Origin of the sequence: Aminobacter sp. LjRoot7 (assembly GCF_964252895.1) — a bacterium.
Taxonomy (GTDB): Bacteria; Pseudomonadota; Alphaproteobacteria; order Rhizobiales; family Rhizobiaceae; genus Aminobacter; species Aminobacter aminovorans_B.
This window is the reverse complement of sequence record NZ_CAXUPX020000009.1, coordinates 1-113,279: the sequence shown is the minus strand read 5'-3', so window position 1 is coordinate 113,279 and position 113,279 is coordinate 1. Positions and strand designations below refer to the sequence as shown.

General features: G+C 63.2%; 107 protein-coding genes, 1 pseudogene and 1 riboswitch (1 of these 109 running past the window's edge). Of the genes and pseudogenes, 75 read left to right on the top strand and 33 right to left on the bottom strand.

Annotated features, from left to right (window positions below):
* The 6 genes in view from ACSQ3E_RS22985 to ACSQ3E_RS22960 are tightly spaced (at most 22 nt apart) and all read left to right on the top strand, a layout consistent with a single transcriptional unit that may run on beyond the window.
* A protein-coding gene (locus tag ACSQ3E_RS22985) for a class II aldolase/adducin family protein (RefSeq protein ID WP_436124440.1) crosses the window boundary here: on the top strand, positions 1–394 show its 3' end. Its footprint begins 668 nt before the window's first position; only the last 394 of its 1,062 coding nucleotides appear in the window; its start codon lies beyond the left edge, outside the window; its stop codon occupies positions 392–394.
* A 1-nt stretch (position 395) separates the two neighbouring features.
* On the top strand, positions 396–1,673 hold the full coding sequence (locus ACSQ3E_RS22980; RefSeq protein ID WP_436124439.1) for an FGGY-family carbohydrate kinase: 1,278 nt from the start codon (positions 396–398) through the stop codon (positions 1,671–1,673).
* Positions 1,673–2,506, top strand: a complete 834-nt coding sequence (locus tag ACSQ3E_RS22975) for a TIGR01459 family HAD-type hydrolase (RefSeq protein ID WP_436124438.1) — start codon at positions 1,673–1,675, stop codon at positions 2,504–2,506. The genes ACSQ3E_RS22980 and ACSQ3E_RS22975 overlap by 1 nt, the downstream gene beginning before the upstream one ends.
* Positions 2,507–2,528: 22 nt before the next feature.
* Positions 2,529–3,818, top strand: coding sequence for an L-rhamnose catabolism isomerase (gene rhaI / locus ACSQ3E_RS22970; protein WP_436124437.1), 1,290 nt, complete (start codon positions 2,529–2,531; stop codon positions 3,816–3,818).
* Between the two features lie 13 nt (positions 3,819–3,831).
* Positions 3,832–4,149, top strand: a complete 318-nt coding sequence (gene rhaM / locus ACSQ3E_RS22965) for an L-rhamnose mutarotase (protein WP_436124436.1) — start codon at positions 3,832–3,834, stop codon at positions 4,147–4,149.
* Positions 4,150–4,152: 3 nt separating this feature from the next.
* Positions 4,153–4,830, top strand: a complete 678-nt coding sequence (locus ACSQ3E_RS22960) for a class II aldolase/adducin family protein (protein ID WP_436124435.1) — start codon at positions 4,153–4,155, stop codon at positions 4,828–4,830.
* 31 nt (positions 4,831–4,861) lie between these two features.
* Here the strand turns inward: ACSQ3E_RS22960 and ACSQ3E_RS22955 are convergent, their stop codons facing one another.
* From ACSQ3E_RS22955 to urtA, 12 genes and pseudogenes are all read right to left on the bottom strand, one after another.
* Entirely contained in the window at positions 4,862–5,923 is a 1,062-nt protein-coding gene (locus tag ACSQ3E_RS22955) for an ABC transporter ATP-binding protein (RefSeq protein ID WP_436124434.1), read from the bottom strand.
* A gap of 74 nt (positions 5,924–5,997) precedes the next feature.
* Positions 5,998–6,819 carry a carbohydrate ABC transporter permease gene (locus ACSQ3E_RS22950; RefSeq protein WP_436124433.1) on the bottom strand — a complete coding sequence of 274 codons (822 nt, stop codon included), beginning with the start codon at positions 6,817–6,819 and terminating at the stop codon, positions 5,998–6,000.
* Positions 6,819–7,703: a carbohydrate ABC transporter permease gene (locus tag ACSQ3E_RS22945; protein WP_436124432.1), complete on the bottom strand. Its 885-nt coding sequence runs from the start codon at positions 7,701–7,703 to the stop codon at positions 6,819–6,821. The genes ACSQ3E_RS22950 and ACSQ3E_RS22945 overlap by 1 nt, the downstream gene beginning before the upstream one ends.
* A gap of 241 nt (positions 7,704–7,944) precedes the next feature.
* Positions 7,945–9,273: an ABC transporter substrate-binding protein gene (locus tag ACSQ3E_RS22940; RefSeq protein WP_436124431.1), complete on the bottom strand. Its 1,329-nt coding sequence runs from the start codon at positions 9,271–9,273 to the stop codon at positions 7,945–7,947.
* Positions 9,274–9,290: 17 nt separating this feature from the next.
* Positions 9,291–10,139, bottom strand: a complete 849-nt coding sequence (locus tag ACSQ3E_RS22935; protein WP_436124430.1) for an ROK family protein — start codon at positions 10,137–10,139, stop codon at positions 9,291–9,293.
* Between the two features lie 5 nt (positions 10,140–10,144).
* Entirely contained in the window at positions 10,145–10,831 is a 687-nt protein-coding gene (locus ACSQ3E_RS22930) for an N-acetylmannosamine-6-phosphate 2-epimerase (RefSeq protein ID WP_310324278.1), read from the bottom strand.
* 69 nt (positions 10,832–10,900) lie between these two features.
* Positions 10,901–11,647: a GntR family transcriptional regulator gene (locus tag ACSQ3E_RS22925; protein WP_436124429.1), complete on the bottom strand. Its 747-nt coding sequence runs from the start codon at positions 11,645–11,647 to the stop codon at positions 10,901–10,903.
* Positions 11,648–11,745: 98 nt separating this feature from the next.
* The gene (gene urtE, locus ACSQ3E_RS22920) at positions 11,746–12,441 is read right to left on the bottom strand and encodes an urea ABC transporter ATP-binding subunit UrtE (RefSeq protein WP_310324274.1); all 696 of its coding nucleotides are present in this window, start codon (positions 12,439–12,441) and stop codon (positions 11,746–11,748) included.
* A gap of 171 nt (positions 12,442–12,612) precedes the next feature.
* Positions 12,613–13,359, bottom strand: a complete 747-nt coding sequence (gene urtD, locus ACSQ3E_RS22915) for an urea ABC transporter ATP-binding protein UrtD (protein WP_310324271.1) — start codon at positions 13,357–13,359, stop codon at positions 12,613–12,615.
* A 4-nt stretch (positions 13,360–13,363) separates the two neighbouring features.
* Positions 13,364–14,515: an urea ABC transporter permease subunit UrtC gene (gene urtC / locus ACSQ3E_RS22910; protein WP_436124428.1), complete on the bottom strand. Its 1,152-nt coding sequence runs from the start codon at positions 14,513–14,515 to the stop codon at positions 13,364–13,366.
* A complete protein-coding gene (urtB, locus tag ACSQ3E_RS22905; RefSeq protein WP_436124427.1) occupies positions 14,512–16,131 on the bottom strand; it encodes an urea ABC transporter permease subunit UrtB in 1,620 nt (539 codons plus the stop codon). Before urtB (ACSQ3E_RS22905) ends, urtC (ACSQ3E_RS22910) begins: the two co-directional genes overlap by 4 nt.
* Positions 16,132–16,202: 71 nt before the next feature.
* Positions 16,203–17,429 (bottom strand): annotated as a pseudogene (gene urtA / locus ACSQ3E_RS22900) (urea ABC transporter substrate-binding protein); the annotation flags it as partial.
* A 416-nt stretch (positions 17,430–17,845) separates the two neighbouring features.
* Here urtA and ACSQ3E_RS22895 point away from each other — a divergent pair.
* Complete coding sequence (locus ACSQ3E_RS22895) at positions 17,846–18,628, top strand: SDR family NAD(P)-dependent oxidoreductase (RefSeq protein WP_436124426.1); 783 nt, start codon at positions 17,846–17,848, stop codon at positions 18,626–18,628.
* Positions 18,629–18,657: 29 nt separating this feature from the next.
* Here the strand turns inward: ACSQ3E_RS22895 and ACSQ3E_RS22890 are convergent, their stop codons facing one another.
* Both ACSQ3E_RS22890 and ACSQ3E_RS22885 read right to left on the bottom strand, forming a co-directional pair.
* A complete protein-coding gene (locus ACSQ3E_RS22890; protein ID WP_310324262.1) occupies positions 18,658–19,455 on the bottom strand; it encodes a DUF1365 domain-containing protein in 798 nt (265 codons plus the stop codon).
* Positions 19,452–20,810, bottom strand: coding sequence for an NAD(P)/FAD-dependent oxidoreductase (locus ACSQ3E_RS22885; RefSeq protein WP_310324260.1), 1,359 nt, complete (start codon positions 20,808–20,810; stop codon positions 19,452–19,454). Before ACSQ3E_RS22885 ends, ACSQ3E_RS22890 begins: the two co-directional genes overlap by 4 nt.
* Here ACSQ3E_RS22885 and ACSQ3E_RS22880 point away from each other — a divergent pair.
* The 3 genes from ACSQ3E_RS22880 to ACSQ3E_RS22870 are packed head-to-tail and all read left to right on the top strand — an operon-like array spanning position 20,791 to position 22,713.
* Positions 20,791–21,612 (top strand): sigma-70 family RNA polymerase sigma factor, encoded by an 822-nt coding sequence (locus ACSQ3E_RS22880; RefSeq protein ID WP_310324257.1) that lies wholly within the window; start codon positions 20,791–20,793, stop codon positions 21,610–21,612. The two genes, ACSQ3E_RS22885 and ACSQ3E_RS22880, sit on opposite strands and share 20 nt — an antisense overlap.
* Positions 21,609–22,262 carry a ChrR family anti-sigma-E factor gene (locus tag ACSQ3E_RS22875; protein WP_436124425.1) on the top strand — a complete coding sequence of 218 codons (654 nt, stop codon included), beginning with the start codon at positions 21,609–21,611 and terminating at the stop codon, positions 22,260–22,262. Before ACSQ3E_RS22880 ends, ACSQ3E_RS22875 begins: the two co-directional genes overlap by 4 nt.
* Positions 22,263–22,296: 34 nt before the next feature.
* Positions 22,297–22,713, top strand: a complete 417-nt coding sequence (locus tag ACSQ3E_RS22870; protein WP_310324253.1) for a DUF2177 family protein — start codon at positions 22,297–22,299, stop codon at positions 22,711–22,713.
* A 61-nt stretch (positions 22,714–22,774) separates the two neighbouring features.
* Here the strand turns inward: ACSQ3E_RS22870 and ACSQ3E_RS22865 are convergent, their stop codons facing one another.
* Positions 22,775–23,668, bottom strand: coding sequence for a LysR family transcriptional regulator (locus ACSQ3E_RS22865; protein WP_310324251.1), 894 nt, complete (start codon positions 23,666–23,668; stop codon positions 22,775–22,777).
* A gap of 97 nt (positions 23,669–23,765) precedes the next feature.
* Between ACSQ3E_RS22865 and ACSQ3E_RS22860 the strand changes: the two genes are divergently transcribed.
* The 8 genes from ACSQ3E_RS22860 (at position 23,766) to ACSQ3E_RS22825 (ending at position 32,758) form a co-directional block, all read left to right on the top strand.
* A complete protein-coding gene (locus ACSQ3E_RS22860; RefSeq protein WP_310324249.1) occupies positions 23,766–25,217 on the top strand; it encodes an aldehyde dehydrogenase family protein in 1,452 nt (483 codons plus the stop codon).
* Positions 25,218–25,221: 4 nt separating this feature from the next.
* A complete protein-coding gene (locus ACSQ3E_RS22855; RefSeq protein ID WP_436124424.1) occupies positions 25,222–26,217 on the top strand; it encodes a membrane dipeptidase in 996 nt (331 codons plus the stop codon).
* Entirely contained in the window at positions 26,214–27,908 is a 1,695-nt protein-coding gene (locus tag ACSQ3E_RS22850; RefSeq protein ID WP_436124423.1) for a hypothetical protein, read from the top strand. The genes ACSQ3E_RS22855 and ACSQ3E_RS22850 overlap by 4 nt, the downstream gene beginning before the upstream one ends.
* Positions 27,905–28,474, top strand: coding sequence for a DUF3726 domain-containing protein (locus ACSQ3E_RS22845; protein WP_310324242.1), 570 nt, complete (start codon positions 27,905–27,907; stop codon positions 28,472–28,474). The genes ACSQ3E_RS22850 and ACSQ3E_RS22845 overlap by 4 nt, the downstream gene beginning before the upstream one ends.
* An 8-nt stretch (positions 28,475–28,482) precedes the next feature.
* The gene (locus ACSQ3E_RS22840; RefSeq protein WP_436124422.1) at positions 28,483–29,487 is read left to right on the top strand and encodes an Ldh family oxidoreductase; all 1,005 of its coding nucleotides are present in this window, start codon (positions 28,483–28,485) and stop codon (positions 29,485–29,487) included.
* Between the two features lie 102 nt (positions 29,488–29,589).
* Positions 29,590–30,594 carry a glycine betaine ABC transporter substrate-binding protein gene (locus tag ACSQ3E_RS22835; RefSeq protein WP_436124421.1) on the top strand — a complete coding sequence of 335 codons (1,005 nt, stop codon included), beginning with the start codon at positions 29,590–29,592 and terminating at the stop codon, positions 30,592–30,594.
* Positions 30,595–30,735: 141 nt separating this feature from the next.
* Entirely contained in the window at positions 30,736–31,608 is an 873-nt protein-coding gene (locus ACSQ3E_RS22830) for an ABC transporter permease (protein WP_310324237.1), read from the top strand.
* Between the two features lie 4 nt (positions 31,609–31,612).
* Positions 31,613–32,758, top strand: coding sequence for a quaternary amine ABC transporter ATP-binding protein (locus tag ACSQ3E_RS22825; RefSeq protein WP_310324235.1), 1,146 nt, complete (start codon positions 31,613–31,615; stop codon positions 32,756–32,758).
* Between the two features lie 33 nt (positions 32,759–32,791).
* On the opposite strand, the gene ACSQ3E_RS22820 is transcribed toward ACSQ3E_RS22825, so the two are convergent.
* From ACSQ3E_RS22820 to ACSQ3E_RS22810, 3 genes are all read right to left on the bottom strand, one after another.
* On the bottom strand, positions 32,792–33,496 hold the full coding sequence (locus tag ACSQ3E_RS22820; protein ID WP_310324233.1) for a hypothetical protein: 705 nt from the start codon (positions 33,494–33,496) through the stop codon (positions 32,792–32,794).
* 144 nt (positions 33,497–33,640) lie between these two features.
* Positions 33,641–34,477 (bottom strand): ABC transporter permease, encoded by an 837-nt coding sequence (locus tag ACSQ3E_RS22815; RefSeq protein WP_310324231.1) that lies wholly within the window; start codon positions 34,475–34,477, stop codon positions 33,641–33,643.
* A 31-nt stretch (positions 34,478–34,508) separates the two neighbouring features.
* A complete protein-coding gene (locus ACSQ3E_RS22810; RefSeq protein WP_436124420.1) occupies positions 34,509–35,330 on the bottom strand; it encodes an ABC transporter ATP-binding protein in 822 nt (273 codons plus the stop codon).
* Between the two features lie 343 nt (positions 35,331–35,673).
* On the opposite strand from ACSQ3E_RS22810, the gene ACSQ3E_RS22805 reads away from it, so the two are divergent.
* From ACSQ3E_RS22805 to ACSQ3E_RS22780, 6 genes are all read left to right on the top strand, one after another.
* Positions 35,674–37,788 carry a hydantoinase/oxoprolinase family protein gene (locus ACSQ3E_RS22805; protein WP_436124419.1) on the top strand — a complete coding sequence of 705 codons (2,115 nt, stop codon included), beginning with the start codon at positions 35,674–35,676 and terminating at the stop codon, positions 37,786–37,788.
* Complete coding sequence (locus tag ACSQ3E_RS22800) at positions 37,785–39,980, top strand: hydantoinase B/oxoprolinase family protein (protein ID WP_436124418.1); 2,196 nt, start codon at positions 37,785–37,787, stop codon at positions 39,978–39,980. The genes ACSQ3E_RS22805 and ACSQ3E_RS22800 overlap by 4 nt, the downstream gene beginning before the upstream one ends.
* Complete coding sequence (locus ACSQ3E_RS22795; protein ID WP_436124417.1) at positions 39,977–40,432, top strand: Zn-ribbon domain-containing OB-fold protein; 456 nt, start codon at positions 39,977–39,979, stop codon at positions 40,430–40,432. The genes ACSQ3E_RS22800 and ACSQ3E_RS22795 overlap by 4 nt, the downstream gene beginning before the upstream one ends.
* On the top strand, positions 40,429–41,592 hold the full coding sequence (locus ACSQ3E_RS22790; protein WP_436124416.1) for a thiolase C-terminal domain-containing protein: 1,164 nt from the start codon (positions 40,429–40,431) through the stop codon (positions 41,590–41,592). The genes ACSQ3E_RS22795 and ACSQ3E_RS22790 overlap by 4 nt, the downstream gene beginning before the upstream one ends.
* Positions 41,593–41,605: 13 nt before the next feature.
* Positions 41,606–42,403 (top strand): SDR family NAD(P)-dependent oxidoreductase, encoded by a 798-nt coding sequence (locus ACSQ3E_RS22785; protein ID WP_436124415.1) that lies wholly within the window; start codon positions 41,606–41,608, stop codon positions 42,401–42,403.
* 159 nt (positions 42,404–42,562) lie between these two features.
* Positions 42,563–43,588, top strand: coding sequence for an ABC transporter substrate-binding protein (locus ACSQ3E_RS22780; protein WP_436124414.1), 1,026 nt, complete (start codon positions 42,563–42,565; stop codon positions 43,586–43,588).
* On the opposite strand, the gene ACSQ3E_RS22775 is transcribed toward ACSQ3E_RS22780, so the two are convergent.
* A complete protein-coding gene (locus ACSQ3E_RS22775; RefSeq protein WP_436124413.1) occupies positions 43,551–44,447 on the bottom strand; it encodes an IclR family transcriptional regulator in 897 nt (298 codons plus the stop codon). The genes ACSQ3E_RS22780 and ACSQ3E_RS22775 overlap by 38 nt on opposite strands.
* A 138-nt stretch (positions 44,448–44,585) precedes the next feature.
* Between ACSQ3E_RS22775 and ACSQ3E_RS22770 the strand changes: the two genes are divergently transcribed.
* The 6 genes from ACSQ3E_RS22770 (at position 44,586) to ACSQ3E_RS22745 (ending at position 52,480) form a co-directional block, all read left to right on the top strand.
* Complete coding sequence (locus ACSQ3E_RS22770; protein ID WP_436124412.1) at positions 44,586–46,718, top strand: acetate--CoA ligase family protein; 2,133 nt, start codon at positions 44,586–44,588, stop codon at positions 46,716–46,718.
* Between the two features lie 596 nt (positions 46,719–47,314).
* Positions 47,315–48,841, top strand: a complete 1,527-nt coding sequence (locus ACSQ3E_RS22765; RefSeq protein WP_436124411.1) for an ABC transporter substrate-binding protein — start codon at positions 47,315–47,317, stop codon at positions 48,839–48,841.
* Between the two features lie 78 nt (positions 48,842–48,919).
* On the top strand, positions 48,920–49,861 hold the full coding sequence (locus tag ACSQ3E_RS22760) for an ABC transporter permease (protein ID WP_436124410.1): 942 nt from the start codon (positions 48,920–48,922) through the stop codon (positions 49,859–49,861).
* The gene (locus ACSQ3E_RS22755; protein WP_310324196.1) at positions 49,861–50,739 is read left to right on the top strand and encodes an ABC transporter permease; all 879 of its coding nucleotides are present in this window, start codon (positions 49,861–49,863) and stop codon (positions 50,737–50,739) included. Before ACSQ3E_RS22760 ends, ACSQ3E_RS22755 begins: the two co-directional genes overlap by 1 nt.
* Before the next feature lies 1 nt (position 50,740).
* On the top strand, positions 50,741–51,946 hold the full coding sequence (locus ACSQ3E_RS22750; protein WP_436124409.1) for an amidohydrolase/deacetylase family metallohydrolase: 1,206 nt from the start codon (positions 50,741–50,743) through the stop codon (positions 51,944–51,946).
* A gap of 96 nt (positions 51,947–52,042) precedes the next feature.
* Positions 52,043–52,480, top strand: coding sequence for a RidA family protein (locus tag ACSQ3E_RS22745; RefSeq protein WP_310324443.1), 438 nt, complete (start codon positions 52,043–52,045; stop codon positions 52,478–52,480).
* 9 nt (positions 52,481–52,489) lie between these two features.
* Here ACSQ3E_RS22745 and ACSQ3E_RS22740 read toward each other — a convergent pair whose 3' ends face one another.
* Positions 52,490–53,302, bottom strand: coding sequence for an IclR family transcriptional regulator (locus tag ACSQ3E_RS22740; RefSeq protein WP_436124408.1), 813 nt, complete (start codon positions 53,300–53,302; stop codon positions 52,490–52,492).
* Between the two features lie 95 nt (positions 53,303–53,397).
* Here ACSQ3E_RS22740 and ACSQ3E_RS22735 point away from each other — a divergent pair, with 95 nt between their 5' ends.
* From ACSQ3E_RS22735 to ACSQ3E_RS22710, 6 genes are all read left to right on the top strand, one after another.
* Positions 53,398–54,594 (top strand): aminotransferase class V-fold PLP-dependent enzyme, encoded by a 1,197-nt coding sequence (locus tag ACSQ3E_RS22735; protein ID WP_436124407.1) that lies wholly within the window; start codon positions 53,398–53,400, stop codon positions 54,592–54,594.
* Between the two features lie 37 nt (positions 54,595–54,631).
* Positions 54,632–56,464: an ABC transporter ATP-binding protein gene (locus tag ACSQ3E_RS22730; RefSeq protein WP_436124406.1), complete on the top strand. Its 1,833-nt coding sequence runs from the start codon at positions 54,632–54,634 to the stop codon at positions 56,462–56,464.
* A 211-nt stretch (positions 56,465–56,675) separates the two neighbouring features.
* Positions 56,676–57,629, top strand: coding sequence for a DUF1403 family protein (locus ACSQ3E_RS22725; RefSeq protein ID WP_436124405.1), 954 nt, complete (start codon positions 56,676–56,678; stop codon positions 57,627–57,629).
* A gap of 2 nt (positions 57,630–57,631) precedes the next feature.
* The gene (gene scpB / locus ACSQ3E_RS22720) at positions 57,632–58,309 is read left to right on the top strand and encodes an SMC-Scp complex subunit ScpB (protein WP_310324180.1); all 678 of its coding nucleotides are present in this window, start codon (positions 57,632–57,634) and stop codon (positions 58,307–58,309) included.
* 180 nt (positions 58,310–58,489) lie between these two features.
* The gene (locus ACSQ3E_RS22715) at positions 58,490–58,861 is read left to right on the top strand and encodes an antitoxin Xre/MbcA/ParS toxin-binding domain-containing protein (RefSeq protein ID WP_067967357.1); all 372 of its coding nucleotides are present in this window, start codon (positions 58,490–58,492) and stop codon (positions 58,859–58,861) included.
* The gene (locus ACSQ3E_RS22710; RefSeq protein ID WP_310324174.1) at positions 58,854–59,372 is read left to right on the top strand and encodes an RES family NAD+ phosphorylase; all 519 of its coding nucleotides are present in this window, start codon (positions 58,854–58,856) and stop codon (positions 59,370–59,372) included. The genes ACSQ3E_RS22715 and ACSQ3E_RS22710 overlap by 8 nt, the downstream gene beginning before the upstream one ends.
* A 91-nt stretch (positions 59,373–59,463) precedes the next feature.
* Here the strand turns inward: ACSQ3E_RS22710 and greA are convergent, their stop codons facing one another.
* Positions 59,464–59,946, bottom strand: coding sequence for a transcription elongation factor GreA (gene greA, locus ACSQ3E_RS22705; RefSeq protein WP_310324172.1), 483 nt, complete (start codon positions 59,944–59,946; stop codon positions 59,464–59,466).
* A gap of 327 nt (positions 59,947–60,273) precedes the next feature.
* Between greA and ACSQ3E_RS22700 the strand changes: the two genes are divergently transcribed.
* The 9 genes from ACSQ3E_RS22700 to ACSQ3E_RS22660 all read left to right on the top strand — a co-directional run bounded on the left by ACSQ3E_RS22700 (position 60,274) and on the right by ACSQ3E_RS22660 (position 68,672).
* Positions 60,274–61,383, top strand: coding sequence for a transporter substrate-binding domain-containing protein (locus ACSQ3E_RS22700; RefSeq protein ID WP_310324169.1), 1,110 nt, complete (start codon positions 60,274–60,276; stop codon positions 61,381–61,383).
* A 43-nt stretch (positions 61,384–61,426) separates the two neighbouring features.
* Entirely contained in the window at positions 61,427–62,092 is a 666-nt protein-coding gene (locus ACSQ3E_RS22695; protein WP_436124404.1) for an ANTAR domain-containing response regulator, read from the top strand.
* 311 nt (positions 62,093–62,403) lie between these two features.
* A complete protein-coding gene (locus tag ACSQ3E_RS22690) occupies positions 62,404–63,441 on the top strand; it encodes an alpha/beta fold hydrolase (protein ID WP_436124403.1) in 1,038 nt (345 codons plus the stop codon).
* An 87-nt stretch (positions 63,442–63,528) separates the two neighbouring features.
* A complete protein-coding gene (locus ACSQ3E_RS22685; protein ID WP_436124402.1) occupies positions 63,529–64,776 on the top strand; it encodes an urea ABC transporter substrate-binding protein in 1,248 nt (415 codons plus the stop codon).
* A 75-nt stretch (positions 64,777–64,851) separates the two neighbouring features.
* The gene (locus ACSQ3E_RS22680) at positions 64,852–65,718 is read left to right on the top strand and encodes a branched-chain amino acid ABC transporter permease (RefSeq protein ID WP_436124401.1); all 867 of its coding nucleotides are present in this window, start codon (positions 64,852–64,854) and stop codon (positions 65,716–65,718) included.
* The gene (locus ACSQ3E_RS22675; protein WP_436124400.1) at positions 65,715–66,746 is read left to right on the top strand and encodes a branched-chain amino acid ABC transporter permease; all 1,032 of its coding nucleotides are present in this window, start codon (positions 65,715–65,717) and stop codon (positions 66,744–66,746) included. The genes ACSQ3E_RS22680 and ACSQ3E_RS22675 overlap by 4 nt, the downstream gene beginning before the upstream one ends.
* Positions 66,743–67,471: an ABC transporter ATP-binding protein gene (locus ACSQ3E_RS22670; RefSeq protein WP_310324153.1), complete on the top strand. Its 729-nt coding sequence runs from the start codon at positions 66,743–66,745 to the stop codon at positions 67,469–67,471. The genes ACSQ3E_RS22675 and ACSQ3E_RS22670 overlap by 4 nt, the downstream gene beginning before the upstream one ends.
* Positions 67,464–68,156, top strand: coding sequence for an ABC transporter ATP-binding protein (locus tag ACSQ3E_RS22665; RefSeq protein ID WP_436124399.1), 693 nt, complete (start codon positions 67,464–67,466; stop codon positions 68,154–68,156). Before ACSQ3E_RS22670 ends, ACSQ3E_RS22665 begins: the two co-directional genes overlap by 8 nt.
* 63 nt (positions 68,157–68,219) lie before the next feature.
* Positions 68,220–68,672, top strand: coding sequence for an urease accessory protein UreE (locus ACSQ3E_RS22660; RefSeq protein ID WP_436124398.1), 453 nt, complete (start codon positions 68,220–68,222; stop codon positions 68,670–68,672).
* Positions 68,673–68,714: 42 nt separating this feature from the next.
* Here the strand turns inward: ACSQ3E_RS22660 and ACSQ3E_RS22655 are convergent, their stop codons facing one another.
* Together ACSQ3E_RS22655 and ACSQ3E_RS22650 are read right to left on the bottom strand one after the other, a co-directional pair.
* A complete protein-coding gene (locus tag ACSQ3E_RS22655; RefSeq protein ID WP_436124397.1) occupies positions 68,715–71,132 on the bottom strand; it encodes a putative bifunctional diguanylate cyclase/phosphodiesterase in 2,418 nt (805 codons plus the stop codon).
* Positions 71,133–71,142: 10 nt separating this feature from the next.
* Positions 71,143–71,634, bottom strand: a complete 492-nt coding sequence (locus ACSQ3E_RS22650; protein WP_310324142.1) for a molybdopterin-dependent oxidoreductase — start codon at positions 71,632–71,634, stop codon at positions 71,143–71,145.
* Positions 71,635–71,839: 205 nt separating this feature from the next.
* Here ACSQ3E_RS22650 and ACSQ3E_RS22645 point away from each other — a divergent pair, with 205 nt between their 5' ends.
* Entirely contained in the window at positions 71,840–72,262 is a 423-nt protein-coding gene (locus ACSQ3E_RS22645) for a 6-pyruvoyl trahydropterin synthase family protein (protein ID WP_436124396.1), read from the top strand.
* 38 nt (positions 72,263–72,300) lie between these two features.
* Here ACSQ3E_RS22645 and ACSQ3E_RS22640 read toward each other — a convergent pair whose 3' ends face one another.
* Positions 72,301–73,710 (bottom strand): PLP-dependent aminotransferase family protein, encoded by a 1,410-nt coding sequence (locus ACSQ3E_RS22640; RefSeq protein ID WP_436124395.1) that lies wholly within the window; start codon positions 73,708–73,710, stop codon positions 72,301–72,303.
* A gap of 244 nt (positions 73,711–73,954) precedes the next feature.
* Between ACSQ3E_RS22640 and ACSQ3E_RS22635 the strand changes: the two genes are divergently transcribed.
* From ACSQ3E_RS22635 to ACSQ3E_RS22520, 24 genes are all read left to right on the top strand, one after another.
* Positions 73,955–75,094 carry an ABC transporter substrate-binding protein gene (locus ACSQ3E_RS22635; RefSeq protein ID WP_436124394.1) on the top strand — a complete coding sequence of 380 codons (1,140 nt, stop codon included), beginning with the start codon at positions 73,955–73,957 and terminating at the stop codon, positions 75,092–75,094.
* A 119-nt stretch (positions 75,095–75,213) separates the two neighbouring features.
* A complete protein-coding gene (locus tag ACSQ3E_RS22630; protein ID WP_436124393.1) occupies positions 75,214–76,074 on the top strand; it encodes a branched-chain amino acid ABC transporter permease in 861 nt (286 codons plus the stop codon).
* Positions 76,075–76,081: 7 nt separating this feature from the next.
* The gene (locus ACSQ3E_RS22625; protein ID WP_436124392.1) at positions 76,082–77,119 is read left to right on the top strand and encodes a branched-chain amino acid ABC transporter permease; all 1,038 of its coding nucleotides are present in this window, start codon (positions 76,082–76,084) and stop codon (positions 77,117–77,119) included.
* The gene (locus ACSQ3E_RS22620; protein WP_436124391.1) at positions 77,112–77,882 is read left to right on the top strand and encodes an ABC transporter ATP-binding protein; all 771 of its coding nucleotides are present in this window, start codon (positions 77,112–77,114) and stop codon (positions 77,880–77,882) included. Before ACSQ3E_RS22625 ends, ACSQ3E_RS22620 begins: the two co-directional genes overlap by 8 nt.
* A complete protein-coding gene (locus tag ACSQ3E_RS22615) occupies positions 77,879–78,595 on the top strand; it encodes an ABC transporter ATP-binding protein (protein WP_310324124.1) in 717 nt (238 codons plus the stop codon). Before ACSQ3E_RS22620 ends, ACSQ3E_RS22615 begins: the two co-directional genes overlap by 4 nt.
* A gap of 9 nt (positions 78,596–78,604) precedes the next feature.
* The gene (locus ACSQ3E_RS22610) at positions 78,605–79,348 is read left to right on the top strand and encodes an aspartate/glutamate racemase family protein (protein WP_310324120.1); all 744 of its coding nucleotides are present in this window, start codon (positions 78,605–78,607) and stop codon (positions 79,346–79,348) included.
* A 38-nt stretch (positions 79,349–79,386) separates the two neighbouring features.
* Positions 79,387–80,295 carry an allantoinase PuuE gene (gene puuE, locus ACSQ3E_RS22605; RefSeq protein WP_436124390.1) on the top strand — a complete coding sequence of 303 codons (909 nt, stop codon included), beginning with the start codon at positions 79,387–79,389 and terminating at the stop codon, positions 80,293–80,295.
* A 25-nt stretch (positions 80,296–80,320) separates the two neighbouring features.
* Positions 80,321–81,568, top strand: a complete 1,248-nt coding sequence (locus tag ACSQ3E_RS22600; RefSeq protein ID WP_310324116.1) for an allantoate amidohydrolase — start codon at positions 80,321–80,323, stop codon at positions 81,566–81,568.
* Positions 81,568–82,830 carry an ArgE/DapE family deacylase gene (locus tag ACSQ3E_RS22595; RefSeq protein WP_436124389.1) on the top strand — a complete coding sequence of 421 codons (1,263 nt, stop codon included), beginning with the start codon at positions 81,568–81,570 and terminating at the stop codon, positions 82,828–82,830. Before ACSQ3E_RS22600 ends, ACSQ3E_RS22595 begins: the two co-directional genes overlap by 1 nt.
* A 273-nt stretch (positions 82,831–83,103) precedes the next feature.
* Complete coding sequence (locus ACSQ3E_RS22590) at positions 83,104–84,258, top strand: transporter substrate-binding domain-containing protein (protein WP_436124388.1); 1,155 nt, start codon at positions 83,104–83,106, stop codon at positions 84,256–84,258.
* A 13-nt stretch (positions 84,259–84,271) separates the two neighbouring features.
* A complete protein-coding gene (locus ACSQ3E_RS22585; RefSeq protein WP_267320999.1) occupies positions 84,272–84,880 on the top strand; it encodes an ANTAR domain-containing response regulator in 609 nt (202 codons plus the stop codon).
* A 492-nt stretch (positions 84,881–85,372) separates the two neighbouring features.
* Positions 85,373–86,620, top strand: coding sequence for a transporter substrate-binding domain-containing protein (locus ACSQ3E_RS22580; RefSeq protein ID WP_436124387.1), 1,248 nt, complete (start codon positions 85,373–85,375; stop codon positions 86,618–86,620).
* Between the two features lie 71 nt (positions 86,621–86,691).
* Positions 86,692–87,582 carry an urea ABC transporter permease subunit UrtB gene (gene urtB / locus ACSQ3E_RS22575; RefSeq protein ID WP_436124386.1) on the top strand — a complete coding sequence of 297 codons (891 nt, stop codon included), beginning with the start codon at positions 86,692–86,694 and terminating at the stop codon, positions 87,580–87,582.
* Positions 87,583–87,607: 25 nt separating this feature from the next.
* Entirely contained in the window at positions 87,608–88,768 is a 1,161-nt protein-coding gene (urtC, locus tag ACSQ3E_RS22570) for an urea ABC transporter permease subunit UrtC (protein ID WP_310324098.1), read from the top strand.
* Between the two features lie 2 nt (positions 88,769–88,770).
* On the top strand, positions 88,771–89,565 hold the full coding sequence (urtD, locus tag ACSQ3E_RS22565) for an urea ABC transporter ATP-binding protein UrtD (protein ID WP_436124385.1): 795 nt from the start codon (positions 88,771–88,773) through the stop codon (positions 89,563–89,565).
* The gene (gene urtE, locus ACSQ3E_RS22560; RefSeq protein ID WP_310324092.1) at positions 89,558–90,253 is read left to right on the top strand and encodes an urea ABC transporter ATP-binding subunit UrtE; all 696 of its coding nucleotides are present in this window, start codon (positions 89,558–89,560) and stop codon (positions 90,251–90,253) included. The genes urtD (ACSQ3E_RS22565) and urtE (ACSQ3E_RS22560) overlap by 8 nt, the downstream gene beginning before the upstream one ends.
* A gap of 51 nt (positions 90,254–90,304) precedes the next feature.
* On the top strand, positions 90,305–90,757 hold the full coding sequence (ureE, locus tag ACSQ3E_RS22555) for an urease accessory protein UreE (RefSeq protein ID WP_310324089.1): 453 nt from the start codon (positions 90,305–90,307) through the stop codon (positions 90,755–90,757).
* Complete coding sequence (locus tag ACSQ3E_RS22550) at positions 90,754–91,437, top strand: urease accessory protein UreF (protein ID WP_436124384.1); 684 nt, start codon at positions 90,754–90,756, stop codon at positions 91,435–91,437. The genes ureE and ACSQ3E_RS22550 overlap by 4 nt, the downstream gene beginning before the upstream one ends.
* Before the next feature lie 12 nt (positions 91,438–91,449).
* Complete coding sequence (locus tag ACSQ3E_RS22545) at positions 91,450–92,145, top strand: urease subunit beta (protein WP_436124383.1); 696 nt, start codon at positions 91,450–91,452, stop codon at positions 92,143–92,145.
* A gap of 14 nt (positions 92,146–92,159) precedes the next feature.
* Positions 92,160–93,872, top strand: coding sequence for an urease subunit alpha (gene ureC, locus ACSQ3E_RS22540; protein ID WP_267322032.1), 1,713 nt, complete (start codon positions 92,160–92,162; stop codon positions 93,870–93,872).
* A gap of 4 nt (positions 93,873–93,876) precedes the next feature.
* Entirely contained in the window at positions 93,877–94,524 is a 648-nt protein-coding gene (gene ureG, locus ACSQ3E_RS22535; RefSeq protein ID WP_267322031.1) for an urease accessory protein UreG, read from the top strand.
* A gap of 146 nt (positions 94,525–94,670) precedes the next feature.
* Positions 94,671–95,399: an urease accessory protein UreD gene (locus tag ACSQ3E_RS22530; RefSeq protein ID WP_436124382.1), complete on the top strand. Its 729-nt coding sequence runs from the start codon at positions 94,671–94,673 to the stop codon at positions 95,397–95,399.
* 40 nt (positions 95,400–95,439) lie between these two features.
* The gene (locus ACSQ3E_RS22525; RefSeq protein ID WP_310324074.1) at positions 95,440–96,042 is read left to right on the top strand and encodes a HupE/UreJ family protein; all 603 of its coding nucleotides are present in this window, start codon (positions 95,440–95,442) and stop codon (positions 96,040–96,042) included.
* Positions 96,043–96,163: 121 nt separating this feature from the next.
* Positions 96,164–96,811 carry a helix-turn-helix domain-containing protein gene (locus ACSQ3E_RS22520; protein WP_436124381.1) on the top strand — a complete coding sequence of 216 codons (648 nt, stop codon included), beginning with the start codon at positions 96,164–96,166 and terminating at the stop codon, positions 96,809–96,811.
* Positions 96,812–96,841: 30 nt separating this feature from the next.
* On the opposite strand, the gene pta is transcribed toward ACSQ3E_RS22520, so the two are convergent.
* The 8 genes from pta to tauA form a co-directional block, all read right to left on the bottom strand.
* Entirely contained in the window at positions 96,842–97,840 is a 999-nt protein-coding gene (pta, locus tag ACSQ3E_RS22515) for a phosphate acetyltransferase (RefSeq protein ID WP_436124380.1), read from the bottom strand.
* A complete protein-coding gene (locus ACSQ3E_RS22510; RefSeq protein WP_310324065.1) occupies positions 97,840–98,871 on the bottom strand; it encodes a YeiH family protein in 1,032 nt (343 codons plus the stop codon). Before ACSQ3E_RS22510 ends, pta begins: the two co-directional genes overlap by 1 nt.
* Positions 98,872–98,946: 75 nt before the next feature.
* Positions 98,947–100,722: a sulfoacetaldehyde acetyltransferase gene (xsc, locus tag ACSQ3E_RS22505; protein ID WP_436124379.1), complete on the bottom strand. Its 1,776-nt coding sequence runs from the start codon at positions 100,720–100,722 to the stop codon at positions 98,947–98,949.
* Between the two features lie 44 nt (positions 100,723–100,766).
* Positions 100,767–102,167: an NAD(P)/FAD-dependent oxidoreductase gene (locus ACSQ3E_RS22500; RefSeq protein WP_436124378.1), complete on the bottom strand. Its 1,401-nt coding sequence runs from the start codon at positions 102,165–102,167 to the stop codon at positions 100,767–100,769.
* Between the two features lie 23 nt (positions 102,168–102,190).
* The gene (locus ACSQ3E_RS22495) at positions 102,191–102,577 is read right to left on the bottom strand and encodes a nuclear transport factor 2 family protein (RefSeq protein WP_310324057.1); all 387 of its coding nucleotides are present in this window, start codon (positions 102,575–102,577) and stop codon (positions 102,191–102,193) included.
* A 145-nt stretch (positions 102,578–102,722) separates the two neighbouring features.
* The gene (locus ACSQ3E_RS22490; protein ID WP_115734563.1) at positions 102,723–103,550 is read right to left on the bottom strand and encodes an ABC transporter permease subunit; all 828 of its coding nucleotides are present in this window, start codon (positions 103,548–103,550) and stop codon (positions 102,723–102,725) included.
* Positions 103,543–104,355, bottom strand: coding sequence for a taurine ABC transporter ATP-binding protein (locus ACSQ3E_RS22485; RefSeq protein WP_214390721.1), 813 nt, complete (start codon positions 104,353–104,355; stop codon positions 103,543–103,545). The genes ACSQ3E_RS22490 and ACSQ3E_RS22485 overlap by 8 nt, the downstream gene beginning before the upstream one ends.
* 83 nt (positions 104,356–104,438) lie before the next feature.
* Complete coding sequence (gene tauA, locus ACSQ3E_RS22480) at positions 104,439–105,458, bottom strand: taurine ABC transporter substrate-binding protein (RefSeq protein ID WP_310324050.1); 1,020 nt, start codon at positions 105,456–105,458, stop codon at positions 104,439–104,441.
* Positions 105,459–105,613: 155 nt separating this feature from the next.
* On the opposite strand from tauA, the gene ACSQ3E_RS22475 reads away from it, so the two are divergent.
* Positions 105,614–107,098: a PLP-dependent aminotransferase family protein gene (locus tag ACSQ3E_RS22475; RefSeq protein WP_310324048.1), complete on the top strand. Its 1,485-nt coding sequence runs from the start codon at positions 105,614–105,616 to the stop codon at positions 107,096–107,098.
* Between the two features lie 17 nt (positions 107,099–107,115).
* On the opposite strand, the gene ACSQ3E_RS22470 is transcribed toward ACSQ3E_RS22475, so the two are convergent.
* On the bottom strand, positions 107,116–107,442 hold the full coding sequence (locus ACSQ3E_RS22470) for a hypothetical protein (protein ID WP_436124377.1): 327 nt from the start codon (positions 107,440–107,442) through the stop codon (positions 107,116–107,118).
* A 137-nt stretch (positions 107,443–107,579) separates the two neighbouring features.
* On the opposite strand from ACSQ3E_RS22470, the gene ACSQ3E_RS22465 reads away from it, so the two are divergent.
* From ACSQ3E_RS22465 to ACSQ3E_RS22450, 4 genes are all read left to right on the top strand, one after another.
* On the top strand, positions 107,580–108,740 hold the full coding sequence (locus ACSQ3E_RS22465) for a mandelate racemase/muconate lactonizing enzyme family protein (protein ID WP_436124376.1): 1,161 nt from the start codon (positions 107,580–107,582) through the stop codon (positions 108,738–108,740).
* A 35-nt stretch (positions 108,741–108,775) separates the two neighbouring features.
* Complete coding sequence (locus tag ACSQ3E_RS22460; RefSeq protein ID WP_436124375.1) at positions 108,776–109,948, top strand: M24 family metallopeptidase; 1,173 nt, start codon at positions 108,776–108,778, stop codon at positions 109,946–109,948.
* Positions 109,949–110,076: 128 nt separating this feature from the next.
* Positions 110,077–111,516: an amidohydrolase family protein gene (locus ACSQ3E_RS22455; RefSeq protein ID WP_310324039.1), complete on the top strand. Its 1,440-nt coding sequence runs from the start codon at positions 110,077–110,079 to the stop codon at positions 111,514–111,516.
* 164 nt (positions 111,517–111,680) lie between these two features.
* Positions 111,681–111,786: riboswitch (glycine riboswitch) on the top strand.
* Between the two features lie 46 nt (positions 111,787–111,832).
* Positions 111,833–113,086, top strand: a complete 1,254-nt coding sequence (locus tag ACSQ3E_RS22450; protein ID WP_436124374.1) for a D-amino acid dehydrogenase — start codon at positions 111,833–111,835, stop codon at positions 113,084–113,086.
* Positions 113,087–113,279 lie beyond the last annotated feature (193 nt).

The following is a 113,279-nucleotide window of genomic DNA, read 5'->3' as shown; positions in this document are numbered from 1 at the left end:
TCTTCCGTCATCCGAAGCCGCCCATGTCGCTGCGATCGACCTGGCGAGCCTGGAATTGGCAGCCATGGGCAGCCTCTACCCCGATCATGTGATCTTCCTTGGAACCGGTTCTGTCATTGCCCGCGACGGGGAAGATGTCGCTGCAGTGGTCGCACGTTTGGATTTGTCACCGGTCTCGATCCTGTTTCCCGGAACGGGTATCCTGATGCGCAAGGATGCGACGCCAGGCGCCGACGCCATGGCCCGCTGCCTCGCCGATGTCTTGGCGCGCATCCCCGACAGTGCGCCGGTAAGGGTGCTGACGCCGGAAGAGCATCTCCAGCTGACTGACTGGGATGCCGAGAAGTACCGGCAGGACCTCGCTCGCAAGGCCGCGGCCAAGAAGATCGCCTGAGATGAGTACCTCGCTCGCCATCGGCATCGACCTCGGTACGTCAGGCGCCCGCGCCGTGGCGATGACGCCCGGTTTCGAGATCGTGGCACAGGGCGCGGCCAAACTCTCGGACTTCGGCACTAACCCGCGCGACCCTGGCATCTGGTGGCAGGCGGTCGAGGCGGCGTTGAATGCGGTGCTTGTCCAGGTGGATCGAGCCTGGGTTCATGCCATTGCGGTCGACGCCACGTCAGGCACGCTGCTGCCGGTCGACACTGAAGGCACACCGCTCGCAGAACCGCTGATGTATGACGACAAGGTCGGCGATGCCGCCATCCTGGCACGCGTTGCCGCCGTCATCCCGGCCGAAAGCGCCGCCCATGGTGCGACCTCAGGCCTAGCCAAGGCGCTGGTCTTCCAGACCGTGCCCGGGGTCGCGAAAATCCTGCACCAGGCCGACTGGATCGCGGGCCGGCTCGCCGGTCATTTCGGCACGACGGACGAAAACAATGCGCTGAAGACCGGCTACGATCCGATCGACCGGCATTGGCCGGACTGGCTCGCTGCCGCCGGTCTGAACACCAGCCTGCTGCCACGCGTCGTGGCGCCGGGCGCGCCGATCGAAACCATCGAGCCAACTATGGCCAAGGCGTTCGGCCTGAGCGAGGAGGTCGAGATCATCGCGGGCACCACCGACGGCTGCGCTTCCTTCCTGGCGACGGGCGCCGATAGGCCGGGCGATGGCGTCACGGCACTCGGCTCGACGCTGACGCTCAAACTGCTGTGCGACCGGCCGATCTTCGCGCCCGAATTCGGCATCTACAGTCACCGCCTCAACGGTATGTGGCTCGCTGGCGGCGCTTCCAACAGTGGCGGCAAGGTCTTGTCCTACTTCTTCTCCGCTGATGAGATTACGCGACTGTCCGCCGCCATCGACCCTGATGCTCCAACCGGTCTTGATTTCTATCCGTTGCTCGAGCTGGGCGAACGCTTCCCGGTCCTCGATCCCGCCTGGCCGCCACGGCTCGCTCCGCGTCCTGCCGATGACGCGGGCTTTCTGCAGGCCATGCTCGAGGGCATTTCGGCCATTGAAAAGCTTGGTTACGACAGGCTGGCCGAACTCGGTGCACCGCCTCTGCAGTCCATGCGTAGCCTTGGCGGCGGCGCGTCGAACCCCGCCTGGACCGCGATCCGGCGCAACAGGCTCGACGTGCCGTTCCTGCCGGCGCATTCGCAGGAGGCCGCGGCTGGCGCGGCGCGGCTGGCGCTCATCGGTCTTGAAGCGGTGGGGGACTTTTGATGCCAACCCAACTTTCGGGCATTCGTGACCTGGCCGATCGCTTTGACGTCTTTATCCTCGACCAGTTCGGCGTCTTGCATGACGGCACGGAGCCTTACCCCGGCGCGGTCGAGACGCTGGTGTGGCTGAAGCAGGCGGGCAAGCGCACGCTGCTTTTGTCCAATTCCGGCAAGCGTTCGGCACCCAACGAAGCACGGCTGGTCAAGCTCGGTTTCGTGCCACGCAGCTGGGATCATTTCCTCTCGTCGGGCGAAGTCGCCTGGCAGAGCCTGCGCAAGCAACTCGGCAACGAAGCAGGCCTACGCTGCCTGCTCATCGTCCGCGACGGCGACCGGTCCGCCGTCGAAGGCCTGCCGCTGACCTTGGTCGAAACCGGCGAAGAGGCCGACATCGTGCTGCTCTCGGCCAGCGAGGGCGACCGCTTCGACCTCGACCATTACCGCCGGCTGCTCCAGCCTGCAACCGCGCGCGGCGCAAGATGCCTGTGTACCAACCCCGACAAGATCATGCTGACCTCGGTCGGACCGCGCTTTGGCGCCGGACGCATCGCCGAACTCTATGCGGAGCTTGGCGGTGAGGTGACCTGGATCGGCAAGCCGTTCCCCGAAATCTACGCCGCGGCGCTCGACATGCTCGGCACTCCCGAACAGGCGCGCGTCGTCTGCGTCGGCGACAGCATCGAGCATGACATCGCAGGCGGGCAGGGGGCTGGGCTGCGGACCGCGCTTGTGATGACGGGCGTGCTTGAGGCGAGCAGTGCGGCCGAGCGGGAACAACTGTTCGCCGAGCACGGCGCTACTCCAGACTTTCTTGTGCGGACATTTGCGTGGTGAATCCGCGCAAGAGGAGGATGTGATGGAAACGATGATTTCAGGCGACGCCGTTGAAAAGAGCAACGCTACACGCGAGAAGGCGCTCCGCGCCGACTACGCTACGCTAGGCGAGCAGCTCGACCGCCGCGGCATTGCCATCGATGCCATCCTCGCCAAGGCCGAGGCCTTCGGCGTCGCGATCCCGTCCTGGGGCGTCGGCACCGGCGGCACGCGCTTCGCCCGCTTCCCGGGTCAGGGCGAGCCGCGCGACGTGTTCGACAAGGTCGAGGACTGCGCCGTCATCAACCAGCTGACGCGGGCGACGCCAACCGTCTCGTTGCACATTCCCTGGGACAAGGCCGACGCCAACAGGCTGAAGCAGGCAGCTGCGCGCTTCGGTCTTGGTTTTGACGCGATGAATTCCAACACCTTCTCCGACACGTTTGGGCAGAAGCAGTCCTACAAATTCGGCTCGCTCAGCCACGCCGATGCGGCCGTCCGCCGCCAGGCGGTCGAGCACAACATCGAGTGCATCGAGATCGGCCGGACGCTTGGCTCGAAGGCACTGACGGTGTGGATCGGCGACGGCTCGAACTTCCCCGGCCAAGTCAATTTCGCCCGCGCCTTCGAGCGCTATCTCGATGCGATGAAGGACATCTATGCGGCGCTGCCCGAGGACTGGCGGCTGTTCACCGAACACAAGATGTACGAGCCGGCCTTTTACTCGACGGTCGTGCAGGACTGGGGCACCAACTACCTCATATCAAGGGAACTGGGCGACAAGGCCTATTGCCTCGTCGACCTCGGCCACCACGCCCCCAACGTCAACATCGAGATGATCGTCTCCCGGCTGATCCAGTTCGGCAAGCTGGGCGGCTTCCACTTCAACGACTCGAAATATGGCGACGACGATCTCGATGCCGGTTCGATTGATCCCTACCGCCTGTTCCTGGTCTTCAACGAACTCGTCGACGCCGAGCTCTCCGGGGCGAAGGACTTTCATCCTGCCCACATGCTCGACCAGAGCCACAACGTCACCGACCCGATCGAAAGCCTGATGCTGTCGGCTGTCGAGGTTCAGCGTGCGTATGCAGCCGCGCTGCTGGTCGACCGCAAGGCGCTCGAAGGTTTCCAGGAAGAAAATGACGCGCTGATGGCGACGCAGACGCTGAAGGCGGCCTATCGCACCGATGTCGAACCGGTCCTTGCCATGGCGCGACTGAACCGTGGAGGTGCCATCGATCCGGTCGCGGCTTATCGTGCCAGTGGCTACCGCCAGAAGGTCGCGGCCGAGCGGCCGGCATCGGTCGGTGGCGGTGGCGGTATCGTCTGAGGAGCCTCAGGAAATGCCCGAGCGCATCGCCTTCCGTATGGTCCTCAATCCAGGCCAGGCCGCCGAGTACCAGAAACGGCATGACGAGATCTGGCCGGAGCTCAGTGCGGCGCTGCGCGAGGCGGGCGTGTCCGACTACACGATCTGGCTCGATCCCGAGACCAACCACCTGTTCGCGACGCTGGTCCGCACCGACGACCACGGCATGGACAGGCTGCCGCAAACCGAGGTCAACCGCCGCTGGTGGGACTTCATGGCCGACATCATGCAGTACACCGACCGCAACGAGCCGCTGGTCGTGCCGCTGCGCAAGGTTTTTCATCTGGAGTAGACAATGACTGACAAGGCACTGCGCGAAGAGATGGTGTCGATCTGCCGGCGCATGAATTCGAGCGGCATCAACCAGGGCACGGCCGGCAATCTTTCGGTACGGTCGAGTGACGGCTTCCTCATCACCCCGTCGGGCATGCCCTACGACATCATGGGTCCTGATGACATCGTCGAGATGGATTTCGACGGCACCTATGTCGGTCGCCGCCCGTCGTCGGAGTGGCGGTTCCACCGCGACATCCTCAAGGCGCGCGAGGACATCAGCGTCGTGCTGCATTGCCATTCGGTCTATGCCACGACGCTCGCCTGCCACCACAAGACCATTCCGTCGTTCCACTACATGACCGGCGTCGCCGGCGGCACCACCATCCGCTGTGCCGCCTATGCCACCTTCGGCACCCAGGCGCTGTCGGACAACGCGCTGGTTGCGCTCAAAGACCGGCTCGCTTGCCTGCTCGGCCAGCACGGGCAGATCTCGCTCGGCACCAACCTCGAACACGCGCTGTGGCTGGCAATCGAGGTGGAGACGCTGTCGCGCATGTATGTCCAGGCGCTGACGCTCGGCGAGCCACCGATCCTCTCTGACGAGGAGATGGAGCGGGTGATCGAGCAGATGCGCCGCATGAGCTATGGCCTGGCGCCGGATGCCGAGGGCACCAACGACGTGGCCCGGCCGCGTTAAGCAGAGGCGATGCTGCACAGTCTATCTGGGCTCATGCAGCACGGGCGATAGCGGAGCCGTTTTCATCAAACAGTGACACCCTGTTGCCGTCGATGGCGATGCCGACCGTCTCGCCGATGCGGACTGATGTGTCTGCAGGCGCGTTGACGTTGATCAGGCCGAGGCGGTCGTTGCGGACGAAGACGCTGGTGTTGCCGCCGAGATACTCGGCGGCCTCGACCGTGCCGCGGCAGTTGCCGTTGTCGGGGGTGACGAGCGTCAGGTGCTCGGGGCGGGCGCCGAGCTGGGTCGGCGCGCCGGAGAAGGGAAGCGACAGCGCACCCTGGCCGGAAAGGTCGAGCTTGCTGTCGCCTGACGGGGCGCAGGCGAGCACGTTCATCTTGGGGCTGCCGATGAACTGGGCGACGAACAGGTTGGCGGGCCGCTCGTAGAGTTCGTGCGGGCTGCCGTGCTGCATGACGCGGCCCTCCTTCAGCACGACGATGCGGTCGGCCAGGGTCATCGCCTCGACCTGGTCGTGGGTAACGTAGATCATGGTTGCGCCGAGTGCGCGGTGCAGCTTGGCGATCTCGAGGCGCATGTCGACGCGCAGGGCTGCGTCGAGATTGGAAAGCGGCTCGTCGAACAGGAAGGCGACCGGCTGGCGCACGATAGCGCGGCCAATGGCGACGCGCTGGCGCTGGCCGCCGGAGAGCTGGCGCGGGTAGCGATTGAGCAGATGGGTGAGCTTCAGCGTGTCGGCGGCCTGATCGACCTTGGCCTTTATCGCATCGGGGGAGAGCTTTGCCAGCTTGAGGCCGAAGCCCATGTTCTGGCGCACGGTCATGTGCGGGTAAAGCGCGTAGGACTGGAACACCATGGCGAGCTGGCGCTCGACCGGCGGCGCCTTGGTGACGTCGCGGCCGTCGATCAGCAGGCGGCCGGAGGTGGTCTCCTCGAGGCCGGCGATCATGCGCAGCAGTGTGGACTTGCCGCAGCCCGACGGGCCGACGATGACGACGAACTCGCCATCCGAAATGTCAAGGTCGAGATCCCTGATGATCTCGGTGCCGCCATAACGCTTGCCGGCTTTCTCCAGTGAAATCGTACCCATAAGTTCCTCCGAACAGTTGTCCCTTTGCACATCGTGCTTTCCGAAAATCATAGGATTTTCAGGCCGATGTGCGTTCAGCCCTTGACCGCGCCTGCCGTCATCGAGCCGCTGATCTGGCGATACATGATGAGGCCGAGCAGCATTGGCGGCAGCGCGCCGACGATCATGACGGCCGAGGCGACGCCCCACTGCACGCCCCCGCCGCTGGCGGCGAAGAAGAACGAAGCGCCGACGGTGATGGGCACGGCCTTGGACGTGGTCAGCATCAGGCCGAACAGGAACTCGTTCCAGGCGGTGATGAAGCCGAAGATCAGGCTGGTGACGATGGCCGGGCGGCAGAGCGGTGCGATGACCCTGGTCAGGATCTGGAAGCGTGTGGCGCCGTCCATCAGCGCCGCTTCGTCGAGCTCTCCCGGCAGGTCGCGGATGGCGTTGACCAGGATGACGAGTGCCAGCGGCAGGTTGACGATGGCGAGGATCAGGCCGAGGCCGAGGCGCGTGTCGAGCAGCGAAAGCCACTGGAACATCATGTAGAGCGGGATGGCGAAGATGATGAGCGGCACGGCGCGCAGGTTGACGATGAGCGGCAACAGCGTGCGTTCGCCGAGCTTGCCGCGGGCGATCGCATAGGCCGCCGGCAGGGCCAGCGCCACAGCCAGCAGCGTGCCGAGGGCCGCGACCGCGACGCTGTTCATCAGATAGAGAAAAATGTTCAAGCGGTCGGACACCGTAAACACGGTGGCGTAGTTTTCGAGCGTCGGCGCGTAGACCCAGAGGCCCGGATTGGTCGACAGTTCGCGCGCGCTCTTGAGCGAGGTCGAGAGCGTGACGAGGATCGGGAAATTCATCGCAAGTGCGGCGATGACGAAGAAGATCCAGCGGAGGGCGTTGATCATCAGCGGACTCCCTTGCGGCGGGCGGCAAGAGCGTTGAGGCCGTAGAGCACGGCGAACGACACCACGAACAGGATGACCGAAGCCGCGACCGCCTTGCCGATGGCACCCTGCTTGAAGAAGGCTTCGTAGATGTAGATCGACAGCGAGGCGGTGGAGCCGCCGGGGCCGCTGCCGGTCAGCACATAGACATTGTCGAAGACGCGGAAGCCATCAATGAAGCGGATGAGCAGGGCGACAACGATTGTCGGTGCCATCAGCGGCAGCTCGATGTACCAGAGACGGTGGTGGTAGCGCGCGCCGTCCATCGCGGAAGCCTCGACGATCTCCTTGGGGATGGCCTGGTAGGCCATGTAGAACAAGAGGAAGGCGAAGGGCGTCCACTGCAGCGTCTCGACGACGACCAGCGTCCAGAAGGCCGAGCCCGGCCCGAGGAACGAGAAGCTCGCACCGAACCAGGTCCAGAGGTAGTAGGGCACCGGGCCGACGAATTCGTGCAGGACGAGGCGGTACATCAGGCCGACGAGTGCGGGTGCCACCATCAACGGCAACATCAGGATCGCCATCAGCCAGCTGCGCTTTTCGATGAGCGGCGACAGGAAGATCGCGAGGAACAGGCCGAGCGCGCATTCTAGCAGGGCGGTGAGCAGGCCGAAGCGGAAGGAGAACCAGCTCGCCTTCCAGAAGGACGTGTCGGCCCAGACAGCGGCGAAGTTGGAGAAGCCCGTGATCTTGGGACTGCGCAGGGTCTCGAAGCTGACCTCGGACACCGAATAGACGAGATTGACGATGGCCGGGAAGCCGAGGAAGACGAGCAGGAACAGTACCAGCGGCACTGCCAGCAGACGGAATTCGGACGAGGGGGCGCGTTGCGAAAGCGTTGTCATCAATCGATCTAAGGCTGGCGTTCCAATGGAAGCAATGGTGGCTGGCCGACCCCTGAAGCGGCGGTCGTGTCGGGGGCATGTACCCGGACAGGCTCAGGATTCGGCACCTCGGACCCACATGGGCGGAAAGGGTGCCAGGATCGCCCGGGCCACGCCAGGGGCATGGAAGCGCGGGGAAGTGCCGAATCCTGAACCTGTGGTTACGGCGGCGGCAAGCAAGGCGCCGCCGCCGGCCAGCCGATTACTTGAGCAGCTCGGTCATGCCCTTTTCGGTGTTGGCAAGAGCGTCGTCGAGCGACTGCTGGCCCGACCAGTAGCCGGTGAACTCCTTGGCCTGGAGTTCGTAGACCGAGAGCGCCTTGGCCGAGGTGCCGCCGTTCATGACGTAGCCGTATTTGCTGGCGAACTCGCCAAGCTTGACCAGGTCGGGGCGCTCGGCCGCGACTTCCTTGACGACGTCGGGGGTGAGCGCCGGCGCGCCGCTGCTCCTGGCGTAGATCAGCGCTGCTTCCTTCGACGACAGCCACTTGATGAAGGCCTTGGCGCCATCCTTGTTCTCGGCGTTCTTGTTGAGCCCGAAGCCGAGGCCATGGATGTGGGTGAAGCGGCCCTCGGGTCCGGTCGGCGGGGCGATGGTCTCGGTGACCTCGGCAACCGTCGGCGACTTCTCCTTGGAGGTGAGGTCAGAAGCGGCGGCGTTCCATTGCATCATCGCCGCGACCTGGCCGGAGGCGTAGGCGGCGTTGGCTTCGGCGAACTCATAGGACAGCGAGTCGCGCGGGGTGGCGCCGGCGTCATAGAGCAGCTTGTAGGTTTCGAGGCCCTTGCGATAGGCGTCGGAATTGACCGTCACCTTGCCGCTCTCGTCCATCCAGTTGCCGCCATAGGATCGCGGCAGCGACTGGAACACCATCATGTTGAACAGCAGGTTCTTGAGCTGCAGCACGGTGCCGTAGCGGGTCGGGCTGTCGGGGTTCACGGCCTGGGTGAAGTAGAGCGCCGTCGCCGCATAGTCGTCCCAGGTCCATTCGTCCGGGTTCTTCGGATCGAGCTTCTTGCCGAGGTGCTTCTCGGAGATCTCGGCGAACTTGGACTTCGCGGCGTCGTCCTTGAGCAACGCCTCGATCAGGTCCTTGCGGTAGTACATGAAGTGCAGCGACAGGTCGGTCGGTACGCCGAACTGCTTGCCTTCGTACTGCATGGTGGAGAGCACGGAGTCGCCGTAGACGGCCTTGGCCTCGTCCGACAATTCGACCGGTTCCATGAACGGTGCGTAGCGGCCGATGGAGTAGGTGGCGAGCAGGTTGACGTCGAAGGCCTTGGAGCCGGCGGCGAGGTCGGCCTGCAGCTTGTCCCAGAAGCCGTCGCGGTTGAAGAACAGCAGTTCGACCTTGTTGGCGTCCGAGGTGTCGGGCTTGGCGTTGTAGGCGTCGGCGGCGGCGCGCAGTGCAGTCTCCTCGGGGCCGCCCGGCCAGCCGAGCACGGTCACCTTGGCGAAGGCGGGGCTCGCCATCAGGCTGGCGATCGCAGCCGCAATCAGGCCGCCCTTTCTGAGCGTCGAAAATGTCATGTGTTGTTCTCCCTCTATCAATTCTGACGTTTTGCTAGATCCGCGATGCCGACGACGCCGGCGCTCTCTCCGAGCGCTGCCGCGTGAAGCTGCGGGGTGAGCCGTGGCGGCAGGCTTCCCAGTGCCTGCCGGACGGATTCGAGATAGCCAGGCGCAAGGCCGATGCCGCCGCCGATGACAATACGGGCGGGGTCGAGCATGAGCTGGATGTTGCGGCACAGAAGGGCGGTCCGCTCCGCCGATGCCTTGATGATGTCCGTCGCCCAGGCGTGGCCTCCAGCCGCCGCCTCGAAGACCTCGCGCGCCGTGGCGCCGGTCTGGTGTTGTGTTGCCTGTGCGGCGATCCAGTTGCCGGAGACGTGGTCTTCGAGCACGCCGGCGTTCTCATCGGGGCCACGCAGCAGGCCGAAATGACCGCCGAGACCGCCGAGCAGGCGGCCGTTTACGACGATGCCGCCGCCGATACCTGTGGAGATGGTGAGGAAGACGAGATCCTCGCGCTGGCCGGCGCCGAAGGCGAATTCGCCCCAAGCCGCAGCCTGCGCATCATTGGTGGCGAGCACCGCTTCAGTGCCAGCGAGCCTTTTGACTGTCTCGACCAGTGGGAAACGGTCGGGGATGTCGAGTGTCTTGCGGTTCAGCGGCGACCAGCAGCCGTCGTCGATGATGCCGGTGACGGCGACGCCGACCGTGTCGTAGCGACCCGTCCAGCCGGAGATGGCGTCGAACAGGGCCGTGAGCCATTGCTCCGGATCGCCGCTGCGCGGCGTCGGCATCTTGTGCGTTTCGACCACCTTGTCCCCACGCACCAGGGCCGCGAGCATCTTGGTGCCGCCGATGTCGAGTGCGAGAACGGTGTCGGCCATGGCGATCAGGCTCCAGCCTTGGCGATTGTTTCGTCGAGTGCCGAGCGGAACCACGAGGTCACATATTCCGGCCGGGTGATGGCCGAGCCGACGACGACCATGGAGGCGCCGGACGCCAGTGCCTGCTGCGCCTGAGCGGGGGTACGGACATTGCCTTCGGCGACCACATGGGGCGTGAGCTTGCGCATCGCCGAAATCAGCGCGAAGTCGGGTTCGGTCGGCTCCACCGGACCGGTGTAGCCGGCGAGCGTCGAACCGACGACGTCGGCGCCTTCGGCCAGTGCCTGCTCGGCGTCGGAGATAATGGAGCAGTCGGCCATGGCGGCGCGGCCGTGGGAATGGATGCGCTCGATCAGCGCTTCGGTCGAAACCGGGCGGACACGCTGGGTGGCGTCATAGGCGATAACGTCGGCGCCGGCTGCGGCCAGTGCGTCGACGTCCTCCAGCCAAGGCGTGATGCGGACCGGCGTGTCGTCAAGGTCACGCTTGATCAAACCGACGATCGGCTTGTCGGTGGCGGCGCGTACGGCCGCGACATATTCGGCGGACTCGATGCGCAGGGCGGCGGCACCGCCGTCGATGGCTGCCAGCGCGAAGCCCACGACCATCTCGGCCTTGTCCATGGCGCCACCCTTCACGGGCTGGCAGGACACGATCAGACCATTGTCGAGGGCTTTGAAGTCAAGCGGCACGCGGGCATCTCCTGTAATGCCCAGACGGTAGCAGTCTAATACCAGATTGCAACAGGCTTTAAACTGGTATTATCGCATCAGTTCGATGACGAAGTCGTAGACGTCGCCGCGGTATTTGGTCTGGGTGAACTCGACGATCTGGCCGTCGGCGAGGAAGCAGCGGCGCTCCATGACCAGCATTGAGGTATCCTCGGGCGTGGCGAGAAGCTGGCGCTCCTCGTCGGTGGCGGGCTTGGCCTGCATGCGCTGCAGCGCCCGGACCGGCAGAGCGCCGGTGGCCTCGAGATATTCGTAGAGCGATTCCCTGACTGCCTGGGGATCCGGCACGAAGCGGGCCGGCAGCGTGGCGATCTCGATGGCGATGGGTGTGTCGTCAGCGGTGCGCAGGCGGCGCAGGCGCACCACCTTTTCGCTGCCGGAAATGCCCAGTGCCATCATTTCTGCCGGCGAAGGGCGTGAAATCTCTCGCGAAATCCAGACGCAGCCGGGCTCCAATCCACGCGAGCGCATGTCCTCGGAGAAGCTGGTCATGGTCGACAGGGACTTCTCCAGCCGCGACGACACGACAGTCTTTGCGCCCTGGCGCCGGTCGAGCAGCCCATCGGAAACGAGGCCGTCGATGGCCTTGCGGACCGTGACGCGCGAGATGCCGAGTGCGTCGCACAAGGTGCGCTCGCTCGGGATGACCGCACCACGCTTGAGATGGGAGGCGCCAATCGCCTGCTTGATGGCGTCCTCCAGCCGCCGGTACAGCGGTTCACCGCTCTCGCCGGAAAGCTGTCTTGCGAGGAAGTCGAGGATTGCCTGATCGCCCATCGGAGCCACCTGTGGAAAGTCGCTCCTTTATGCAGAATTTTTTTCCGGTGTTAAACTGGTATTGTTCTTGTCGGGTCGTTTTCCAGTCTCTTTGCGGCTCACACCGTCAGCAGCTTGCGGATTTCGGGCGTATCGAGGTCTCCGGCGGCGCCTGTATGGACGATCCTGCCACGGTCCATGATGTAGACGACGTCGGCGAGCTCGCGGCAGAAATCGAGATATTGCTCTACCAGGAGCACGGCGATGCCGGCGGTGTCGCGCAGGTAGCGGATGGCACGGCCGATGTCCTTGATGATCGACGGCTGGATGCCTTCTGTCGGCTCGTCGAGCACCAGGAGTTTCGGCCGCATGACCAGCGCCCGGCCGATCGCCAGCTGCTGTTGCTGACCGCCCGAGAGGTCGCCGCCGCGCCGTGCCAGCATCTGCTTCAGAACAGGAAACAGCTCGAAGACGTGTTCGGGCACCGTGCGTTCGCCCCGCTTCAGCGGCGCGAAGCCGGTCTCCAGGTTCTCCTGTACCGTCAGCAGCGGAAAAATCTCGCGCCCCTGCGGCACGAAAGAGATGCCCGACCGGGCGCGATCGTATGCCGCGCTCCGGTCGAGCGCCTTCCCCTCGAAGGCAACCGTACCCGATGTCAGCCTGTGCTGGCCGACGATCGATCTCATCAGACTTGTCTTGCCCACGCCGTTGCGACCAAGCACACAGGTGATCTTGCCGGCGTCGGCGTGCAGCGAGACGCCGCGCAGCGCCTCGGCCGCGCCGTAGTGGAGAACGGCATCGTTGACCTCAAGCATCGCCCGGCTCCACCGACTGGGCCCCCCGCGCCCCCGTCGCCAGGACGGGGGTGGCGGCCCTTCCGGAGCGCCAGGGGAGGTTCGTGAATTTCGTTTGCAACATGGCCTGCGGCGATGCCGGAGTTTCCCGCTTTGGGAACGTCGCTAGATAAGTACCGCGCCACCACATCGTCAGCGCCCCAGATAGACTTCGACGACACGCTCGTCTGATGAGACGAAGTCGAGCGTGCCTTCCGACAGCACGGAGCCTTCGTGCAGACAGGTCACCTTGACGCCGAGTTCGCGGACGAAATGCATGTCATGCTCGACGACGATGACCGAATGCGTCTCTGCGATGTCCTTGAGCAGGCGGGCGGTCTCAAATGTTTCGGCGTCCGTCATGCCGGCCACCGGCTCGTCGACGAGCAGCAGCTTTGGGTCCTGCGCCAGGAGCATGCCGATTTCGAGCCATTGCTTCTGGCCATGCGACAGGCCGGCGGCCAGTTCGTTACGCCTGGCTCCGAGCCGGATGACGCCGAGGATGTCGTCAATGCGCCGGCGGTCGGCTGCCGAAGAGCGATAGAACAGCGCGGGGAAGATCGAGCGCTGCCCCTTGAGCGACAGCAGCAGGTTGTCCTCGACCGTGTGGTTCTCGAACACCGTCGGCTTCTGGAACTTGCGGCCGATGCCCATCATGGCGATCTCGGCCTCATCATGACGCGTCAGGTCGATCTGGCCGTCGAAAAAGACCTCGCCGCTGTCGGGGCGGGTCTTGCCGGTGACGATGTCCATCATCGTCGTCTTGCCAGCGCCGTTGGGGCCGATGATGGCCCGCATCTCGCCCCTGTCGAGTACCAGCGACAGGTCGTTGATGGCGCGGAAGCCGTCAAAGGCAACCGACACGCCGTCGAGATAGAGGATGGTTCCGCTCTTGCTCATCCCATCACTCCGCCGGCTGGGGCTCGGTCCGCGCGGCGGCCTTGCCTTCGGCTGGCACCGCGCGCGTGGCCCGCATCTGCTGCCACCGGTCCCACAGGCCGACGATGCCGCGCGGCAAAAACAGGGTGGAGGCGATGAACAGGCCGCCAAGTGCGAACAGCCAGAGTTCGGGCAAGGCACCGGTGAACCAGCTCTTGGCGGCGTTAACGGCGATGGCGCCGACAATCGGCCCGACGATGGTTCCGCGGCCGCCGACTGCGGTCCAGATCACGACCTCGATCGAATTGGCCGGAACGAATTCACCGGGGTTGATGATGCCGACCTGCGGCACGTAGAGCGCGCCCGCTATGCCGGCCATCATGGCCGACAGCGTGAAGGCGAACAGCTTGACGTTCTCCGTCCGCCAGCCGAGGAAGCGCGCGCGGCTCTCCGCATCGCGCACGGCCATCAGGAGCTTGCCGTATTTCGAACCGACCACCAGCCAGGTGACCAGCACGCCGAGCGCCAGCGCTACCGCGCTCGCGGCAAACAGCGCCGAGCGCGTTTCGGTTGCCTGGACGCTGAAGCCAAGGATGTCCTTGAAGTCGGTCAGGCCGTTGTTGCCGCCGAAGCCCATGTCGTTGCGGAAAAAGGCAAGCAGCAGCGCATAGGTCATGGCCTGGGTGATGATCGACAGATAGACGCCGGTGACGCGGCTGCGGAAGGCAAACCAGCCGAAGACGAAGGCGAGCAGGCCCGGCACGGCCATGACCATCAGCGCTGCGAACCAGAAGTGATCGAAGCCGAGCCAGTACCAGGGCAGTTCCTTCCAGTTGAGGAACACCATGAAGTCGGGCAGGTCAGGGTTGCCGTAGACGCCGCGCGCGCCGATTTGGCGCATCAGATACATGCCCATGGCGTAGCCGCCGAGGGCGAAGAAGGCGCCGTGGCCGAGTGACAGGATGCCGCAATAGCCCCAAACGAGGTCGAGCGCGAGCGCAAGCAGGGCATAGCAGAGATATTTGCCGACCAGCGCCACGACGTAGCTCGGCACGTGGAAGGCACTCTCGGCTGGCACCGCGAGATTGAGCACTGGCACGATGACCGCGGCCGCGAGCAGCGTGGCGATGGTGACGGCGATGCGCCGGTCGGAGGAAAACAGGCGACGCGCGATCATGCTTCCACCGCCCGTCCCTTGGGCGCGAACAGGCCGCGCGGCCGCTTCTGGATGAACAGGATGATCAGCACCAGCACCAGGATCTTGCCGAGCACCGCACCGGCGTAAGGCTCGAGGAACTTGTTCAGAACGCCAAGCGTCATCGCGCCGATGAAGGTGCCCCAGAGATTGCCGACACCGCCGAAGACCACGACCATGAAGCTGTCGATGATGTAGCCCTGGCCGAAGTTGGGCGAGACATTGTCGATCTGGCTCAGCGCCACCCCCGCGATCCCTGCGATGCCCGAGCCGAGCGCGAAGGTGAAGGCGTCGACCCATGGCGTGCGGATGCCCATCGAGGCGGCCATGCGCCGGTTCTGGGTCACCGCGCGCATGCGCAGGCCCCAGCTCGTCCGCTTCATGATGAAGACCAGCAGAAGGAAGACGGCGAGGCAGAACAGCACGATCCAGAGCCGGCTCCAGGTGATTGTCAGCTGCCCGAGCTGGAACGCGCCGGCCATCCAGCTCGGTGCGCCGACCTCCTGATTGGTCGGGCCGAAGATGGTGCGGACAGCCTGCTGCAGGATCAGCGAGACACCCCAGGTTGCCAGAAGCGTTTCGAGCGGACGGCCATAGAGGAAACGGATCATGCCGCGTTCGATGGCGAGGCCGACGCCGCCGGCGACGAGGAAGGCGGCAGGCAAAGCTATGGCCAGCGACCAGTCGAACAGGTCGGGCGCGAAGACTCGGATCGCCTGCTGCACGACGAAGGTGGTGTAGGCGCCGAGCATGACCATCTCGCCATGTGCCATGTTGATGACGCCCATGACGCCGAAGGTGATGGCGAGGCCGATGGCTGCGAGCAGCAGCACCGAGCCGAGCGAGATGCCGTACCAGACGTTTTGCGCCACCTGCCAGGCGGCCATGCTGGTCTCGATCTGCGCGACCGAGCGGGCGGCCGTCTCGGACAATGCGCCGGTGCTTGTGGCCTGGAAGGCGGTCAGCTGGGTCAGCGCGTCGCTGTCGCCTCGGTTTGCAAGAACGGCGATAGCAGCGCGTTTTTCCGCCTCGCCGAGATCGGAAACCAGGACTGCGGCGGCGCGGGCCTGGGCAAGCGCTGCTTTGACCTTGGCGTCGGCCTCGCGGGCAATCGCTACGTCGAGGGCTGGCAACGCCGTCTTGTCGGGGCGCTTGAGCATGGTGCTTGCCGCCGACAGCCTCACAGTTGGATCGGCCGATCCGAGGGTAAGCCCACCCATGACGTCGCGGATGGTGCGGCGGAGCGCGTTGTTGACCTTGACCTTGGCAATATCGGCCTTCGCAGCTGTGCCGGCTGCCGTTCCGTCGAGCGGATCGGACAGCGAAAGCGCCTGGCCATCTTCCTTGCCTGTGAAGACGCCCTGGTCGGACTTTCTGACATAGAGGTTGCCGTCGGCCAAGGCCGACAGGATGCGCTCGACGGCCGGCTCCCCGGCGGCGGCAAGATCGCGGACGACAGATTCCGTCTCCTGGAAGTTTGTCGTCGTGGCGAGCCGGGCGAGCAATGCCCGCAAGCCCGCCTCGTCGGCATGGGCAAGCGACGGCAGGCTCGCGCAAATGACGGCAATGGCCAGGACTAGACTGCGGACGAACTGCATCTGGGATGGCACCTGTGTGCGATTAGGATCGGGGTGCCGGGCGAGATAGCCTGCCCGGCACCTTGATGGGGCTAGTTGGTCGTGCCCTTGCCGCCGCACTTGCCGGTGGCGACGTTAAAGTTTCCGCACGACATCGGCGCGCGCCAGTCGGCGATCAGGTCCTTGGAATCGGGCAGGTAGTCGGACCATTCGTCGCCGACCACGAGGCCCGCAGTCTGCCACACCGTCTCGAACTGGCCGTCGGCCTGAATCTCACCGATCAGCACCGGCTTGGTGATGTGGTGGTTGGGCATCATTGTCGAGAAGCCGCCCGAAAGGTTCGGCACCGAGACACCAACGATGGCGTCGATGACGGCGTCCGGATCGGTGGTACCGGCCTTCTCGACCGCCTTCAGCCACATGTTGAAGCCGATGACATGGGCTTCCATCGGGTCGTTGGTCACCCGCTTGTCGTTCTTGGTGTAGCCCTTCCAGGCCGAGATGAACTCGGCGTTGGCGAGGCTATCGACTGACTGGAAATAGTTCCAGGCGGCGAGATGGCCGACCAGCGGCGCGGTGTCGAGGCCGGCGAGTTCTTCCTCGCCGACCGAGAAAGCGACCACCGGAATGTCCTCGGCCTTGATGCCCTGGTTGCCGAGCTCCTTGTAGAACGGCACGTTGGCGTCGCCGTTGATGGTCGAGACGACGGCGGTCTTCTTGCCGGTCGAGCCGAACTTCTTGATGTCGGAGACGATGGTCTGCCAGTCGGAATGCCCGAACGGCGTGTAGTTGACCATGATGTCCTCGGCGGCGACGCCCTTCGACTGCAGATAGGCCTGCAGGATCTTGTTCGTCGTCTGCGGATAGACATAGTCGGTGCCGGCGAGCACCCAGCGCTGCACGCCTTCTTCGTTCATCAGATAGTCGACGGCAGGAATGGCCTGCTGGTTGGGCGCGGCACCGGTGTAGAACACGTTGCGCTGGCTTTCCTCGCCTTCATACTGGACGGGATAGAACAGCAGGCTGTTGAGCTCTTCGAAGACCGGCAGCACCGACTTGCGTGACGACGAGGTCCAGCAGCCGAAGACGGCGGCGACCTTGTCCTGCTCGATCAGCTGGCGTGCCTTTTCGGCAAATAGCGGCCAGTCCGAGGCCGGATCGACGACGACGGCCTCGAGCTTCTTGCCGAGCAACCCGCCCTTCTTGTTCTGTTCTTCGATGAGGAACAGCATCGTGTCTTTCAGCGTCGTTTCTGAAATCGCCATCGTTCCGGACAGCGAATGCAGCACACCGACCTTGATGGTGTCGTCCGCCGCCGCAGAGGGCGACGCCAGGCTGAGCCCGGCGCCGACCATCCCGGCCATGGCCGCAGCGGTCCAACTTGCGAAATGTCCCCTCATTACCAGTCTCCCATTTGGCTTTGTTGCACTGAACAATGTCATGCAACCGTCATGCCAACTGGCGCGAGGGAGCTCGAGAAGCGAGGAAAGTCACGCATTTTCATGAGGTTGGTCCAAGGCACTTGAAGGCATGACTGTTCTTGCCGCCGGCTGGCATCCCAGGATTTGTGCATTGCACAAGAAAGACTGCCGATTTTTTGCCCAGAGTGAAGTTCTGCATAAAAGATGGGCAGAGAGTTTGGCTATGACCATCCCGCGTTGAGATGTTCAAGCAAATGAACCAATCGCCAGCTTTGCTCGTAACAGGAATGCAGACGCGTTTCAGGAGAGCAGCCATGCGCCGTCATACCGACGCTGGGCAGATCGGGAGCAAAGGCCGGGTGGCTTGGGTCACGGGCGCCGGCTCCGGCATTGGCCGCGCGTTGGCATTGCGCCTTGCCGGCGAAGGCTGGGAGGTCGCGGCTAGCGCGAGGACGGCGAGCGATCTTGCCGAACTGGCTGAACTGGCGCGTGGTCGTATCCACGCATTCCAGCTCGACGTGGCCGACGAGGCGGCCGTGCGCGACGCAGTCGCCCGCATCGAGGCCGAGCTCGGGCCGATCGATCTCGCTGTGCTGAGCGCCGGCACCTACAGGCGGGATTCGGCAGCACGGTTCGACCCCGGCGCCTTTCGCGCCACCGTCGACGTCAACCTGATGGGCAGTGTCCATTGCCTCGCCGCGCTGATGCCTTCCATGCTGGTCCGCAAGGGCGGGCACATCGCCGTGGTGTCGTCTGTATCAGGTTTTGTCGGCCTGCCGGGTGCTGCAGCCTATGGCGCGACCAAGGCAGCGCTGATCAACATGTGTGAAGCGCTCCACCCTGAACTCGCCGCCCGGAGCGTGCGGCTCAGCCTCGTCTGCCCCGGTTTTGTCGACACGCCGCTGACTCGGAACAACGATTTTCCGATGCCGTTCATGATCTCGGCCGAGGCTGCCGTCGACCACATCATGGCCGGTCTGAAATCGCGGCGTTTCATGACCGCTTTTCCATGGAAGATGGTGTTGTCGATGAAGCTTCTGGCGGCATTGCCTGAACGGCTGCGATTGGCTGTCACGCGGCGCATAGTCCGCAACTGACAGCACAGCGAAGTTCAACGGCTCCGGTTCTATTGCGCGTGCTCCGGAGCCCTTACGGTCACGATGGTGGTGGCGATCTTTTGGGCAGCGGCGCCGTGCCGGTGCACGGGGATGCCCTTCCACCAGATGCGCAGCGCCTCCCAGTGAATGCCGAGCGTCACCTTCAGCGTCATCAGCGGGTAGCGGAGGAGGGCACCGAGCAGGGCGCGGTCGGTGAGCGCCTCGCGCCGTCCGGCAAAGGAAGCGGCAAGCAGCGGTCCTTCGGCATCCGCTTCATCGATGCGCACGAGGACCTTGTCGCTGGGCGGCTCGATGTGGAAGCGATAGAAACATGCCATCGGCATGAAGGGCGAGACGTAGAGTTCCTTCGCGCAGCCCTGGCGCACCGGCCCGCTTGCGCCGGCGTCCACCGGAATGACGTAGGTGTGGCGCTCGGCGAAGGTGTTGCAGACCTCGTAGAGGATTGCCCTGAGCGTGCCGTCGGGCGCATGGCAGAAATACACCGTCAGCGGATTGAAGACGTAGCCGAGGATTCGGGGATAGCAGAGCACGCGGATGCTCATGCCGCTCTCCAGTCGATCGGCCCTGGCCAGCTGCGCCTCGACCCAGCTGCGCAAACCACTGACGCTGCCGTCGCCATGGTCGGCGTCCCAGAAGCTGAAGGTTGCCCGGCGATTGTAGCCGAACAGTCGGGAAGTTGCGCTGACATCAGGCAATTCGTCGAGGTCGAGCAGAAGCGAAAACACCCGGTAGCTGAGCCGGTGGTGACGCGGCCTGAGCCGCGTATGCATCACCGTTCCGAGGAACAGCGCGGAGTGGAGGCTCATTCCGCCGCCTCCAGCCGGGGCGTCAGCGCAATCCGCCCGGACTCGTCGCGCAACCTCCACGGTCGCCTGATGTCGGCGAGGCCTTCGGCTGCGGCGAGGCCCGATTGCAGCCCGTCCTCGTGGAATCCAAAGCCGAAATAGGCGCCGCAGAACCAGGTGTTGTGCCGGCCTTGCAGGCGCCAGAGCTGCTGCTGGGCGTCGAGCGCGTGCTGGTCGAACAGCGGATGGGTGTAGTCAAAGCACCCGATGATCCTGGCCGGATCGATGTCGCGCGTCGGGTTGAGCGTCACGAACAGGGGATGGCGCATGTCGAGGTTCTGCAGCCGGTTCATCCAGTAGGTCACGCATAGCGGCTGGCTGTTTTCGTCGCGGTCCTCACCGATATAGTTCCAGCTTGACCAGACCCGCTTGCGTCGCGGCATCAGGTTTTCGTCTGAATGCAGTACCGCCTGGTTGTCGGTGTAGCGGAAGGCGCCGAGCAGCGCGCGCTCCTGCTGGTCGGCGTCTGAGAGCAGGTCGAGCGCCTGGTTCGCATGGGTCGCAAGGATGACATCGGTGAAGCAGTCGCACTGCCCGGTAGCATCGGTGACGACGACCTGGCCATTGTTGCGCACGATGCTGCGGACAGCTGTGCCGAGCCTGATCTTGTCTGCGAAATCGACGCTCATGCGGTGGACATATTCCCGGCTGCCGCCGAGCACCGTTCGCCACTTCGGCCGGTCGGCGAGGCTGAGCAGGCCGTGGCTGGCGAAGAACCTGACGAAGGCGAGAAGCGGATATGCGCGCATGTCGCGTGCGGTTGTCGACCAGATCGCCGCTCCCATGGGCAGCAGATGGTCCTCGACGAAGGCCGGCGCATAGTCGTTGCGGTCGAGATACTCGCCGAGGCTGATCCCGTGCAGGTCGGAGCGGGCGAGCAGCGCCGGTGCCTCGCGGTAGAAGCGCAGGATGTCGCGCATCATCCGCCAGAAGCGCGGCCGGATGACATTGCCGCGCTGGCCGATCAGGCCGTTGAGGCCCGACCCCGAATATTCGAGTTTTCCGCCTTCCAGCGAGGCAGCGAAAGACATGTTCGACGCTGAAGTCGTCACTCCGATTTCCCGAAAAAGGGCGACGAGGTTTGGATAGTTGCGCTCGTTGTAGACGATGAAGCCGGTGTCGACTGGCAGCACTCCGTCCCTGGTCGGAACCATGATCGTGTTAGAATGGCCGCCGAGGCGAGGCTCGCTTTCGTAGAGCGTGACATCAAGCTTTCGGCAAAGCAGCCAGGCCGCCGAAAGCCCTGATATGCCGGCTCCGATGACGGCGACGCGGCGTGCATGATCGGGCAATTCCTTGCTGGTCTCGATACTCACGTCTCGCCTTTCCGCTGCGCCTTGTGCTGCTAGATACGGAGCGCAGGCCCCGGCGGATCGCTGGGGAGTGAAATTTTTCCGGGCGGGTGATCCGGCGGTCGCTCGTCGGCGTACCAACGGCATGAACACGGTCGTTTCCATCGGCGTGCCGGCGTGGCAGAAACGCTTCAAGACGGGGCATTCGCGCTCCGTGCAATGGCATGGCGATTTGGGAACTGCCGACATGAACCGCCCGACTGGCGTCGACGATGGTTCCGACATGCGAGAACTGCTGCGCGCTGTGGGTGCCCGGCGGGACATCGAAGCTTATGAACAGCTGTTTCGCCACTTCGCACCACGCGTGAAGGCCTACATGGCGAGGACGGGTGGCAACGGCCAGCAGGCCGAGGAACTGATGCAGGAAACCATGATCGCCGTGTGGAACAAGGCGGAGCGTTACGATCCGGCGAAGGGGGCGGCATCGACCTGGATCTTCGCCATTGCGCGCAACTTGCGCATCGACGCCTTCCGGCGTGAAAGGCGACCGGAATTCGACCCGGACGATCCCGCCTTCGTGCCCGACGATGTTGCTGCCGCCGATGCCGAGCTCGACATGCGCGAGGCATCGGAGCAGCTTCACCATGCAATTGCGGCGCTGCCTGCGGAGCAGGCGTCGCTGCTCAAGCTTTCCTTTTTCGAAGACCAGTCGCACAGTGCGATCGCGCAACGCCTGAACCTGCCCCTAGGCACGGTCAAGTCGCGCATGCGTCTCGCCTTCGACAAATTGCGGGCCGCACTCGCCCGCTCCGGAGACGTGTCGTGACCATAAGTCACCATATCAGCGACGACCTGCTCCTGAGCTATGCCGCCGGCAGCCTGGCTGAAGGCTGGAGCATCGCGGTCGCCACCCATCTCGCGCTCTGCCCTGGCTGCCGGCGTCGCCTGATGGTGGCCGAAGGGGTCGGCGGCGAGTTGCTCGAAACCATGGACGAAGATGCGTCCATCGAGCAGTCGTGGGCCAGCGTCCGCGGCCGCTTGCAGCAACAGGAGCCTGGAGCACCCGCTGTTGCCGCAACCTCTGGGCGCAGCGGCGGCTTGCCCGAGCCGCTGCGGTCCTATGTCGGCGGCGACTTCGATAACCTCAAATGGCGGCCGCTCGGACGCGGCGCTTACCAGATCCCGATCAAGACGGGCGATCGCGAAACCATGGTCAGGCTGCTGCGCATTCCCGCCGGCAAGCCGGTGCCGGAGCACAGCCATGGCGGCCGCGAGCTGACGCTGGTGCTGGCCGGCAGCTTTCACGATGGCACGGGTTTGTTCGCGCGTGGCGACCTTGAGGACGCCGACGCCAGCCTGACGCACCAACCGGTAGCCACGCCGGAAGCCGACTGCATCTGCCTTGCGGTGACCGACGCGCCGCTGAAATTCCGCAGCTGGATCGTGCGGGCGATCCAGCCTCTGCTTGGGATTTGACCGACCCATTGTTTGAACTCAGCCAAAGGTGTTCATGATCGCCAGCTACGCCACGGCCTACATCGCCACCGCCGTCGTGTTCTTCGGCCTCGATTTCCTGTGGCTGTCGACCATCTCGACCAATTTCTACCGCAGCCGCATCGGCGCCCTGCTACTCGATCAGCCCCATTTCGGCGTCGCCGGCCTTTTCTACTTCGTCTATGTCGCCGGCATCGTGCACTTCGCGACAATGCCGGCGCTGAACGGCGCGAATTGGACGACAGCGCTGGTCAATGGCGCTCTTCTCGGCCTTGTCGCCTACGGCACCTATGACATGACCAATCTGGCCACGTTGAAGAACTGGTCGGTGACGGTCAGCGTCGTCGACATGGCGTGGGGTATCGCCCTGACTGCGACCGCCGCAACGGTCGGGTATTTGGTCACCGCCTGGGCGATGGCCAGGCCGAGTTGATGAGGGTTGCCGATGACGGAGCGACAGCCGATCGGCGAGGCATAACTGTCAGGGCGATCACCTAGTCGTCGAGGCGACTTGTAACCAGCGCCGGGATTTCCTTCAGGGCGAAGGCACGGAAAGCAGCGGCCACGGGCGAGGGCGGGACGTCTCGCCGTTCGACCAGTCCGACCTGCCTGGAAGCCGCCGCGTCGGCGAGTTCGAGCACCGCGACGCCGTCATGGGCGCCATGCATGGTCAGGGACGGCAGGATGGTCAGGCCGAGCCCGGCCTTCACCAGTGCCACCAGCGATGTGACATTGTAGACGGTCATGAGCGACCGCGCGGAGAGCTGCTTGTACTCCTCCGCATCGATCCTGTCGGATGCGCCGTTGCGGATCAGTGTCGTGCCGTGCAGGTCGCTCCACTCGATAGGACGTCCGAGCTGGCAAAGGTCGTGATCGTCCTTGCAAAGCAGCTTGAACCGGTCGCTGAACAGCGGCGTGAACTCGACGCCGCCCCCGGCGCGGCTCTCGCCGGCAATGCCGATGTCGGCGACGCCACTTTCCACCATGCGCCGTACCTGGGCGCTGTCGATGTCGAACAGCTCGACCTCTACCTGCGGCCTCGTTTCCAGGAAACGCTGCAGGATCGGCGGAAGCACGTTGGTCGCGACCGAGGGTACCGAAGCGATGGACAGGCTGCCGATGCGGCTATGCGCGAAAGCCCGCATGATGCCGACGGACTTGTCGAAGCTGCGGATCTGCTCGCGGCCAAGATCGAGCATCAGATTGCCGAGCGCCGTCAGGCTGTTCTTGCGATCGGTCTGGAACAGCGGCCCGCCGATCTCATCCTCCAGCTGCTTGAGGGTCATCGAAACGGCCGAGGCTGTGCGGCCAACCGCATCGGCCGCGTCCTTGATGTTGCCGCTCTCGGCCACCGTGACGAAGACCCGCAATGCTTCCAGTTTGATCATCACACCAACTTCAATTCTTCTGAAATTGATAACAGAAATATCTGCTTGATTGAAGTGGCGCGGTGGCGGATTTTTCACCCAATCAATGGAGACCGACATGGCAGAACGCTACGCCAATCTTATCGGCGGCCGGTGGCGGGAGGGCGAACGCTTCCACGAAAACCGCAGCCCGTCCGATGTCACCGACCTGATCGGTCTGTATGCGCAGTCTGGCGCGGATGATGTTGACGAGGCGGTCGCGCTTGGCCGTGCGGCGATGCCGGCCTGGCGGGCGATCGGGCTCGAACAGCGCCAGGCAATTCTCAACAGGATCGGCAATGAACTGATGGAGCGCTCGGCCGAGCTCGGCGAGCTGCTGTCGCGCGAGGAGGGCAAGCCGCTCGCCGAGGGCCGCGGCGAGGTGTTTCGCGCCGGCCAGTTCTTCACCTATTACGCGGCCGAGGTGCTGCGGCAGCTCGGCGAGAATGCGGACTCGGTGCGTCCCGGTATCGAGATCGACATGCGTCGCGAGCCGATGGGACTGGTGGCAGTCATCTCGCCCTGGAACTTTCCGACTGCCACTGCCAGCTGGAAGATTGCGCCAGCGCTCGCTTACGGCAATGTCGTCATCTGGAAGCCGGCCAATGAGACGCCGGCCTCGGCCTGGGCGCTTGCGGAGATCATCCATCGCGCGGGCTTGCCGGACGGGACGTTCCAACTGTTGATGGGGCCGGGTGCGGTCGTCGGCAACGGGCTTGCCGGCCACCCTGGCGTTGATGCCATCACCTTCACCGGCTCCTACGAGGTCGGCCGACAGGTGGCCGTCGCCGCGGCCGCGAACCTGACGAAGTTCCAGCTTGAACTCGGCTCCAAGAACGCCCTGCTGGTGGTGGATGACGCCGACATCGACCTGGCGGTTGCGGCCGCCATTGGCGGCGGCTACTCGGGCACGGGTCAGAAATGCACCTCGTCTTCGCGCCTTGTCGTGCACGAGAAGATCCACGATGCCTTCGTGGAGAAGTTGGCTGCGGCGGTCGGCGGATTGAAGGTCGGCCACGCGCTGTCGGACGGCACGCAGGTCGGCCCGGTCGTCAGCGAACGCCAGCTTGCTGCGAACCTTGCCTGGATGGACCGTGCCCGCGCCGCCGGCGCCGAGGTGGCGGTCGGTGGTGGGCGACTGCAGCTTGCCCATGACGGCTTCTACATGGCGCCGGCGCTTTTGACCGGCACGACCAATGCGATGGATTTCAACTGCGAGGAAATGTTCGCACCCATCGCCGCCGTGCAGAAGGTCGGCTCCTATGAAGAGGGGCTCGCTGTCGTCAATGACACGCGCTTCGGGCTGGTCGCCGGTATCTTCACCCGCTCGCTCGCTCACGCCAGCCACTTCCGGCGACATGCCGAGACGGGCTGCGTTACCGTCAACTTGCCGACGGCGGGAACCGACTATCATGTGCCCTTCGGCGGACGGAAGGATTCCAGCTTCGGCTCCCGCGAGCAGGGCCGGTCGGCGGCCGAGTTCTACACCCAGGTCAAGACAGCGTATATTCGAGCAGGGGAGCCGGAGTAAGGTCATGGACGCAACGATCGCCAGCCCTGTCGTCGACTGCCTGCAATATGCCAACTGGAGCCCGAGCATCTTCGCCGAGATGCGGGCCGGCGGCGTGCATGCCGTTCATGCCACCATCGCCTATCACGAGAATTTCCGCGAAACGGTGGCGAACATCATCGCCTGGAACCGCCATTTCGAGCGCCATTCCGACCTTATCTTCCCCGGCCGCACCGGCAGCGACATCGAAAGGGCGATGCGCGAAGGGCGCACGGCCATCTTCTTTGGCCTGCAGAACCCGTCGCCGATCGAAGACGACATCGGCCTAGTCGAGGTCTGCCACACGCTCGGCGTGCGCTTCATGCAGCTGAGCTACAATAACCAGTCATTGCTTGCCACCGGCTGCTACGAGGGGGAAGACCCCGGTATCACCCGCTTCGGCCGCCAGGCCATCGCCGAGATGAACCGTGTCGGCATGGTCATCGACATGAGCCATTCCGCCGAGCGCTCGACGCTGGAGGCGATAGAGCTCTCGGCGCGGCCGATCGCCATCACCCATGCCAATCCGCACTGGTGGCATCCGGCGCTGCGCAACAAGTCCGACACCGTACTGAAGGCGCTGACACGATCGGGTGGCATGCTCGGCCTGTCGCTTTATCCTCATCATATGAAGGATGGCTCGAACTGCACGCTGGAGAGCTTCTGCACCATGGTTGCAGAGACCGCCTCGCGTTACGGCGTCGAGCATGTCGGCATCGGCAGCGATCTCTGCCAGGACCAGCCGGATGCGGTGGTCGCCTGGATGCGCAACGGCCGCTGGTCGAAGGTTGTGGACTATGGCGAAGGCTCGGCTTCTGCATCGGGTTTTCCCCGGCAGCCAAGCTGGTTCACCAGCAACGCCGATCTCGGCAATCTCCGCGACGGTCTGCGCAAGACCGGTTTCTCCAACGAGGAAGTTGGCGGCATCATGGGTGGCAACTGGCTTCGGTTCTACACCCAATCGTTCGGGCCGTCGTCATGAACAACAGGGCGACAGCCATCGCGACCCCGCCGGAGCTGGCCATGCGCTCGCCCGACGTCGTCATGCGCCTGCGGCGGATGGGGGCTTCGTTTCCGACGCGGCTCAGCTTCCTGCGCAGCCTGATCCGGCGTCTTGCCGCCAGCGATGCGACAGTGCGCCGCCCGCTCTGGCGCATGGACGACCAGGGTTTCGGCGATGCGGTCTATACGCTCGAGTTGGGCGGGAACGACTACAGCCTCGTTGCCTTTTCCTGTCCGCTTCCCGACGAGCAGCGCTCCGACCGTGTCATCGCCGAGGCGTGGGACACGAGCTTCGTGCTTTATGACGGCATTCCCGACGACGCCGAGATCGAACGGCTGCGGGAAAATGCGCCGCGGCAGGAGGCGGGGCGTTTTGGTCCGCGCGACCTGGTGCTGAGCCGCGCCAACAAGTCCGTGCGCTTCTTCGAATATGTCGCCGACAGCCTGGCGCGTGGGCGACAGCCGGAACGAGACCGACTTGGCGAAGTTGGCTATCTACTGCGCACCACTGCTGTCTACGGCAACGGCAAGTTCGGCATTGCCGATCGTTTCGTGCTGGCGGAACGCGAGGGGCTCGCGGGTCCGTTTCAGGCCGAGATGCTGACGGTCTGGCTGATCCGCGAATTCTCCCACGATCTCGTCGAGCACGTTGCCAGGTGCCGGGCGCCGGAATCCTTCGTGCCGCTCGCACCGGAGCCGCGTCGGCATATTGGGGTCGGCAATTCCACCGGCCTCGGCATGGCGCCATTCCTGGCAAATCATCCGCAGTTGCTGAACAACTGGGTTTTCGCGCGTGAGACCGCATTGGCGCGGGTGCGGGCGAAACGATGCCTGCATGCAGTGTCGCTGGACCGGCTGGCCGAGCTCTGGCAGCAGGCGGGCATGCATCTCGATCAATGGTCGGTCGAGGACGATTCCCTGATGGCGCGTATCCTGGGCCTGCGCGGGGAGTGGGCCGAGGCTCAAGCCTGGATCGACCCCGCAAGGCTGCGGACCGTATCGTCACCGGTGGCATCATTGCTCGAGCGGTCGCAATTCATGTCGGTGGACTTCCAGGAGTTGCTTGCTGCGCTTTTCATCGAAATGGCGGGAGCTGAAAACGACGATCTCGCAGACGGCATGGCAGCCGCGCGGGAAGCGGCGCTGCAGCCGGGTATGAGGCTTGCGGCACTTCGAAGGCTCCTGCGTGACCATTATGGCTGGGCCCTGGCCGTCGCGTTCAACAAGCCGGCCGAGACTGCCCAGTTCTGGTATGTTTCGGAAGAGAAGCTGGAGCCCCGGCTTGGCCGTCGGGTTTCCGAGCCCGGCTCGGATCTCGAGCTTCCGCTCGACATCGCCCGGCAAGTGCAGCGCCTTGCCGCCGACCTTGCGGACGAGCCGGATACGCTGACCGTCGCCGCGTTCCTCGCCCGCTTCCCGCAGCATCGCCACGCCGTTCGCCGCGTACAGACGGCGGCGACCGCACCCTATTCGGAAATCCGCGACAACCTGCTCTCGGACCGCTGCCTGCCGATCAACATGCTGCGCTGCAAGCTTGCCTTTTTCGGCGCATCGAAGTTCGACCCGCGCTCGGATCGCTGGACACGCATCACGCTTTTCCAGGGTGCGCCGACGCGGGGCGAAATCTCTGCCGGCGAAACCGACGATTGCTGGCTTCCGGTGCTCAGATGACGACGATCCTGCTGTCCTACAACGAAGTGCAGACGCTCGCCCGCAAGGCCGCCTGCGGCACCGGATTGCCGCATGGCGTTGCGGAGGATGTCGGTGAGGCTGCCGTCTGGCTGTCGGCGCGTGGCGTTGACGCTGTCGGGGTCGTGGTCGATGCGCTTGGCCGCCAAACGGAGGTCCTTGGCGCCCAGTCTGCCATTGATGCACTCTGCTGCGGCGAAACACCGGAGATTGCCTTCGAAGGCCGGAGCTGCAGGTTGATGCTGATTGGCCTTGCTGGTGCGGCCGCTGCCAGCGCGGACCTGAATCTGGCCGTGCGATATGACGGTGGTGTGGAGCCACTGGCGCTGGCGGTCAATCCTGCGGACTTGGCGCCGACGGCGCTGAGCCTTCAGCTGTTGCCCGTCGCCGACGGCGGGGTGCCCACGTTGCGGAGGTCGCTCCGTCCGGCAGAGACCGACACCGCAGCCTATACGGCAGCGCTTGGTCTGGCTGCAAAGACCTATGTGCCGGCCTCGGAACTGTCGCGGGCCCAGGGCGCCGGGGCGGGCACCACCGACAACGATTGAGGAACTTCATGACGGAGCGGACGATCACGCTCGATTCGGTCGAGCGACTGTGCCTGCGCGCGCTGACTGCAGCAGGCGCCAGCGAGGACAATGCGGCGGCCTTGGCTCACTCGACGATGCTGGCGGAGCGCGACGGCATCCGCAGCCATGGCCTGCTCTACGTGCCGATCTATGCGGAGCATATTCGCTGCGGCAAGGTCGATGGCAAGGCGCGGCCCGTCGTGTCGCAGCCCCGCGCCGGGGCCGTGATCGTCGATGCGGCAACCGGTTTCGCCCATCCTGCGATCGATGCCGGATGGGATCGTTTCATTGCCGCTGCCCGGCGCAACGGCATCGCCGCGATGACGGTGTTCAATTCCTACAATTGCGGCGTGCTCGGCCATCATGCCGAGCGTATTGCCGAGGCGGGATTGCTCGGGCTCTGCACCACACATGCGCCGGCTTCGATCGCACCGCCAGGCGGGCGCCTTCCGGTCATCGGTACCAATCCATTCGCACTCGGCGTTCCCGATGGCGCAGGCGGTGCCGCGCTGGTGCTCGACCAGTCGGCGAGCGTGGTGGCGAAATCGGAGATCCTGTTGCGATCGCGCGAAGGGCGGACGATCGAACCCGGCTGGGCCATAGATGAGCATGGCGTGGGCACAGTCGATCCGGCCGAAGCCCTCAAGGGCTCGATGCTTCCGGCCGGTGGCCACAAGGGTTTTGGTGTCGGACTTCTCATTGAAATCCTGGCGTCCTGTCTCGCGGGTGCCGTCCTCAGCAAGGATGCAAGCCCGTTTTCGGGCACGGCGGGCGGGCCGCCGAGAACCGGACAGTGTTTCATCGCCTTCGACACCGCCGCCTTTTCGTCAAGCTTTTCGCATCAGGTCGCTGGCCTCGTAGACGCCATCGTCGGGCAAGGCGGCGTCCGCATCCCGGGGAGTGGCCGAAAGGCTGCGCGCCACCGCACCGAGCGCGAAGGCGTGCGGGTGGATGCCGATCTTGCGGACCGGATCGAGGCGCTCTGCCGCTAAAGTTTTTCTGAAATCCGGATCAGTTATTTCGGTTTGATAAAAGTGGTTGCTTTCGACATCGTATCCCTCGAGGCCATAACAACGACAACAAAGGGAACTGCGATGAAGCTCAAGACATCCATTCTTGCGGGAGTTTGCCTTGCCTGCATGGTGCTCGGCAGCAATGCCGCCGAGGCCACGGAATGCGGGACGAAGGACCCGATCACGATCGCCGAAATGACCTGGCTGTCCGCCGGCACGCTTGCCTATGTCACCAAGGAGATCCTTGCCGAAGGCTATGGCTGCAACGTCCAGATCGTGCCCGGCGACACGGTGCCGACCGCCTCGTCCATGTTGGCCAAGGGAGAACCTGACATCGCACCCGAGCTCTGGGTCTCGACCGTCAAGTCGACGTGGGACCAGATGCTGGCCAAGGGAACCGTCTACAAGGCCGGCGACATCTTCGCCAGCGGCGGCCAGGAAGGCTGGTGGATCCCTGACTACGTCGCCGAGGCTCACCCGGAAATCCGCTCCGTCAGCGACCTCAAGGACAACTGGCAGGTGTTCGAGGACGCATCGAATCCCGGCAAGGGCCGCTTCTATGCCTGCCCGCCCGGCTGGGGTTGCGAGATCATCACCAACAACCTGGTCAAGGCGCTCGGCCTCGAAGCAACCTACGAGGTCTATCCGACCGGCTCGGGTGCAAACCTCAAGGCGATGATCGCCAGGCAGGTCTCGCGCAAGAAGCCGTTCATCGGCTGGTACTGGGGGCCGACCGAGGTGATCGGCAAGTACAAGCTCAAGGTGCTCGAGATGCCGGCCTATGACCAGGCAAAATTCACCTGCCTTACCGACGCCAAGTGCGAAAAGCCGGAACTGACCGGCTGGGCGGTCGGCGAAGTGGCGGTTGCTGCCACCACCAGCCTCAAGGACAAGGCACCGGCTGTTGCCGAGTTCCTGTCGAAGATGCAGGTGCCCAATGTCGAGATCAGCGATGTGCTGGCCTGGGGCGACGACAACAAGGCCTCGCCCGAGGAGGTCGCCGCCTATTTCTTCAAGAACTACGAAACGATCTGGACGAAATGGGTCCCGGCGGATGTCGCCGAGAAGGTCAAGGCTGCGCTCTGATCGCAGCCTGGCGGTCGCGTACCTTCCCCCAGAACGCGGCCGCCCTTCGCATATGACGCCCGTCGCGCTTTTGCGCAGAACGTCGGCAACCGGCCGCCTCCGCAAGAGCCGCGGGTCGCCAACCTTTGAAAGGGTCATGCCGTGGCAGACAATTTCCCCGAGCTCGTTGACACGCGCGGGCTCCGCTTCGCGATCGATGATGGCTTCAGCTGGGTCGTGGCCAATTACGGCGATACGCTCGAGCGGTTGCTCGGGCCGCTGCTCAAGCTGCTGGGCGCCATGGAGGCGTTCCTGCAATGGCTGCCCTGGTATGTCACGATCGCCGGCATCGCCCTGTTGACCTATTCGGCCTCGCGCAATCTGAGGATGACCGGCAGTGCGATCGTCATGCTGTTTTTCATCGGCGCCGTAGGTTTGTGGAACGATGCCATGGCGACGGTGGCGCTGATGCTCGCTGCGACCGTTGTCTCAGTTGTCGTGGGCATTCCGCTCGGCATTCTGATGGCGCGTTCCGACTGGCTGCGCTCGATTGCCTTGCCGCTGCTCAACATCATGCAGACGCTGCCGATCTTCGTTTATCTCATTCCCTTCGTCATGCTGTTCGGGCCTGGCAAGATCCCGGCCATCCTTGCCACCGTGTTCTTTGCCATTCCGCCTGTCATCAGGCTGACCGATCTCGGCATCCGCCAGGTCGACGGCGAGGTGGTCGAGGCGATAGTCGCCTTTGGCGCGACACCAAGCCAGAAGCTGGTCAAGGTCCAGATCCCGCTCGCCCTGCCGACCATCATGGCTGGCATCAACCAGACGACGATGATGGCGCTGTCGATGGTGGTGATCGCTTCGATGATCGGCGCGGGCGGCCTCGGCTACCAGGTGTTGCAGGGCATCCAGCGGCTGGAGGTCAGCCGCGGCCTGGTTGCCGGCATCGCCATCGTCTTCCTCGCCGTCATTTTCGATCGCATCGCCCAGTCCTATGGCCGGCGTGCCCAGAAACACCTCGAGCACGGGGAGTAGGACCGTGACCGTTTCGGACGTGAAGATTCAGGTCGACAAGGTCTACAAGATCTTCGGCAGCAGGCCGGACGATGCGATGGCTGCACTCCACGCTGGCGCTGGAAAGGCCGAGGTCCTGCAGAAGACCGGCTGCATCGTCGGGCTCAAAGGCATCGATTTCTCGATCCACAGTGGCGAGACCTTCGTCATCATGGGGCTTTCGGGTTCGGGAAAATCGACGCTGATCCGTCATTTCAACCGGCTGATCGAGCCGACTGCCGGCCGCATTCTCGTCGACGGCCGCAACATCATGGACATGAATGCCAAGGAGTTGCTGGCATTTCGCCGTAGCGGCATTTCCATGGTGTTCCAGCGTTTCGGACTGCTGCCGCATCAAACGGTGCTGGAGAACACGATCTGCGGGCCGATCCTGCAGGGCGTGGATCGCCGTGAAGCGCTGAAACGCGGCATGGAGCAGCTCGAACTCGTCGGGCTGAAAGGTTTTGAGAACCGCTTTCCCCGCCAGCTCTCGGGCGGCATGCAGCAGCGGGTTGGACTTGCCCGGGCGCTGGCGACGCAGGCGGACGTGCTTTTGATGGACGAGGCCTTCAGCGCGCTCGACCCGCTGATCAAGAGTGACATGCAGGAACAGTTGAAGGAGATTCAGGCGCGGCTGAAGAAGACTATCATCTTCATCACCCACGATCTCGACGAAGCGCTGCATCTCGGCGACCGCATCGCAATCCTGAAGGATGGCGAACTGCGTCAGGTCGGCACCGGCGAGGAAATCCTGTTCCGTCCGGCGGACGACTATGTCGAGCGTTTCGTGCGCAAGGTCGATCTGTCGCGCGCGCTCTATGCCAACGACGCCTTTGCCAAAGTTCCGGTCCTGACGCAGGCGGAAGCCGCGGGCGACCAAACGGCGGCGCTCTTGCGCCAACATCCGGCGGTGATCGTCGCGCATGGCACGGAGATGCGCGTGCTGACCTCCTGCGAGCCACACAGCACAAGGCGGGTTGCGCACATCGATGCCGCGGCCACTCTTGGCCAAAGCTTCCCGCTCCTCGCAGGCGACAAGACCGTCGTCGTCATGGACTGTGGCTCCCCCGCGGGAATCCTGACACGCGAAATGGCATTCAAGGCGCTGTCCCGTTCGGCGCGGGCCGCTTGACGGATTGCGCCGCGGCAGGCATCGGCAGCGTATCTAGGGCTGGACGCCAGTCCTGAGTGGCGAGGCAGGTGCCGAACACATCAGGTGACCGACCCAGTCGATGGCGATGTCTTTGGTCCTGGCGCGCCATGTCCGGAAAGGCTCGCCGTCTTCGGCCATGCCGACGCGAGCCCAGTCGCTCCAATCCCGCATGGCCCAGATCAGCACCACCTCGGAATCATTGCGCATGGCGGTGCGAAAGGCGCCGACAAGCTGCAGCCCCAATTCCATTGCCTGGCCAAGCCAATGCTCCGACACCAGCCGCAAGTAATCCTGCGCCAGGCCTGGCTTGATATTGACGGTCTCGTGCAAGAACACCTTGGCGCCGACCACGCTGCTGTCGGCACAAAGTTGCTTTATGTCGGGTGAGTAGGGGGCTGCGATCAACAAACGGTCAAAGCCCCCGCTGCGGTAATTTTGCGCCGTGAGCCACCACGTCTCAAGCGCCTTGTCCTGCATCGTATCCGTGTCGGTCTCGTGCGCGAAACTGGCAGCAAGGCTGTTCCAGTCGTCATACTCCCACACGTTCACCACTTGTGGCCATTGGCCCGTGCTGCCAAGCGTACCCCAGACGCCGAAGCATTTTTGCAGACGTCCGGCACTGTGCCGTCCCCAGCCAGTCGTCATGTGTTTGAAGTAGTTTGCCCGGTTGGCGCCGATGATGTCGACGTATTCGTGGATGTAGATTTTGGAGTTCATTCGGAGCCTCCCACAGATCAGGTAGTTGCCACGACCTGTCGGGTGGCATCACAAAAGGGCGGACGAAGACAGACGCCCATCTCGTCAACGGCCCTGCGCAGCGAACTGGCGCATTTCGGAACAAATTTGGACGCTGCGCCGGATTTAGCGCGACCCCTTGGTCGAGGCCGCCGTCCAAGGCAGCATCAACCGTCCAAGCCAGCGGACCAGCGAGCTGAACAGGAAGCCCATCAGGGCTACGGTGCAGATACCGACATACATCCGGTTGGCCTGAAACAGCGACCAAGAATGCCAGATGCGATAGCCTATGCCCTGGCTTGCCTGGACGAACTCGACGCCGACGATGACCAGCACCGCCGTACCGATGGCGATGCGCATGGAAATAAACAGCTGTGGTAACAGCGCAGGCCAGGTGACGTGCCTGAACATAGTCCAGCCCTTGGCGCCGAAGGAGCGGGCGGCCTCGTGATAGTTCTCGGGGATGGCGAGCACTGCCTCCATGCACTGGATCCAGACCAGGAAGAACACGGTCATGCCGACAAGCAGTACGCTCGGCAGTTCGCCAAGTCCGAAGATCAGCAGCAGCAACGGCAGCAGGGCGAGCTTTGGCACCGTGTAGAGCGCGGTGAGGAACGGCTCCAGCGCGGCGCGTGTCAGGCGCGACAGGCCGAGCAACAGGGCGGCGCCGAGGCCGGTCGTGACGCCGATGGCGAAGCCGGCGAGCACACGCAGGGCACTTGCCATCACGTCCTGCTGCAACATTCCTGTGCGCAGCATTTCGACCGCTGACAGGAAGATCGCGCTCGGGGCGGGGAAAAAGCGCGAATCGAGAAGGCCGGCACGGGCGCAGATCTCCCAGAGGATGAAGAACACGACGGGCGTCGCCATCGCCAGCACCTTTTCCTGCCTTCGCGCCCGCAGCGCATAACCACGTGGGTCGCGCTCTGCTTCGCCCGGTCTGATAGCGATTGTCTTTTCCATGCTCGTCGCCTCCTCCGCGTCGATGTCTGTTTCAGGCAGCGTGCTTGCCGACCTGCTCTCGCAGCAGGTTCCAGATTTCCTGCTCGAGCTTGGCGAACATGGGCTCTCCGCGGATTTCCGGCGCGCGTGGTCGGGCGAAAGGCACCTCGAATTCAGCGATGATGCGACCCGGCCGCGCCGACATCACCACGACCCGGTCGCCGAGCAGCAACGCTTCTTCAAGACTGTGGGTGACGAAGACGACCGTGCGTCTGTCTTCCTGCCAGAGCGTCAGTAATTCGTCCTGCAGGATTCGACGGTGCTGGGCGTCGAGCGCGGCGAAAGGTTCATCCATCAGAAGGATTTCAGGCTCGACCGCCATGGCGCGAGCGATGGCGACACGTTGCAACATGCCGCCGGAAAGAGCCGGGGGGTATGCATTGGCGAAGTCGGCGAGACCCATCTTGCGCAGCCAGGCCGACGCGCGTCTGTCGGCCTCGGCGCCAGACATGCCTGCCATCTCCAGACCGAAGCGGACATTGGCCTGGATCGTCTTCCACGGAAACACGTTGTAATTCTGGAACACCATGGCGGTGGGGACCGCACGCGTGCCACTGGCATGGACGAGGACCTCGCCCTCGCTCGGCCTGTGCAGGCCGGCAATCATCCTGAGTACCGTCGACTTGCCGCAACCCGACGGACCCACAAGGCAGACGAATTCGCCACTCCTCACCTTGAGATCGACACCGGCAAGCGCTTCGACATTGCCGTTGGCATCATAACGCTTGCGCACCCCTCGCACTTCTATCTTGGCAGGGGCCTCGGCGGCCAATGGCATGGCAGCGGCGATGTCGGTTCTGCGCAATGAGTTCATCTGTCGCTCCGTGAGGAAGTGCAATCCAGCGAGCGCCAAGGGCATCCGCGGATGGGAGGCTAGGCCGATAGGCGAAATCAAAACAATCGCTTCCGCAGATTTTCCGGATAGCCGGAAAATTGCCGGTTGCGTTTGACAGCTTGCTCCGTTCGACGCCTAATCGACGTGTCTCAAGTGGCGGAAATCGTTGCCGCCTTGGAGAGCGGCGGCGGCATTCGTTCCCCGCAGGATTGTTTCAATTCCGTGCCGGATTTCCGGCGTTCACGGCAGGCCACCAACGGCGAGCGCCAGGCGTTCGACGGATGGCGGACTGCGTCCTGAAGAATGATTTGCGAGTTTGCATATGCAGATCGTCGGCATCGACACTGGCGGCACCTTTACCGATACGGTCATACTTACCGGCGAGGGGAGGATCGGGGTTGGCAAGGCACTGACGACGCACGGCCGCCTGATGGAAGGCGTGATCGCCTCGCTTGTTGTCGCCTCCCAAACGCTTGGCAAGAGCCTGCGCGAAATCCTCGAGGCGACCGACATCCTGTCGCACGGCACCACCGTCGGCCTCAATGCCCTGCTGACGAACGCCGGCGCCAAGGTTGGCCTGCTTGTGACCTCAGGTTTTGAGGCGACACTGCCGATGGCGCGTTCCAACAAGGTGCACGGCCTGCCCGACGAGGACAGCATCAATGCGCTCAAATGGCGCAAGCCGGATCTGCTCGTTCCCCGCCGCCGCATCATCGGTGTGCGCGAACGCATCGATGTCGATGGCAACATCATCGTGCCGCTGGATGAAGAGCAGGCCCGTCAGTCGATCCGCCAACTGGTCGCGCGCGGTGCCGAGGCGATCGGCATCGCGCTGATGTGGTCGCCGGTCAATGGCAGTCACGAGCGCCGTCTCGCCGAACTCGTTGCCGAGGAGGCACCTGGCCTGCATGTGACGCTGTCGAGCGAGCTCGCGCCGCGCATCGGCGAATATGAGCGCACCGCGACCGTTGCCATGAATGCCTATGTCGCACCGCTTGTCGGCGACTACCTGACCTCGCTCGACGAGGCGTTGCGCGATGAGGGATTTTCGGGCCTGTTCCTGATCTTGACCATGGGCGGCGGCGCACGTCGCGCGAGTTCGCTGCGCGACGCCCCGGTACATCTCCTTCAATCCGGACCTGTCGGCGGCATCATGGCCGCCCGCCAGATCGGCGCGCGGCTTGGGCATGCCGACGTGCTCGCCACCGATGTCGGTGGCACAAGCTTCGATGTCGGCCTCGTCGTCGGTGGTGCCCTGCCGACCGCTTCCCGACCACGCATCGACCGGCATAGCTTGGCCGTTCCCGTCATAGACCTGGCCTCTATCGGAACGGGTGGAGGCAGCATTGCCTATGCCGATCCCGAACTCGGCGTGTTGCGGGTCGGACCGCAAAGCGCCGGTTCGATGCCCGGCCCGGCTTGCTACGGCCGTGGCGGCACGCAGCCTACAGTGACGGATGCCGCTGTCGTTCTGGGCCATCTCGATCACCTCGGTGGGGCGCTCATCCTCGATCGCGACGCTGCGCGGTCGGCGCTTGCGCCGCTTGCCGGCAAGCTCGGCCTTGAAGTCGAAGAGGCGGCCGAGGGAATCTTGCGTGTCGCCAACGCACAGATGGCCGATCTCGTCCGCCGTGCCAGCGTGCATCGCGGCCACGATCCTCGCAACTTCGTGCTTTATGCCTATGGCGGGGCAGCACCTCAGCATGTCGGGCGCTATGCCGCCGAGATCGGTGTGAAGGCAATCGTCATACCGCGGCTGGCGCCGGAGTTCTCCGCCTGGGGGGCAGCCTCCAGCGACATGCGGACCTCCTATGAGATCGAGCTGCCCGCCCGGCCGCTGCAGAACTTCCGTGATGGCGAAATCGAAGCCTTCGGCCGGCTCGAGGAGCGCGCTCGTGGCGAATTCGAGGGACTGGCGGAGGCGAGCCTGGCGGGTGCCGTCGAGATACGGCGCAAGATCGGTCTGAAATTCTCTCGCCAGCTGCACCGGATCGACATCGAAGTGCCGTCGTCACGGCTTGGTAGCGCCGAGATTGCCGCTGCCGAGGCCGCGTTCCGGTCTCGCTACGAGCAGATCGTTGGTCGGGGTTCGGCCCATGCAAAAAGCACGGTCGAACTTGCGGCCGTCGTCGTTGAAGCGCGCATGCCGATCGTCATGCCCGACAGCGCCCCAACGCGGATGCGCGACGCGCTCCGGCCTAGCCGGCAACGGCGGGCCTGGTTCGGGGGTCGTGAGCAGGAGACGCCGGTCTTCCTGTGGGCCGAGCTTGGCGTGGGCGTCGTGATATCGGGACCTGCCTTCATCGAATCCGACCAGACAACGGCAGTGATCTATCCGGGCCAGACGGTGACGACCGACGTGGACGGCAACCTAACCATGACCGTGCCTGCGGTGCACAAGCTCTCGCCGTCGCCCAGCATCGGGGAATTCGCATGACAATCGGTCCGATCGAGCTCGAAATCATCCGCCACCGACTTGAAGCCATCAATGCGGATGCAGGCGAGACGCTGGTCCGTGTCTCGGGTTCGCAGATCGCCTCCGAGGCGAGTGATTTCAACACCGCAATCATGACGGCCGACGGCATCGTGATCTCGTGCAGCAAGTTCATTCTGGTGCAGTCGACATCGCTCAACCTTATCGTTCGCGACATCCTCGATCGCTATGGCGAAAACCCGGGCATTGGTCGCGGCGACCAGTTCCTTACCAACGATCCCTATCTCGGGACGCTGCATCAACCCGACGTTACGCTGGTGGCCCCGATCTTTCACGGCGACAGGCTGATTGCCTGGGCGGGGTCGACGGTGCACGAGCCGGATGTCGGCGGGCCGGTCAGCGGCGGCTTCAACTATGCAGCCCGCTCGATCTTCGACGAAGCGATTCCGATCCCGCCGGTCAAGATCGTCGAGGCAGGCAGCATCCGCCGCGACATCGAGCGTGATTACCTTGCCCGCACCCGAACACCCGAGCTCAACGCGCTCGACTTGCTTGGCCAGATCGCGGCGAACCGCGCATCCGAACGTCAGGTGCTGGAACTCTGCGCCGCCTATGGCACCGATGGTCTCGTCCACGCGATGGACAGGCTGCTTGCTTCCACGGAGGCTGCCTTCCGTCGCCGCCTCATTGAGCTGCCAGATGGTATTTGGCGCGAGAACTCGTTCATTCAACATGAGCAGCGAAGCGGCGCCGACTATTTGCCGAACCAGGTCTACGCGGTCCGCCTCGCCATGGCCAAGACAGGCGACAAGCTCAGCTTCGACTTCACCGCCAGCGACGACCAGGCTCCTGGCGCGGTCAACTCCACCTATCCGACGCTGGCCAACTTCACCATGGCGGCGGTGCTCGTCCACATCTGCCAGGGCCTGCCCTGGATGCCCGGCGCCATATGGCGAACCATCGACATACATACTCGAAAGGCCTCGATCGTCGATGCCGAGTGGCCGGCCGGCGTGGCGATGAGCACAGGCACATCGGCACAAGCGATCCGCAACTGCGTCAGTTGTTGCCTCGCGCGCCTGCTAGACGGTTCGGCGGCGCATGCGCACATGGCCATGGCATCGTCGCAGTCCTCGGGCGCTGGTGGCATGTCGATTTCGGGCCACCGGCTCGATGGCAGCCCATTCACCACGCTGTTTCTGGACGAGTTGAGCGGCGGGGGCGGTGCCACCAGCAATGCGGACGGAAGCGATACCTCGGGAACCGCGACGTCGCCCGGCGCGACACCCTCGAACATCGAGACCAACGAAGCATACTATCCGGTGCTGTATCTGACGCGCCGCGAGTTGGCCGATTCCGGCGGACCGGGCATGCGACGCGGTGGCGTCGGCGCGATGCATGCCTATCGCCCGCATCAGACCAGACAATCGATCGCATTGCTGTCCATGGCGCAAGGCTTGCAGCATCCGGCGACAATGGGCGCAGTCGGCGGTGAGCCCGGTTTGCCGAGCGGCTTCGCCATCATGAGTTGTGACGTGCCGGTGGCGGCTTCGAAAGGCTGGCCGGAGCTTGCGGATGTCACTGATTTTCGGCTGCCGGATGCTGCAACCAGGCTGTATCCGGATCAGATGTTGGTCACGTCCTCGCAAGGGGGCGGCGGCTTTGGTGATCCGCTCGAACGCGATCCGGCTGCTGTCGCCATGGATGTGCTCGATGGCCTCGTCAGTGTGGGCAATGCATTGCGCGACTTTGGCGTGGTCCTGCGTCTCGACGGCGAAAAGATAGAGATCGACCATGACGCGTCGGAGGCTGAGCGAAAAGTGCGTCTCAAGACTCGGCTCGGCGGTCGCGATCCGCGCACGATTGAAGGTCCGGTCAGCGGACGTCGCCTGTCCAGCCATTTCCGGGCCGTCGCAGTCTCCGGTGGCGAGCAGGTCGTATGCGCCGTCTGCGGCCATGGTATCTGCGACGCTGGCGCGGACATCTACGCATCCCTTGCCGTCCATGAAGCCGTCGCCGGCGAGCGATCGGCCATCACCGACCGCTATGCTGGCAGCGAACGCTTCCGCATCCGCCATTTCTATTGTCCCGGTTGCGCCCGACAGGTCGACGTCCAGGTCGCGCGCGCCGGCGATCCAGTGCTCGAGGCGATTGAATTGCCAGTTCCCCGCATTCCGACAGAGGCAAGACCATGACAGCCATCCCTTTGCCCTATGCTGACGATCCCGACACGGCGGGCTTCTGGGACGCGGCCCGCGAGAGGCGCCTCGTCGTCCAGCGCTGCAAAGCCTGCGGCCATTGTCAGTTTCCACCACATCCGTTCTGCGCCGCCTGCGCCCATGCCGAGACGGAATGGGCCGAAACGTCCGGTCGAGGTTCTGTCTGGTCGTACGGTGTTGCGCATGGTCCGACGCTGCCTGGTTTTCAGGATTTGGTGCCGTATCCGATGATCGTCGTTGAACTCGAAGACCATCCGCATCTTCGCATGGTCGGCAGTCTTGTTACCGCGCCCGACACTCCCATCAACAGCGTAGCGGCTTCGGCAATCCACATAGGCATGGCGGTCGACGTCACCTTCACTGCCGTCTCCGACGACATCACTCTGCCGCGTTGGATGCCGCGCGCTTCCGAGGGCCAGCAGCCATGAACGGCACGATCTCTCTCAAGGACCGCACGGCGATTGTCGGCATCGGTGAAACCGCCTTTGGAAAGGCCATGGCGCAGAGCGAGGAGCAGCTTGCCTGCATCGCGATCAAGGCGGCGCTCGACGACGCCGGCATCTCGCCGTCGGAGGTCGATGGCCTCTGCTCGCTCAACATGGAGAACGTCTTCCAGCACGACATAGCGCGTGACCTGGGCATGAAGGAGGTGACCTACTATTCGCAGATGCCCGCCGGTGGTCATGGCGGTTGCGGTACCGTCGGCCATGCGGCGATGGCGATTGCCACCGGCCAGGCCAAGGTCGTGGTCGGCTGGCGTTCGCGCAAGCGGAGCGGCCGCGCAAGCCGCGTCTGGGCGCAACTGGAGCAGCGCATCCAGGGCAGCCGCGACACCTGGCTGAGGCCCTGGGGCATCATCCGGCCGGTCGACGAGGTTGGCGTGATGTACACACGATACATGCACGAGTTCGGCGCCACCCGCGATCATCTCGCCAATGTCGCATTGGCATTCCGGGGTCATGCCAATCGCAATCCCAAGGCCTTCATGCATTCCAAGCCGATGAGCCGCGAAGACTATTTCGCAGCGCGCTGGATCAGCGAGCCGCTATGCCTGTTCGATTGCTGCCTTGAGACGGACGGCGCGATCGCCTTCGTTGTCACCGCGGCGGACCGCGCCAGGGATTGCCGCACCAGGCCCGTCTACGTCCACGCCGCAGCCCAGGGGTTCGATGGCGGCAGCGCCATCCTTGCCAACTACTTCACGGCCGATCCGATGCGTTCGCAGGCTGCGACCTGCGCGAAGTCCCTGTGGCGCCAGAGCGACTTCCGCGCTGCCGACATCAAGGTGGCGCAGTTCTACGACGCCTTCACGCCGGAGGTGTTCTTCACCCTCGAAGGCTACGGCTTTTGTGGGCGAGGTGAAGGCGCTGCCTTCACCGAGGATGGGGGCGTCGCGCTCGGTGGACGCCTGCCGGTAAACACCGGCGGCGGCAGCCTCTCCGAGGTCTATCTGCATGGTTTCAACATGATCACCGAAGGCGTGAAGCAGATGCGCGGCACCTCGACCGGCCAGGTCGAGCAAGCCGACTGCTGCTTCGTGAGCTCGAGCGATCTAGGCCCGACCTGCGCGGTCGTGTTGCGCAACTGAGAGGGGGCCATTGATGCACGATACCATTGTCTGGATCAGCGGCGCTACGCAGGGTGTGGGCCTCGGGCTTGCCCGCAACGTTCCGTTCAAGAACGCCCGCATCATCAATCTGTCGCGTCGGAAGCACCCCGACTTTGAGAGCGTCACCTTTGATCTGACCGACCCCTCGTCATGGGATCGCGTCCGTGGTCATTTCATCCGGGAGCTGGCTGCCTTTCGCGGCAAGCGCGCCATATTCATTCACAACGCATACTACTCCGAAGCGATCGGCGTGGTCGGCAAGGTCTCCTCGGAGACCTACGAGAAGGGCGTTCTTGCCAATCTCGCTGCACCCTTCGTGCTTGCTGAAGCGTTTCTCGACGCTTGTCGTCCCGGCTACGAGGCAGGTCTGGTGATGCTCTCTTCCGGCGCCGCAGTGGCAGCGCTCGAAGGGCTGGCCACCTACTGCGCGTCCAAGGTTGCGATCGAACACTGGGTCGAAGTCGTCGCACGCGAACGCGAAAGCCGCGGCGGAACCGGGCCATGGGTGGTGGCTGTACGGCCGGGCGGCGTCGACACGCCGGCCTTGCGCGCGGCATCCGAAGTCGATCCTGAACTCTATCCGCGCGTGGCGAGCCTCAAGCGCAACATTCCCAATCGCGTAGACATAGACACGGCGGGCAGACGGATCTGGGCGGCGCTGCCGCCGGCCCCTGATACCGCGGTCATCTCATTCGCCGAGCCGCCGGGCGAGCCGGCATTCCAGTTTGGTGGTCCGCGTATAAGGCAACTCGCCGGGTCGAGCTGGAAGCTGGTCTACGACGCGGGCTGACAAGCGCATCGGTCCGAAACCGGAACGGTTTCCGGAGAGCACGATGTGCAGGGGCAATGGATCAGAGCGTCCTTGTGCGTCCGTTCGGACGCACGGCGCTCCAGGAGGTTGCCGACCGGTGGAGGACCGGCGGCGAAAACAAGCAACAGGGAGGAAGCAATGAAATCTCTATGGAAGAAACTGGCATTCGCCGCCGCCGTGATCGGGGTAACCTTCGGCGCCCGTGCCGAGGGCTCCGACGCGCCGAAGCCACTACCGCAGCGCGAGAAGGTGATCGTCGCCATGACCGCCAAGGTCGAGGCATACATACCGATGCTGCTTGCCGACCGGATGGGGGAGTTCGACAAGGAAAACATCGACATCGAATACACCTTCGCCAAGTCGAGTGACGGCATCGTGCTCCTGTCCACGGGTCGCGCGGACGTGCTTGGCGGCCAGCCCAGTGCGGCCATCTTCAACGCCATTGCCAGTGGCGCCGACATTCGTGTCGTGGCGCCGCTCTTCGTCCAGTCGCCGGGCTCGAAGCAGGGCATCTGGGCCAATAACGCCTTTCTCAACGGCCGCAAATTCACCGTCGACCTGTTCAAGGATCAGACGGTCGCCAGTGCCATCGGCCTCGGCTCGACGGCCTCCTACTTCCTGCAGACGGAGCTGGAAAAGGTCGGCCTGTCGCTCAAGGACGTGAAATTCCAGACCATGGCTTCGGCCGACATTCTCGTGGCTCTGGAAAACGGTGCCGTCAATTTTGGCTACCTGATCGATTCCATCTGGCAGAAGGCCGACGAATCCAAAGTGTCTTTGGCCTTCGTCCAGGGGCCTGAGATGTCGGCAGGCTCGTGGAGCTTCGGTCCGCGCCTGCTCAAAGAGCGGCGCGACGTGGGTGAGGCGGTGATGCGGGCACTGGTGCGCACGACGCGCACCTATCTGCAGGGCGACTACCACGACAACCCCGAGATCATGAAGATCATGCTCGAGGAACTGCAACTGCCCGAGGAGACGCTGAAGAAGGGCGTATCGCTGACCTTCGATCCCAATCTGTACATGCCGGCCGATCTCGCCGCGCGCCTGCAGAAGACCTACGCGCTCATTCCAGAAGTGCTGTCCTATAGCGAGTTGATGCCGGAAGACCGCGTCGTCGACCAAGGCTTCATTGCTGCCGCGGGAATTCCCATTCCGGCGAAATAGGCAGGTCGTCATTGGCCCGGTGCAATTCCGCGAGGCGTTGGTGCCGGGTCGCTATCTGCCGGAGGGCGGAACCCAAGGCCGCCGTGGCGGGACTTTCCTCTGGATCGGCACTGACAAGCCCGACGGCGACCGGAACACGCATGAACTTCGACTGGAAGGGTGCCGCGACAGCGGTAGCCCCTTCCGCCGAGAAGCCGCGGGAGGTGGCATAGCCTTGTTTGCGAACCGATCTGACCTTGTCGAGCAACGTGGCCACACTGGCCACGCGCCTTCCCGGCGGTTCGGTGCGAAACATGCGCTTGGCAATCTCCACCACCACCTCCTGCGGCTTGCCCGACAAAAGCGCCATGCCCGCCGCCGTCGACCAGTCGTAGTCGGTGAAGCCTTCGACATGGACGCCGGCGTGAAAGTCAGAGCCGGCGATGATCGCCGAGCACTGGACCCAGCGGTCGTTCTGCATGCACAGCCATACCGTCAGGCCGGTGCGGCGATGAACTTCGTCCATCAGGTCGGAGACTGCCGTGCCACCGAAGAAGGAACCTTCGATGCGCCGGGCCAGAGTGACGATCCTGTAGGAGGGCAGGTAGACCTTCTGGCGCGGGTCGAAGGCGAGGTAGCCGGTGCGCACCAGCGTCTTCAGAATGTCGTCGGCGCTGGAGTTGGGAATGGCGAGCGCGCGGCTGATCTCTGTCGTACGTGCCGGGCGCGCATTGGCCTGGAAGTATTCGAGGACAGAAAGCACGCGCAGGCTGGATTTCACCACGCCGCCGGAGCGGTCATTGGTGACGCCCCGCAGCAATTCGTTGGGTTCCTCAAATCCCAACTCCGCCCGTCTCGCCGTGTTGGCCGCGGTTCGCATGGCGCTCTCCTCTCCTTGCGCCGGCGGGCCGGCACAGAGCGTTTCGCCTCCAGCATGGCACCTTACCGAGAACCTGAATTCGGCCATTTGGCCTAGGCCAATCGCCCGGAAATCCGAGAAACCGAAAGACCCGACATCATGCAGACCATTCCACAGGCAATCCTGCACGCCCGCGAAGAACTCGACCGTAGCCTGGTCGATCTCCAGCGCATGTTTCGCAAGAAGAGCGGCATTGCATATGTCGGCCGTGTCGACGCGTCGCCGCAAGCGCATAGCTGGTTTCGCCGCTTCGGCGATGACGTGCGGTTTTGCTACGTCAATCCGCGCGGCGGTGAGGCTGGTGGCGTGCCTGTCTTCACGTCGATGGCGGAGGTGCCTGATTATATCGACCTCGCCGTGGTCAAGGTGGCGCCGGCGATCGTTCCGCAGGTGATCGCCGATTGCGGTCGTCGCGGCGTGCGCGATGTCATCGTCTTCAGCTCCGGTTTTTCAGAAGTGGGTGCCGAAGGCGCGGCTCTCGAGGCCAAGGTCGCCGAGGCGGCGCGTGAACATGGCGTGCGTGTCATTGGGCCGAACACCAACGACAACACATTCGAGCAGTTTCCCGTGCCGGAACATCATCGCGGCGGGCTCGTCGGGTTGGTAACTCAGAGCGGCTTCAACGGCCGGCCCATCGTCGAGGGCATCGCCATGGGCGCAGCCTTCCGGCGTTGGGTGACGGTGGGCAACGAGGTCGATCTCGAGGTTGCCGACTTCATCAACTACTTTGCCCACGATCGGCAGACTTCGGTCATCGCAGCCTATGTCGAAGGCTTCAAGTCGATCGCCAAGCTCAGGCTGGCGCTTGAGGCTGCCAACGCAATGAAGAAGCCAGTGGTCATGCTCAAGATGGGATCGACCGAGCGTGGTGCGCGCATGGCAGCATCGCATACCGGCCACCTCGCAGGAGCGGATGCGGTCATCAACGGCTTGTTCCGGCAGTATGGGGTGATCCGGGTCCGCGATCTCGACGAGTTGCTCGAGACGGCCAACCTGCTCGCCAAGCTGCCGGCGGGCACCGGCCCAAACTGTGCGCTCTACTCGGTTTCGGGAGGCTCGACGACGCTGATGGCCGAGCTGGCCGATAGCTATGGCGTGAGCTTTCCCGATCTGTCGCCGGCGACGATCGAAAAGCTCTACACCTACCTGCCCAACTACGTCACTGTCTCCAATCCGATCGACAATGGCGGCGGCTTTGTCATTGCTGCCCCGCAGCAGCAGCGTATCGAGGTGCTTGAAACCATCGCCGCCGACCCCAGCGTCGACGTCATCGTGGTCGGGCTGACAGCGGCCCTTGGCCTGCTGTCCGACAGCTTTGCCGCCGACGTTCTGGCTTTCGCACCACGTTCGCCCAAGCCCTTGGTCGCGGTGTGGGGGTCGGTGCTGACCGACAGCCCCGGCTATCGCGACCTGGTCAAATCAGGTGTGCCGATCTTCCGCTCATTCCGCAAATGCTTCCGCGCCATGCGCGCGCGCGCTGATTACGAGGCCGCGAAGGCGGCATTCCGCGGCCGCTCCTGGGATGCAGCTCCATTGTCGGCCAGCCAGCAAGGCGCGCTGAAGCAGGATGGAATTCTCGATAGCGGACAGGTGGCCGCACTGCTCGACGGCTCAGGCATCTGCCGTGCGGGCGAGCGCCTGGTCACCTCTTCCTCCGAGGCAGCAGAAGCGTTCACGTCCTGGGGAGGGCGTGTGGTCATGAAGCTTGCTTCGCCCGATATCGCCCACAAGTCGGACGCGGGATTGGTTCTGCTCGGCATAGGTGACGCCACGGCTGCCGCAAGCGCATATGAAAGCCTGGTTGCAAAGGCGAATGCCCGTTTTCCGACAGCGCTGGTTGAGGGCGTGTTGATGCAGGAGCAGATCGGCACCGGCGTCGAGATGATCGTCGGACTGACCCAGGATCCCAATCTTGGCCCAACCATTACCGTCGGTGCCGGGGGCATCTATGCAGAAATCTTGAAGGATGCCGCCACGCGACCGTTGCCTGTCGACAAGGATGACATCCGCGAAATGATCACCAGCCTGAGGCTGTCCCCGTTGCTTGATGGTGCTCGTGGCGCGGAACCGTCGGACAAAGAGGCGCTTGTCGATTTGGTTTTGAAACTGGCGGAACTGGGACTTGCCGCCGGCTCAGCGATTGCCGAGCTCGACCTGAATCCGGTGATCGTGCTGCCGGACCGGGCCGTGGCTGTCGATGTGCTTGTCGTCGCCAGCCAACCACCGGCATAGCCGCGCGACGCGGCATAGCTGCGCGAAGACGGAGTTACATCGCGTTTGTGACTGGGGATCCGCATCCGGAAAGCCGATGCGGATCCCTTGGCTTTTATCGTATTGTCGCCGTACCCATGCCGCTTCCGAATTCGTCTACCCCTGCCGAGCGACTGCGCGTGCGATCAGGCTACCGCAAGTCGCAGTTTGCTGGGCCGAGAGCATGGTCCTCGCATTCGCAAAAAAGGGGCTCGTCGAGGATCCCGCTCGTGATCTATGACAAATCATTGATGCAGAGGCTATGATAACCCGCGCTTGATCATCGCCTGAAAGTCACCAGTCATCCAAGATGAGATAATGTTGAGTGAAAAATGTTTCCTGTTTTCTTTCCTTGGCAGGAGCCAAGAATGTTTCTGATTTTTAGTTCGTTGAGGTGACGACTTCGAACATTCCAGGAAATTTATGAAACGGAAGCTTGGAAAAATCCTGGACATACTCCGCAGAATGCCCTGACACCGAGCTTCTTCGCCTCGGCCATTGACACCACAAATCCCTCATGTACTCTCTAATAACAGGTTAAGTTCCATAAATATGGAATGCGTTTGGGAGGACGTTCGATGAAGCTGAAACTTGCATCCTTGACTGCCGCACTTTTACTGGCCTCGCCGGGTTATCTCATGGCGCAGGAAAAGGGGGGCGTGATCAATGTCGCCACCATCGGTGAGCCGCCGACCCTCGATCCGATGACATCCACCGCCGACCTGGTGGGCATCGTCACGCAGCACATGTTCGAGACGCTCTACACATTCGACAAGAAGTGGAACGTGACGCCGCTTTTGGCCGAGGCGTTGCCGGAGATCGGCGCCGACGGCAAGACAATGACCATCAAGCTGCGCCAGGGCATCAAGTTCCATGACGGCAGCGACATGGATTCGGCCGACGTCGTGGCTTCGCTCAACCGCTGGGTCAAGCTCGCCTCGCGTGGCAAGCAGGCCGGCAACTTCATTGCCTCGATCACTGCGACCGACCCGGCGACCGTCACCATCGCGCTCAAGCAGCCTTACGCGCCGCTGGCTTCGCTGCTCGCCTTCAACAACTCGGCCGCCATTATCATTCCGTCCGAGAAGCAGGCCGACACGATGGCCGAGTTCGTCGGCACCGGCCCCTATATGCTCAAGGAACGCAAGGCCGACCAGTATATCCAGCTCGTGCGCTATGACGGCTACAAGGCTCGTTCGGAAGCCAGCGACGGTTATGGCGGCGCCCGCCATGCCTATCTCGACGAAATCCGCTTCGTGCCAGTGCCCGACGCCAACACCCGCGTCGAGTCCGCCGTGTCGGGCCAGTATGACTATGTCGACGCACTACCGGTGGAATCCTTCGACAAGCTCAAGGGTGCGACCGCGACGCAGCCGATTGTGCTGAAGCCGTTCGGTTATCCGGTGTTCGTCTTCAACACGGCCGAGGGCTCGGCGACGAACGTCGAGGTGCGCAAGGCGATCCGCCAGGCGCTCAGCATGGAAGATATGCTGGCCGCGGCTTTCGGCAGCACTGATTTCTACGGGCTCGAGGGCAACATCTATCCGGCGAGCTTCTCGTGGAGCACCGACGCCGGCGTCGAGGGCAACTACAATGTCGCCAACCCGGAAGGCGCCAAGGCTGCCGCGGCGGCCGCGGGCTACAAGGGCGAGCCGGTACGCATTCTGACCAGCCGCCAGTACGAGTTCCACTACAAGATGGCGCAGGTTGCCGCCGAATATCTCAAGCTGGCCGGCTTCAATGTCGACCTGCAGGTGGTGGATTGGGCAACACTGACCCAGCGCCGCGCCGAGAAGGGCCTGTGGGACATCTACATTACCCACAGCCCGTTCCTGCCGGAGCCCGCGCTGATCGGCTCACTGTCGACCACGGCACCCGGCTGGTGGGACACGCCTGAGCGCAAGGCTGCGGTCGATGCCTTCACGGCGGAAGTCGATCCTGCCAAGCGCGTGGCGCTCTGGGCGGACGTGCAGAAGGTGATCTACGGCGACGTGCCCTTCATCAAGATCGGCAACTTCAACGCCGTAGGCTCGATCTCCAACAAGCTCGAAGGCGTTGATCCGGCGCCGTGGCCTTACTTCTGGAACGCTTCTATCAAGAAGTAACAAGCTGAGAATTGCGGGCGCCGGCAAGTCTGGCGTCCGCTCATTGCCGCGCATGCCGCGCGGATACGGGAACCGCCCATGATACGCTATATCCTCCAGCGCATCGCCGGAATGATCGTCGTGATGTTCATCGTCGTGACCGTCGTTTTCGTGATCGTGCGCGTCACGCCAGGCGACCCGGCCGCCGTCATGCTGGGGCCCGATGCCACCCCCCAGGACATAGCGGAGCTGCGCACGCGCCTTGGCCTCGATAAGTCGATTTTCGTCCAGTATTTTCTCTATATCGCCCAGTTGCTGAAGGGCGATCTCGGCCATTCGATCTTCCTCAACATGCCGGTGACGTCGGCCTTGATGGAGCGCGCGGAGCCGACCTTCTTCCTCACCGTCTTTTCGCTGTCCATCGCTTGCGTCATCGCGCTGCCCATCGGCATCTACGCCGCCTACAGGCGCGGTTCCTTCATCGACCAGGCGTCGACGCTGCTTGCCATGCTGGCCGCCAGCATCCCGAGCTTCTGGCTGGGCCTGATCCTGATGCAGATCTTCGCTGTTCGGCAGCAGTGGTTCCCCGTCTCAGGTTATGGCGGACCGGACGCGGCGTTCCTCGACAGGATGTACCATCTCACCTTGCCCGCCGTGGCGCTCGGCCTTGTGTCGTCGGCGCTGATCCTGCGCTTCACCCGTGCCTCGATGCTGGATGTTCTCGGCGACGACTACATCCGCACCGCCCGCGCCAAGGGCGTGGTCGAGCGGCGCGTCGTGCTGAAGCATGCGCTCAAGAACGCGCTGATCCCGATCCTGACGGTGGTTGGGTTGACGGCCGCCGTGCTGATCTCGGGTGCGGTCGTCACCGAAACGGTCTTCGGCCTGCCAGGAGTCGGCAACCTCGTGGTCTCGGCGGTGCTGAGGCGTGACTATCCTGTCATTCAGGGTGCGCTGCTGGTCATTGCCGGGCTTTATGTCCTCATCAACTTCGCCATCGACATGCTCTACCTGCTGGTCGACCCAAGGGTGCGCTACTGATGACCGATCTCGTCAACTCAGCATCCTTGCCGGCGCCCGAGCCGAGGTTCCTGTTCCTGCGTCGGCTGTTGAAACGCAAGACAGTCGCCTTCGGCGTCATCGTGCTGGCAGTCTTTGTCCTGCTCGCGCTGCTTGCGCCGTGGATCGCGCCTTACTCGCCGTCCAAGCTTTCCATCGTCAACCGCCTGAAGCCGCCGAGCGAGATGTTCTGGTTCGGCACCGACGAGTTCGGCCGCGATATCTTCTCGCGCACCATCTACGCGGGACGATTGTCGCTTTTGGTCGGTGCTGCGGTGGTCACGCTTTCGGCGCTGATCGGGGTGACACTCGGCCTTTTGGCCGGCTTCTTCCGCTCGCTGGACACGCCGATCGCGCGGCTCATCGATGCCATGATGGCGTTCCCCGACATCCTGCTTGCCATCGCTCTGGTTGCGGCACTCGGCCCATCGCTTGTCACGGTGATCGTGGCGCTATCGATCGTCTATGCGCCGCGGCTGGCGCGCATCGTCCGGGCCTCGACGCTGGTCATCCGCGAGTTGCCTTATGTCGAGGCGGCGAAGTCGATGGGTATCTCGACCTTCCACATCATGACGCGGCACGTACTGCGCAACCTGGTTTCGCCGATCCTGGTGCAAGGCACCTTCCTGTTTGCCAGCGCCATGCTGGCCGAAGCCGGCCTGTCGTTCCTGGGGCTGGGCGTCAGCCCTGAAATCCCGACCTGGGGAACCATGATCGCCGGTGGGCGGCAATATATCGGGCAGGCCGACTGGATGACCTATTTCCCCGGCTTCGCGATCATTCTCTCGGTGCTCTCGCTGCAGCTGGTTGGCGACGGCCTGAGGGACATGCTCGACCCGAGACTGCGAAAGGACATGTAAGATGGCAGCCACAGCAACGGGCAAGCCCCTTCTGATTTCCAATGTCAGGCCCGTCGCCCTTGGCGACGGTGGCTCTCGGACGACCGACATACTGGTGGGCGCAGATGGCGTGATCGCGGCCGTCGGGTCGTCGCTTCAGACGCCGGATGGTGCGGAACGCATCGACGCTAGGGGCGCATGGATATCGCCTGGCTGGGTCGATCTGCATGTCCACGTCTGGTACGGCGGCACCGATATCTCGATCCGTCCGTCCGAATGCGGGGCCGAGCGCGGGGTGGCGACGCTTGTCGACGCCGGTTCGGCCGGCGAGTCCAATTTTCACGGCTTTCGCGAGTACATCATCGAGCCCGCGCGCGAGCGCATCAAGGCGTTCCTCAATCTCGGCTCCATCGGCCTCGTCGCCTGCAATCGTGTGCCGGAGCTGCGCGACATCAAGGACATCGACCTCGACCGCATATTGCAATGCTACGCCGACAACAGCGAGCATATCGTCGGCATCAAGGTGCGGGCCAGCCACGTCATAACAGGCTCGTGGGGCGTGACGCCGGTCAAGCTCGGCAAGAAGATCGCCAAGATCCTGAAAATTCCCATGATGGTGCATGTCGGTGAGCCGCCGGCCCTTTATGACGAAGTGCTGGAGATCCTCGGACCCGGCGACATCGTCACCCATTGCTTCAACGGCAAGGCCGGCTCGAGCATCATGGAAGACGAGGACCTTTTCACGCTCGCCGAGCGCTGCGCCGCAGAAGGCGTGCGGCTCGACATCGGCCATGGCGGCGCGTCGTTCTCGTTCAAGGTCGCAGAGGCCGCGATCCAGCGCGGATTGATGCCATTCTCGATCTCGACCGATCTGCATGGCCATTCGATGAATTTCCCGGTCTGGGACCTCGCGACGACGATGTCCAAGCTGCTGTCGGTCGGCATGCCGTTCGACAAGGTCGTCGAAGCCGTCACCCATGCTCCAGCGTCGGCAATCAAGCTGGATATGCCGAAATCCATTGCCGTCGGCGCGCGCGCCGATTTCACCATCTTCGATCTCGTCGACGGTGATCTGGAAGCCACCGACTCGAACGGCGACATTTCCCGGCTCAAGCGCCTGTTCGAGCCCCGTTACGCAATCATCGGATCGGAGGCGGTCGCAGCCAGCCGATACGTACCGCGCGCCCGCAAGCTGGTGCGCCACAGCCACGGCCTGTCGTGGCGCTGAATCATGACCCCAGAGAATCACCGGACTGGACCTGAATTGACCGCCTCCCAAGCCATTGCCTCTTCCGCAACTGCAAGCCCTGCCGACCGCCTGATCATGTTGGGCGTCCAGCTTCCGCCGGCACCGCCGCCTGTCGCCAACTTCGTCACCCATGTGCGCGAGGGCGACATTCTCTATCTCTCGGGGCAGGGGCCGCGCGAGGCGGATGGCACGCTTTGGACCGGCAAGGTCGGCGAAGGCGTCAGCGTCAGCCAGGCCTATCAGCACGCTCGCCTGGTCGGGATCAACCTGCTGGCGGTCATGCAGGAGGCGCTCGGCGACCTGTCCCGGGTCAAGCGCGTCGTCAAGCTGCTCGGCATGGTCAATGCCTCGCCGGATTTTGAAGATCACCCGCAGGTCATCAACGGCTGCTCGGACCTTTTCATCGAGGTGTTTGGCGAGGCCGGCCACCACGCGCGCTCGGCCGTCGGCTTTGGGTCTCTGCCCGGCAACATCACGGTGGAGATCGAGGCGATCGTGGCACTTCGGAGCTGAGCGATGACGCTACCGGTTGCGCCAACCCATCGAGGTTTCGATCCGCTCCGCGGAGGCACGCACGCGATCGGTGTAGTGGCTCTCGTCGGACAGGACCTTCTGTTCCGGCAGGACGATGGAGATCGTGGCGACACATTTGCCGTCGCGGTCGCAGACCGGCGAGGCAATGCAGGCAACCGCATAATCGGATTCCGCAATCTGCGTCGACAGCCGCTGCTGGAACGCCTTGCCCGCGGCAGCCGAAAGGGCCGTCGCGTCGACCTCGGCGCGACCGGTCGGCGACATGCGGGCGCAGCGCTTGAAAAGAGCGATGCGCTCGGCTTCGGGCAGGTGGCCAACAAGAAGCCGGCCGGACGCGGTCCAGTTCAGCGGCACCCGGGTGCCGACACGCGAGGCGACCTGGAACGGGCTCGGGCCATCGGCCATGGCGAGCACCAGCATGTGGTCGCCTTCGCGACCGCACAGCTGGACTGTTTCGCTGACGTCGCGGCACAAATCGTGCATTTCGCGGGTGGCGACGCCCATGAAATCGAGCGATCGCGCATAGGCCAGGCCGTAGTGGTAGAGCCGGGCGCCGAGCCAGATGGAACCGTCAGGGCTTCGGGCCAGCATGTTCTTTTCGACGAGGTCGTCGATGATGACGTAGACGGTCGACAGCGGCGCCTTGATCGCCTTGGCGATGGCATAGGCTCCCGCAGGTTCGCCGGTCTCGTAGAGATAGTCGATCACCTGCAGGGCGCGGTCGATGCCCGAAACCCGCGAGCGTTTGGCACCGGGCTCCAATGCATCGTCGGCATCAGTGGATTGAGTTATCGCGTCCAATGGCGTGCTCCTGAAGATCTGAATAATCTATTACATTATTATGGCATATCTTGTCGACCCGAAAGCCGACGCTTGCCAGTGCACGGGAGAGGAACATGACCGAAGACGTCCGCAGCAAACTCGGCCTGCGACCGGTGATCAATGTGTCGGGCACGATGACGAGCCTCGGTGCCTCGATTGTGGTGCCGGAGGCGATCGCCGCGATGAGCGAGATCCTGCCGCAGTTTGTCGAGATCAACGATCTCCAGCGCAACGCAAGTGCAGTCATCGCCCGCCTGACCGGCGCGGAGGCAGGGTATGTGACGGCGTCGTGCTCCGCCGGCATTTCGCTGGCCGTTGCCGGCGCGATGACCGGCGATAACCTGCTGGCGATCGAACGTCTGCCGGACCAGACACCGGCAAAGAACGAAGTGATCGTCCAGATGGGACACATCATCAGTTATGGCGCGCCGGTCGACCAGGCCATCCGCCTGGCTGGCGCCAAGCCGGTGATTATCGGGCAGGCGACGTCCACCCACCGCTTCCACATGGAGAACGCCATCACCGACAAGACGGCGGTGGCTGTCTATGTCGTGTCGCACCATGTGGTCGACTACGGCCTGCTCAACCTGATCGAGTTCGTCGAGATCGCACATGCCAGGGGTGTGCCTGTCATCGTCGACGCGGCGTCCGAATATGACCTGCGCGTCTTCCTCGCGCAGGGGGCAGACATGGTCCTCTATTCCGGCCACAAGTTCCTGGGTGGACCGACGTCCGGCATCGTTGCCGGCAAGAAGGAGCTGGTCCGCCACGCCTTCCTGCAAAACCTCGGCATCGGCCGCGGCATGAAGGTTGGCAAGGAAAGCGTCTACGGCGTCATGGCCGCTTTGGAAGCCTGGGAAAGGCGCGACCACGCCGGCATCCGCGAACGCGAGACCGGCTACCTCAAGCTGTGGAAGGAAACGCTCGACGGCCGCCCCGGCGTCAACGCCGTGATCGAGCCGGACCCGACGAAGAACCCGCTCGACCGGCTGCGCGTCAACATCAGCGCGCAGGAGGCGCATATCACCGCCTGGGATCTGGCGGTGGCGATGGCGACCGGCGACCAGCCGATCATCGTGCGCGACCACGAGGTCGAGCATAACTACTTCTACCTCGATCCCTGCAACCTGCATCCCGGCCAGGAAACGATCGTCGCCAGGCGACTGGCCGAGGAACTCGACAAGGCGCGCGCCTCCAACGAGATCATCGCCACGCCATTCGAGAACCGTAGCCGCCATCGCTTCGACGGCCTTTTGAGCTGGCCGGATTGAGCAGACGGCTTGTCGACCAATTCAGGGAGGAGAGATCATGAGCGTTGAGACATCCAGGCTTGGCCAGACCGTCCACCCGGTGCTGTCGGTTCAGAACCTCACGACCTCGTTTCTGGTCGACGGCAAGTGGAAGCCTGTCGTGCGCGACATTTCCTTCGATGTCGCGCCAGGTGAAACGGTCGCCATCGTCGGAGAATCCGGGTCGGGCAAGAGCGTAACCTCGCTCTCGATCATGCGCCTGCTTCCGCCCGACACCAGCCGCATCGAGGGCAAGATCATCCTCAACGGGCGCAACCTGACCGACCTGTCCGAAGACAAGATGCGGCAGGTGCGCGGCAATGACGTCTCGATGATCTTCCAGGAGCCGATGACGAGCCTCAATCCGCTCTTCACCATCGGCGACCAGATCTCCGAGGCGCTTCTGTGCCACAACGCCATGTCATTTGCCGATGCCAGACTTGAGACCATCCGGCTTTTGGAAAAGGTGCGCATTCCCTCCGCCGCCTCACGCTTCGACGAGTATCCGCATCGGTTTTCCGGCGGCATGCGCCAGCGCGTGATGATCGCCATGGCGCTTGCCTCGCGTCCGAAGCTGCTGATCGCCGACGAGCCGACGACGGCGCTCGACGTCACAATCCAGGGGCAGATCCTCGACCTGATCAAGCTGTTGCAGGAAGAGCAGGGCACGTCGGTGCTGTTCATCACCCACGACATGGGCGTGGTGGCGGAAGTTGCCGACCGCACGGTCGTCATGTTCCGCGGCGACCAGGTGGAAACAGGTGCGACCGCCGACATCTTCCATCGTGGCGAGCATCCCTATACCCGCGCGCTTTTGTCCGCCGTGCCGGTCCTCGGCTCGATGGAGCAACACGACCGTCCGCTGCGCTTTCCGATCGTCAATACCTCTACGGGCGAGACCACAAAGCCTGTCGAAACACCCGACACGGTCGCAGGCGACAAGCCGATCCTGCAGGTCAGGAACCTGGTCAAGCGGTTCGACATCTCCACGGGCCTGTTCGGCCGGATCGGCGGGCGCGTCCATGCCGTGGAGAACGTGTCTTTCGACCTGTTTGCCGGCGAAACGCTGTCGCTGGTCGGCGAATCCGGCTGCGGCAAATCCACAACCGGCCGTGCCATCATGAGGCTGATCGAGCCGACGTCGGGCGCAGTCACGATCGACGGCAAGGACATCATCGCCATGGACAGGCACGAGATGCGGCAGATGCGCAAATCCGTGCAGATGATCTTCCAGGACCCGTTTGCCTCGCTCAATCCGCGCATGACAGTCGGCCAGGCGATTGCCGAGCCCTATCTCGAGCACAAGATGGGCACGGCGAAGCAAGGGCGTGAGCTCGTCGCCGACCTGCTGACCAAGGTCGGCCTGTCGCCTGACATGGCGAGCCGCTATCCGCACGAGTTCTCAGGCGGCCAGCGGCAGCGCATCTGCATCGCACGCGCGCTTGCGCTGGAGCCGAAAGTCATCGTCGCCGACGAAAGCGTCTCGGCGCTCGATGTCTCGGTCAAGGCGCAGGTCATCAACCTGATGCTCGACCTGCAGCAGAGCCTGAACCTCGCCTTCCTGTTCATCTCGCACGACATGGCCGTGGTCGAACGCGTCAGCCATCGCGTGGCGGTGATGTATCTCGGCGAAATCGTCGAGATCGGGCCCCGTGCGTCGGTCTTCGGCAATCCGCAGCACGACTACACCAAGCGCCTGCTTGCTGCTGTACCGGTGCCAGACCCGGACCGTCGCCACGAGAAGCGCATGTCGGTCGCGGACGAGCTGAAAAGCCCGATTCGCGCGCCGGACTATCAGGTTCCCCTGCGCCAGTTTCGCGAGGTCTCAGGCGGGCATCTGGTAGCGGTTTAGCTAGGCAGCGTCTGGCGCAGGCACGTCGCGGAGATAGTTGCGGGCAATACCTTGGAAAAAGGGTTTCCGGCCCCAACTAGCGACCGCGCGTTGACTGTGGCAGATACGCCGTGCGAGCCGTTCTAGCTCCCCTTTTTCGGGGTAAAATGCCTGTGCGCTTTGGCCTGCCTGTCGTGGTAGCAAGCGCACGGCTAGACTACTCTGTCCTCAGATGATTCGAGCGAGCCAACCACCTGCCGTCCCGCCTGCGCTGCCGCGCATGCCTGCGTGGGCACAGCCGGACGGGCCGGTGGCCAATGACGTTGATGCTGCGTTCTATACAGGTGCTGCGCTGGGTACGCTCGACGGTCTGGTGCGCTCGGAGCCGGAATGGGCCGGCAGCTGGCGCCAAAGGCTGGCCCTGAAATGTGCCGTCGCTGCCGTTCGGCTGGCCGGGCGTTCCGAGGAAGAGGCGGCGTTGCGTGACGCCTGGTATCTGCGCCCCTCAGGTGGAGATCCCGGACCCGCTGGCAGCATTCTGGGCGCATGGCGTTACCTAGCCTCGCGTCCGCCGGCGATAGACGCTGAAGGGCTGGCGCAGGTCTCCGAGTGGCTTGGGCTGCGCCCCGATGGTGCCTATGGCAAACTCGCCGAAACCGTCGAGGAACTGGCCGCTGGCGACAGGCCGGCTCCGCTGGCCGCGGCGGCGATCGCCAGTTACGTCGTCGCGCGCCGGCCCGATGCCGAATTGTTGGCCTGGTGGTTGGCCGATCTCGTATTGGCGCGAAAGCTGCGCTGGCCCCGGCCCGTGCCGCTTCTGGCGGCGCAGCTGTACTCCTCGGCCTTCCGTTCTGGCGACGGGCGCGGCAAGCGCGTCCGGCCCGGCGACCCAGCATTTGAACGGGCCGTGTGCGTCGCTCTTGCAGTAGGCGCTGGCGACGGCTTGAGGCTTGCGCTCGATATTGCACGGCGTGCCGACCGTCTGGCGGCGGCAACGCCGAAGCTGCGGGCAAAAGGCGCAGGCGAGGCCATCCGGCGATTGCTTGACGACGATGCCGTGCCCAGCTCGCTGAGCACGCGCAATCTGTCGCGATTTGCCGCCCGGCGCCTGTTCGAGAGGCTACAGACATTCGAGGCAGTGCGCGAACTCTCCGGGCGCGCCTCCTTCCGGCTTTACGGTTTGTAGCGATGACGGAAGCGCGCCGAAAGGAGAACGATCAGCCGGCCTTGCTCGACACCGAGCTCGAGCACCTGCCGCCGGAGCTGCGCTGGCGTGAATGGATGGGCCGGGTGGAGGCGGTGATCTTTGCCGCGAGTGCGCCCGTGCCGCGCGAGATGCTGGTTCGGATAATCGGCAAGAATTGCAATCTCGACCTGATCATCGATGACATCCGGGCCGAGCTCGCGGGTCGGCCCTACGAGCTGGTTTCGGTCGCCGGCGGCTGGCAGCATCGCACCAAGAAGGCGTTTGCCGACGCCATTCGCGCAGCGACCGGCCAGGTCGACATGGGGCGCTCGCTGTCGCAGTCGGAAGTGCTGGTGCTGATGTGCATCGCCTATTTCCAGCCGATTACCCGCGGCGAGCTGACGGCCTTCTTCGGCAAGGAGGTCAGCCGCGACCTGATCGGCGTGCTGAGATCGCACGACTTCATTGCCTCGGGGCCACGCAGCCCAACACCGGGCGCGCCTTACACCTATGTCACCACCAAGATGTTCCTCTCCCAGTTCGGCCTCGATACGCTGCGCGACCTACCCGACTTCGAAGCGCTCGAAGATGCCGGGCTGCTCAGCAAGGAACAGCTGCTTGCAGGAAATGTTTCGCTGGGGCTGGGGGGAGTCGGCGAAGCCGACCAGTCCGAAGATTAGCCTGTTGAGATTCTTTATGTTTTTGAGCGACCTGATTGCATCTTCGTGCGGTAGGACCAATGTGACGGCTGGGGGAGATGTTCGCCGCTGATGATCTGGAGGTCACGATCTGAGCTTGAATTGAGCGCGTAATGTGCACATATTGAACGCATGGATATCAAAATGCGTCAGGAGCGTGTCATGGCAGCTCAGAGTTTGGGAATGTCGGCGGCCCATTTCGGTGAGGCCAGGTCGCAGTTTCTCTCAGCTCGCCGCGTGTCGGAATTGCTGGGTGTGACCCAGGCCGACCTGGCACGGCTCGTTGGGGTTGCCCGCAACACACTGACCGCGCGCTCTGGCGCGCGCAAGGTCGACCAGGCGCTCAGCCCCGTCGTCCGTATCCTGGCGATGGCCGCCGAAATGGCCGGCGACGAGAGCCGCGCGGCGATCTGGTTCAAGCATCAGCCGATCCCGGGTTGGGCCGGCAAGACCGCCTATGACCTGGTCGGCGAAGGCAAGGCGGACAAGGTTCTGGCTTATCTGGAGGCGGTGCGCTCCGGCGTTTATGCCTGAAGCCGGCTTGCGTCAGCAGCGGACGTTGTGGCGGGCCTTCGTGCCGCGCTGGGCGCATATGCCGCTTTCGGGCGAGGGCGCCGCGCGTTTTGGCGGACGCTGGAACCCGGTAGGTTCGCCGACGCTGTATGCGGCCTGTGAATTGTCGACCGCATGGGCCGAATACAACCAGGGTTTTGTCCAGCATCCGGCACTGATCGCCCAACTCGAACTGTCGGAGGCGAGGCTGGCCGACCTGACCGATGCCGCGATGCTGGAAGAGATCGGCGTCGATGCCGGCATTCACAGATGCGAGTGGCGCGCCGATCTCGATGAGGGCAGGACGCCTGAAACACATCTGCTGCGGCAGCGCCTGTTGGCCGAGGGTTTCGATGGAGTCGTCTATCCCTCCTTCATGTCGCCCGGCGGCAGCTGCGTAGCCTTGTGGCACTGGAATGGTCCGGGCCAGCCGTCGCTCAAGGTCATCGATCCCGACCAGCGCCTGCCGAAGACACCGGCCTCCTGGCTCTGAAGCTAGTCAAACGGGCATTCTGGCCGAGCCGGTGTCGGCATCATGGTTTGAAAATGCCCGAGGCGGTACAGCCGCGGCTGCGTCCTATCGACTAGGAAATGGCCAGGATCTCAAGCTCGTTCTGCCCTAGCAGGACGACGTCGCCGACGGCCTTTCCGATCAGTGCCAAGGCGACCGGCGAACCATGCGAAATGGACGCCTGAGACGGGTTGGCCTCGTCTTCGCCAACGATGCGGAAGGTCTGGGTGCGGCCGTCGTCGCGCTCGAAGGTGACCGTGTGGCCGAATGCGACCACTTCATTTGAGGCTGGCGCCGGCGTGAGCTGAGCGGTGCGCGCGCGTTCGGCGTAGTAGCGCATGTCCCGAACCGGAACCGCTGACTGCCGCCGCCGCTCGTTGACGTCTTCAAGCATGCTCGCGACCTCGAGAGCCTGCTGGGCGCGGGCCAGTTCGTCTTGCAGCATCCGGAGACCCGCCTCCGTGACGAGGTTGATCCGATCGGAGATCGGGCGCGGTGGCAGCACGGTTTCCGATGCCGCCTCAGCACTTTCCTCTTTGGCAAATGCGACGCTCAATTGGTCAGGACCCTCTGTCGAACTCTGGTTCTAATTGGTAGCTCAGAGCCAGCAACAAAGCTGCAACAATTTGTCTTTGCCCCGCTGGGGCGTGCGGGCTCGGCGCAATGATGGCGCCTGCTCCGCAACTGGTGCGAAGGGCGTGGCCCATTTTCGATTGGTCCCGCCATGCTTGTATGTTAGGAATATCTAATTCCTCGTAGGGGTGGTTTCGGCAGCAGCGTCATAAGTTGCGTCGGGCCATGGCTGGACAACCGGCCGACGAGGGGCATGGAAGGCGGAGGATCGGATGCTCGCATTTCACCTTGCAGTGGACGGCGGTTGAGCATGGGCTCGACGGGCGAGCCCTGGCGCGTCGGCGTCCTCTTCTCGCAATCCGGAGACACCGGCGCGATCGAGGAGACGCAGCTCAAGGGTACGATGCTGGGCATCGCCGAGATCAATGCGGCGGGCGGCATCAATGGTCGCGAGATCGTGCCGATCATCTATGATCCGACATCCAGCACCGAACTCTATTCCCACTATGCGCGGAAACTTCTAATCGAGGATCGCGTCACCACGATCTTCGGCTGCTACACCTCGACAAGCCGCAAGGCCGTGCTGCCGCTGGTGGAGCGGGTCAACGCATTGCTGTGGTATCCGACGCGTTACGAGGGCTTCGAATTCTCGCCCAACATCATCTACACCGGCTCGTCGCCCAACCAGAACACCATCGAGCTGATCAACTACCTGCTGACGACCCACGGCAACCGGTTCTACCTGCTCGGTACCGACTATTGTTATCCCCGGCGCACCAACCGGATCGTTCGCGATCTCGTCTGCGGCCAGGGCGGCACGATCGTCGGCGAGGAGTATCTGGGTTTTGGTGCGGGCCCGAACGACTTCCGGCCGATCATCCGCGACCTTCGCAACAACAAGCCCGATGTCATCTTCTCGACCGTCGTCGGCCAGGCGATCTCCCACTTCTACCAGGCCTACACCGATGCCGGCTTCAGCCCCGACAACATGCCTATCGGCAGCCTCAATACCTGCGAGGCTGAGTTGCGGCTGATGGGGACGGATGTTGGGGCAGGACACATCACCGCCGCGACCTATTTCGAGAGCGTCGACAATGAAGAGAACGACCGCTTCGTTCGTCTCTTCAAGCAGCGCTTCGGCGAGGATGAATCGACCAACATGTGCGCCGAGGCGGCGTATTTCCAGGTTCACCTCTTCGCCCAGGCCGTTGCCGAGACGAACAGCATGGACACCGATACCTTGCGCCCGGCGGTGCTCGGCCGGGAAATCGCAGCACCCCAGGGGCGGATCGGCATCGACTACAAGAACAGCCACGCGGAGCTCTGGACGCGGATCGGCAAGGCGGACGATCATGGCCGGTTCGACATCTTGCGGGAGTCGATGGTGGCGCTGCGACCCGATCCATTTCTCGTTACATGAGGGCGGCCGACTTGTCTGAGAGCTCAGCATACGGGGTTGGGTCATGAGCGGTCCTTCGCGTGGGCTACAAGGAGCCGGTGCCGACGGCTCGCAGCGTGCAAGCGCTGCGCAACCACGGGCCACACGCGGATCGGGCGGCGTGCAGGCGGAGCTGCGTCAATCGACAGTGCTTCTTGTCCATCCGCGCGATGGCGCGGGCGATGCCGTCCTGCGCGAGGTGAGGCGAGTCGGATGCCGCGTCGAGATGGCCTGGCCAGCGCCGACGCTGCCGCCGATCGGCTTCGACTTTGCGCTGGTGGCACTCGATGCCGACGTGCTTGCGGCCGCGCAGTGGCTTTCCGGGGCGCCGCCGGTTCCCGTCGTGGCGGTCGTCGATGGCGACAAGGGCGTGCCGATCGACGTGCTCAGGCTTTCCAACGCCCAGGCGGTGCTGGTCAAGCCGTGCCAGCCGGCCGCGATCCTGTCCAACCTGGCGCTGGCGCGCCACATATTCAGCTACGAACGGCGGTTGCTTAATAAGGTGGCGAAACTCGAAGAGACGCTGCATGCCTCACGGCAGATCGAGCAGGCCAAGCTGATCCTGATGACGCAAAAGAAGCTGCGCGCCAACGAGGCCTACGACTACCTGCGACGCCAAGCCATGACCAAGCAGATGTCGGTTGCGGCAATTTCCGCGGCGCTGGTTGACGCCTACGGCCTGATGGAATAATATCCAAGTGTTCGTGAGGCCTGATGGCCTCCGATGGCCCCAAGTGAGCCAGTTTCCGCGGCAAAATCGCTGCGTTTCATAGAGGATCTAGATAGACCTCGCGCAAACTCAGGTTTCTGAGTGCGCGGGGTTTTTTGCGTTTTTCTTCCTGAGCATCTTGCGTCGGAGAATTACGCCAGAAAATTCGAGGAAGACAGCAACTGACCTTGTCTGGTCAGAACGAATACTTATTGCCTGAGACAAATATCAAGACGGTCGACCTGCATCAGGCGGCTGAACCCTGAACTATTGCCAAAAAGCAGGAGGTAGCTATGGCGCAGTGGAAAATAGACAAGGAAGTCGATTATGAAATCTTTGAGCTAGGAGATCTGAAGCTCCAGAAAGGGATGACCCTTCCCAACGCAAAGCTTGCCTACAAGACATTTGGCAGGCTGAACGCCGACAAGAGCAACGTCATCGTCCTGCTGACCTACATGGCCTCGACCCACTACGACAATCAGTGGGTTATCCGCGAAGGCGGCGCGCTCGACCCGAGCAAGTACTTCATCGTCATCCCCAATATCTTCGGCAACGGATTGTCGTCATCGCCGACCAATACGCCGCCACCCTACAACAAGGCGCGCTTCCCGCATGTCACCTACTACGACAACATCAAGGCGCAGCATCGCCTGCTGACCGAGAAGTTTGGCATCACCAAGATCAAGATGGTGACGGGCTGGTCGATGGCCGCCGCGCAGACGTTCCATTGGGCAGCGCTCTATCCCGACATGGTGGAGACGATCTGCCCGACTGCCGGCTCGGCGAAAACGGCAAAGCATAATCACGTGATGCTCGAAGGCGTGAAAGCCGCGCTGACGGCCGACGATGCCTTCAAGGACGGTTGGTATGACGAGCAGCCCTTCAAGGGCCTGCGCGCCATGGGCCGCGTCTATGCCGGATGGGGTTTCTCGCAGGAGTTCTTCCGCAAGGAGGAGTATCTCGAGCTCGGTTACGCCTCCGTCGAGGACTTCATCGTCGGCTATTGGGAACAGTGGTTCAATCTGCGCGACGCCAACAACATGGTGACGATGATCCGCACCTGGCAGTCCGGCGACATCAGCGACAACGAACTCTACAACGGCGATTTCCGCAAGGCGCTCGCCGCCATCAAGGCCAGGGCGATCGTCATGCCTGGCGACTGCGACCTCTATTTCCCTCCCGAAGACAGCGCGTTCGAGGTCGAGCATATGCCGAACGCGGAACTGCGTCCGTTCCGCTCGAGCCATGGGCATTTCGCCGGCGGGTCCGGCCTCAGGGAGGCGGATGTGAAGTTCCTTGACGAAGCCTGGCGGGAGTTGCTGGGCGCCTGACGAGGCGGACGTTCGCGATGTGATTTTCAAGCATGAACCCAGCTGGCCGACGCATTGGCGTCGGCCACGGAAAACAGGGGAACAAAAATGATAATGAATTCACACCTCAATCGCCGCACACTTCTCAAGACGGGTGCAGGCGCCGCGGCGGGCCTCGGCCTGGCCAGCATCGGTGGCCGCGCTTTCGCGCAAGGGGATACGATCAGGATAGCCAGCCTGCTCGATCTTTCCGGCGGTCTCGATGCGGCCGGCAAGCCGATGCAAGACGCCATCACCTTCGCCGTCGAGGAGATCAACCAGGCAGGTGGGCTGCTGGGCAAGCAAATCAGCCTGATCACCTACGACACCCAGACCGACATGCGGCTCTATCCGCAATATTCCCAGCAGGCAGCCTTGAAGGACAAGGTATCCGCCGTGTTCGGCGGCATCACGTCCGCCTCGCGCGAGGTAATGCGGCCGGTGCTTCGGCGGCTCAACACGCTCTACTTCTACAACACCCAATATGAAGGCGGGGTCTGCGACCGCAACATCTTCTGCACAGGCATCACGCCGGCGCAGAAGCAATCCAAGCAGGTGCCCTATGCGATGAACAAATGGGGCAAGAAGATCTACACGCTGGCTGCCGACTACAATTACGGCCAGATCACCGCGGCCTGGACCCGCAAATACTGCACGGAAAACGGCGGGCAGATCGTTGGCGAGGACTTCTTCCCGCTCGACGTCACCAATTTCGGATCAACGATCCAGAAGATCCAGGAAGCCAAGCCTGACTTCCTCTATCTCGTCCTTGTCGGCGGCGCGCACCAATCGTTCTACCGCCAGTGGGCTGCCGCGGGCATGAATAAGCAGATCCCGATGGCGTCGACAACGATGACCATCGGTGGCGAGCAGATGGTGCTGTCGCCGGAGGAGACCAACGGCATCCTGTTGTGCTTCAACTATTTCGAGGCGCTCGACACGCCGGCCAACAAGGCCTTCCTCGATCGCTTCCACAAGCGCTTCGGTGCCGACTACCCCTATGTGACCGAATTGGCGATGGCCACCTACCAGTCCGTCTATCTGTGGGCGGAAGGCGTCAAGAAGGCCGGCACCGCCGAGCGTATGCCGGTGATCGAGGCGCTCGAGTCCGGCATCAGCCTCGACCTGCCCAGCGGGAAGTTCTCAATCGATCCGCAGACGCATCACTGCGTCATGGACATCAACATCGGTCAGATCCAGGACCGCAAGATCAACATCCTGGAGAGCTTCTCGCAGCAGCAGCCACTCGACACGTCGGGCGTCTGCGATCTCAAGAAGAACCCTGACGACAACTCGATGTACGTCATCAAGGTCTGAACGATCCGAAAGCTTGCGGGTCGTTCGGTCCGTTGGAGCGAACGACCCGCAGCGATCCAGGAGGCTATGCCCGATATGGACCTGCTCGTTGTACTTTGCTTTGAGGCCCTCAAGGCCGTTGCTAGCCTGGCGCTGATCAGCGTCGGACTGGCCATCATTTTCGGCATGATGCGGGTGATCAATCTCGCGCATGGCGAATTCCTCATGCTCGGCGGCTATGCCGCGATTGTCGCGACCAAGGCGGGCATCAACATCTGGATCGCTACACTGTTGGTCAGTCCCCTCGTCGTGGGGCTGATGGGCGTTGTCATCGAGCGAACGATCATCCGCTTCCTCTATGGCCGGCCGCGCGACACCATGCTTGCGACCTGGGGTCTTAGCCTGCTTCTTGTCGGGTTGGCGACGACAGTGTTCGGCAACACCACCGAGGGCATCTCCGCGCCGGCCGGCTCGCTGCAGATCGGCGACTACCGCATCGCAGCCTATTCGCTGATCATTATCGTCATCGCAATCGCCGTGTTCGCAGCAATCTGGGCTGTTTTCCGCTTCACGCGTTACGGGCTGATCGCACGCAGCACGATGCAGAATGCGGACATGGCCGCCGCACTGGGGGTCAATCCGTCGCGCGTCTATGCCGTCACATTCGGGGTCGGCGCCGGGCTCGCCGGCCTTGCCGGCGGCGTCATGGCACCGATCACCGGCATCGTACCTACAATTGGCGCGGCCTACGTCGCCAAGGCTTTCATCACCGTCATCGGTGGCGGCCCGGCAATCCTGGCGGGCACGGTGTCGGCCTCCGTCATGTTCGGCGCGATCGACCAGATCATCACATATCTCTCGACCCCGGTTATCGGCGAGGTGGCTCTTCTGGCTGCTGCCGTCGTGCTGCTGAGGTTCATGCCGCAGGGCATTACCGGGCGCTTCTTCAGGAGGGCAGCATGACCGCGAATTGGCAAGGAAACGGCGGGCTGGTTGCCGCCACGGTGCTGGGGCTGGTGTTGTTGCTGGCGCTGCCGCAAATCGTTGACCCGGTCATGATGATCGAGCTGACGTCCTATGTGATCATGGCGATCCTGGCGCTCAGCCTCGGGCTCATCTGGGGCTATGGCGGTATCCTGTGCTTTGGCCAGTCGGCCTTCTTTGGTATCGGCGCCTATGCCTATGCCATCGCCGTCATCAATTTCGGCGACAGCACGGTTCCGCTGCTTCTCTCGATCGTCGTGCCCGGACTGTTTGCGGCGTTGCTCGGTTACTTTCTGTTCTACGCGCGCATCACCGACGTCTACTTCGGCGTCATCACGCTGACGGTGACATTGATCCTCTACAAGGTCATGGGTGCGACATCGGGTTCGCAATATGTCATCGGCGCCGCGCCGCTCGGTGGCTACAATGGCATACCGGCTGTGCCGCCGCTGAATTTTCCCGGTAGGCCCGACGTCGCGCTCTCCTTTGACGGCCTGTTCTATCTGTCCGGCCTCACCTTGCTGGCGGTCTATGCTGGCTTGCGGCTGATGTTAAAGAGCCGGTTCGGTCAGGTCGTCGTTGCCATTCGCGAAAACGAACGCCGCGCGGAACTGCTCGGTTACGACGCGCGTTTCTACAAGCTGGCGACCTTTACCATCGGTGGCGCCATCGCCGGCCTGGCAGGATGCCTGTTTGCCAATTGGGGCATGTTCATCAGCCCCGATGTCTTCGGATTGGCGCAGTCGGCACAGGTGATCATCTGGGTGATTGTCGGTGGCACCGGCACGCTGCTTGGCCCTATCGTCGGCTGCTTCGCCATGCAGTGGATCGCCACGAAACTGGGCGCACAGCAGCTCCTCAATGCCAATCTGGTGCTCGGCACGATCCTGATCGGCTTCGTCTTGCTGGTGCCGAAAGGCGTGGTGCCGACAGTCAGTGATGCCTTTCGGCGGTTGAAGTTCCGTCCTTACGTCGCTCCATTCGTCGAGCAGAGGAGGGTGCCATGAGCTCGTCCGATTGCATCCTCGAGACCCGGGGTCTCGAAAAGCGCTTTGGTGGCGTCGTTGCCATCGCCAGCGTCGACTTCAACCTGAAGCAGCGCGAGTTGCGCTGCCTGATTGGCCCCAATGGGGCTGGCAAAAGTACCTTCTTCAAGATGCTCACGGCGCAGCTCAAGCCGACGACGGGCCAGATCTTGTTCGATGGCGTCGACATCACCCGCGCCCAGCCGCATCAGGTCAGCCGGCTCGGCATCGGCATCAAGAACCAGGTGCCCGATGTGTTCAACAACCTGACGGTGGCGGAAAACATCTCCGTTGCCGCCAGGTCGCGACATGGCAAGGCCCGCGCTGCAGCCAAGGGCAAGGACGTCATGGAGCGGCTGGGGCTGACGTCGCTGACGGGCAGGCTGGTTGGCGAGCTTGCCCACGGCCAGCGCCAGTGGGTCGAGCTTGCCATGGTGGTGGCGCTCGAGCCCAAGCTCATCCTGCTCGACGAGCCGGCGGCAGGAATGACGGCGGATGAGACCAACAAGACCGCCGAGCTCATTCGCGAGGTCAACAAGTCGGCGGCAATCGTCGTGGTCGAGCACGACATGCAGTTCATCAAGCAGATCGCGCAGACGGTGACAGTGTTCCACCAGGGGCGCGTGCTGATCGAGGACACGATGGACAAGGTTCAAGGCAACGAGCTTGTCCGTGAAGTCTATCTGGGGAAATCCGAAGATGATTGAGGTCAAGAACTTGCACTCCGGCTACGGCCGGATCCCGATCCTGCACGGCATCAACTTCGCCATGAAGCCTGGCGAGGTCGTCGGCATCCTCGGCCACAACGGCATGGGCAAGACTACGCTGCTGCGAACGCTCGTCGGCCAGATCAAGACGACGCAGGGGCGTATCGAGTTCGACGGTCGAGACGTCACTTTTGCCAGCCCGTCCGAGCGCGCGCGCGCCGGCATCGGATACGTGCCGCAAGGTCGCGACATCTTCCCCTTGCTCTCGGTGATGGAGAACCTGAAGATGGGCGAGATCATGCGTGGCGGTGAAAGCGCGATCCCTGAGATGCTCGGACATTTCCCGGTGCTGAAGGATTTGCTCGAGCGGCCCGGACGAGGTCTGTCTGGTGGACAGCAGCAGATCCTGGCGCTCGCCCGCTGCCTTGCCGGACGCCCCAAGCTGATCCTGCTCGACGAGCCCACCGAAGGCATCCAGCCCTCGATCGTCGATCTCATCGCCGAGAAGCTCGGCGAACTGAAGATCACGCTGGGCCTTGGCATCATCCTCGTCGAACAGGACATCCGCTTCATCCGCCAGTTGGCCGACCGCGTGCTGATCATCCAGAAGGGCGCGTTCGTTGCCGAGATCTCGCCAGATCAGCTCTACGACAGGGAAACGGTCGACGCGCATCTGGGCATTTGACCTGGACGTCAGCCTGCGAGCTGCCTTGCGACCCAGCGGTCAATCGCCTCAGGGGGACTTTGAATGTTGAAGCTGAATTCCATCGTCGGGTTGGCGGCCGACCAGCAGCTGAGCGCCCGGCTCCATCTTCTGGATCATGAGGGTCGCGTCGAGTTCATCATGCTCGACACTGCCGAAATCGCGCGACGGCGGCTTTCGGCAAGGACGGATCGCGGTACGCTCTGCGCGATCTCCTTGCCGCGGACCCAGCGGCTCGTCGACGGTGCTGTGCTGCTCCTCGAGGACAAGCGGGCCATCGTTGTCCGCGCCGAGCCGGAACGGTGGCTGGTCTTCAAGGCAGCCGATGCCGCTGCGGGGATCGAGCTGGGATATTGCGCCGGCAACATGCACTGGCCGGTTCGTTTCGAAGGCGACCACCTTTACGTCGTCGGCGAACTCGGATCCGGCCATGTCCTCGACCGGCTCCAGCATGTGCTCGACCAGGGCGCTGTCGTTTTCCTCGGCGAAGGCAAATGATCGCCGCGGGCTGACTTTCCGTCCCGTTTGCCGTTGGGCTTCCTATGCCAGCGTCAGCTTTGCGCGCTGGTCTTCGAGGTATCGCCTGAGCTGGGCAACCGACATTGGCGGACTGAAGAAGTGTCCCTGGACGGCGTCGCATCCGGTGGCCCGGACGATCAACAGCTGCTCTTCGGTTTCGACGCCCTCGGCAACGGTGGTCATCTCCAACGCATGCGAAAGGTTCACGATTGCGCTGACGATGGCGCAATGATCGCGGTTACCGGCGATCTCGGCGATGAAGGACCGGTCGATCTTGACCTTGTCGACGGGAAAATTCCTGAGATAGCTGAGCGACGAGTAGCCCGTCCCGAAATCATCGAGCGAAATCTTGACGCCGAGCGCGTGCAGCTTGTTCAGGGCGAGCAAGGTTTCCTTGTTGTCGCCCAAAAGCAGGGATTCCGTGATTTCAAGCTCAAGGCGCTCGGGCGCAAGGCCCGTCAGCGACAACACGTTGGCGACGGTGTCGACGATATTCCCCCGCCTGAACTGTCCCGGCGACAGATTGACCGCAACATTGACGTTGCCCGGCAATTTCACGGCTTCCCGGCACGCCTTTTCGAGCACCCAGGCGCCGAGTTGCACGATCAGGCCAGTGCTTTCGGCGATCGGGATAAATTCGTCGGGCCGGATCTGACCACGCTGGCAGCCTGGCCAGCGCAGCAGCGCCTCGACCACGGCGACTTGCTTACTCTGGAGATTGACGATCGGCTGGAAGACCAGCTCGAATTCCTTGTCGAAATCGGCGCCCCTGAGATCGAGTTCGAGCATGCGCCGGCGCTGCAGCCGGTCGTCCATTTCCGGTGCGTAGAACTGATAGCTGCCGCGGCCATCGCTCTTGGCGCGATAGAGTGCTAGGTCGGCATTCTTCACCATGTCGTCAGCAACGCCATCGCAATCCGATGCAAGCGCAATGCCGATACTTGCGCCGATGACGACATGGTGGGCGTCGAGGTGGTACGGTTCCTCAAGGGCGTCGATCAGCCGTTGCGCCACATGCGCGACATCTTCGCGTCGAACTGCCGGCTGGATGACGATGAATTCGTCGCCGCCAAGGCGGGCAACGACATCATATTCGCGAACCATGCCCGAGACACGATTGGCAACCTCGCGCAGCAATGCGTCGCCGACGGGGTGGCCGAGCGTGTCGTTCACGTTCTTGAAGTTATCGAGGTCGAGGCAGAGAACCGCAGTGTCCTGATGATGCCTGCGGCCCTGCGCCAGTTCCTGCTCCAGGCGCTCGCGAAGCATCAATCGGTTTGGCAACCCGGTCAAAGGATCGTGACGTGCCATGTGGGCAATGCGTTCTTCGGAGAGATGGCGCTCGGTGATGTCCTCGTAGGTGGCAACCCATCCGCCTGAATCCATCGGCTGATGCAGGATCGAGACGATGCGGCCATCGACGAGCTTCTGCAGCAGGACGCCGGGCTGGCCCTTTTCGATCAGCTGCTGCTGGGAGCGATAGGAGAGCTCAGCACCTTGCTGCGTCGACGTTGCTGCGTCGATCGAGGCCTGCATGATCTGCTGGGGCGTGGTCCCAGGCGCAAGGCTTCCCTCCGGAAGGCCGTACATGGTGGCGAATTTGCTGTTGCTGACGATGAGCCGCTGATCGGCATCGAACATGCACAGGCCTTGGGACATGTTGCTCAACGCAGCATCGAACAAGCCGTTCTGGGTGGCGAGTGCGTGGTTGGCGCCCAGCACAGCGGCGTTCGCCGTTTCAAGATCATCGGAAGTTCGGCGCAGATCCTCGTTTGCGGCATTGAGGGCATCGGAAGTCTGAGTCAGCAGCCGGTTGTGCCATCTCAGAAGGGCGATGAAGGCAAGGCTGCACAGGAAGAAGCCGATAGCGACAGCGGAGAACCCGCTGTGGAGCCGCAACAGCTCGTCGTCGACCTTGGCCGCCTGCACGGCGCTGTACTGGTTGGCCTCCGAGGCCAGGCCGATAAGTTCGGCCTCCAGCGCTCGCATCGACGCAAGAATGGATTGCGCCTGGCCCGGTTGGTCGATCTGGGGAATGATCCTGTCCATCTCTTGGACAAAGGCAGACAGTTGGGCGACGGTCGCCTTTCGCTCGGGCGCCTCGGCGACAAATTCCTCGAACTGGCCGGTGCTGAAGCCACTGAGCCGGCTCTTTAGGATCTGGAAGCGGAGCTGCGTGTCGGCCTTGAGCTTTTCGCTCGGGGACGTAGCCAGCGTGGCCACCCGCTGATACAGGCGCAGATATTCGTTGACGCCCTGGCTGGCGCTCCACGCCACGTCGTATCGCGAGAGCTTCCCGATGGCTGCCTGACGTTCGAAGATGACGACGGACAAATAGGCAGCGGCGATAGCGAACGCGGCAATGGTGGCGATCAGCAGTGCCTTGAGCAGGCGGAATGCAAATGCACGGCGAGATCCAGGCGCCAACAAAGCGGCCATGACATCTTTCCTACCGGACGATCAGCCGGGCCAACTGCCAAACCGAACGCGAATAGAACTTCTGGCTCTGAAGCTCCGGCTTGCTGTCATAAGGATAGACGATGAAGAGCGGACCCTTGTCGCTGACTTCCATGTACTGGCCGTCGCGCTTGAGCGCCAACAGCACGTTGTGGAGCGCAAAATCCTCCGTCGGGAGCGTCGTCTTGTAGTCGTTGAGGGCGACCGCAACGACCTCTTTGCCGTCGGCGCCGACGAGCTCCATGATCTTCTGAAGTGGAACGCCCTCGAACTTGACCACGCCCGTAAACCACGGCGTCGTTGTCTCGATCGAGGTTGTGCCGAGCGCTTCGAGCATGTCGCGGTCAAACGAAGCCACGCCATCGCCATTTGTGACGCCGATCTTGCCTTCGATGACCAGGATTGGGTCGCCTTTGGGGGCCTGCAGTTTGCCGTCCTGGGCCTGTGCGGCCGACAGCGCGAAAAGTGCCAATGACGTGGCCATTGCCACGGCTCGAATGATGGAAGACAAAAGGTGACTCATAGCGCGTACTCCCTGGCACCGTCAGTTTGCATCGGACGATGACAAAGGTCACTGAAAAACATATTAACGACGTTGAATATGCCACAATAATCAGCACGATATCGTGTATCGGCAAGTAGCGGGCGCATGTTGCTTGTTCTGACAGAATTGACCGACTCTGGAGCCAGTGGCAGATATCCAGCGCTGCGTTGAGCATGACAAGGGGCAGGACGGGAAAATGATCGAGACTTACAAGGAGTTCACCTTCGAGGCAGCGCACCAGCTGCAGCCTTATTCGGGCCTCCACGGTCATTCGTTCCAGGTCAGCGTCCATCTCGTCGGCGACCCCGACCCGGTCTTTGGCTGGCCGGTCAATTTGTATGAGCTGGAGCAGCAGATAGAGGTCGTGCGGATGATCCTCGACCACAAATATCTCAACGAGATCGAGGGTCTTTCCGTGCCTTCGCTCGAGAATGTCGCACGCTGGATCTGGGACAAACTGGAACCCCAGTTTCCGCAGCTCGATCGCGTGGCGGTTCGCCGGGGCGCGCAAGGTCAGGCCGAGGGAACGGTTTACCACGGACGCGCCCTGCAAAGGGCTCGTGCATAAGCGGACCTGGCTCCTACTCCTCGGGCGGCTTTACCCGGCTACACATAGCCGATCGATTGCAAATCCATGTGCGGCTTGGGCTGCGAATTGAGCAGGCTCATCAGCCGATTCAGGCCGAGTGCGATCTGTGGAAGTGAGTGCGCTGCTCCCAGGCATAGCCTCACTGCATGCGGTGCATGATCGCGCTTCACCGCGAACGCGTCGGCGGTGATCACTCTGACGCCCTCGCGCAGGGCGGTTGCAGAGAATGAGTCCATTCGCCAGGGTTCGGGAAGCTGCAGCCACAGGTGATAGCAGGACGTCGAAGCGTGCTCCGCATAGGGGCCGAGGATCCGGTGGGCGACTTGCTGGCGTTCATGCGCCTGATTGCGGTGCCAGGCGATCAGCTTGTCGGCATAGCCGTTTGCCATCCAGTTGGTCACGATCGCCGCCATGAACGGTGGTGACATCCAGTTGCTCATGGTAACGATCTCCTGGACGGAGCGGCTGAGCTTGGCTGGAACAACCAGGAAGCCGATCCGCAATCCAGGCGCCATGCTTTTTGAGGCGCTGGTGAGATAGATGGTCCGCTCCGGAATGAGGGACGCGACGGGTCGCGGCCTGTTTTCGGCCAGAAAGCCGTAGACATCGTCTTCGATGATCCAGAGACCGTACTCCTCAACGATCGCGGCAATCTCCCGCATCCGTTGCTCGGACATGGTGATCGTTGTCGGGTTCTGCAGGACGGGCATGCAATACAGGGCCTTCGGCCGCTTGGTCTCGCATAGTTCTCGAAGGGCAGCAGGGTTCATGCCTTCTTCGTCCATTTGAACTGCGGCGAGATTGATGCCGAGTTGATGGGCGATGGCCCTCGCGCCCGGATAGGTGAGTTGCTCCGTGGCAATCGACTCGCCATGGCCAGCCAGCGCCATCATGCTGATCAGCAGGCCGTGCTGCCCGCCGTTGCAGATGATCACATTGTCCGGATGCGCCCTGATTCCGATGCCCTCAAGCCATTGCGATGCGATGGCGCGATGCGAGATCATGCCTGCGCTGGGCTGATAGGTGAGAAGCGCGTCGAGCGACCCTGATCGTGACAGATCCTTCAGGGTCGACCTGAGGATCTCGTCGGCTTCACCAATGGCGGAAAGATTCAGCCCGAGGTCGATCACCTCCGGCTGAGGCTTCTCCGGCACCACCAGCCGGGTGATGTCGTCGCGATGGTTGTCGAAATCGTTGATGAAGGTGCCACGGCCGACCTCGCCGACGACGAGACCTCGCACTGCAGCCTCTGTGTAAGCTCTCGCAATCGTTCCGACCGTCACGCCCAGCCGATAGGCGAGATCGCGATGTGGCGGCAGCTTCTCGCCAGGCAACAGCTGACCCTCGGCTATTCCGCGTTCCAGCGCATCACAAATCGCCACGTAGATCGGCCCGGTGCCCTTTCTGATCTCCGGCTTCCAGTTCATGCGGCTCTCGCTACTTTGACACCGTGTCAATGAAATAATTGACACCTTCAAGTGCCAGACATACGCTCAAATAACAACAAAAACAAGGGAACATAACTACGTAATCTGAACATATTGAACCAATTGACATGGGTTCAATTGCAGATGAAGGCCGAGTTACACAATGGAGGACAAGATGATTTTGCGTCAGCAGAGACAAAGTGCCCTACGCAGGGTGCTTATATTAGGAACAGCAACCGGAGCATTGGCCTTTGGACCTTCGGCCTATGCCGAAGAAACTCTGAAGATCGGCGCGCTCGGTGTGATGAGCGGGCCGTTTGCCGGCTGGGGTGGCGTCATGTGCCAGACGTTCAAGTCCCGGGCCGGCATGTGGAATGACGACGGTGGCGTGGCGATTGGCGACAAGACCTATAAGATCGAGGTCGTCTGCGTCGACGACAAGGGCGATCCCAAGGGCGCCCAGACCGGTGCCGAAAAGCTGGTGTCAGAAGGTGTCAAATATATCCAGGGGCCGAACACCGACTCCACGGCGGAAAGCGCCAAGACCGTCATGGAAGCGAACGGCACGGTCAACATGCCCTATGCCTTCTCCAAGTCGCTCTACAAGGCGCCGGCGTCGCAGTCGATCCTTGGCATGGTGGCGTCCTACCAGGTTGGCCCGGTCATCTACAAATGGCTGATGGAAAACAAGGGCGTGAAGAAGATCGCCTTTGTTTCCGAAAACAATGCCGATCCGATCAAGCAGCGCGACGAAGGGTCCGCAGGTGCCAAGGCGCTCGGCATGGAGGTCGTTTCCGACCAGGAGACGTACGAGTCCGGCACCACCGATTTCTTCCCGATCCTGACCAAGGTGATCGGCACCTCGCCGGATCACATCGTCCTGTCGGGCGTTTCGCCCTCAGATGTCGGCCCGCTGATCAAGGCGGCGCGCGAACTGGGCTTCACGGGGACCATGAGCACCGAGACCGGACAGGACCCGAAGGCGATCTATGAGGTGGCGGGTGATGCCGCGAACGGCTTCATCGCCGCCGGCGGCGCCAGCACCGAAGCGATCCGCAGCGACTTCATGGTCAAGTTCATCGACCGCTACACCAAGGATTGGGGCGAGTGGAACGATGTCGCAGGCCTCTATGTCTACGGTCCCGAGATCATGATCCAGACGCTGCAGAGCGTCGGACCGAAGGCCCTTGATGACACCGAGGCCTTCAAGGCCGCTCTCGACGGTTTCGTTGGCAAGAACCCGTTCCTCAAGGAAGGCGGCGAGCTGAAATATGTTGGCCGCACCGACTATGGCCAGCCGCGCCAGGTGTCCGTGCCGATCGTCGTGCAGCAGGTCGAAAACGGCGAATACAAGCCGCTGTTCGTCGGAAAACTCCCTGACTGACGAACCCCGGGCGGCGGTCCGCCCCCATGGCCGCCGCCCGCATTTCCCTTCGCATGAGGTCCACATTGCGTGGGCCACGGATGGGCAAAAGAGCCCCGTCCTCGCACAGGAGACTTCGCATGACGCAGGTTATGCTCAATGCACTTGTCGTCGGAACGACCTACGCGCTGATCGCGCTCGGCATCACCATCATCTTCAGCATCATGAAGGTGGTGAATTTCGCCCATGGTCAGCTCTACATGATCGGCGGATTCGTCGTTTACTACTTCAATGTCGTGTTCGGGCTGCCGTTCTGGTTCGGCCTCGTCATGTCCTTCCTGATCGTCGGGCTGCTTGGTGTGGCCATGGAACTGTTCCTGTTCCGACCGGTGATGCTGCGCGTCAAACGTGAGGAGGTGACGATGCTGCTGGCCATGGGCACGGCGGTGTTCCTCGAAAGCCTGGCGCTGATCGTTTTCGGCGAAAAGCAGCGCGGCGTTCCCCCCATTGCCACTGGTGTGATCGACCTGTTCGGCGCGAGATTGCCCACCGGACGCATCGTCGTCATCGTCGTCGCAGCGATGCTGATCGCCGCGCTGATGGCCTTCATCGGTTATACCAAGACCGGCCGGGCGCTCAGGGCGATGGCGCAGGACCGCGAGGCAACGGCCCTTCAGGGCGTGAATCTCAAATGGCTCTCCGCCATGGGCTTCGGCCTTGGTACCGGCCTTGCCGGCCTGTCCGGTGGCCTGCTCGTGGCGATCTTCGCTGTCCACACCGGCGCCGGAACGGCAATCTCGATCAAGGCATTCCTGATGATCATGATCGGCGGCGCGGGCGTGCTCTCCGGCGCCATCCTCGGCGGCTTCGTCCTGGGTTTCCTCGAATCCGTCGGCTATGCGCTGCTGCCGGGCTCGCTGACCTTTCTCATCATCTTCCTGATCGTGATCTGCTTCCTGATCGTGAGGCCGAACGGGATCATGGGTAAGCCCTGGGGCTGAGACGACCATGCAAAAGACAATCTCCATACCAAATGTGAACAACCTGCCGCGAAGCGAGCAGCGAAGCTCCTCGCTCAAGCCCATCGGGCTGGGACTGCTGATCGCGGCTGCCTATTTCGTCGGCGTTCCACTTGCCTTCGGCTCAAACGGCTACCTGCTCAACGTGTTCACCACCATGGCTGCCGTCAGCTTCATCAGCTTCGGCGTCTGGCTGACCTTCGCCATCGGCCGCATCAACCTCGCCCAGGCGGGATTTGCCCTGGTCGGGGCCTATGTCACCGCCATCCTGGTGTCGCGCCTCGGTGTGTCATTCTGGATCTGCCTGCCGCTGTCGGGAGCCGTTGCCGCCCTGCTAGGTGGCCTAATCGGCTGGCCGGTCCTGCGGCTCAAGGGCGTCTACTTCGCCATGATCACGCTCTGCATCACCGAGGCCTGCCGCCTGGCGGCATTGAGCTTTCCGGCCCTCACGCGCGGCGCTCAAGGCATCGTCGATCTTCCACTGCCAGGTGAACTGTCGCTGTTCGGGCTGACCATCATTCCCGCCTTCGAGAAGGGCGCGCGGCTGCCGTTCTTCTACCTCGCCGGCACGCTGATGTTGCTTGGGCTGCTGTTCATGTGGCTGCTCGACACCAGCCGCGTCGGCGCCGTGTTCCGCTCGCTCAGGCAGAACGAGGATCTCGCCTCCAGCCTAGGGATCAACGTCGCCAAGTATCGCGTCGTCGCCTTCATGGTGAGCTGTTTCTATGCCGGCGTCGGCGGCGCCTTCTTCGCCACGCTGCAGCAGAACGTCTATCCCACCACCTTCCAGGTGCTCGATAGCGTCTACTTCATGGTCTACTGCTTCGTCGGCGGCCTGGAATTCGTCGTCGGTCCTTTAGTCGGCGCGCTGGTGATGATGAGCAGCTTCGAATTGCTGCATGAGTTCCAACGCTATCAGACCGTCATCTTCTCCGGCCTGATGATCCTGTGCATCCTTTTGATGCCGAACGGAATCCTGAGTGTCGTCAAGCGCTCCGGCAAGCCGGAGGAGACCGACAATGCTTGAAGTTCGCGGACTGACCAAGATTTTCGGTGGCCTGACGGCGGTGAAGGATCTGAACTTCACGCTGAATGCCGGCGAGATCCTGTCCATCATTGGCCCCAACGGCGCTGGCAAGAGCACCTGCTTCAAGCTGATCGCCTCCTTCCTCAGCCCGACTACCGGGACCGTCCGCTTCAACGGCAAGGACATCACCGGCATCGGACCGCATGCGGTGGCCCGCCACGGCATCGTGCGGACGTTCCAGGAAAACACCAGCTTCCAGGACATGACCGTGCGCGAAGCGGTGCTGCTCGGCTGCCAGAAGGATTGCAAGGCCTCGCTGGCCGGCATGATCTTCCGGTCCCCACGCGCCCGGAAAGACGAGCGGGAGGCTGGCGACTATGCCGATCACGTGCTCGACCTGCTCGGCATGACACACCTTGCCAATACGGTCTCGGCTGCCTTGCCACATGGCATGCTGCGCAATCTCGGCATCGCGGTGGCGCTTGCAGCCAGGCCGAAGCTCATCCTGCTCGACGAGCCGTTTGCCGGCCTGAATTCGGACGAGACCAAGCGTGGGGTCGAGCTGATCCGCAAGATCCGCGACGAGGGCATCACGCCCATCTTGGTCGAACACGACATGACGGCGGTCATGTCAGTCAGCGAGCGCATCGTGGTTGTCAGTTTCGGCAGCAAGATCGCCGAGGGAACGCCGGCGGAGATCCAGCAGAACGAGAAGGTCATCGAGGCCTATCTCGGCGCGGAAGACACGGAGATCGGCCTATGAGCGCGCAATTCTCGATCCGGGATCTCGCTGTCTCCTATGGCAGGGTTCGCGCCGTGAAAGGCGTGTCTCTGACCGCCGGCGAGGGCCAGATCATTTCCCTCATCGGCGCCAACGGCGCCGGCAAGTCCTCCATTCTGCGCGCCATTACGGGTCTGACCGCGCCTGAGAGCGGTGAGATCTGGTTCGACGGCGAGCGCATCGACGGCAAGGGACCAGACCAGATCGTGGCCCGTGGCGTGGCGATGGTACCGGAAGGGCGGCGCATCTTCCCGTTCATGAGCGTGCGCGACAACCTTCTGATGGGCGCCTACCGCCGCAAGGACAGCGCCGGCGTCGCTGCCGATCTCGAGGGCATCCTGACGCGGTTTCCCCGCCTGCGCGAGCGCATCGGCCAGCAGGCCGGAAGCCTGTCCGGCGGCGAGCAGCAGATGGTGGCGATCGGCCGCGCGCTGATGTCCAAGCCGCGGCTGTTGCTGCTCGACGAACCGTCGCTCGGCATCGCGCCGATCATCGTTCGCGAGATCGCCCGCTTCATCACCAGCATCAACCGCGACAATGGCGTCAGCGTCATTCTCGTCGAGCAGAACTCGCGCATGGCGCTCAAGCTCTCCAGCCACTCCTACGTGCTTGAGACAGGCAAGATCGCCTTGTCGGGACCGTCGCATGAGCTGGCCGAGAATGACGACGTGCGGCGCGCCTATCTCGGCGGCTAGGGACAGATCATGAAGATCGAGATCATAAATCCGACGACCACCGCGGCTTTCGCCAGGAAGAACCTCGCGGCCGCACAAGGCGTCGCCGCGCCAGGTACCGAGATCCTGTCAGTGTCGGTCGAGAGCGGACCGCCGTCGATCGAAAGCCACTATGACGAGGCGCTGAGCACGATCGGCATCCTCGAGCGAATTCGTGAAGGCGAGGGGGCCGGCGTCGATGGATATGTCATCGCCTGCTTCGGCGATCCGGGCTATCTCGCCGCCCGCGAGCTCGCACGGGGACCCGTAATCGGTATCGCCGAAGCGGCCTTCCACGTCGCCAGCATCGTGGCGACCCGCTTCTCGGTGGTCACTACGCTCGCCCGCACCAAGATCATCTGCGAGCACCTGCTGCAGGTCCACGGCTTCGAACATCAGTGCCGCAAGGTCCGGGCTTGCGGGCTCGAGGTTCTCGAACTCGAGGAGACCGGCATGGCGGCTTGCCGCGACATCGTCGAGGAATGCCGCCGCGCTGTCGCCGAGGACGATATCGGCGCCATCGTGCTCGGCTGCGCAGGAATGGCCGACCTGGCCACGCATATCCAGGAGCAGATCGGCGTTCCGGTCATCGAAGGTGTCACCGCCGCAACCAAGCTGGTCGAGGGCATCGTCGCCCTGAGGCTAGGCACCAGCAAATTCGGCGATCTCGCCTATCCGCTGCCCAAGCGGCTGAGCGGATCGGTCAAGCATCTTGAAATCGCACCGCGTGACTAGGCCGGCGTCCGTCCGGAACAGGTAGAAAGGATCGAACAATGTCTTACCCCCGCGATATGATCGGCTACGGCAACAGGCCGCCGATGGCCAACTGGCCGAATGGCGCCAAGCTCGCGCTGCAGTTCATCGTCGCCTTCGAGGAGGGTTCCGAGAACTGCGTCCTGCACGGCGATGCTCATTCGGAGAATTTCATCTCCGACATCATCGGCGCGCCGCAGCTTTTCGGCGTGCGCAACATGAACATGGAGTCGCTCTACGAGTACGGCACGCGTGTCGCCTTCTGGCGGGTCTTCGACGAGTTCAAGCAGCGCGGCATCAGCACCACCGTGCTGGCAAACGGCCTGGCGCTGCAACACTACCCCGAGGCCGGCAAGATCATGCATTCCCTCGGCCACGAGATCGCCAGTCATGGCTGGAAATGGATCGACCATCAGTGGATGGGCGAGGACACCGAGCGCGCCCAGATGAAGCTTGCCATCGATACCATCACCCGAGTGACCGGTGAACGGCCGGTCGGTTGGTACACCGGACGCTGCAGCCCCAACACGCTCAAGCTGGTGGTCGAGGAGGGCGGTTTCCTCTACGATTCCGACACCTATGCCGATGACCTGCCCTATTGGGAAAACGTCAACGGCAAGCAGCATCTGCGTATTCCCTACACGCTCGAAGCCAACGACATGCGGTTCGTGGCGGCCGCCGGCTTCAACTCCGGCGACCAGTACTTCACCTATCTCAAGGACACATTCGACGTGCTCTACCGTGAGAGCGACAGGACGCCGCGAATGATGTCCACGGGGCTCCACCTGCGCATCGTCGGCCGCCCCGGGCGCTGGGCTTCGTTCCTGCGCTTCCTCGACTATGTCCAGAAGCACGAAGGTGTCTGGATCTGCCGGCGCGATGAAATCGCCCGCCACTGGCACAAGCACCATGCACCCGAGCGGCAGTAGCGGCACGGGGCACCGGGAAAGCATCATGTCGACATACCTCAACGAAACCGACGCCGGGCGGCGGATCATGCAGCGCTGCGACGAGCTTGGCAGCATCAGCGAGCCAGGTGCCGGCGTGACGCGGCTCTATCTGTCGCCGCAACATCGCACGGCCGCCGAAACTATTGCCGGATGGATGCGCGATGCCGGCATGGACGCGCGTATCGACGAGGCCGGCAACGTCGTCGGCCGCTACCATTCCGACAGCGGCGGCGGGCCCTATCTGGTCACCGGGTCGCATATGGACAGCGTCGTCCATGCCGGTCGCTATGACGGTCCGCTTGGCGTGATCACCTCGCTCGACTGCGTTGCCGTGCTCAACGGCCGCGGCCGCCGCCTGCCGTTCGGTATCGAGGTCGTCGCGTTCGGCGATGAGGAAGGCACCCGGTTCAGGACGACGCTCGCCGGAAGCCGTGCCATATCAGGGCAGTTCGGCGACGACCTCTTCAATGCCAGGGATGCGCAAGGCATCAGCGTCCGCGAGGCGATGATCGAGTTCGGTCTCGACCCCGAGGCCGTCGCCAGGGCCGCTCATCGGCCGGGCGACATGATCGGCTATGTCGAGCTGCACATCGAGCAGGGGCCAGTGCTCCAGGCCGAGGGTTTGTCGGTCGGCGTGGTGACAGCGATCAGCGGCCAGACCCGCGCCGTCGTGACGCTCAAGGGTGCGGCCAACCATGCAGGCACGGTGCCGATGGGCATGCGCAAGGACCCGCTTCTGGCGGCAGCCGAGATCGCGCTGGCGGTCGAGCGCGTCGCCACGGCCCATCCCAATACGGTCGGCACCGTCGGCTTCATCAAGGCGGAGCCTGGACTGATCAATGTCATCCCGGGCGAGGTTTCCTTGACCGTCGATCTGCGCTCGCAGGCCGACGGCATCCGCCACGCTGCCTTCGACGAACTCGGCATGGCTGCCCGGGCCGTCGCGGCAAGGCGCGGGGTGGAGATCGACATCGACAAGATCCTCGATCTCAAGTCCTGCCCGTGCGCGCCCGATTTCGTCGACCGTATCGCGGCCGCCGTTGAAGCGGCCGGAGAGCGCCCTCTGCGCTTGCCCAGCGGTGCCGGCCATGACGGCATGGCGATGAGCGCGATCACCGACATCGGCATGATCTTCGTTCGCTGCAAGGACGGCATCAGCCATTCGCCGGAGGAGTCGGTCACCGCTGCAGACGTTGCAACAGGGGCGGCTGTGCTCCTGCATTTCATCGAGAATTTTCAGGGAAGACCCTAATGGAACCGAACCCTATCGCAAAAAGCCCCGGCCTCGGTTCGGAGCGTCTGCTGGATTACATCCGTTCGCATCGCGACGACCAGGTGCGCATGCTGGCAGAACTGGTCAAGGTGCCGTCCGACAACCCGCCCGGAGATTGCGCAGCGCATGCCGATCGCGCTGCCCAATTGTATGAAGGCCTTGGTTTCATGGTCGAGCGACACAAGGTGCCCGACGCGCTGGTTGCGAGCGTCGGCATGATCAGCGCCACCAATCTGATTGTCCGCCATACGTTTGGCCCCGGTCCGACGATCGCGCTTAATGCGCATGGCGACGTCGTGGCGCCTGGCGAAGGCTGGACCGTTGATCCCTACGGCGCCGAGATCAAGGATGGCTGGATGTACGGTCGGGGCGTGGCAACCTCGAAGTCCGACTTCGTCACCTATGCCTATGCGCTGCTGGCGTTGCGCGCATTGGGCGAGAAGCTGTCGGGCACGATCGAGATCCACCTGACCTACGACGAAGAGGTCGGTGGCGACATCGGCCCGCTCTATTTGCTGCAGCAGGGCTTGACCAAGCCAGACTACGCGATCTGCGCCGGCCTATCCTATGGCGTCGTCACTGCCCACAATGGCTGCCTGCATCTCGATATCGACGTCCGCGGCAAGTCCGCCCACGCAGCGCGGCCCGAAACGGGCATCGACGCGCTCGAGGCGGCAACGCACATCCTGAGCCGGCTCTATTCGCTGCGCTCGGGCTTTTCGGAGCAGCGCTCGTCGGTCGAAGGCATCACAACCCCATCGCTGGTGGTGGGGCTCATTTCGGGTGGCATCAACACCAATGTCGTCCCGGACAAGATCGTGATGCGTGTCGACCGCCGCATGATCCCGGAGGAGAACGGTCCGGAGGTGGCACGCGACCTGATCGCTTTTATCGAGGCGACCGCGCGGGAGATGCCGGGCGTCGAGTGCCATGTCCGGCAACTGATGCTGGCCAACCCGCTGAAGCCGCTCGATGGGCAGGAGCGCCTGGCCGGTGCCTTGCAGAGGCATGCCTCGGACCTCGCCGGCGAACCCGTCCCAACGCATGGGGTGCCGCTCTATACCGATGCGCGGCACTACAGCAACGCCGGCATCCCGACCGTGCTGTACGGTGCCGGCCCACGAACCATGCTCGAGGCCAATGCTCACCGTGCCGACGAGAAACTCAAGATCGATGACCTCGTGCTGGCTACTAATGTCGTGACGCTGGCTCTTTACGACATGCTCACCGGTAACGCCTGACAGCTTGTCGCGCGGAGCGTCCGAAACAAGACGGAGAAGGCGGTCCGTCGATCGCCTCCCTGTCGGCCGTGGTACGCAGCGCAGCTGTCCACGAGCACTCCTCGCTTGCGTGGCTTGACTGCAGAGCCACGTTGCCTTTCCCGAGCTGTCAGGATATCTCTATGGGACTGGAAACAGTGGCGTTTCCCAAATCTCCCCAAGCAGACTCCGCCCGGCTCGCGCCGATGACCGGGTAGTATTCTATCGACCTGATCAATAGGTGGCTTGTATCGCATGGCGAATGGTGACTGGCGGATTGGCGTCCTGTTTTCCAATAGCGGAGTGACCGCTGCGGCCGAGACGGCCGAGGCGAACGCAACGCGCCTTGCGATCGAGGAGATCAATGCAGCCGGTGGCGTTCGCGGGCGCCTGATAAGCGCGGTCTTTTACGATCCGGAATGTTCGGCCAAGAAATACCAGGAGCTTGCCGTTCGCCTGCTCTCCGAAGACGGCATCAAGATCATCTTCGGATGCTATATGTCGTCGGCGCGAAAAGCCGTGATGCCGGAAATCGAGGCCTATCGCGGCATGCTGTTTTACCCGACCTTCTATGAAGGGTTCGAGTATTCGACGCGCTGCTTCTATACCGGTTCGTCGTCGAACCAGAACGCGGTTCAGCTCGCGCGCTACCTGATCGAGAACTACGGCACGCGTTTCCTGCTGGTCGGCTCGAACTACGTATTCCCCTACGAATACAACCGCGTCGTCATGGACCTGGTAATGAGAGCCAAGGGGACCATTCTCGACGAGCTCTATGTGCCCGTCGAACCGGTGCGCAAGGACTTCAACCGTGTCATCAAGCAGATCGCCAAGCTGAAACCCGACATCGTGGTGTCGACGGTTGTCGGCACCGGCGCGGTCATGCTCTACGAAGCCTACAAGGAAGCTGGCTTCGACGTTGCGACAATGCCGATTGCCAGCCTGACGACCACCGAAGCGGAAGTCGCCGAGATGGCGCCTGATATAGCGGCGGGACACCTGACCTCGGCGTCGTTCTTCGAGACGCTCGACACGCCGCACGCGCGGCGCTTCGTTTCTGCCTATAAGCAACGGTTTGGCGCCGATGCGCCTGTAACGGCGGGCGCTGAGGCCGCTTATTTCCAGGTTCATCTCTACGCCAAGGCGCTGGAGCTGGCTGGCACGGACGAGCCGGAAGCGCTGGCCAAGCATCTCGCCGGGCTGGAGTTCGAAGCGCCGCAAGGGCGGATACGCATTGACCCCGACAACCACCACACCGAATTGTGGTCGCGTATCGGGCGGGTTAACGACGAAGGCAAGTTCGACATCATCTGGCAATCCGAGACGAGGATCCGGCCCGATCCCTATTTCGTCACGGCGTCATTCGATGATTGGATGAGCAAACCCCATCAGCTGAAACGCAAGGCTTAGCGGATCGTTTTCGGTGGCAACCAGCATTCTCCAGGACCTGAAGGGCTTGCGCGTCCAAGTCATACACCCGCCGGACCAGGCGGGACTGGCTCTGGTCGAGCATCTCAGGCGCATCGGCTGCAGCTGCGAGACGACCTGGCCTCTGCCCGATGCGATCAATCCGTCGGCGGTGGTGGTGCTGGTTTCGATCGAGCAGGAGAACCGCGACAAGATCCTGAGCCTGTTCCGGCCGGTTGAACCGTCGGATCCGGCCCTGGTGGCTGTGGTGACCTATGAAGATCCAAGCACGCTGCAGGTGGTGCTGGAATGCGGGGCGCTTGCGGTCATCGAGCGGCCGATCCGCCCGTTTGGCCTGCTCACCAATCTGACCATCGCGCGCGCGCTCTGGCTTGAGCGGCAGAATGCCAGCAAACGCATCCGCAAGCTGGAGCGGAAGCTGGCCGGTAACAACCGTATCCTGCGCGCAAAGAACATTCTGATGGAAACGCAAGGGCTTAGCGAGCAGGATGCGTATGAAAATATCCGCCGGCAAGCGATGGCGAAGCGCGTGCCGATGGATGATCTGGCGAGCGCGATCATCAACGCGCATGAGCTCTTGACGTTCAAGGACATGCGTGACTAATATGAAAAATAATTGACGCCGGGTGAACCTCGGATGTCGATACGGTGTGAGACAATGTGGTCGGCACCGAGTGGCTATGTAGCCCGCAAGCTCCTTGTCGGAGTTGGCGGGCTTTTTTGTTTTTCGGCTTCCGACAAGGCCGTTGGCAGCCGTTGGTTCGATCTCTGCAGCACTTCTTGACGCTCGTTGGTCAGCGCGTGCGAGCGCGTGTGCGGCATCGTTTTGTCTAGCGTTTGGAAGCATGCTGCGCCGCTTGTGAAAGGATTCGTTCCGTAACGTTGCAAGAGAAAAGAAAAATTAGGAAATAGGATTTCGAAATTCTGCATCGATGCTGGTGCGGGTAATAGTATTGATGCGTTAGTATATCTAGCAAATAGAAAATATACTTATAGATGTATTGACTATCAGGAGTTTCTAATTAAGCGTGCCGTTGGTCGCGAATGGGGCGGCTTCACAAAAATCAAACGCACAAAGATGCGAACAGGAGGACCTATGAAGAACCATGATCGGCGTACGTTTCTGAAAGCGTCGGGCCTCACGGCCATCGGACTGGCAGCTCCTTCGATCCTGCGTCTCGGCGACAAGGCCTGGGCAGCGGACGAGATCCCCGTCGGCATCATGTATTCGCTGACCGGGACCACGGCGATCGTCGAGAAATCGATGAACCAGTGCGCCCAGATGGCAATTGACGAAATCAATGCCAAGGGCGGTGTTCTTGGCCGCAAGCTGCGCGCGATCATCGAAGATCCGGCGTCCGAGCCGCGCATCTACAGTGAAAAGGCCCGCAAGCTCACGATCGAGGACCAGGTTCCGGTGATCTTCGGCTGCTACACCACGGCCAGCCGCAAGGCTGTCCTGCCGGTCGTCGAGCGGCGCAAGGGCTTGCTCGTCTGGCCGACCTGGTATGAAGGCGAGGAGTGCTCCAAGAACGTGCTCTATGCTGGCTCGGCCGTGCCCAATCAGCAGTTGGAAAATTCGCTGCCCTGGCTGCAGAAGAGCCTAGGCAAGAACAAGGTGTTCATCGTCGGCTCCGACTATGCGTTCCCGCGCGGAATGGCCAAGACATCGAAGACGATCTGCGAAAAGATCGGCATGCAGGTGGTCGGCGACGAATACCTGCCGCTCGGTCACACCGAGTGGGCGTCGATGGTTTCCAAGATCGGATCGAGCGGCGCCGACGTGATTTTCTCCAATGTGGTGGGCGACTCGATCGTCGCCTTCTACCGGGAGCTGCGCAACCAGGGCTACGACTTCGACAAGCTGCCGCTCTGCGCCTCGACGACGACGGAAGTCGAGATCAAGGCGATGGGCCCGGAATACGCGCTCGGAAGCTATGTTTCGCTGCCCTATTTCCAGACCGTCGACACGCCACAGAACAAGGTGTTCGTCGAAGCGTTCAAGGCCTATGCCGGCGCCGATGCAGTGACCCACGCCGCGATGGAGGCGGTCTATATCGGCGTCAACATGTGGGCGATGGCCGCGGAAAAGGCAGGCGACCTGGCGCCTGATGCGATCGTGGCAAATGCCGGCGGGCTGTCTTTCGACGCACCCCAAGGCAAGGTCACCATCGACCCCGACAACCTGCACAGCTACCTGACGCCGCGCATCGGCAAGACCCGCGCCGACGGCCTGCTCGACATCGTCGACCAGTACGCCGAACCGCTGGTGCCGCTGCCTTACTCCAGCGTCGGCGAGACGGCGGACAAGCGCGTCTGCACGACGAGCGGGGCAACGCTCTAGTCCCGAACTGCCAGCTGTGCCGGCGCGGAATCCATGCCGGCACGCCCCCGACCAACGCGGATGGAAGCGGCATGGAAACTTTTGTCATTGGCCTGAGCATTGCATCGATATTGTTCATGGTCGCCCTCGGCCTGGCGATTATCTACGGCACCATGAACGTCATCAACCTCGCCCATGGCGAGATGGTGATGATCGGCGCCTACACCACGGTGCTGGCAACCAAGCATCTCGGCTTCAACATCTATCTCTGCCTGCCGCTGGCGTTCCTGGTGACGGCGACATTCGGGCTGATCATCGAGCGTACCGTCGTGCGCAGGCTCTACGGCCGGCTGCTCGACACCTTGCTGGCGACTTGGGGTATCGCGCTCATCCTGCAGCAGCTGATCCGCATCCATTTCGGGCTCGGCCTGTTCGGAATCGAGATCGATGGTTTGGGTTCCGACCTGCAGAACGTCCCGGTTCCTGCTGAACTGCAGCAGGCCATTCAACTGTTCGGCGCCAACATCCCGGTCTACAGGGCCTTCGTCTTCGTCACCGCGCTGGCGCTTGGCGCCATCACTTGGCTCGTGATGTACAAGACGCGCTTCGGCAGCCAGTTGCGCGCCGTTTCGGTTGCGCGGAACACCGCAGCTGCCTGCGGCATCAACGACAAGCGCGTCAACATGCTGGCCTTCGCCTACGGCTCCGGCCTCGCCGGCATTGCCGGTGTTCTGGTGTCGGGGTTCAAGACCGTGTCGCCCGACATGGGCACGCCCTATGTGGTCGACGCGTTCCTTGTAGTCGTCGCCGGCGGCGTCGGCCATCTGCTCGGCACCTTCGCCTCGGCCGGCATTCTCGGCGAAGTCCAGAGCTTCGTCGCCACATGGGCAAACGACGTCTACGGACGCACCGTCCTGTTTGCCGTCGTGATCTTCATTCTCCTGTTCAAGCCTCAAGGCCTCTTCGTCACCAAGAGCCGCTGAGCTTGGCCGCAACATGGACGAGCGCATGACTTACCGCACCGCTTCCATCATCGCCTACATCGTCTTCTTCGCCGTTGTGCTTGCGCTTCCGCTGGTGCTCAACAGCTTTTGGACCAACCGCGTCGCGATCTATCTGGTCTATTCGATCTGCGCGATCGGCATCAGCATGTCGTGGGGCTATGCCGGCATACTCAGCCTCGGCCAGGGCCTGTTCTTCGGCATGGGCGCCTACATGCTGGCGATGTCGCTGACCCTCGCCGTGCCGGAAAACAATCCGGTGCCGCAGCTGATGCTGCTCAACATGGAGCCCAATGCGGTTCGCGATCTTTGCTGTGTCACCACAGGCTCGTTCCTGTGGATTCCGTTCCGGTCAATTGCTGTCGGCATGATCGCGGGCATCGTCGTACCCTGCGTCCTGGCCGCCGGCATCGGCTACGTCATGTTCAAGCGGCGCACGACCGGCGTCTATGTCAGCATCATCACGCTGGCCTTCGCGCTGATTGGCCAATTGCTGATCATCAACAACCAGCCGCTGACCGGCGGCTTCAACGGCCTGGCCGACTTGGCCCTTCTGGAGATCGGCGGCTTCGAATTCGACCCTTACGGACCGAGCGCCTACTACGCCGTTGCGCTGACGCTGATCGCGGTGATCCTGCTCGCCCGCTACATGCTGACGGGGCGTATCGGCCAAGTCCTGAAGGCCATTCGCGAGGACGAGGCGCGTGCCCGCTATCTCGGCTACGACGTCGAGAACTACAAACTCTTCATCTTCTGCGTCTCGGCCGGCGTCGCTGGCCTGGCGGGAATGCTGTTCACGCTCACCTCGGAATTCGCCACGCCGTCGCTGATGGCAACGTCGCTCAGCATCTCGATGGTGATCTGGGCGGCAACCGGCGGCCGTGCGTCGCTGCTCGGGGCCTGCATCGGTGCGCTGATCGTCAACTTCGTCGGCTCGCTCGCCAGCGAAAGCGCGACTTTCCAGCCGGTGTGGCCCATCATCCTGGGGCTGCTTTTCGTCGTCGTCGTGCTGTTCATGCCGAACGGCATAGCCGGGATCTTCAAGGCGTTCATCGATCGTCCCGGCAAGGCTGAACGCCTCGGTGGAGCCAAGCTCGCCGGCAAGACCGAGCGCTCCGACAAGGCCGAGCTTCTCGTCAAGTCTGAACTGTCGGCAAGGGAGGCGTGACCATGAATGCCGTTCATAGGCAATCCCAGGCCGGCGCCGTATCGACGGCGCCGATCCTGCGGACACAAAACCTTACCGTACGCTTCGACGAGTTTCCTGCCGTGCGCGAGGTCGACCTGTCGATTGCCGACGGCGAACTCAGGGTGATCATCGGCGCCAATGGCGCCGGCAAGTCGACGCTGCTCGACCTCCTGTGCGGCAAGACGCTGCCGTCCGAAGGCGAGATCTGGCTGCGCGACCGTAACATCACAGGCATCGGCGAGGCGGCCATCGCCCGCAGCGGCGTCGGCCGCAAGTTCCAGACGCCGACTGTGTTCAAGGACATGACAGTGCTGGAAAACCTGCAGGTGGCAAGTAACCGCCGGGTGCGCGTCTTCGAAAACCTGTTCGAGCGGGTGAAAGGGAGGCCGAGCGACAAGGAGGTCGCGGTTGCCGAGCGCACAGGGCTTCTCGGCTCGATGAAGCGCAAGGCCTCGGAACTGTCACATGGCCAGTTGCAATGGCTCGAACTGGCGATGGTGCTGAGCCAGGAACCCAAGATTATCCTGCTTGACGAACCGGCTGCCGGCATGACCGCGGCCGAGACCGACAAGACGGCGGAGTTGCTGCTCGATCTCGCCGGCGGCCACACGGTTCTGGTGATCGAGCACGACATGGCATTCGTCCGCCGCATCTGTCGCACCATCACCGTGATGCACCAAGGGGCGGTGCTCGCCGAGGGAACCGCGGAGGAGATCGAACGCAATCCCGCAGTGATCGAGGCCTATCTAGGATCGGCGACGCTCAGCCATGCTTAAGTTCAAAGACCTCAACGCGTTCTACGGAACCAGCCACATCATTCACGATCTCAACCTCGAAATCCGCGAGGGCGAGGTCTTTTGCATCATGGGCCGCAACGGCGTCGGCAAGACGACGCTGCTGCGTAGCCTGCTCGGCATCGACGTGCAGACCAAAGGCACCATCGAGTTCGAAGGCGCCGACATCAGCGGCGACCTGACCTACCAGCGGGCGCGGCGCGGCATCGGCTATGTGCCGCAAGGCCGCGAGATCGTGCCCGGGCTCAGCGTGCTCGACAACATCCTGCTCGGCTGCAACGCGCGCGCCGATGGCCAGACCTCGGTGCCGCCATTGGTCTGGACGCTGTTTCCATTCCTGAAGGACCACCTCCACCGGCGCGGCACCAACCTCTCGGGCGGACAGCAGCAGCAGCTGGCGATTGCCCGCGCATTGGCAACCGACCCCAGTATCCTGGTTCTCGACGAGCCGACCGAGGGCATCCAGCCCAACATCGTCGAGCATATCGAAGAGGCGATTGTGTCGCTCAACCGGGACCATGGCCTGACCATCATCCTCGTCGAGCAAAAGATACGCTTCGCCCGAACCGCCGCGCACCGCTTCGCCATTCTCGAGAAGGGACAGATCGCGGCGGCCGGCGACACCACCGAACTCAGCAATGAACTGATCCACAAGCATATGGGCCTGTAACCGCGCGAGCGGCCAAAGGCCCGAACGTCAAGCGCAGAAAGGAATGTCGAGATGCTTCGAGTTGAGAGCGTTGTCGGGAGCCGAAACGATCCCGGTCTGCATGAAGCGATCCATCATCTCGAACATCACCACGCCGTGGAGTTCGTGACGGTGGCTGTCGGCGATCTCGACCGTCGGCGGCTGATGGCGAGGACCGACAAGGGTGAGGAAGTGGCGATCACATTGCCGCGGGACCAGAAACTTCATGACGGCGCGGTGCTGGTGCTCGACGATCATCGCGCGGTGATCGTTCGCGCCGGCGAGCAGCGCTGGCTGAGGTTCAGCCCGCGCTCGGCCAGCGACGCGCTGGAGCTCGGCTATCACGCCGGCAATCTGCACTGGCGTGTCCGCTTCGACGGCGAGGATCTGCTGGTCGCCCAGGATGGACCTGCGTCGGCCTATGCCGCGCGCATCGATCCGCTCATCTCGGGCGGTCGCGTCGCCATGAGCGAGGTGACCGAATGAGCTTTTCGGCGGCAAATCTGCTCGTTGCCCTGCAGCACGCCGACGGGCAATTTCCTTCAGGTGGATTTGCCTTTTCGCAAGGGCTGGAGGCGTCGTCCTCGCTTGCCGGGAAACTGGGCGCGTTCGACTTCGCCGGTTTCGTCGACACCCAGATCCGGCATCGTTGGGCCGATGCGGATCGTGTCGCGCTGGTCCGGGCTTTTCGACTTGCCGGAGATCTTGAAGCGCTGGCCGAGTTGGACCGTGAGGTCGAGGCGTCGACTTTCGTGGAGGGGTTACGGTCGGGCTCGCGCCGCAACGGCACGGCTCTCCTGACCACCCACGGGCGCCTGGGAACCAAGGGAGCAGCAGCTTACCGCGCGATGGTTCGCAATGGTCGGGCCTCCGGCCACTTGGCTGTCGTCCAGGGTCTGGTGTGGCAAGCGATCGGCCTCGATGAGGCGACGGCCGTTGCGATCGGTGGCTACCAGATGGTCGCCTCGCTGGCGACGGCCGCTGTGCGGCTCGGCTTGATCGGCGCCATCGACGCGCAGGCCTCGATTGCCCGGGCGCTGCCTGAGATCGAGGCGGCAGGTTGCAGGCCCGTTGCCGACGATCAAGCGCTGCGTTCGTTCACGCCGCTCTGTGAGATCGCGGTCGCCATGCACGGCGCTTCGGGCCAGCGCCTGTTTTCGAATTAAGGAGTGCACACGATGCTGCTGACGCCGACCGAACTTGAACGATTGACCATCTATACGGCGGCCGAGCTGGCACGCAAACGCCGGGCCAAAGGCTTGCTGCTTAATTATCCCGAGGCCGTTGCCATCATCTCCGACGAGATACTCGAAGGCGCAAGAGAAGGGCGCTCGGTCGCCGAGATGATGTCGTTCGGCTCCGCAATCCTGACCCAGGCCGACGTCATGCCAGGCGTGGCGGCTATGCTGCCGATGCTGCAGATCGAGGCGACGTTCCGAGACGGCACCAAGCTGGTCACCGTGCATGAGCCGCTACGCCCGGCCGCAGGCGCTGTTGCCGACGATGTCGAACCCGGCGCGATCATCACCGAGGAAGGCGATATCGAACTCAACGCCGGCCGCCGCAAGCTGACGCTCAAGGTCGTCAACACCGGCGATCGCCCGGTGCAGATCGGCAGCCATTACCACTTCTTCGAGGTCAACAAGGCGCTCGACTTCGACCGTGCGGCTGCCTTCGGCATGCGCCTCGACATCGCTGCCGGCACCGCCGTGCGCTTCGAGCCGGGACAGGAGAAGGATGTTCCGCTCACCACATTCGGCGGGCAGCAGCTGCTTTCGGGCCTCAACGGGCTGTCGAACGGCCAGACCAACGATGCAGCGGTGAAGGCCGCTGCCCTTGATAACGCCCGCGCCCGCGGCTTTCGCGGCGCCTGAGGGGAGGAACGATCATGGCAACCTTGTCACGCCGCGACTATGCGGCGATGTACGGCCCGACCACCGGTGACGGCTTCCGTCTCGGCGACACCTCGCTCGTCGCCGTCGTTGAAAAGGACTTCGCCGTCTATGGCGACGAGTGCCTGCATGGCGGCGGCAAGACGCTGCGCGATGGTGCCGGCCTTGCCGCTGGCGTCACCAGCGCCGAGGGTGCGCTCGACTTCCTGTTGTGCAACGTGACGGTGATCGATGCCGTCGTCGGCATCGTCAAGGGCGATCTCGGCATTCGCGACGGCAAGATCGTCGGCATCGGCAAGGCCGGAAACCCGGCGATCATGGACGGAGTCGACCCGCGCCTCATCGTCTCGGCGGCGACCACGGTGCGCGACTGCGAAGGGTTGATCGCAACGGCCGGCGCGCTCGACGTGCATGTCCACTTCGACAGTGCACAGCTCTGCGACCACGCGATCGCCTCCGGCATCACGACAATGCTCGGCGGTTCTTTGGGTCCGATCACGGTCGGCATCGACTGCGGCGGTCCGTTCAACGTCGGCAAGATGCTGCAGGCTGCCGAGCACTGGCCGATCAATTTCGGCTTCCTCGGTCGCGGCAATTCGCACAGACCAGCCTCGCTGGTCGAGCAGATCGAGACGGGCTGCCTCGGCCTCAAGCTGCATGAGGATTGGGGCACCATGCCGGCCTCGATCGACACCTGCCTGACGGTTGCCGACGAACTCGATTTCCCGGTCCAGATCCATACCGACACGCTGAACGAATCCGGTTTCCTCGAGGATACGCTTGCGGCCATCAATGGCCGCACCATCCATATGTACCACACGGAGGGTGCCGGCGGCGGCCATGCGCCCGACATCATCAGCGTCGCCGGCGTGCCGTGGTGCCTGCCGTCCTCGACCAACCCGACCAATCCCTACACGATCAATACCTTCGACGAACATCTCGACATGACGATGGTGTGCCACCACCTCAACCCGGCCATTCCAGAGGATGTCGCCTTCGCCGAAAGCCGCATCCGCGCCCAGACCATCGCCGCCGAGGACATCTTGCACGACATTGGCGCGATCTCGATGCTCGGCTCCGACAGCCAGGGCATGGGCCGCATCAACGAGGTGATCTGCCGCACCTGGCAACTCGCCGACAAGATGAAGAAGCAGCGCGGCCGCCTGCCCGAAGAGACCACGCGCTTCGGCGACAATGAACGCATCAAGCGCTACGTCGCCAAATACACCATCAACGCGGCCCGCACCTTCGGCATCGCGGAGCATGTCGGTTCGCTCGAAGACGGCAAGATGGCAGACATCGTGATCTGGCGGCCGGCCTTCTTCGGCATCAAACCGGAACTCGTCATCAAAGGTGGCTTCATCGCCTGGGGCGCCATGGGTGACAGCGCTGCCTCGCTGATGACCTGCGAGCCGCTGCTCCTGCGGCCGCAATGGGGCGCCTTCGGCCGCGCCAAGCAGGCGCTGTCGGCCTGCTTCGTCAATCCGCTCGCCATCGACAGGGGCCTTGCCGCGACGCTCGACCTGAAGAAGGCGTTGCTGCCCTCGCGCGGCAATCGTGCCCTGTCGAAGAAGGACATGCTGCACAACGACGCCTGCCCCAATATCCGCGTCGATCCGCAGACCTTCGACGTTTTCGTCGATGGCGAATTGGCCACCTGCGAGCCGGCTTATGAACTGCCGCTGACCCAACGCTACATGCTGAGGTGACATCATGGACACCAGGACGTCTTTCCATTCGCCTGCACAGTCGCGTGTCGGAGCCGCCCGCATCGGCATTGGCGGTCCCGTCGGCTCAGGCAAGACCGCGCTTATCGAACGGCTGATCCCGGCTTTCGCGGCGCGCGGCGTGTCGCTGGCAATCGTCACCAACGATTTGGTGACGGCGGAGGACGCCGAACGTATCCGCCGCTCGGGTCTGATCGACCCGGCGCGTGTGGCGGCGGTCGAGGCGGGCGCCTGCCCGCACACCGTCATTCGCGAGGATCCCACCCTCAACATCGCCGCCGCCGATGATCTGGAAGCCTTGTTTCCGGATGTCGAGCTGATCCTGATCGAAAGCGGCGGCGACAATCTCGCCTCGACCTTCTCGCTCGACCTCGTCGACTGGTGGATGTTCGTCATCGACGTTGCCGGTGGAGACGACATTCCGCGCAAGAACGGTCCTGGCGTCCTCAAATGCGACCTGCTGGTCGTCAACAAGATCGATCTTGCCCCTTACGTAGGTGTCGACCTTGCGGCGATGGCCGCGCAGTCCGCTACTGCGCGCGCTGGCCGACCGATGGCCCTCACCAATTGCCGCAGCAATGATGGGATCGACGCGATCGCCGACCGCATCGTCTCCGACGTGTTGTTCAGATGACGAGCCATTGGCCCCAACCGCCTACATCTCGCCTGCCGGCACAGCCGCGCCAGGCCGGGGCAAGAAGTGGCCGCTTCGAGCTTGCGCTGGCCCGCCACGGCGCGCGCACGCATATCGGACGCCAGTACGTCTCTTATCCTTTCCACATGACGCGGCCGTTTGCGCTCGATGCTGCCATCCCATCGCTGCTCACCGTCTACCAGCAGTCTTCTTCGGGCGGCCTCTATCGCGATGATAGGCTTTCGACCCGCCTTGACGTCGGGGCGGGTGCTGCCGGCCATGTCACCACACAGGCCGCCACAGTCGTTCACGACTGCCATGGCCAGCCGGCCCGTCAGACGACCGAGATCGTCCTGGAGGAGGGAGCGTTCCTGGCGTTGACGCCTGATCCGCTGGTGCTGTTTCCGGGCGCCGCCTGCGTGAGCATCACCCAGGCCAGGCTTGCGTCGGGCGCGGTGCTGCTGTTGTCCGACGCTTTCGCTTTGCACGACCACGAAGGACGTGGCCGTCCGTTCGAGCGGCTGGAGGCGAAGGTCGACATTCGCGACGCCGACGGGCGGCTGCTCGTACGCGACAATCTCGACGTCGCAGGAGTGGACCTCGCCGGCCCGGCTTCGCCCATCGGCGGCTGGAAGGTCGTGACGAACTTCATGCTTTTAGGTGCGCCCGATCGGCTTCCCACGGTCGATGAGCTTGCCACCCTCGGCCGGCCGGAGCGTCAGCTTGCCGGCATCACGGCGCTCCCTAACGGAGCAGGCTGGGGCGTGCGGTGCCTGGCTGCCGACGCGATCGCCGCACGCGGCATTGCCGAAAGCCTGTTCGTGCTCGCCGTTGCAGCAGCCTTTGGCCAGCAACCCGTGGCGCGACGCAAATGACGGCCCGTATCTTGCTATCGTCGATGAAAGGAACAAGACAATGAACTCCAGATTTCTCGCAAGGACAGCGGCACTGGCCGCCTTCGCACTGGCGCCCAGTTTCGCCAGCGCCCATACCGGCCTCGGCCATGTCGAAGGCTTCGCCCACGGCTTTGCCCATCCGCTCGGCGGGCTCGACCATGTGCTCGCCATGGTGATGGTTGGCCTGTTCGCCGCTCAGCTTGGCGGGCGCGCCCGCTGGCTCGTCCCGGCAAGCTTCGTGTCCGTGATGGTTCTGGGTGGCGCACTCGGCCTCGCTAGTGTTGCCGTGCCGTTCGTCGAACTCGGCATCGGCCTGTCGATCGTCGTTCTCGGCGGCGTTGTCGCCTTCAACCTGCGCGCCGGAGTAGCGGCCGCCATGGCGCTGGTCGGCTTCTTTGCGGTCTTCCACGGTTATGCCCATGGCGCCGAGATGCCTGAGAGCGCCAGCGGCCTGGCCTATGGTGCTGGCTTCGTGCTGGCGACGGCGATGTTGCACGCGGCCGGACTTGGCTTCGGTCTGGCTCTTGAGGGCAAGGCGGGCACAAGCGGGGCAGTTGTCGTCCGTTCGCTCGGCATGCTGGCAGCGGTAACCGGCATCGGAGTGGTGACCGGCCTCGTTTGACCGGCCGTTTTGCTGCCAGCCTAGCGGCAAACAATGACCGACGGAGGGTGCCAGGATGAATGCGACAGTTCCCCTACATCAGACCCGCCCCACGGGGTTACCTCCAAGGACCGGGCCTTGCATGAACAGGAAAACCACGCAGGCTTCGTTGCAACAGGACCCGCACGCCGTGCGTGTCCCTGGGGAGAACGAGCTGCAGGCGGCAATCGGCAGAGAAGTGCGGGCCTGTCGCAAACGTCACGGCATGACGGCAACCGAGCTTGCAGGTGCCGCAAACATCTCGGTCGGCATGATGTCGAAGATCGAAAACGGCGTCATTTCGGCGTCGCTGACCACGCTGCAAGCCTTATCCCAGGCACTTGGCGTGCCGATGACCGCGTTGCTCAGAAGCTTCGAGGAAGAGCGCAGCGCGGTCTTCGTCCGGGCCGGAACCGGGCTCGAGGTCGAGCGGCGTGGCACCCGCGCCGGTCATCACTACAACCTGCTCGGCTACATCGGCTCCGCGTCCAGCGCGGTCTCGGTCGAGCCCTACCTCATCACCCTGACCAGCCACACCGACGTCTTCCCGCTGTTCCAGCATGCGGGCATGGAATTCCTATACCTGCTTGAAGGCGAGATCACCTATCGCCACGGCTCGACGCTCTACCACATGGCACCCGGCGACAGCCTGTTCTTTGAAGCCGACACCCCGCACGGCCCCGAGCAGCTGACAAAGTTGCCGATAAGGTTTTTGTCGATCATCTCTTACCCGCAGGGCGGGGAAGACTGACTTGCCACATGGCCGGCTTGGAAGGTCACCTTACCGAGCCTGCGCCTGCACCACCGTTACCGCGATCATGTGGAAGGCATCCTCCGCGGTGCAGCCGCGGGAGAGGTCGTTTGCCGGCTTGGCGAGGCCCTGGAGGATCGGGCCGATGGCGTCGGCGCCGCCGATGCGCTGGGCGATCTTGTAGCCGATGTTGGCGGCGTCGAGATTGGGAAAGACGAAGACATTGGCTTCGCCATGCAGCGCCGAATTGGGCGCCTTGGAGGCGCTGACGGCTTCGACGAAAGCGGTGTCGAACTGCAACTCGCCATCGATGACGAGTTCGGGATCGGCGGCGTGCGCGAGGCGGGTTGCCTCGACCACCTTCGAGACGCGCTCGTGAGCGGCACTGCCATTGGTCGAGAACGACAGCATCGCGACCTTCGCCGGCGCGCCGGCGAGCGCCTGGTAGGAGCGGGCAGACATGCGGGCGATGTCGGCGAGGCCGGCGGCATCGGGGTCGACCACAAGACCGCAGTCGGCGAAGACGAAAGCGCCCTTCTTGGCGTGATGGGGTTGGCACAGCATCATCAGGAAGAAGCTCGACACCAGCCCGACGCCGGGGGCGCGGCCGATCGTCTGCAGGGCGGCACGCACGGTGTCGGCGGTGGTGGCGACGGCGCCGCCGACAGTGCCGTCGGCCTCGCCTTCGCGCACCATCATTGCTGCAAAGACGAGCGGCGAGCGCAGCGCTTCTATTGCTGCCGCTTCGTCAACACCCTTGGCTTTGCGGAGTTCGAAATAGGCACCGGCGAGGCGTGCTGCCAGCGGCGAGGAAGCGGGGTCTTCGATGAGGAGACCCAACTGGCTCGCGTCTTCGCCCGCCAGTGCCTGTTCGATGACGCGGGGGTTGCCGATCAGCGTGATCTCGGCGATGCCTTCACGCCTGGCCCGGATCGCGGCCTCGACGATGCGCGGGTCCTCGCCCTCGGGGAGAACGATGTGTTTGGGCGCCTGTCTTGCCGTTGCGAGGATGCGTTCCAGCGGTTTCATCAGGCGTGCCCCAGATAATAGATGCCGGCGAGGATGAAGAGGCCGATGAAGATGGTTTCGGCGACGATGAGGGCGACCGCATCGCCGCCGACGTCGAGCACGCGGCGCAATGAGGTCTTCATTCCGACAGCGACGATGCCGGCGAGCAGGGCCCAGCGCGAGGCTTCCATGCCGACCTTCGACACCGCTTCAGGTATGAGACCGAAGGAGTTGATGGCGGCGAGGATGAGGAAGGCGATGACGAAGCCGGGCAGCAGCGGCGGGCGCTTGCCGGTCTCGCCGACGGAGCCGACATTGCGGGTGGCGAGCGAGAAGATCAGCACGACAGGTGCCAGCATGGTGACACGGATGAGCTTGACCAGCGTCGCCGTTTCACCCGCCTCTGGTGAGACCGAGAAACCGGCGCCGACAACCTGGGCGACGTCGTGGATGGTGCCACCGAAGAAGATGCCGGTGGCACGCGCGTCGAGGCCGATGGCCTGGGCGATCATCGGATAAAAGATCATGGCGAGTGTCGACAGCACCGTCACCGACAGCACGGTGAAGATCAGGTTACGCTCGGAGAACTCATTCTTGGGCAGCACTGCGGCGATCGCCATGGCAGCGGAGGCGCCGCAAATCGCGACCGAGCCGCTGGTGATGAGGGCAAGGCGCCAGCCGCGGCCGAGCAGTTTGGCGGCGGCGAGGCCGAACAGGATGGTCGCGGCGATCGCGGCTACCAGGAGCAGGATGGTGCTGGCGCCGAGCCCGATCAGCAAGTCGACGCTGATACGCATGCCGAGCAGGGCAACGCCGATGCGCAGCACCTTCTTGGCGCAGAAGTCGATGCCGGCGACGCAGCGTCCTTCCTCCGACAGGAAGTGGAAAGCGATGCCGAGCAGCAGGGCCATCAGCATCGCCGGCGCGCCGTAATGATCGGAGAGGAACTGTGCCGCGATCGCCACCGCACCGGTGACGGCGAGGCCAGGCCAGTAGACCTGCACCACCGAAGGCAGGCCATTGAAGCGTTGTGTCGCAGCGGCGGTGTTCATTCAGCTCATTCCCGGATCACGAAGTTTTGGCGGTCCGCCTGCCCGGCGAACCGCGCAGGCGGTCTTGTTGCGAAGTCAGGCGCGCTGCTGCGGGCGCATGTCGGCGCGGTCGATGCCAGCCACCGGAACCGGCTTCTTCATCGCGTCGCGGCGGAAAGGCTCGCCCAGCTCTTGGTTGAGGATGACCTCGACGAAGGTGGTAATGCCCTTGGCCTGGTCGTCGATCGCCTTGGCCAGCGCCTCGGTGAGCTTGGCCGTGGTGTCGACGACGACGCCCTTCAGGCCACAGCCATCAGCCACCTTGGCGTAGCTGAGGTTGGGGTTGAGTTCGGTGCCGACGAAGTTGTTGGAGTACCACAGCGTTGTGTTCCGCTTTTCCGCACCCCACTGGTAGTTGCGGAAAATAACCATAGTGATCGCCGGCCAGCCTTCACGACCGATCGCGCCCATTTCGTTCATCGAGATGCCGAAGGCGCCGTCGCCGGCGAAGCCGACCACCGGCACGTCGGGGCAGCCGATCTTGGCACCGACGATCGACGGGAAGCCGTAACCGCAAGGGCCGAACATTCCCGGTGCGAGATATTTCCGGCCCTGTTCGAAGCTCGGATAGGCGTTGCCGATGGCGCAGTTGTTACCGATGTCGGTGGAGATGATCGCTTCCTTGGGCAGGGCGGCCTGGATCGCGCGCCAGGCTTGGCGCGGCGACATACGGTCGGCCTCGCGCAGGCGGGCGGTGGCGTTCCACTCGGTGCCGACGTCATCCTCTTCGTGGTCCATCGACGACAGCTGCTGCAGCCAGGCCGAACGGTTCTGGTGGATCGCCGCCTTGCGCTGCTCGCGGCCTTCGTTGCCGGCCGAGGGCGTCAGTTGCTCGAGGATCTGGCGGGCGACCTGCTTGGCGTCGCCGCAGATACCGACGGAGACCTTCTTAGTCAGGCCGATGCGATCGGCATTGATGTCGACCTGGATGATCGCTGCATTCTTCGGCCAGTAGTCGATGCCGTAACCGGGCAAGGTCGAGAACGGGTTGAGGCGGGTGCCGAGCGCCAGCACCACGTCTGCCTTGGCAATCAGCTCCATCGCTGCCTTCGAGCCGTTATAGCCGAGCGGGCCGGCGGCGAGACGGTGGCTGCCAGGGAAGGCGTCGTTGTGCTGGTAGCCGCAGCAGACCGGCGCATCGAGCCGCTCGGCCAACGCCATGGATTCCTGGATCGCGTTACCGATGACGACGCCGGCGCCGTTCAGGATGACCGGGAACTTGGCCTCCGACAGCAGGCGTGCTGCTTCGGTTATGGCTTGCGGTCCGCCGGCCGGGCGTTCGAAGCGCACGATGGAAGGCAGGTCGACGTCGATGACATGGGTCCAGAAATCGCGCGGGATGTTGATCTGCGCCGGGGCGCAACCACGCCATGCCTTTTCGATGACGCGGTTCAGCACTTCGGGAATGCGAGTGGGATCACGCACCTCTTCCTGGTAGCAGACCATCTCCTCGAACATCGCCATCTGGTCGACTTCCTGGAAGCCGCCCTGGCCGATGGTCTTGTTGGCCGCCTGAGGCGTGACCATGAGCAGTGGTGTGTGGTTCCAGTAGGCGGTCTTCATCGCGGTGATGAAGCCGGTGACGCCGGGGCCGTTCTGGCCGATGGCCATCGACATGTTGCCGGTGGCGCGGCTGAAGCCGTCGGCCATCATGCCGGCATTGGTCTCATGCGCGCAGTCCCAGAACTTGATACCAGCCTTGGGGAACAGGTCCGACACCGGCATCATGGCCGAGCCGATGATGCCGAAGGCATGCTCGATACCGTGCATCTGGAGGACTTTGACGAATGCTTCTTCGGTGGTCATTTTCATTTCTTGGTTCCTTTCGATTGGGGGCAGGTCCGGCCTTGGGAGGGCTAGAGGATTTCGTCCTTGAGGTAATACCAGCGGTACATTCCCCACTGGCCGAGCCGCCGGAACGGCGTCAGCAGGCCGTGGCTGGGCAGCGGGGAGGTGAAGATCGGCAGGTCGAGCTCGCCGCCCTTGCCGGCGACCATCTGGGCCATGCGGCGGCCGGCCTGGGCCGAGTACATGACGCCGTTGCCGCCATAGCCCATGGCGTAGAACAGCTGCTGTTTGGGGTCGGGCCGGAAGATGCGCGGCATCATGTCGTGGCTGACGTCGACCCACCCCCACCAGGAGTAGTCGACCTCGATGCAACGCAGGACCGGGAACTTGCGGTAGAGCCCTTCGAGCAGCCGGTCGAGATGGCTTGCATTGACCGCGTCCCGCCCGGTGATGGCGCTGCGGCTGCCGATCTGCACGCGACCGTCGGGCAGCATCCGGTAGTAGTGGCGAAGCGTGCGCGTGTCGGTGAGCGGGATGCGGGTCTGGAAGTTCAGGATCTCGCGCTCGCTGTCCGTTAGCGGCCGCGTCACGATCGAGTTGGACAGGATCGGCATCAGCCGGTGGCGCGTCAGCTCGTGCAGGCCGGGCGAAGTGTAGCCGGCGGTGGCGATGCAGACAGCACGCGCTCTAACGATGCCGCCCGGCGTGCGCAGGTGATGCACGCCGCCCTTGATCTCGCTGCCGAGGACCGGGCTTGAGGTGTGCACTTTCGCACCCAGCTTGCGGGCGAGCCTGAGATAGCCAAAGGCGAGCTTGGCGGCATGGATGCCCATGCCGTCGGGCTCGTACATCGCGCCCTTGGCTTCGGCGTCGCGAACGAAATCGCTGTGCACCTCATCGCGGCCGATCATGCGGGCGCGGTAGCCGAAGACGTCGTTGAGCAGGCGCGTTTCCTTTTCCAGCGCCGGCAGCACCTTGTCGCGATGGGCGATGTAGAGATGGCCACCATCCTGCGGATCGCAGTCGATCTCGGGCTGGCGGATCAGGTCGCGAAACAGGTCGAACGCTTCCGAAATCTCGACATGCATCTTCCTGGCGACGTCGACGCCCCAGCGCTCGATCCACTGCGAACGCTTGAGCCGGCCGGCCGAAATCTGCGCCTGGCCGCCATTGCGGGTGCTGCAGCCCCAGGCGACGCCATTGGCTTCCAGCACCGTCGCCTTGATACCGTGCTCCTTGGCCAGATGAATGGCACAGGACAGGCCGGTATAGCCCGAGCCGATGATGGCGATATCGACGTCGATGTCCTGTGTGATCGGACCGTCGTCTTCTGGTTGCTGGCCGGCGGTGGCGATCCAGTAGGTCGGCGCGTAGTCCTTGCCGGCACCTGGGTTTGTCGCGTGGACCGGGTCGTAGGCCGGATCGAACGGCAGGCGTTGTGCCGCGGACCTGACGAGTTGATGTTCCATTGGCGTGGTCCTCCCGAGACCGCTCAGGCACCAGCCGCGATCAGCGGCCGGTTCTTGCGGAAGGCCTGCTTGCGGACGATCTTGCCGTCGTCGAGCGTGAACAGGTCGCAGCCCTCCGCCTCGACGCGGCTGCCGTCGGCGTTGGTGCCGGTGAACGTCCATTCCGAGACGGCGCGATCGCCATGGACGAAGTGGCCATGATGAGCCCAGTGCGCGTCCGGCATCGACTTCCAGACACCGCTGAAGGCGGCGGCGATTGCCTCGGTGCCTTCGAAGCGGGTGCCGTAGACCTCCGGGCCAGCAACGCCGTTGAAGACGCAGTTGGCGGCGAAGAAATGCATGACGCCGTCGATGTCGTGGCGGTTGAAGGCGTCGAAGAGGCGAGCCAGGCCGTCGGCGGTGAGAGACATGTCGTGGTCCTCGTATCTGTGCGGCAGAGCCTTTTTGGCATGGCTTCGCCGTGGCCGGACTAGCCGGCGGATTGGTCTGTCTGTTGGTACGGTTGGGTTTGGCGTCAGCCGGGCGGCGAAGTTGCCGGGTGTGTGAGCTTTGCCATCAGATCTTGCCCTTCCAGGGGATCATCGCCTTTTCCAGGTAGCGCAGCATGAGGTCGAAGGCGAAGGCGAAGATGCCGATGACGATGATGCCCATGATGACCGTATCGCTGGCGAGGTACTCGGCGGCGTTCAGCACCATGAAGCCAAGACCGCGGTGGGCGGCGACCATTTCGGCCGCAACCAGCGTGGTCCAGCCGACGCCGATGCCGATGCGCATGCCGGTGAAGATCTCGGGCAGGGCGGCCTTCAGGATCACCTGAGAGATGACCTGGGCGCGGGTGGCGCCCATGGCATAGGCGGCATGGATCTGTTCGGTCGACACCGAGCGGACGCCGGCGCGGGCGGCGATCGCCATGGGCGCGAAGATTGCGAGATAGATCAGGAACACCTTCGGGAATTCGCCGATGCCGAGCCAGATAATGATCAGCGGCAGGTAAGCGAGCGGCGGCAGCGGCCGGTAGAACTCGATGATCGGGTCAAACAGACCGCGCACCGTGCGGTTGACGCCCATCAGGATGCCTATTGGAACTGCTGTGACCAGCGCCAGGAAGAAGGCGCCGAGCACACGGCCAAGGCTGGCCAGCGTGTGCTGGATGAGCGTCGAGTTGGAAACGCCATCGGTCATGGCGACGACGAACTTGTCCCAGACGGCGAGCGGCGAGGGCAGGAACAGCGGCTTGACCCAGCCCATCTCGGTGATCAGCAGCCAGAGGCCGAATAGTACGAGCGCGGTGATCAGGCTGATATGGCCGCTCATGCCGTCGCCGGGCGCGCCGTAGATCTTGCCTGGGCGAACGGACTTGGCTCGTGAGAGGCGCTCAAGCATGGAGGAGTTCCGGATTGCCGGACTGGCGCTCGTCGCCGTAGATGATGCCGAGGATCTGCTCGCGCATGTCGATGAAATCGCGGCTGGATTTGATTGCACGTGCGTTGCCCTCCTCGAGGAAGCGCCGATTGAAATCGAGCTCATAGGTGTGGGTGATGCGGCCCGGACGCGGCGACATGACGATCAGCCGGGAGCCGAGGAAAAGTGCTTCTTCGACGCTGTGAGTGATGAAGAAGAACATCTTGTTGGTGAGCTGCCAGACCTTGAGCAGCAGCTCCTGGATGGTCTCGCGGGTCAGCGCGTCGAGCGCCGCCATTGGCTCGTCCATCAACAGCATCGCCGGATCGCAGGTTAGCGCACGGGCAATGCCGACGCGTTGCTGCATGCCACCGGAGAGGTGGTAGATCATATGGCGGTGAAAATCCTGCAGCCCGACAAGGGCGAGGTTCTTGGTCGCCAGCTCGCGCCGGGTCGCCTTGTCGACGCCGCGCAGCTTGAGCCCGAATTCGGTGTTGTCGATAACATTGAGCCAGGGCAGCAGCGCGTGCTTCTGAAAGACGACGCCACGGTCGGCGCCCGGGCCGACGACTTGACGTCCGCCAAGTGTGATGTCGCCGTCGGTTGGCGTCATGAAGCCGGCCATCAGGTTGAGCAGGGTGGTCTTGCCGCAGCCGGAGGCGCCGAGGGCGACGACGAAATCGCCGCTTTTGACCTCAAGGTTCACGCCCTTGAGCGCAATAACCGCTTGGTCGGAGTAGAGGCCTGGATAGGTCAGGCTGACATTGCTGACGTTGAGGGTTTCCATCGCGTCGAGCCTTTCGAAGAAAATGCAATCGAGTGGTGGAGAGGGTGCCGCCGACCGGCATTCGGCCAGCGGCACGTCCAATGCTACTTGGATGCTTCCTTGGCGTAGCTACTGTTGACAAAGGGCGCGTAGTCGTCGAGCGCATTGTCGATCTGCTTCTGCGCGACGAGGAACTTGGCGCTCTCGTTCAACGCCTTGATGGCGCCGCCGCCGAGCCAGGTTTCGGATGCCTGCTCGTCGGCGTTGGGGAACGACAACAGGTTGAGCGCTTCCACGGCGCCTGCACCGTCGCCGCCGATCAGCTTGACGATGCCCTGCACCTGCGGCGAGTCCGCCGTCCAGCTTGCCTTGTTCTTGTTGTAGTCGGCATAGGATTCAGCCAGCACCTTGGTGAAGGCGGCCATGAACTTCGGGTTTTCGGCGGCCCACTTCTTGTCGGCGACAAGGCCGTCGAAGGTCGGTACCGAAGCCGCGCCGATGGTCTCTGAATCGGCGATGGTCTTGCCGTTCTTGAGCAGTTCGGTCAGTGCCGGTGGCCAGACATAGGCGGCGTCGATGTCGCCACGCTGCCAGGCGGCGATGATCTGCGGCGGCTTCATGTTGAGGATGTTGACCTCGCGCGGATCGATCTTCCACACCTGCTCGAGGCCGACAAGAAGATGGAAGTGCGAGGTCGACACGAACGGTACGCCGACATTCTTGCCCTTCAGGTCCTCGGGCTTTTCGATGCCCGAGCCGTTGCGGACGGCGAGTGCTTCCGACTTGCCGATATTGTCGAGGATCCAGAACAGTTCGAGATTGACGCCGCGCGTGGCGGCGGCGGTGGTGCCGGTCGAGCCGATAACGCCGATCGGCACGCTGCCGGAGGCGAGAGCCGTCGAGATGTCGCCGCCGGAGCTGAACTGGCGCCAGTCGACGGTGTAGCCCGCTTCCTTGGCGGCGGCGTCGAAACGTCCGTCGGCGATGGCCGTGACGAACGGCCCGACGATCTGCTGATAGCCGACAACGACCGTCGTTTCGGCATAGGCGAGGCAGGAGGTGAACACGCCGGCCGCTACGGTTGCGGCGCCGGCTAAATGCTTGAAATGCTTAAAGTGTATCATCGTTACCCTCTTGTTTTGTTAGCCACCGGTTATTCCGGGAACTTGCCGGCTTTGATGCCGGTCTTGGTTCTGGACATAGGGTTAAATGGAACCTTTGAATTGCCTTATATCCAGATTGGAAGTTGAATGACTCCAGATTGAACCTGCGTGGGACCATGGCACAGGCGACAGTTTCGGAGACGATCTTCTTTCTCGACCGGGCGAGCCGCATCGGCCTGCAGGCGCAGATCCGCGAAACCGTGGTCTCGGCGGTGTTGTCTGGCCGGCTGCAGCCTGGCGCTCAGCTGCCCTCGACCCGCAAGCTCGCGGAATATCTGAACATTTCCCGCATCACCGTGACGCTCGCCTATCAGGAGCTCGCGTCGCAGGGTTATGTCGAGACCGCCAGCCGAAGCTCGTATCGTGTTGCCGGCAACCCGCCGACAACTGTGCTCGAAGCAGCAGTGTCCGGCGTCGGCGCAGACGAAATCGACTGGTCGACGAAACTGCGGTCGAGTTTCATCGTCGCCAAGCAGATGCGCAAGCCGCTCGACTGGCGCCGCTATCCTTATCCGTTCCTCTACGGCCAGATGGACCCGTCGCTGTTCGATCTTGGCGCCTGGCGCGACTGTGCCCGGCGTGCGCTGGCGCGCGAGGATTTTGAGCTGATGGCCGGCGACTTTGCCGCTGCCGATGACGTGCAGTTGGTCAACTACATCTGCTCGCGAACGCTGCCCAGCCGCGGCATTCGCGCCACGCCTGATGAAATCCTTGTCACGGTGGGAGCGCAGAATGCGCTGTGGATCGTCACCCAGCTGCTGCTGCGGCAGGGCGCGCACGCCGTGTGCGAAAACCCCTGCCACCCTGACATGAGCGCATCGCTCAAGCTGAGCGGTGCCGACGTCACGGCCATCGACGTGGACAAGGAAGGCCTGCCGCCCGAGGTCCTACCGGCTAAGGTCGATGCGGTCTTCGTCACGCCGAGCCACCATTCGCCGACGGGCGCCACGATGCCCGTGGAACGCCGCGCAGCACTTCTGGCCGCCGCCGCCTCCGAGGACTTCATCATCGTCGAGGACGATTACGAGTTCGAGATGAGCTTTCTCGCGCCACCGTCTCCGGCGCTGAAGTCCTTCGATCGCAGCGGCCGGGTGTTCTACATCGGCAGCTTTTCCAAATCGCTGTTTCCCGGCCTGCGGCTGGGCTATCTCGTGGCGCCGGCGCCGGTCATCCGCGAGGCGCGGGCGTTGCGTGCCCTGATGCTGCGCCACCCGCCCGGGCATCTCCAGCGCACGGCGGCCTACTTCCTCGCGCTCGGCCATCACGATGCGGTGCTGCACCGCATGCGTGGCGAGTACCACAAGCGCCACATCGTCATGGCCGAGGCGCTGAAGCGCGAAGGCTTTACCATCGCCGGCTCGTCGGCTTTCGGCGGCACGTCGTTCTGGGTCGAGGGGCCCGAAGGGCTGGACGCCGACCTTTTGATGAACGAACTCAAGCAGGACGGTGTGCTGATCGAATCTGGCTCGCCCTTCTTTCCCGATGCGGACGGTCCGTGCCGCTTCTTCCGCATGGGCTATTCGTCGATCCCGCGCGAGAATATCGCCGAGGGCGTTGTCCGTGTGCGGGCAAGGATGAATCGGCTGCTGGCACAGGCTTAGATCAGGGCCCCGCCGCTCTATTCCTCCACTTCGTAGACGTGGCGCTCAAAGCGCTCGAGCAGCGTGTGCATCTGCTTGCGTGCGGCTTCGAAGTCGGGCGATGCTGTACGTGCGGCGCGGTCGGCGTCATAAGCTTCCCTGGAGGCGAAGCTGCATTCCCAGCGTATGTCAGGTCCGTCTCCTTCCGTCCGCACGAGGATGCGCCCCGGGTCAAGGCCGAGCCGACGCCTGATCTCGGTCGCCTTGCGGCGCTGCGTCAGAACGTCGTCCGCCAGACCCTCCTTGGCGAAATAATTGGTCGCTTCGACAATCATCTTTTCCTCCGCTGTCTTCCTATCATGCATCACGGCCGTTTCGGTCGGCGTGAAAAATCGATCCTGGGATCGCTTGACATCCAAAAATATGATCATAAAGTGTGATCACACTAGATGATCGCATCGTACAGAGATGCCTCTGCGGTGACAAGGAAAAGGTAAGACCGGTGCCCACGATCAAGTCCATCGAAACGCTGATTGTCCAACTGCCGACCCGGCGCGAGCACAAATGGGCCGGCCTGACAGAGGTCATCGGCCGCTATGTCATGGTCAAGATGACCGATAGTGATGGTCGTGTCGGCTGGGGCGAGGCGCCAGCACTCAAGGACTGGGGCGGCGAGTTCGGCCGCTACTTCGGTGAGTCTGCCATGATCACCCGCAGTGTCATCGAAACCTATCTGGCGCCCGCCGTCATCGGCCTTGAACTCGGTAATTTTGCCGAACTGCATACGCGCATGGACGCCATCATCCGCGGCTATCCCTATTCCAAGGCGGCGGTTGAATTTGCCGCCTATGACCTCACCGGCCGCTGGCTGAACGTTCCCGTTCATACGCTGCTTGGCGGCAAGGCGCGCGCCAAGGTCGCCATCACCCATTCGATCGGCCTGATTGCGATCGAGGAGGCCAAGGTCGAGGCGGCCAAGCTTGCCGCTGAAGGTATCAAAACGATCAAGGTCAAGATCGGTGTCGATCCGGCACGCGACGTCAAGATGGTCGCTGCGGTCCGCGAGGCCGCAGGCGAGGCGATGGAAATCTGCGTCGACGCCAACGAGGGCTACAAGACGCCGGGCGAGGCGGTGCAGACAGTGCGCCAGATGGAAAAGTACCGGCTCAAATATGTCGAGCAGCCGGTGATGGGCATCGAGCGCATTGCCGAGGTCGGCCGCCGTATCGACGCGCCCGTCATGGCCGACGAGTCGGCATGGAACGCTCATGACGCCATCCAGATCATCCAGAATGGCGGCATCCAGATCATCTCGATCTACACCACCAAGGCTGGTGGCCTCTACAAGGCGATGGAGGTCGGTGCGGTCTGCCGCGCCGCCGGCATCATCTGCAACGTCAATGGCTCGATCGAAACAGGCATCGGCAACCTGGCCAACGTCCAGGTCGCGGCCGCCTCGCCGGCGGCGACGCTGTCCTGCGTCATCCCGATCTCGACGCCGGCCGAGGCACAGCATGGCCAGGTCGGCGGCATCTACTACAAGGACGATCTTCTGGTCGAACCGATGCAGGTCGCCGATGGCGCGGTCGTCGTGCCGTCCGGGCCTGGCATGGGCATCGATGTCGACCTTGCCAAGGTCGAGAAATACCGCGTGCGCGACTGAGCGCCGGTCAAGAAACTCAAGGAGAGGAACATATCATGCGGGCAGAAATCGTAGCGAAGCAGGTCAGGGCAATGGCGGAGCATGGGCTCGACGCCATCATCTGCTCGTCGCCTGAAAACTTCGCCTACACCGCAGGCTTCGTCGTGCCGTCGCAGCCGCTGATCCGCCACCGCCATGCGATGACCATCGTCACGGCAGATGGACGCACCGCGATCTTCGGCGTCGACATGGAGGCCTCGACGATCAAGCGCCGCCTGCCTGAGATGCCAGCCCGCATCTGGGCCGAATTCTCTGACGACCCGATGCTGGTGCTGGCCGACCAGCTTTCCGGCCTCGGTCTTGCCAAGGCACGCATCGGCCTCGAAATGGACTATCTGCCGGCCGGCGACTTCGCCCGCCTGATTTCGGCGATGCCGGGTGCCCGCTTCGAGCATGCCGAGCCGATCCTGGCGCGGCTGCGCCAGATCAAGACGGCGGAAGAGGTAGCGCTGCTCTCCAAGCTGTCGCGCATCGCCGACCAGGCGATCACCGACACACTGGCTGTGGTAGACGCCGGCGATTCCGAAATGGACATTGCCGGCCATCTGACCCGCAACGTCTATTCGCTGGGCGCCGAGCATTTCAAGCTTTTGATCGTTGCCACCGGCGAGCGCTCGGTGCTGCCCAATGTCGGCCCATCCGACCGCATTCTCAAGCGCGGCGACGTCTGCCGCGTCGAGATCTTCTCGGTCATCAACGGCTACCAGGCCGGCGTCTGCCGCACGGCCATCGTCGGCGAGGCCCCGCCCATGGCCGACAAGATCTGGGCTCATCTGGTCGAGTGCAAATATGAGATCATGGAGAAGGTGAAGCCAGGCGCCAGCTGCCGCGAGATCTATGATGCCTTCATCGCCAAGCTGGCCAGGCTCAACCTGCCGCCGATCTCGTTCGTTGGTCATGGCATCGGCCTGCACCTGCACGAGGATCCTTATCTCGGCCTGACGCCGGTGCTCGGCAAACCGGGCAGCGACGCACCGCTGGAGGAGAATATGGTGCTCGGCTTCGAGCCGCTCTGCTACGACACCGGCTACGGCTATGGCATGCAGAACAAGGACATGCTGCTGGTGACGTCGAAGGGTTCGGAACTGCTTTCCGACTATGCCGACACCGACAAGCTGATCCTCTGCGGCACCGCCAGGAATGGTGGCAAGGTCAAGGCGGTCGCCTGAGCGAACCTGCCTTGTGAATTGGCAGCCGGGATGCTTTTTGACCTGGCTGCATAAAGAGATATCGCCCGCCGTCACGGACCGGCGGGATGCGATTGAAGGTCCGTGAGTGAAGTATGGGGTGGAGACACATGCGCACGCTGATCGAGAATTTGAACTTCGCCTTCACGGTCGACAAGAACGACACGGTGCTGCGCAACGCCAGCGTGGTCGTCGAAAACGACCGCATCGCCGATATCGGCCAGGCGAATGAGGTGGCGGCACGCCACAAGGGCAAAAGCTTCGACAAGGTCATCGACGGCACGATGCTGGGTATCTGCCCGGGCTTTGTCGACAGCCACGTGCATCTGTCCGAGACGCTGTCGCGCGCGGTCTTCCCCGACAATCTCAACACCCGCGCCTGGGTGTTCCACTGGGCCAAGCCTTTTTACGCCCACATATCAGAGGAAGACGAGTATTGGGGCGCTTTGCTCGGCATTACCGAGATGCTGCGTTGTGGCACCACCTGCTTCCTCGACATGGGCTCGCAATATGATCCCGGCATCGTCATCCGGGCGATGGACAAGACCGGCATCCGCGGTATCACCGGCCGCCACGCCGCCGACAATCGCCCGGCCGAGTTGCCGCGCGGCTGGACCGAGGAGATGGCAGAGCATCACTTCTTCCCCGATGCCCAGTCGGCGCTAAAGGTGCTGGAAGAAAACGTTCTGCGTTACAACAACACGCTCGACGGCCGCGCCCGCTGCTGGGTCAACATCGAGGGCAAGGAACCCTGCAGCCTCGAACTGCATGTCGGCGCGGTGGCGCTGGCCGAAAAGCTCGGCGTCGGCACGACCTATCACCTGGCGACCTCGATCGAGGAGGCCAAGGTCTGCGAGAGCAAATATGGCTGCTGGCCGATCACCCGCGTCGACAATGCCGGCGGCATCCGCAAGAACCTCGTCATCGCCCACGGCGCTGCCGTGTCGGACGAAGAGGTCAAGCTGTTGGCCGAACGCGGCGCCAGCGTCGCCTTCTGCCCGTGCTCGTCGTTCAAGCTCGGCAAGGGCGCGACGTCGATAGGCAAGTATCCCGAGATGGTCAGGGCCGGCGTCAAGGTCGGTCTCGGCACCGACGGTGTCTCGGCTGCCGGCAACATGAATCTGATGCGGCAGATGCTCGTCGTCGCCGGCATGTTCAAGGATGCACGGCTCAAGCCTGACGTCTTCACCGCGCGCGATGCGCTGCGTGCCGCCACCATCGAAGGCGCGCGCGCGCTGATGTGGGACGACGAGATCGGCTCGCTGGAGATCGGCAAGAAGGCCGACTTCATCCTGTTCGACCTCGACCATGTCGAGTGGACGCCGTTCTACGATCCGCTGCAGGCGCTGGTGTTCTCGGCCTCGACGGCCTCGATCACCCAGACCTGGGTCGACGGCAAGGCGGTCTATTTGGACGGCAAGGTGCAGGGCGTCGACGAGCCATCGATCCGCCGCAAGGCACGCGAACTGGCGGCTGCCGCGGTGGTGCGCGCCGGTCTACACGAGCACGGCGTCGAAACGACCACGACGCTTTACGACGAAGGAAACTGAGGCCTTGGCCGTTCCGCGACTACCGTTGCGGAACGGCATGGTGCCAGCTAAGAAGAATTGCGTTCAACAGGCTGCATTGGGAGAGATCGGCCGCTGCTAGACAACACCGGCCGACGCCGACGGAGCAACCCCCCAGGAAACTCTCAGGCAAAAGTGACCATGCAGTTGAACGATCTGGAGAGAGGCGCTTCGAGCGTCCACCGAAGGGGAAAGCCGCAGCGGCCGGGCTGTCGTGGTTAAGCTCTCAGGTACAGCGACAGATTGGGGAATAACCGTGGGTTTCGGCCCGCACCCAACTTTGTTCGCGGAGAGTGAAATGCCCCATATTGCCGTTATCGGCGCCGGTATTACCGGCGTTACCACTGCCTATGCGCTTCTGGAGCGCGGCTATTCCGTCACCGTCATCGACCGCCAGCGTTATGCCGGCATGGAGACTTCGTTCGCCAATGGCGGCCAGCTTTCGGCGAGCAATGCCGAAGTGTGGAACCACTGGTCGACCTTGCTCAAGGGCATGAAGTGGATGCTGCGCAGCGATGCGCCGCTGTTGATGAATCCCAGGCCGACCTGGCACAAATATGCCTGGCTCGCCGAGTTCGTCTCCAACATCGCGAATTATCGTGACAACACGGTGGAGACGACGCGGCTGGCGATCGCCGCGCGCAAGCATCTGTTTGCGATTGCCGAGCGCGAGAACATCGATTTCGACCATGTCCAGCGCGGCATCCTGCACTTCTATTGGGACAGGCCGAGCTTCCAGCATGCGCTGAAGGTCAATTCGATGCTGGTCGAAGGCGGTCTTGACCGTCGTCCGGTGACGGCACAGGAAGTGAAGTCGATCGAGCCGACCTTGCATGGCGATTTCCACGGCGGCTTCTATACGCCGTCGGATTCGACCGGCGACATCCACAAATTCACCTTTGGCCTCGCCAAGGCCTGCGAGCGACGCGGGGCGCGTTTCGTCTTCGACGCGACCGTCAACCGGATCGCCCGCGATGGGGTGTTCTGCATCGGCTACACCAGCGGCGGGGCGTCCAGTGCGCCTGGCGACCAGATCGTCGAGGCCGATGGCATTGTCGTCTGTGCCGGCTCGGCGAGCCGACACTTTGCCGCGATGCTCGGCGACCGCGTCAATGTCTATCCGGTCAAGGGCTACTCGATAACAGTGCATCTCGACGACGAGCGTACCCGGAATGCGGCGCCCTGGGTCAGCCTGCTCGACGACCGCGCCAAGATCGTCACCAGCCGTCTCGGCGAGGGGCGCTTCCGTGTTGCCGGCACGGCCGAGTTCAACGGCATGAACCGCGACATTCGCGACGACCGCGTCAGGCCGCTGGTCGACTGGACGCGCATGCTGTTCCCCGGTGTCGACACCAACCGCGTCGTGCCCTGGGCCGGCCTCAGGCCGATGATGCCCAACATGATGCCGAGGGTCGGCAAGGGTCGCCAGCCAGGTGTGTTCTACAACACCGGCCACGGCCATCTCGGCTGGACGCTCTCCGCCGCCACCGCCCAGATGGTCGCCGAGACCATTTCGGGCGAGTTCCGCACCGACGCTGCAATCGCGGCCTGAAACAGGGGAGTTTTGATCATGAACATGATGAACAGGATCAGTGACCGCGTCTCCCTTCATGGCCTATCTGTCGCGCGCGAGCTGCACGACTTCGTTGGCGAGGCGATGGTGGGCACGGGTGTGGAGGCGGATGGGTTCTGGGAGGGGTTTGCGGCGATCGTGCACGATCTCGGGCCGAAGAACCGGGCGCTTG

Excerpts from the sequence above, each read along its gene's own strand:
- ACSQ3E_RS22980 (WP_436124439.1), top strand. The coding sequence starts at position 396 with ATGAGTACCTCGCTCGCCATCGGCATCGACCTCGGTACGTCAGGCGCC.
- ACSQ3E_RS22975 (WP_436124438.1), top strand. The coding sequence starts at position 1,673 with ATGCCAACCCAACTTTCGGGCATTCGTGACCTGGCCGATCGCTTTGAC.
- rhaI (WP_436124437.1), top strand. The coding sequence starts at position 2,529 with ATGGAAACGATGATTTCAGGCGACGCCGTTGAAAAGAGCAACGCTACA.
- rhaM (WP_436124436.1), top strand. The coding sequence starts at position 3,832 with ATGCCCGAGCGCATCGCCTTCCGTATGGTCCTCAATCCAGGCCAGGCC.
- ACSQ3E_RS22960 (WP_436124435.1), top strand. The coding sequence starts at position 4,153 with ATGACTGACAAGGCACTGCGCGAAGAGATGGTGTCGATCTGCCGGCGC.
- ACSQ3E_RS22955 (WP_436124434.1), bottom strand. The coding sequence starts at position 5,923 with ATGGGTACGATTTCACTGGAGAAAGCCGGCAAGCGTTATGGCGGCACC.
- ACSQ3E_RS22950 (WP_436124433.1), bottom strand. The coding sequence starts at position 6,819 with ATGATCAACGCCCTCCGCTGGATCTTCTTCGTCATCGCCGCACTTGCG.
- ACSQ3E_RS22945 (WP_436124432.1), bottom strand. The coding sequence starts at position 7,703 with ATGACAACGCTTTCGCAACGCGCCCCCTCGTCCGAATTCCGTCTGCTG.
- ACSQ3E_RS22940 (WP_436124431.1), bottom strand. The coding sequence starts at position 9,273 with ATGACATTTTCGACGCTCAGAAAGGGCGGCCTGATTGCGGCTGCGATC.
- ACSQ3E_RS22935 (WP_436124430.1), bottom strand. The coding sequence starts at position 10,139 with ATGGCCGACACCGTTCTCGCACTCGACATCGGCGGCACCAAGATGCTC.
- ACSQ3E_RS22925 (WP_436124429.1), bottom strand. The coding sequence starts at position 11,647 with ATGGGCGATCAGGCAATCCTCGACTTCCTCGCAAGACAGCTTTCCGGC.
- urtE (WP_310324274.1), bottom strand. The coding sequence starts at position 12,441 with ATGCTTGAGGTCAACGATGCCGTTCTCCACTACGGCGCGGCCGAGGCG.
- urtD (WP_310324271.1), bottom strand. The coding sequence starts at position 13,359 with ATGAGCAAGAGCGGAACCATCCTCTATCTCGACGGCGTGTCGGTTGCC.
- urtC (WP_436124428.1), bottom strand. The coding sequence starts at position 14,515 with ATGATCGCGCGTCGCCTGTTTTCCTCCGACCGGCGCATCGCCGTCACC.
- urtB (WP_436124427.1), bottom strand. The coding sequence starts at position 16,131 with ATGCAGTTCGTCCGCAGTCTAGTCCTGGCCATTGCCGTCATTTGCGCG.
- ACSQ3E_RS22895 (WP_436124426.1), top strand. The coding sequence starts at position 17,846 with ATGCGCCGTCATACCGACGCTGGGCAGATCGGGAGCAAAGGCCGGGTG.
- ACSQ3E_RS22890 (WP_310324262.1), bottom strand. The coding sequence starts at position 19,455 with ATGAGCCTCCACTCCGCGCTGTTCCTCGGAACGGTGATGCATACGCGG.
- ACSQ3E_RS22870 (WP_310324253.1), top strand. The coding sequence starts at position 22,297 with ATGATCGCCAGCTACGCCACGGCCTACATCGCCACCGCCGTCGTGTTC.
- ACSQ3E_RS22865 (WP_310324251.1), bottom strand. The coding sequence starts at position 23,668 with ATGATCAAACTGGAAGCATTGCGGGTCTTCGTCACGGTGGCCGAGAGC.
- ACSQ3E_RS22860 (WP_310324249.1), top strand. The coding sequence starts at position 23,766 with ATGGCAGAACGCTACGCCAATCTTATCGGCGGCCGGTGGCGGGAGGGC.
- ACSQ3E_RS22855 (WP_436124424.1), top strand. The coding sequence starts at position 25,222 with ATGGACGCAACGATCGCCAGCCCTGTCGTCGACTGCCTGCAATATGCC.
- ACSQ3E_RS22850 (WP_436124423.1), top strand. The coding sequence starts at position 26,214 with ATGAACAACAGGGCGACAGCCATCGCGACCCCGCCGGAGCTGGCCATG.
- ACSQ3E_RS22845 (WP_310324242.1), top strand. The coding sequence starts at position 27,905 with ATGACGACGATCCTGCTGTCCTACAACGAAGTGCAGACGCTCGCCCGC.
- ACSQ3E_RS22840 (WP_436124422.1), top strand. The coding sequence starts at position 28,483 with ATGACGGAGCGGACGATCACGCTCGATTCGGTCGAGCGACTGTGCCTG.
- ACSQ3E_RS22835 (WP_436124421.1), top strand. The coding sequence starts at position 29,590 with ATGAAGCTCAAGACATCCATTCTTGCGGGAGTTTGCCTTGCCTGCATG.
- ACSQ3E_RS22820 (WP_310324233.1), bottom strand. The coding sequence starts at position 33,496 with ATGAACTCCAAAATCTACATCCACGAATACGTCGACATCATCGGCGCC.
- ACSQ3E_RS22815 (WP_310324231.1), bottom strand. The coding sequence starts at position 34,477 with ATGGAAAAGACAATCGCTATCAGACCGGGCGAAGCAGAGCGCGACCCA.
- ACSQ3E_RS22810 (WP_436124420.1), bottom strand. The coding sequence starts at position 35,330 with ATGAACTCATTGCGCAGAACCGACATCGCCGCTGCCATGCCATTGGCC.
- ACSQ3E_RS22805 (WP_436124419.1), top strand. The coding sequence starts at position 35,674 with ATGCAGATCGTCGGCATCGACACTGGCGGCACCTTTACCGATACGGTC.
- ACSQ3E_RS22800 (WP_436124418.1), top strand. The coding sequence starts at position 37,785 with ATGACAATCGGTCCGATCGAGCTCGAAATCATCCGCCACCGACTTGAA.
- ACSQ3E_RS22795 (WP_436124417.1), top strand. The coding sequence starts at position 39,977 with ATGACAGCCATCCCTTTGCCCTATGCTGACGATCCCGACACGGCGGGC.
- ACSQ3E_RS22790 (WP_436124416.1), top strand. The coding sequence starts at position 40,429 with ATGAACGGCACGATCTCTCTCAAGGACCGCACGGCGATTGTCGGCATC.
- ACSQ3E_RS22785 (WP_436124415.1), top strand. The coding sequence starts at position 41,606 with ATGCACGATACCATTGTCTGGATCAGCGGCGCTACGCAGGGTGTGGGC.
- ACSQ3E_RS22780 (WP_436124414.1), top strand. The coding sequence starts at position 42,563 with ATGAAATCTCTATGGAAGAAACTGGCATTCGCCGCCGCCGTGATCGGG.
- ACSQ3E_RS22775 (WP_436124413.1), bottom strand. The coding sequence starts at position 44,447 with ATGCGAACCGCGGCCAACACGGCGAGACGGGCGGAGTTGGGATTTGAG.
- ACSQ3E_RS22770 (WP_436124412.1), top strand. The coding sequence starts at position 44,586 with ATGCAGACCATTCCACAGGCAATCCTGCACGCCCGCGAAGAACTCGAC.
- ACSQ3E_RS22765 (WP_436124411.1), top strand. The coding sequence starts at position 47,315 with ATGAAGCTGAAACTTGCATCCTTGACTGCCGCACTTTTACTGGCCTCG.
- ACSQ3E_RS22760 (WP_436124410.1), top strand. The coding sequence starts at position 48,920 with ATGATACGCTATATCCTCCAGCGCATCGCCGGAATGATCGTCGTGATG.
- ACSQ3E_RS22755 (WP_310324196.1), top strand. The coding sequence starts at position 49,861 with ATGACCGATCTCGTCAACTCAGCATCCTTGCCGGCGCCCGAGCCGAGG.
- ACSQ3E_RS22750 (WP_436124409.1), top strand. The coding sequence starts at position 50,741 with ATGGCAGCCACAGCAACGGGCAAGCCCCTTCTGATTTCCAATGTCAGG.
- ACSQ3E_RS22745 (WP_310324443.1), top strand. The coding sequence starts at position 52,043 with ATGTTGGGCGTCCAGCTTCCGCCGGCACCGCCGCCTGTCGCCAACTTC.
- ACSQ3E_RS22735 (WP_436124407.1), top strand. The coding sequence starts at position 53,398 with ATGACCGAAGACGTCCGCAGCAAACTCGGCCTGCGACCGGTGATCAAT.
- ACSQ3E_RS22730 (WP_436124406.1), top strand. The coding sequence starts at position 54,632 with ATGAGCGTTGAGACATCCAGGCTTGGCCAGACCGTCCACCCGGTGCTG.
- ACSQ3E_RS22725 (WP_436124405.1), top strand. The coding sequence starts at position 56,676 with ATGATTCGAGCGAGCCAACCACCTGCCGTCCCGCCTGCGCTGCCGCGC.
- scpB (WP_310324180.1), top strand. The coding sequence starts at position 57,632 with ATGACGGAAGCGCGCCGAAAGGAGAACGATCAGCCGGCCTTGCTCGAC.
- ACSQ3E_RS22715 (WP_067967357.1), top strand. The coding sequence starts at position 58,490 with ATGGCAGCTCAGAGTTTGGGAATGTCGGCGGCCCATTTCGGTGAGGCC.
- ACSQ3E_RS22710 (WP_310324174.1), top strand. The coding sequence starts at position 58,854 with ATGCCTGAAGCCGGCTTGCGTCAGCAGCGGACGTTGTGGCGGGCCTTC.
- ACSQ3E_RS22700 (WP_310324169.1), top strand. The coding sequence starts at position 60,274 with ATGGGCTCGACGGGCGAGCCCTGGCGCGTCGGCGTCCTCTTCTCGCAA.
- ACSQ3E_RS22695 (WP_436124404.1), top strand. The coding sequence starts at position 61,427 with ATGAGCGGTCCTTCGCGTGGGCTACAAGGAGCCGGTGCCGACGGCTCG.
- ACSQ3E_RS22690 (WP_436124403.1), top strand. The coding sequence starts at position 62,404 with ATGGCGCAGTGGAAAATAGACAAGGAAGTCGATTATGAAATCTTTGAG.
- ACSQ3E_RS22685 (WP_436124402.1), top strand. The coding sequence starts at position 63,529 with ATGATAATGAATTCACACCTCAATCGCCGCACACTTCTCAAGACGGGT.
- ACSQ3E_RS22680 (WP_436124401.1), top strand. The coding sequence starts at position 64,852 with ATGGACCTGCTCGTTGTACTTTGCTTTGAGGCCCTCAAGGCCGTTGCT.
- ACSQ3E_RS22675 (WP_436124400.1), top strand. The coding sequence starts at position 65,715 with ATGACCGCGAATTGGCAAGGAAACGGCGGGCTGGTTGCCGCCACGGTG.
- ACSQ3E_RS22670 (WP_310324153.1), top strand. The coding sequence starts at position 66,743 with ATGAGCTCGTCCGATTGCATCCTCGAGACCCGGGGTCTCGAAAAGCGC.
- ACSQ3E_RS22665 (WP_436124399.1), top strand. The coding sequence starts at position 67,464 with ATGATTGAGGTCAAGAACTTGCACTCCGGCTACGGCCGGATCCCGATC.
- ACSQ3E_RS22660 (WP_436124398.1), top strand. The coding sequence starts at position 68,220 with ATGTTGAAGCTGAATTCCATCGTCGGGTTGGCGGCCGACCAGCAGCTG.
- ACSQ3E_RS22655 (WP_436124397.1), bottom strand. The coding sequence starts at position 71,132 with ATGGCCGCTTTGTTGGCGCCTGGATCTCGCCGTGCATTTGCATTCCGC.
- ACSQ3E_RS22650 (WP_310324142.1), bottom strand. The coding sequence starts at position 71,634 with ATGGCCACGTCATTGGCACTTTTCGCGCTGTCGGCCGCACAGGCCCAG.
- ACSQ3E_RS22640 (WP_436124395.1), bottom strand. The coding sequence starts at position 73,710 with ATGAACTGGAAGCCGGAGATCAGAAAGGGCACCGGGCCGATCTACGTG.
- ACSQ3E_RS22630 (WP_436124393.1), top strand. The coding sequence starts at position 75,214 with ATGACGCAGGTTATGCTCAATGCACTTGTCGTCGGAACGACCTACGCG.
- ACSQ3E_RS22625 (WP_436124392.1), top strand. The coding sequence starts at position 76,082 with ATGCAAAAGACAATCTCCATACCAAATGTGAACAACCTGCCGCGAAGC.
- ACSQ3E_RS22620 (WP_436124391.1), top strand. The coding sequence starts at position 77,112 with ATGCTTGAAGTTCGCGGACTGACCAAGATTTTCGGTGGCCTGACGGCG.
- ACSQ3E_RS22615 (WP_310324124.1), top strand. The coding sequence starts at position 77,879 with ATGAGCGCGCAATTCTCGATCCGGGATCTCGCTGTCTCCTATGGCAGG.
- ACSQ3E_RS22610 (WP_310324120.1), top strand. The coding sequence starts at position 78,605 with ATGAAGATCGAGATCATAAATCCGACGACCACCGCGGCTTTCGCCAGG.
- puuE (WP_436124390.1), top strand. The coding sequence starts at position 79,387 with ATGTCTTACCCCCGCGATATGATCGGCTACGGCAACAGGCCGCCGATG.
- ACSQ3E_RS22600 (WP_310324116.1), top strand. The coding sequence starts at position 80,321 with ATGTCGACATACCTCAACGAAACCGACGCCGGGCGGCGGATCATGCAG.
- ACSQ3E_RS22595 (WP_436124389.1), top strand. The coding sequence starts at position 81,568 with ATGGAACCGAACCCTATCGCAAAAAGCCCCGGCCTCGGTTCGGAGCGT.
- ACSQ3E_RS22590 (WP_436124388.1), top strand. The coding sequence starts at position 83,104 with ATGGCGAATGGTGACTGGCGGATTGGCGTCCTGTTTTCCAATAGCGGA.
- ACSQ3E_RS22580 (WP_436124387.1), top strand. The coding sequence starts at position 85,373 with ATGAAGAACCATGATCGGCGTACGTTTCTGAAAGCGTCGGGCCTCACG.
- urtB (WP_436124386.1), top strand. The coding sequence starts at position 86,692 with ATGGAAACTTTTGTCATTGGCCTGAGCATTGCATCGATATTGTTCATG.
- urtC (WP_310324098.1), top strand. The coding sequence starts at position 87,608 with ATGACTTACCGCACCGCTTCCATCATCGCCTACATCGTCTTCTTCGCC.
- urtD (WP_436124385.1), top strand. The coding sequence starts at position 88,771 with ATGAATGCCGTTCATAGGCAATCCCAGGCCGGCGCCGTATCGACGGCG.
- urtE (WP_310324092.1), top strand. The coding sequence starts at position 89,558 with ATGCTTAAGTTCAAAGACCTCAACGCGTTCTACGGAACCAGCCACATC.
- ureE (WP_310324089.1), top strand. The coding sequence starts at position 90,305 with ATGCTTCGAGTTGAGAGCGTTGTCGGGAGCCGAAACGATCCCGGTCTG.
- ACSQ3E_RS22550 (WP_436124384.1), top strand. The coding sequence starts at position 90,754 with ATGAGCTTTTCGGCGGCAAATCTGCTCGTTGCCCTGCAGCACGCCGAC.
- ACSQ3E_RS22545 (WP_436124383.1), top strand. The coding sequence starts at position 91,450 with ATGCTGCTGACGCCGACCGAACTTGAACGATTGACCATCTATACGGCG.
- ureC (WP_267322032.1), top strand. The coding sequence starts at position 92,160 with ATGGCAACCTTGTCACGCCGCGACTATGCGGCGATGTACGGCCCGACC.
- ureG (WP_267322031.1), top strand. The coding sequence starts at position 93,877 with ATGGACACCAGGACGTCTTTCCATTCGCCTGCACAGTCGCGTGTCGGA.
- ACSQ3E_RS22530 (WP_436124382.1), top strand. The coding sequence starts at position 94,671 with ATGACGCGGCCGTTTGCGCTCGATGCTGCCATCCCATCGCTGCTCACC.
- ACSQ3E_RS22525 (WP_310324074.1), top strand. The coding sequence starts at position 95,440 with ATGAACTCCAGATTTCTCGCAAGGACAGCGGCACTGGCCGCCTTCGCA.
- ACSQ3E_RS22520 (WP_436124381.1), top strand. The coding sequence starts at position 96,164 with ATGAACAGGAAAACCACGCAGGCTTCGTTGCAACAGGACCCGCACGCC.
- pta (WP_436124380.1), bottom strand. The coding sequence starts at position 97,840 with ATGAAACCGCTGGAACGCATCCTCGCAACGGCAAGACAGGCGCCCAAA.
- ACSQ3E_RS22510 (WP_310324065.1), bottom strand. The coding sequence starts at position 98,871 with ATGAACACCGCCGCTGCGACACAACGCTTCAATGGCCTGCCTTCGGTG.
- xsc (WP_436124379.1), bottom strand. The coding sequence starts at position 100,722 with ATGAAAATGACCACCGAAGAAGCATTCGTCAAAGTCCTCCAGATGCAC.
- ACSQ3E_RS22500 (WP_436124378.1), bottom strand. The coding sequence starts at position 102,167 with ATGGAACATCAACTCGTCAGGTCCGCGGCACAACGCCTGCCGTTCGAT.
- ACSQ3E_RS22495 (WP_310324057.1), bottom strand. The coding sequence starts at position 102,577 with ATGTCTCTCACCGCCGACGGCCTGGCTCGCCTCTTCGACGCCTTCAAC.
- ACSQ3E_RS22490 (WP_115734563.1), bottom strand. The coding sequence starts at position 103,550 with ATGCTTGAGCGCCTCTCACGAGCCAAGTCCGTTCGCCCAGGCAAGATC.
- ACSQ3E_RS22485 (WP_214390721.1), bottom strand. The coding sequence starts at position 104,355 with ATGGAAACCCTCAACGTCAGCAATGTCAGCCTGACCTATCCAGGCCTC.
- tauA (WP_310324050.1), bottom strand. The coding sequence starts at position 105,458 with ATGATACACTTTAAGCATTTCAAGCATTTAGCCGGCGCCGCAACCGTA.
- ACSQ3E_RS22475 (WP_310324048.1), top strand. The coding sequence starts at position 105,614 with ATGGCACAGGCGACAGTTTCGGAGACGATCTTCTTTCTCGACCGGGCG.
- ACSQ3E_RS22470 (WP_436124377.1), bottom strand. The coding sequence starts at position 107,442 with ATGCATGATAGGAAGACAGCGGAGGAAAAGATGATTGTCGAAGCGACC.
- ACSQ3E_RS22460 (WP_436124375.1), top strand. The coding sequence starts at position 108,776 with ATGCGGGCAGAAATCGTAGCGAAGCAGGTCAGGGCAATGGCGGAGCAT.
- ACSQ3E_RS22455 (WP_310324039.1), top strand. The coding sequence starts at position 110,077 with ATGCGCACGCTGATCGAGAATTTGAACTTCGCCTTCACGGTCGACAAG.
- ACSQ3E_RS22450 (WP_436124374.1), top strand. The coding sequence starts at position 111,833 with ATGCCCCATATTGCCGTTATCGGCGCCGGTATTACCGGCGTTACCACT.